79 protein-coding genes, 1 tRNA gene and 1 pseudogene (1 of these 81 cut by a window edge) are annotated in these 102,699 nt (G+C 59.6%); 50 read left to right on the forward strand and 31 right to left on the reverse strand.

The features are described from left to right. Positions 1-878: the 5' portion of a tRNA epoxyqueuosine(34) reductase QueG gene (gene queG, locus B5E60_RS07780; RefSeq protein WP_087310948.1), read on the reverse strand. 88 nt of this gene lie to the left of the window's left edge; 878 of the gene's 966 nt are visible here — the first part of the coding sequence; it begins with the start codon at positions 876-878; its stop codon lies off the left edge, out of view. 96 nt (positions 879-974) lie between these two features. On the opposite strand from queG, the gene B5E60_RS07785 reads away from it, so the two are divergent. Next, complete coding sequence (locus B5E60_RS07785; RefSeq protein ID WP_087310949.1) at positions 975-2,645, forward strand: AMP-binding protein; 1,671 nt, start codon at positions 975-977, stop codon at positions 2,643-2,645. A 436-nt stretch (positions 2,646-3,081) separates the two neighbouring features. Here B5E60_RS07785 and B5E60_RS07790 read toward each other — a convergent pair whose 3' ends face one another. Further along, positions 3,082-6,315, reverse strand: a complete 3,234-nt coding sequence (locus tag B5E60_RS07790; RefSeq protein WP_087310950.1) for a glycosyltransferase family 117 protein — start codon at positions 6,313-6,315, stop codon at positions 3,082-3,084. Positions 6,316-6,343: 28 nt separating this feature from the next. Then, positions 6,344-8,305, reverse strand: a complete 1,962-nt coding sequence (locus B5E60_RS14380) for a DEAD/DEAH box helicase (protein ID WP_087310951.1) — start codon at positions 8,303-8,305, stop codon at positions 6,344-6,346. Positions 8,306-8,395: 90 nt separating this feature from the next. Between B5E60_RS14380 and cysS the strand changes: the two genes are divergently transcribed. From cysS to B5E60_RS07825, 6 genes are all read left to right on the forward strand, one after another. Continuing rightward, positions 8,396-9,871 carry a cysteine--tRNA ligase gene (cysS, locus tag B5E60_RS07800; RefSeq protein WP_087310952.1) on the forward strand — a complete coding sequence of 492 codons (1,476 nt, stop codon included), beginning with the start codon at positions 8,396-8,398 and terminating at the stop codon, positions 9,869-9,871. A gap of 105 nt (positions 9,872-9,976) precedes the next feature. Continuing rightward, complete coding sequence (locus B5E60_RS07805) at positions 9,977-10,258, forward strand: hypothetical protein (protein ID WP_087310953.1); 282 nt, start codon at positions 9,977-9,979, stop codon at positions 10,256-10,258. Positions 10,259-10,507: 249 nt separating this feature from the next. After that, positions 10,508-11,902: an MATE family efflux transporter gene (locus B5E60_RS07810; protein WP_087310954.1), complete on the forward strand. Its 1,395-nt coding sequence runs from the start codon at positions 10,508-10,510 to the stop codon at positions 11,900-11,902. A gap of 6 nt (positions 11,903-11,908) precedes the next feature. Further along, entirely contained in the window at positions 11,909-12,544 is a 636-nt protein-coding gene (locus B5E60_RS07815; RefSeq protein WP_087310955.1) for a cytidylate kinase-like family protein, read from the forward strand. Between the two features lie 21 nt (positions 12,545-12,565). Then, positions 12,566-13,678, forward strand: a complete 1,113-nt coding sequence (prfB, locus tag B5E60_RS07820; RefSeq protein WP_087310956.1) for a peptide chain release factor 2 — start codon at positions 12,566-12,568, stop codon at positions 13,676-13,678. 109 nt (positions 13,679-13,787) lie between these two features. Next, on the forward strand, positions 13,788-14,915 hold the full coding sequence (locus tag B5E60_RS07825; RefSeq protein WP_239403277.1) for an exo-beta-N-acetylmuramidase NamZ family protein: 1,128 nt from the start codon (positions 13,788-13,790) through the stop codon (positions 14,913-14,915). A 196-nt stretch (positions 14,916-15,111) separates the two neighbouring features. On the opposite strand, the gene B5E60_RS07830 is transcribed toward B5E60_RS07825, so the two are convergent. The 4 genes from B5E60_RS07830 to serS all read right to left on the reverse strand — a co-directional run bounded on the left by B5E60_RS07830 (position 15,112) and on the right by serS (position 18,161). Continuing rightward, positions 15,112-15,699 carry a sugar O-acetyltransferase gene (locus B5E60_RS07830; protein WP_087310958.1) on the reverse strand — a complete coding sequence of 196 codons (588 nt, stop codon included), beginning with the start codon at positions 15,697-15,699 and terminating at the stop codon, positions 15,112-15,114. 1 nt (position 15,700) lies between these two features. Next, a complete protein-coding gene (gene bla / locus B5E60_RS07835; protein WP_162611609.1) occupies positions 15,701-16,588 on the reverse strand; it encodes a class A beta-lactamase in 888 nt (295 codons plus the stop codon). 69 nt (positions 16,589-16,657) lie between these two features. Then, positions 16,658-16,825, reverse strand: a complete 168-nt coding sequence (locus B5E60_RS07840) for a DUF362 domain-containing protein (protein WP_087260820.1) — start codon at positions 16,823-16,825, stop codon at positions 16,658-16,660. A 64-nt stretch (positions 16,826-16,889) separates the two neighbouring features. Beyond that, a complete protein-coding gene (gene serS / locus B5E60_RS07845) occupies positions 16,890-18,161 on the reverse strand; it encodes a serine--tRNA ligase (protein WP_087310960.1) in 1,272 nt (423 codons plus the stop codon). A 144-nt stretch (positions 18,162-18,305) separates the two neighbouring features. Between serS and B5E60_RS07850 the strand changes: the two genes are divergently transcribed. The 5 genes from B5E60_RS07850 (at position 18,306) to B5E60_RS07865 (ending at position 22,343) form a co-directional block, all read left to right on the forward strand. Next, positions 18,306-20,141 (forward strand): peptidase U32 family protein, encoded by a 1,836-nt coding sequence (locus B5E60_RS07850; RefSeq protein ID WP_087310961.1) that lies wholly within the window; start codon positions 18,306-18,308, stop codon positions 20,139-20,141. A 4-nt stretch (positions 20,142-20,145) separates the two neighbouring features. Then, positions 20,146-21,114 (forward strand): class I SAM-dependent methyltransferase, encoded by a 969-nt coding sequence (locus tag B5E60_RS07855; RefSeq protein ID WP_087310962.1) that lies wholly within the window; start codon positions 20,146-20,148, stop codon positions 21,112-21,114. Positions 21,115-21,184: 70 nt separating this feature from the next. Beyond that, the gene (locus B5E60_RS13760) at positions 21,185-21,463 is read left to right on the forward strand and encodes a hypothetical protein (protein ID WP_143260696.1); all 279 of its coding nucleotides are present in this window, start codon (positions 21,185-21,187) and stop codon (positions 21,461-21,463) included. 27 nt (positions 21,464-21,490) lie between these two features. Continuing rightward, on the forward strand, positions 21,491-21,778 hold the full coding sequence (locus B5E60_RS07860; protein ID WP_087310963.1) for a hypothetical protein: 288 nt from the start codon (positions 21,491-21,493) through the stop codon (positions 21,776-21,778). Positions 21,779-21,992: 214 nt separating this feature from the next. Further along, positions 21,993-22,343 (forward strand): hypothetical protein, encoded by a 351-nt coding sequence (locus tag B5E60_RS07865; protein ID WP_143260697.1) that lies wholly within the window; start codon positions 21,993-21,995, stop codon positions 22,341-22,343. A gap of 89 nt (positions 22,344-22,432) precedes the next feature. Here the strand turns inward: B5E60_RS07865 and B5E60_RS07870 are convergent, their stop codons facing one another. From B5E60_RS07870 to B5E60_RS07925, 11 genes are all read right to left on the reverse strand, one after another. Beyond that, positions 22,433-23,011, reverse strand: coding sequence for a chromate transporter (locus B5E60_RS07870; protein ID WP_087311021.1), 579 nt, complete (start codon positions 23,009-23,011; stop codon positions 22,433-22,435). Further along, positions 23,011-23,502, reverse strand: a complete 492-nt coding sequence (locus tag B5E60_RS07875; protein WP_204246454.1) for a hypothetical protein — start codon at positions 23,500-23,502, stop codon at positions 23,011-23,013. Before B5E60_RS07875 ends, B5E60_RS07870 begins: the two co-directional genes overlap by 1 nt. Next, entirely contained in the window at positions 23,499-24,062 is a 564-nt protein-coding gene (locus B5E60_RS07880) for a chromate transporter (RefSeq protein WP_087310966.1), read from the reverse strand. The genes B5E60_RS07875 and B5E60_RS07880 overlap by 4 nt, the downstream gene beginning before the upstream one ends. A 9-nt stretch (positions 24,063-24,071) precedes the next feature. Continuing rightward, a complete protein-coding gene (locus B5E60_RS07885) occupies positions 24,072-24,836 on the reverse strand; it encodes an NADH-quinone oxidoreductase subunit B family protein (RefSeq protein WP_087310967.1) in 765 nt (254 codons plus the stop codon). Between the two features lie 266 nt (positions 24,837-25,102). Continuing rightward, complete coding sequence (locus B5E60_RS07895; RefSeq protein WP_087310969.1) at positions 25,103-26,260, reverse strand: pectinesterase family protein; 1,158 nt, start codon at positions 26,258-26,260, stop codon at positions 25,103-25,105. Between the two features lie 255 nt (positions 26,261-26,515). After that, a complete protein-coding gene (locus B5E60_RS07900) occupies positions 26,516-28,045 on the reverse strand; it encodes a hydrogenase large subunit (protein ID WP_087310970.1) in 1,530 nt (509 codons plus the stop codon). Beyond that, a complete protein-coding gene (locus B5E60_RS07905) occupies positions 28,042-29,442 on the reverse strand; it encodes a complex I subunit 5 family protein (RefSeq protein WP_087310971.1) in 1,401 nt (466 codons plus the stop codon). Before B5E60_RS07905 ends, B5E60_RS07900 begins: the two co-directional genes overlap by 4 nt. Before the next feature lie 4 nt (positions 29,443-29,446). Then, positions 29,447-30,076 (reverse strand): hypothetical protein, encoded by a 630-nt coding sequence (locus B5E60_RS07910; protein WP_087310972.1) that lies wholly within the window; start codon positions 30,074-30,076, stop codon positions 29,447-29,449. Then, positions 30,073-30,987 carry a respiratory chain complex I subunit 1 family protein gene (locus tag B5E60_RS07915; protein ID WP_087310973.1) on the reverse strand — a complete coding sequence of 305 codons (915 nt, stop codon included), beginning with the start codon at positions 30,985-30,987 and terminating at the stop codon, positions 30,073-30,075. Before B5E60_RS07915 ends, B5E60_RS07910 begins: the two co-directional genes overlap by 4 nt. A 4-nt stretch (positions 30,988-30,991) precedes the next feature. Continuing rightward, positions 30,992-32,980 (reverse strand): proton-conducting transporter transmembrane domain-containing protein, encoded by a 1,989-nt coding sequence (locus B5E60_RS07920; protein ID WP_087310974.1) that lies wholly within the window; start codon positions 32,978-32,980, stop codon positions 30,992-30,994. 30 nt (positions 32,981-33,010) lie between these two features. After that, positions 33,011-33,733 (reverse strand): 16S rRNA (uracil(1498)-N(3))-methyltransferase, encoded by a 723-nt coding sequence (locus B5E60_RS07925; protein ID WP_087310975.1) that lies wholly within the window; start codon positions 33,731-33,733, stop codon positions 33,011-33,013. Positions 33,734-33,857: 124 nt separating this feature from the next. Here B5E60_RS07925 and B5E60_RS07930 point away from each other — a divergent pair, with 124 nt between their 5' ends. After that, complete coding sequence (locus B5E60_RS07930) at positions 33,858-36,044, forward strand: M3 family metallopeptidase (RefSeq protein WP_087310976.1); 2,187 nt, start codon at positions 33,858-33,860, stop codon at positions 36,042-36,044. Positions 36,045-36,086: 42 nt separating this feature from the next. Continuing rightward, a complete protein-coding gene (locus tag B5E60_RS07935; RefSeq protein WP_204246455.1) occupies positions 36,087-38,204 on the forward strand; it encodes a M3 family metallopeptidase in 2,118 nt (705 codons plus the stop codon). Positions 38,205-38,730: 526 nt separating this feature from the next. On the opposite strand, the gene B5E60_RS07940 is transcribed toward B5E60_RS07935, so the two are convergent. Next, positions 38,731-38,801, reverse strand: a tRNA-Gln gene (locus tag B5E60_RS07940). 159 nt (positions 38,802-38,960) lie between these two features. Here B5E60_RS07940 and B5E60_RS07945 point away from each other — a divergent pair. Continuing rightward, positions 38,961-40,241 carry an MFS transporter gene (locus tag B5E60_RS07945; RefSeq protein ID WP_087310977.1) on the forward strand — a complete coding sequence of 427 codons (1,281 nt, stop codon included), beginning with the start codon at positions 38,961-38,963 and terminating at the stop codon, positions 40,239-40,241. Further along, the gene (locus tag B5E60_RS07950; protein ID WP_087310978.1) at positions 40,216-41,103 is read left to right on the forward strand and encodes a nitroreductase family protein; all 888 of its coding nucleotides are present in this window, start codon (positions 40,216-40,218) and stop codon (positions 41,101-41,103) included. Before B5E60_RS07945 ends, B5E60_RS07950 begins: the two co-directional genes overlap by 26 nt. Positions 41,104-41,569: 466 nt before the next feature. Here the strand turns inward: B5E60_RS07950 and B5E60_RS07955 are convergent, their stop codons facing one another. Next, positions 41,570-44,569, reverse strand: a complete 3,000-nt coding sequence (locus B5E60_RS07955) for a putative LPS assembly protein LptD (protein WP_087310979.1) — start codon at positions 44,567-44,569, stop codon at positions 41,570-41,572. A 151-nt stretch (positions 44,570-44,720) separates the two neighbouring features. Here B5E60_RS07955 and B5E60_RS07960 point away from each other — a divergent pair, with 151 nt between their 5' ends. From B5E60_RS07960 to B5E60_RS08045, 18 genes are all read left to right on the forward strand, one after another. Further along, entirely contained in the window at positions 44,721-46,004 is a 1,284-nt protein-coding gene (locus B5E60_RS07960; protein ID WP_087310980.1) for an N-acetylmuramoyl-L-alanine amidase family protein, read from the forward strand. A gap of 6 nt (positions 46,005-46,010) precedes the next feature. Continuing rightward, positions 46,011-47,012 (forward strand): MlaD family protein, encoded by a 1,002-nt coding sequence (locus B5E60_RS07965; protein WP_087310981.1) that lies wholly within the window; start codon positions 46,011-46,013, stop codon positions 47,010-47,012. Positions 47,013-47,155: 143 nt separating this feature from the next. After that, positions 47,156-49,648, forward strand: coding sequence for an endonuclease MutS2 (locus B5E60_RS07970; RefSeq protein ID WP_087310982.1), 2,493 nt, complete (start codon positions 47,156-47,158; stop codon positions 49,646-49,648). Positions 49,649-49,797: 149 nt separating this feature from the next. Beyond that, the gene (locus tag B5E60_RS07975; protein WP_087310983.1) at positions 49,798-50,358 is read left to right on the forward strand and encodes an RNA polymerase sigma-70 factor; all 561 of its coding nucleotides are present in this window, start codon (positions 49,798-49,800) and stop codon (positions 50,356-50,358) included. 215 nt (positions 50,359-50,573) lie between these two features. Next, positions 50,574-51,557 (forward strand): FecR family protein, encoded by a 984-nt coding sequence (locus B5E60_RS07980; RefSeq protein ID WP_204246456.1) that lies wholly within the window; start codon positions 50,574-50,576, stop codon positions 51,555-51,557. A gap of 107 nt (positions 51,558-51,664) precedes the next feature. Next, positions 51,665-55,222: a SusC/RagA family TonB-linked outer membrane protein gene (locus tag B5E60_RS07985; RefSeq protein ID WP_204246457.1), complete on the forward strand. Its 3,558-nt coding sequence runs from the start codon at positions 51,665-51,667 to the stop codon at positions 55,220-55,222. A gap of 13 nt (positions 55,223-55,235) precedes the next feature. Beyond that, the gene (locus B5E60_RS07990) at positions 55,236-56,696 is read left to right on the forward strand and encodes a RagB/SusD family nutrient uptake outer membrane protein (RefSeq protein ID WP_087311025.1); all 1,461 of its coding nucleotides are present in this window, start codon (positions 55,236-55,238) and stop codon (positions 56,694-56,696) included. Between the two features lie 11 nt (positions 56,697-56,707). Then, a complete protein-coding gene (locus B5E60_RS07995) occupies positions 56,708-58,132 on the forward strand; it encodes a glycerophosphodiester phosphodiesterase family protein (RefSeq protein WP_239403273.1) in 1,425 nt (474 codons plus the stop codon). 25 nt (positions 58,133-58,157) lie between these two features. Beyond that, complete coding sequence (locus B5E60_RS08000) at positions 58,158-60,017, forward strand: PKD domain-containing protein (protein ID WP_087310984.1); 1,860 nt, start codon at positions 58,158-58,160, stop codon at positions 60,015-60,017. Between the two features lie 20 nt (positions 60,018-60,037). Then, positions 60,038-61,858: an endonuclease/exonuclease/phosphatase family protein gene (locus B5E60_RS08005; RefSeq protein WP_239403274.1), complete on the forward strand. Its 1,821-nt coding sequence runs from the start codon at positions 60,038-60,040 to the stop codon at positions 61,856-61,858. 310 nt (positions 61,859-62,168) lie between these two features. After that, positions 62,169-63,710, forward strand: coding sequence for a type I restriction-modification system subunit M (locus B5E60_RS08010; protein WP_087310985.1), 1,542 nt, complete (start codon positions 62,169-62,171; stop codon positions 63,708-63,710). A 42-nt stretch (positions 63,711-63,752) separates the two neighbouring features. Next, entirely contained in the window at positions 63,753-64,745 is a 993-nt protein-coding gene (xerA, locus tag B5E60_RS08015; RefSeq protein WP_087310986.1) for a site-specific tyrosine recombinase/integron integrase, read from the forward strand. A gap of 1 nt (position 64,746) precedes the next feature. Next, positions 64,747-65,460, forward strand: coding sequence for a restriction endonuclease subunit S (locus tag B5E60_RS08020; protein WP_087310987.1), 714 nt, complete (start codon positions 64,747-64,749; stop codon positions 65,458-65,460). A 10-nt stretch (positions 65,461-65,470) separates the two neighbouring features. Continuing rightward, on the forward strand, positions 65,471-66,580 hold the full coding sequence (locus tag B5E60_RS08025) for a restriction endonuclease subunit S (RefSeq protein WP_087310988.1): 1,110 nt from the start codon (positions 65,471-65,473) through the stop codon (positions 66,578-66,580). A 6-nt stretch (positions 66,581-66,586) separates the two neighbouring features. Then, positions 66,587-67,687, forward strand: a complete 1,101-nt coding sequence (locus tag B5E60_RS08030) for a PDDEXK nuclease domain-containing protein (protein ID WP_087311027.1) — start codon at positions 66,587-66,589, stop codon at positions 67,685-67,687. After that, on the forward strand, positions 67,668-68,066 hold the full coding sequence (locus B5E60_RS08035) for a hypothetical protein (RefSeq protein WP_239403275.1): 399 nt from the start codon (positions 67,668-67,670) through the stop codon (positions 68,064-68,066). Before B5E60_RS08030 ends, B5E60_RS08035 begins: the two co-directional genes overlap by 20 nt. Then, the gene (locus B5E60_RS08040) at positions 68,063-68,608 is read left to right on the forward strand and encodes a restriction endonuclease subunit S (protein ID WP_087310990.1); all 546 of its coding nucleotides are present in this window, start codon (positions 68,063-68,065) and stop codon (positions 68,606-68,608) included. The genes B5E60_RS08035 and B5E60_RS08040 overlap by 4 nt, the downstream gene beginning before the upstream one ends. Next, positions 68,601-71,729: a type I restriction endonuclease subunit R gene (locus B5E60_RS08045; RefSeq protein ID WP_087310991.1), complete on the forward strand. Its 3,129-nt coding sequence runs from the start codon at positions 68,601-68,603 to the stop codon at positions 71,727-71,729. The genes B5E60_RS08040 and B5E60_RS08045 overlap by 8 nt, the downstream gene beginning before the upstream one ends. A gap of 21 nt (positions 71,730-71,750) precedes the next feature. Here the strand turns inward: B5E60_RS08045 and B5E60_RS08050 are convergent, their stop codons facing one another. The 7 genes from B5E60_RS08050 to B5E60_RS08080 all read right to left on the reverse strand — a co-directional run bounded on the left by B5E60_RS08050 (position 71,751) and on the right by B5E60_RS08080 (position 77,834). After that, the gene (locus tag B5E60_RS08050; protein WP_087310992.1) at positions 71,751-72,524 is read right to left on the reverse strand and encodes a ferric reductase-like transmembrane domain-containing protein; all 774 of its coding nucleotides are present in this window, start codon (positions 72,522-72,524) and stop codon (positions 71,751-71,753) included. Further along, positions 72,521-73,597, reverse strand: a complete 1,077-nt coding sequence (locus B5E60_RS08055) for a relaxase/mobilization nuclease domain-containing protein (protein ID WP_087310993.1) — start codon at positions 73,595-73,597, stop codon at positions 72,521-72,523. Before B5E60_RS08055 ends, B5E60_RS08050 begins: the two co-directional genes overlap by 4 nt. Continuing rightward, positions 73,594-73,944 (reverse strand): plasmid mobilization protein, encoded by a 351-nt coding sequence (locus B5E60_RS08060; protein WP_087310994.1) that lies wholly within the window; start codon positions 73,942-73,944, stop codon positions 73,594-73,596. The genes B5E60_RS08055 and B5E60_RS08060 overlap by 4 nt, the downstream gene beginning before the upstream one ends. Before the next feature lie 176 nt (positions 73,945-74,120). Further along, on the reverse strand, positions 74,121-74,768 hold the full coding sequence (locus B5E60_RS08065; RefSeq protein WP_239403276.1) for a hypothetical protein: 648 nt from the start codon (positions 74,766-74,768) through the stop codon (positions 74,121-74,123). Positions 74,769-74,800: 32 nt separating this feature from the next. Further along, positions 74,801-75,112 carry a helix-turn-helix domain-containing protein gene (locus tag B5E60_RS08070; RefSeq protein ID WP_087310995.1) on the reverse strand — a complete coding sequence of 104 codons (312 nt, stop codon included), beginning with the start codon at positions 75,110-75,112 and terminating at the stop codon, positions 74,801-74,803. A 173-nt stretch (positions 75,113-75,285) separates the two neighbouring features. Beyond that, a complete protein-coding gene (locus B5E60_RS08075) occupies positions 75,286-76,452 on the reverse strand; it encodes a hypothetical protein (RefSeq protein ID WP_087310996.1) in 1,167 nt (388 codons plus the stop codon). 11 nt (positions 76,453-76,463) lie between these two features. Then, positions 76,464-77,834: a site-specific integrase gene (locus B5E60_RS08080; protein ID WP_087310997.1), complete on the reverse strand. Its 1,371-nt coding sequence runs from the start codon at positions 77,832-77,834 to the stop codon at positions 76,464-76,466. Positions 77,835-78,022: 188 nt separating this feature from the next. On the opposite strand from B5E60_RS08080, the gene B5E60_RS08085 reads away from it, so the two are divergent. From B5E60_RS08085 to B5E60_RS08140, 12 genes are all read left to right on the forward strand, one after another. Further along, the gene (locus tag B5E60_RS08085) at positions 78,023-78,271 is read left to right on the forward strand and encodes a hypothetical protein (RefSeq protein ID WP_087310998.1); all 249 of its coding nucleotides are present in this window, start codon (positions 78,023-78,025) and stop codon (positions 78,269-78,271) included. 66 nt (positions 78,272-78,337) lie between these two features. After that, entirely contained in the window at positions 78,338-79,252 is a 915-nt protein-coding gene (locus B5E60_RS08090) for a glycerophosphodiester phosphodiesterase family protein (protein ID WP_087310999.1), read from the forward strand. Positions 79,253-79,337: 85 nt separating this feature from the next. Further along, complete coding sequence (locus B5E60_RS08095; RefSeq protein ID WP_087311000.1) at positions 79,338-80,711, forward strand: MFS transporter; 1,374 nt, start codon at positions 79,338-79,340, stop codon at positions 80,709-80,711. A gap of 251 nt (positions 80,712-80,962) precedes the next feature. Further along, a complete protein-coding gene (gene alr / locus B5E60_RS08100; RefSeq protein WP_087311001.1) occupies positions 80,963-83,332 on the forward strand; it encodes an alanine racemase in 2,370 nt (789 codons plus the stop codon). Positions 83,333-83,352: 20 nt separating this feature from the next. Next, positions 83,353-84,066 (forward strand): SAM-dependent methyltransferase, encoded by a 714-nt coding sequence (locus B5E60_RS08105; RefSeq protein ID WP_087311002.1) that lies wholly within the window; start codon positions 83,353-83,355, stop codon positions 84,064-84,066. Positions 84,067-84,121: 55 nt separating this feature from the next. Further along, the gene (locus tag B5E60_RS08110; RefSeq protein ID WP_087311003.1) at positions 84,122-84,766 is read left to right on the forward strand and encodes a nucleotide exchange factor GrpE; all 645 of its coding nucleotides are present in this window, start codon (positions 84,122-84,124) and stop codon (positions 84,764-84,766) included. 4 nt (positions 84,767-84,770) lie between these two features. Continuing rightward, positions 84,771-85,940: a molecular chaperone DnaJ gene (gene dnaJ, locus B5E60_RS08115; protein ID WP_087311004.1), complete on the forward strand. Its 1,170-nt coding sequence runs from the start codon at positions 84,771-84,773 to the stop codon at positions 85,938-85,940. Positions 85,941-86,281: 341 nt separating this feature from the next. Continuing rightward, positions 86,282-86,734 carry a hypothetical protein gene (locus B5E60_RS08120; RefSeq protein WP_087311005.1) on the forward strand — a complete coding sequence of 151 codons (453 nt, stop codon included), beginning with the start codon at positions 86,282-86,284 and terminating at the stop codon, positions 86,732-86,734. 23 nt (positions 86,735-86,757) lie between these two features. Next, positions 86,758-88,821, forward strand: coding sequence for a DNA mismatch repair endonuclease MutL (mutL, locus tag B5E60_RS08125; protein ID WP_087311006.1), 2,064 nt, complete (start codon positions 86,758-86,760; stop codon positions 88,819-88,821). A 43-nt stretch (positions 88,822-88,864) separates the two neighbouring features. Next, positions 88,865-89,479, forward strand: a complete 615-nt coding sequence (locus tag B5E60_RS08130; protein WP_087311007.1) for a rhomboid family intramembrane serine protease — start codon at positions 88,865-88,867, stop codon at positions 89,477-89,479. A gap of 3 nt (positions 89,480-89,482) precedes the next feature. Then, positions 89,483-90,631, forward strand: a complete 1,149-nt coding sequence (locus B5E60_RS08135) for an endonuclease/exonuclease/phosphatase family protein (RefSeq protein ID WP_087311008.1) — start codon at positions 89,483-89,485, stop codon at positions 90,629-90,631. A gap of 49 nt (positions 90,632-90,680) precedes the next feature. After that, on the forward strand, positions 90,681-91,130 hold the full coding sequence (locus B5E60_RS08140; RefSeq protein ID WP_087311009.1) for a YhcH/YjgK/YiaL family protein: 450 nt from the start codon (positions 90,681-90,683) through the stop codon (positions 91,128-91,130). 244 nt (positions 91,131-91,374) lie between these two features. Here the strand turns inward: B5E60_RS08140 and B5E60_RS08145 are convergent, their stop codons facing one another. From B5E60_RS08145 to B5E60_RS08155, 3 genes are all read right to left on the reverse strand, one after another. Next, entirely contained in the window at positions 91,375-92,553 is a 1,179-nt protein-coding gene (locus B5E60_RS08145) for a multidrug effflux MFS transporter (protein WP_087311010.1), read from the reverse strand. Between the two features lie 157 nt (positions 92,554-92,710). Beyond that, positions 92,711-94,024 (reverse strand): UDP-glucose dehydrogenase family protein, encoded by a 1,314-nt coding sequence (locus B5E60_RS08150; protein WP_087311011.1) that lies wholly within the window; start codon positions 94,022-94,024, stop codon positions 92,711-92,713. A 2-nt stretch (positions 94,025-94,026) separates the two neighbouring features. Continuing rightward, complete coding sequence (locus B5E60_RS08155) at positions 94,027-95,223, reverse strand: FprA family A-type flavoprotein (RefSeq protein WP_087311012.1); 1,197 nt, start codon at positions 95,221-95,223, stop codon at positions 94,027-94,029. 211 nt (positions 95,224-95,434) lie between these two features. Between B5E60_RS08155 and B5E60_RS08165 the strand changes: the two genes are divergently transcribed. From B5E60_RS08165 to B5E60_RS08180, 4 genes are all read left to right on the forward strand, one after another. Beyond that, complete coding sequence (locus B5E60_RS08165; RefSeq protein ID WP_087311014.1) at positions 95,435-96,646, forward strand: tyrosine-type recombinase/integrase; 1,212 nt, start codon at positions 95,435-95,437, stop codon at positions 96,644-96,646. A gap of 275 nt (positions 96,647-96,921) precedes the next feature. After that, on the forward strand, positions 96,922-100,125 hold the full coding sequence (locus tag B5E60_RS08170) for a SusC/RagA family TonB-linked outer membrane protein (RefSeq protein ID WP_342394912.1): 3,204 nt from the start codon (positions 96,922-96,924) through the stop codon (positions 100,123-100,125). 34 nt (positions 100,126-100,159) lie between these two features. Next, positions 100,160-101,578, forward strand: coding sequence for a SusD/RagB family nutrient-binding outer membrane lipoprotein (locus B5E60_RS08175; protein ID WP_087311016.1), 1,419 nt, complete (start codon positions 100,160-100,162; stop codon positions 101,576-101,578). A 30-nt stretch (positions 101,579-101,608) separates the two neighbouring features. Beyond that, positions 101,609-102,250, forward strand: coding sequence for a lipid-binding protein (locus tag B5E60_RS08180; RefSeq protein WP_087311017.1), 642 nt, complete (start codon positions 101,609-101,611; stop codon positions 102,248-102,250). A gap of 225 nt (positions 102,251-102,475) precedes the next feature. On the opposite strand, the pseudogene B5E60_RS14220 reads toward B5E60_RS08180, so the two are convergent. Further along, positions 102,476-102,699: pseudogene (locus B5E60_RS14220) on the reverse strand (site-specific integrase); the annotation flags it as partial.

A 102,699-nucleotide genomic window follows, 5' to 3' on the forward strand; every position in this document is an offset into this window, starting at 1 on the left:
TCCAGACCGCTGCGTGTCAGCGGCGTCTGGCCGCAGCGGCGTTCGAATTCCGCTTCGTCCATCTTCCGCCACGCCGCGGCATCCATGCCGCGCGGATCGAACACGGGATCGAATGCCCGGTTGCGGTGGAGCGGGGCGCGGCGGTTCCAGGGACAGTTGCTCTGACAGGCGTCGCAGCCGAAGATCCAGCCGTGGAGATCGATCCGTTGTGCGGGTTCGCGTTCGATGGTGTGGCACGCGATGCAGCGTGCCGTGTCGATTCCCCGCCCGGGCATCACCGCCCCCGTGGGGCAGCTCTCCACGCAGGCGCGGCACGTTCCGCAGCGTGATTCGCCGAAGGGCGTGTCGTAGCGGTCGCACTCCTCGCAGAGAATCAACTCGCCCAGGACGAGGAAACTCCCCAACTCGGGGGTCACCAGCAGCGACTGGCGTCCGATCCATCCCAGCCCGGCCTCCACGGCCAGCAGCTTTTCGGCCAGCGGAGCCGTGTCGACGAAGACCCGTCCCCGGAGTTCGGGCGAAGTCTCGCGCAACCCCTCGAACAGCTGGCGGAGCATTCCGCGCAGCAGCGTGTGGTAATCCACGGCGCAGGCATACGAGGCGATCTTCGTGCGGTGAGCGGCGGGATAACCGTCGCTGACGACGTTCTTGTATCCCACGGCGCAGACTACGGCCGTGCGGGCCCCCTCGACCAGCAGCCGCGGATCGAAGCGCTTCTCCGTATTCCGCTCCAGATAGGCCAGCGACGACTGGTAGCCGCAGGCGATCCATTCGCGGAAACGCGACTCGCCCTCGTCCAGGTGACGGCACGGTGCCACGCCGCAGAGATCGAACCCCGTCTCCGCGGCGAGCCTTTTGATATTCGAATGGTCGAGCATATTGATATTTTACGCCAAAAATAGTATTTTTTGGTTGGAAATTCGTAACTTAGCCCCGTAATATTGCGTTCCTTTCACGGATAACAAGAATACGTCATGATTATCAATACCCTGTACGAACTGGTTCGCAACAGTGTGGAGAAGTTCGCATCGCGGATCGCCTACTCGATGTTCGACGGCGAGGATGTGACTTATGCTGAAGTGGGCCGTCGTATTGCCCGTGTGCAGGAGATCCTGACCACCTCGGGGCTTCGTCCCGGGGACAAGGTCGCCCTGCTGAGCAGCAACATGCCCAACTGGGGCATCTGTTATTTTGCCATCACCTCGGCCGGCATGGTCGCCGTGCCGATTCTGCCCGACTTCTCGGGCGAGGAGCTCGACATGATCATCGAACACGCCGAAGCCCGGGCGCTGCTGGTCTCCGACCGTCTCTTCACGAAACTTTCCCGCAAGACCATCGACCGTCTGAATGTCGTGGTCCGTACGAAAAATCTCGGTGTCATTGCCCAGCACGTCCGGGAGGAGGGGGCCACGGCCATCCCCAAACCCGACGATCTGGCCGTGATCATCTATACGTCGGGTACGACCTCCAAACCCAAGGGCGTCATGCTGACCCATGCGGCCCTGTGCCGGCAGATCGACCTTTCGTCTTCGATCTTCCCGGTTCATTGGGACGATATCTTCCTCTCGGTACTGCCACTGTCGCATACCTACGAGTGCTCGATCGGCATGATCTACCCCTTCTCCGAGGGAGCTCGGGTGGTCTACCTCGACCGTCCGCCCACGGCCTCGGCCCTGATGCCGGCGCTGCGCAGCGTGCGGCCTACGGTGATGCTCATCGTGCCGCTCGTGATCGAGAAGATCTACCGCCATCAGGTGTTGGCCAAGTTCAACTCCAACGGCTTCTGGCGCACTGCCTACCGTGTGGGCTTCCTGCGTCGCTATCTCAACCGGGTGGCGGGCAAGAAACTCATGAAGGTCTTCGGCGGCCGGATGCGTTTCCTCGGAATCGGCGGCTCGAAACTCGATCGGGGAGCCGAACGCTTTCTGCTGGAAGCCCGTGTGCCCTATGCCATCGGTTACGGACTCACCGAGACGGCTCCGCTGCTGGCCGGTGCGGCGCCTTCACAGGTGCGACTGGGCTCGACGGGCCCCCAGGCGCCGGGCGTGCAGCTGCGGCTGGATAACGTCAACCCCCAGACGCGGCAGGGCGAGATCGTCGCCCTCACGCCGAGCATCATGCTCGGCTACTACAAGAATCCCGAGGCTACGCGCGAGGCCTTTACGGCCGACGGGTGGTTCCGTACGGGCGACCTGGGCGAATTCGACAAGGACGGCTGGCTCTACATCAAGGGGCGTCTGAAAAACATGATCGTGGGCCCCGGCGGAGAGAATATCTATCCCGAGGATATCGAAAGTGTATTGAACTCGCATGTCTGCATTGCCGATTCGATTGTTACGGAGCACGAAGGGCGTCTGATTGCCCTGGTTCACTTCAATCGCGAGGAGATTGAGTCGATGATCGATAACTGGCGCGAGGAGTGGGCGACCAAGAAGGAGGCGTTGGAGGCCAAGACCGAACAGTTGAAGAAGGAGATCATGGAGTTCGTCAATGCGAAGGTGAACCGTTTTTCGCGGATTTCGGAGGTAGTTGAGGAGAAGGAGGATTTCGTGAAGACGCCGACGCAGAAGATCCGGCGGTTCCTCTACAACAAGAACGGTTCGAAGAACAAGCCTTCCGAGCATCCCACGCCCGAGAAATCCTGACCGGAGGCCCCGGAGGCCGGGAGGAAGAGCAGGAGCGGATGGAATGTCCGGTTGGAGGCCCCGGAGGCCGGAGGAAGAGCAGGAGCGGATGGAGTGTCCGGTTGGAGGCCCGGAAGGCCGGGAGGAAGAGCAGGAGCGGATGGAATGTCCGGTTGGAGGCCCCGGAGGCCGGGAGGAAGAGCAGGAGCGGATGGAGTGTCCGGTTGGAACGTTTGACCCCGGGTGACCGAACACCGGACGGACGAACCGGATGCCCTGATCAAAATCTTGCCCCGGACACTCTCTGAATGGCGACGGACCGAAGTCGGACTGACACAATCAAACAAAGACGAAATAAAAAACGCACGGTTTTATCCGTGCGTTTTTTATTTGTATGGACCAGGGGCCGGCTTCGGCTTCGGGTCAACTCGTCCCCATCCGCCCCTTCGGGAAGTTTCTATTTGGCTTCGGCCGGGAGATTCTGGGCCGAATCGACCGCTTCGGAGATGCTGTCTACCTGGATGAGATTCTCCTCCGAGACGCCCAGCGTACGGTAGTAGTTGTTCAGTTCGGACACGATGCCGCGGCGTCCGGCATAGCTGGCCAGGTAGTAGACGTCGCCCAGCTGGTCCAGCTTTTCGTCGATCAGTCCCGAAACCATGTCGCCCTGAGCCCCCTCGAAACGCAGATAGTACTCGATATACTCGATCAGCGTCTGGGCATATTCCCGCAGCAGGGCATCCCCTTTCTCGGCTGCCTCCTCGTCTCCCATGGCCGAGGCGGCATAGTAGGCCTCGAGGAAGGGGTAGGTGTTGGAGTCCGTGAAGCGGATTTGCGACGTGGGCAGCTTCTCCAGACCCAGGTCCAGCAGCTCGACGGCCTCCTGGACCTTTCCTTCGCGCAGCAGTTCCTTGGCCACACGGGCAAAGGCGTCGCGGGCATGCGAGGCCGCGAGGTTGTACTGGATGAAGTAATCGACGTAAACCCGTGGATCGTTGAGGTTTCCGTAGCGGAACGTATTCCGGAGCAGCGGTGCGGTGTAGTCCGTGTCGATGCGCCCGATCTCGTAGGGGTTCTCCACCGGCGTGCGGATCGGCACGAAACGGTAGGCGTAGCCGTCAAACTGCAGATAATCCATCAGTCCGAGGTCCTGCATGATGTAGACCTGCGTGAGGTAGACGGGGCGTTTCCAGTCGAAGTTCGCGAGCATGTCGAGGATCATCAACTGGCTCTTGTCCACCGAATTGCCCCGCAGGTTGATGTAGACCGTATCGACCATCTTGTCGCGATCCTTTTCGGCCACGATCCCCGAAGCGATGGCATTCTCCTTGTTGACGGGCAGCGCAATGCGCTTGGCGGGGATGTAGTCGGCCCACGTGCCGTCGCTGTACTGCACCTGGCTGCGCGGATCGTCGCTGCGCACGAAGTCGATCACCTCGCGCAGCTCCGGAACGCGGTCCAGCTTCTCCAGCACCGGCACCAGATCGTTCGTGTAGGTATACTTGTGTTTGGGCAGCGAGAAGGGGACGCCGGCCGCTTCGTTGGCGCGGGTCTTCATCTCGTCGATGTACCATTCGCCGCCGAGGTACGACGTGTTGACGATCCGCACGTCGGGCCGTACGCCGTAGACCTCCTGGTTGTTCCACAGCGGGAAGGTGTCGTTGTCGCCGTAGTTGAGGATGATCGAGTTGGGGAGTGTCGACTGGAGGTAGTTCCAGCCGATATCGCGGGCCATCGTACGGTGCGAGCGGTCGTGGTCGTCCCAGTTCTGGGCCGCGAGGATTCCCGGCACGCTCAGCGAAAGGACGATGGCGGCAGCCGCCGTGGCAAGGTTGCGGCGTTTGGCGATCCGTTCGATCAGCTCGCGCAGCGCCAGCACCCCGCACCCGATCCAGATCGAGAAGGCGTAGAACGAACCTGCATAGACGTAGTCGCGTTCACGCGGTTCGCCGGGCGAGGTGTTGAAGTAGACGACCAGCGCTACACCCATCATGATGAAGAGCCACATGACGATCGAGAAGTTGCGCGGATCGCGGTTCAACTGGTAGATCAGTCCGATCAGACCCAGCAGGAAGGGGAGGAAATAGTAGGTGTTGCGCCCCTTGTTCTCGGCCACTTCGCGCGGCAGGTTGTCCTGCGGCCCGACGTACATGCGGTCGATCCACTGGATGCCCGAGAGCCAGTTTCCGTCGGTGATCGTCGTGCGCAAGGGCTGGATGTCGCTCTGGCGGCCGACGAAATTCCACAGGAAGTAGCGCCAGTACATGTACGAGAGCTGGTAGTTGAAGAAGAAGTAGAGGTTCTCGCCGAAGGTCGGCTCGACGATGCTGCGCGTATCGCCGTAGGAGTCCGTGTAGACGTGCTTGCGGCCGTAGTCGAGCACCTCGCCGCGCACGGGGCGCCCCGAGGCGTCGCGCCGGATCTCGCCGTTTTCATCGCGCAGCGTCTCGGTCTTGGTGCGGTAGGCGGCCCACTGCTTGTACTCCTTTTCGCCCTTCGAGGCGTTCCACATGCGCGGGAAGAGGGTCATGAACTCCGGCGCGTGGGTATAGCCCGTCAGGATGGAGGCCTTCTTGTATTTGCCGTCCTCGTCCAGATAGCGGACCTCCTTGGTGGTAACGTTCTCGGGAGGCGCCGAGTATTGGGCGCCGTACAACAGCGGACGGTTGCCGTACTGTTCGCGGTTGAGCACCGAGAGCAGCGCATGGGGGTTGTTCGGGTTGTTGGAGTTCATCGGCGGGTTGACCGAGGCCCGGATGACCACCGAGGCGTAGGACGAGAAGCCGATGAGGATCATCGTCGTCGAGAGCAGGAAGAGGTTGAGCAGCGGCCGCTGGCGGCGGTAGCTCTGCCACGTGGCCCAGCCCATCAGGGCCAGCAGTCCCAGCATGCTCAGGGCGAAGCCCGTGTTGACGGGCAGTCCCAGCGTGTTGACGAAGAGCGTGTCGAACTGGGCGCCGATCCAGATCGTGCAGGGGATGATGATGTAGTTGACGAAGATGATCAGGGCTCCGGCCAGCAGTGTGGTGCCGACGACGCCCTTCCAGGTGATGTGCTCCGTTTTGCGGAAGTAGTAGATGAAGACCAGCGCGGGGATGCACAGCAGGTTGAGGATGTGCACGCCGATCGAGAGTCCCATCAGGTAGGCGATCAGCACGATCCAGCGCGAGGCGTGGGGTTCGTCGGCCTGCTCCTCCCACTTGAGCATGAGCCAGACGACCAGCGCCGTGAACATCGACGAGAGGGCGTAGACCTCACCCTCGATGGCCGAGAACCAGAAGGTGTCGGTGAAGGTGTAGGCCAGGGCTCCGACGGCGCCGGCACCGAGGATGGCCACGATGGTCGGGCGGGTCAGTTCGGCACCGTTGCGCGTAGCCATGCGGCGGGCCAGGTGGGTGATCGTCCAGAAGAGGAAGAGGATGCAGAAGGCGCTGGCCAGCGAGTTCATCGCATTGACGGCCATGCCCACGTAATCGGGATTGCCGAAGGCGAAGAGGGTGGCCAGCCGGGCCAGCATCATGAAGAGCGGGGCGCCGGGCGGGTGTCCCACTTCGAGTTTGTAGGAGGTGGCGATGAACTCCGAGCAGTCCCAGAGACTCGACACGGGTTCCATGGTCATCAGGTAGACGATCGCCGCAATGGCGAAGACGCCCCATCCGACGAGGTTGTTCCAGCGTTTGAAGAGATGCATATCGTTCACAAATTCCTAAAGGCGGTGGTTATTTGCCGAATGTTCGCAAAAGTAGTGATTTAACGCGGTTTTTCCAATCGTTCGTATGCGAAATGCGATTTTCTTCCCGAACCTCGGGGCGCGGGGTGCGGTCCGTGCGCGGCGAGCCCTTCGGTGAGGTCTTGGCTCTGCCATGGCTCCGGTCGTTGTTCCGGTCGTTGCGCGGGCGGGTGTTGCGTGACGGTGACGGTTCCGGACGGGGCTCCGTCGACGCGCTGCGGGAGGTCGGAGCCGCCGGGCGTTTGCCGGCATGGCCGCTGTTCGGCTTCGGTTGCGCCGCGTTGCGGGAGCTGCTCTTCGTCGGGGCCGATTTCGGCTGCGCCATGTCGCGGGCTGCCTCCTTCACCGGGGCCGGTTGGCCGGCGGAGACCTCGGGGGCTTGTTCCGGCTTCCGGGAGAAGTGGCCGGAAGGTGCGGAGGTGGCGGCGTCCGGGGTTGCGGCAGCCCCGCGGCGACGGTGGCGGCGTCGGCGTTTCGGGACGGTGCCGGCACGTTCTCCGGCGTTCGGGGTCGTTTCCCGGACGGTAGAAGCCGTTGCTTCGGCAGATCGGACCGTCGCTTTGCTGTCCGGGATTGTCTCCTGGGCGGGTGCTGCCACCTTCCCGGCGGCTGTCGGCGCGGTGGCCCGGGGCGACTTTCGGGTCGGAGCGGGTTGTCCGGAGGGTTGGGTCTTTTCCCCTTCCGAAGTCGCCGGAGCGGCGGATGAAGCAGCGGAAGTCTGTGCGGCAGGAGTGTTTCGCTTCGGAGCCGTCGGCTTGGCGCTGCGGCTCTTCCTGTCGGCCCGGGCCTGACGCCGCGCGGCCTCCTCCAGTGCCTCGGCGGCATAGGCCGGGGTCTCCCCCTCGATGGGGAGAATCAGCCCCGTGAGCTTCTGGATCCCGAGCAGGTACTCCAGTTCGGCTTCGGAGCAGAACGACCACGCCGAGCCTTCCCGTCCGGCACGCCCCGTACGGCCGATGCGGTGGACGTAGGTCTCGGCCACCTCCGGCAGGTCATAGTTGACGACGAGCGGCAGCTGGTCGATGTCGATGCCGCGGGCGGCGATATCCGTGGCGATCAGCACGCGGCATGCCCCCGACTTGAAGTCGTTCATCGCCCGTACGCGGGCGTTCTGCGACTTGTTGCCGTGGATGGCCGCCGCGTCGATCCCCGCCCGGTTGAGGATCCTGGCCAGCCGGTCGGCGCCGTGTTTGGTGCGGGTGAAGACCAGCACCTGCCGTGCATCCGATTCGCGCAGCAGGCGGATCAGCAGCTCGCTCTTCTCGCTCTTCTCGGCGAAGTAGACCCGCTGTGCGATGGTCTCGACCACCGAAGCCGGCGGCGTGACGGTCACCAGCACCGGGTCGTGCAGGATCCGGGCGGCCAGTGCGGCGATCTCCTCCGGCATGGTGGCCGAGAAGAAGAGCGTTTGCCGCTTGGCGGGCAGCAGCGGCAGGATGCGTCGGATGTCGTGGATGAAGCCCATGTCGAGCATGCGGTCGGCCTCGTCGAGGATGAAGAAGCGGATGGCGTCGAGCGTGATGTAGCCCTGGCCGATCAGGTCGAGCAGGCGCCCCGGCGTGGCCACGAGCAGGTCGACGCCCCGTTCGAGCGCCTCGACCTGCGGCCGCTGGTTGACGCCGCCGAAGATGACGCAGTGGCGGATCGGCGTGTAGCGGGCGTAGTCGCGGCAGCACTCGTCGATCTGGATGGCCAGTTCGCGCGTGGGGGTGAGCACCAGCGCCCGGATCGGACGCCGTCCCCGTACGGGCGGCTCCTGGGCCAGCAGTTGCAGAATGGGCAGCGTGAAGGCTGCGGTCTTGCCCGTGCCGGTCTGGGCGCAACCCTGCAGGTCGCGGCCCTCGAGGGCGGGCGGTATGGCTTGTTCCTGAATGGGGGTGGGGGTTTCGTAACCCTTTTCCGAGACGGCGCGCAGCAGCGGCGCCGAGAGTCCTAAATCCTGAAATTTCATAATAATCGGGGTAAAGGTACGATAAATTTTCGGGATAACGCATAAAATTCGTATCTTTACCCGTTCAAAACGTCGTTAAACCGAATTATTATGGAATCCAAACTCGTACTTTACAATACGCTCTCCCGTCGCAAGGAGGAGTTCGAACCCCTGGTCGAGGGCCGTGTCGGCATGTATGTCTGCGGCCCGACGGTCTACGGCGATCCCCATCTGGGCCATGCCCGTCCGGCGGTGACCTTCGACCTGCTCTTCCGCTACCTCAAGGCGCTGGGCTACAAGGTCCGCTACGTGCGCAACATCACCGACGTCGGCCACCTCGAGCACGATGCCGACGAGGGTGAGGACAAGATCGCCAAGAAGGCACGCCTCGAGCAGTTGGAGCCCATGGAGGTGGCCCATTACTACACGGAGCGTTACCACCGGGCGATGGATGCCCTCAATGTCGAGTCGCCCTCGATCGAACCCTGCGCCTCGGGCCACATCATCGAGCAGATCGAGTTCGTCAAGCGTATCCTCGAGGCCGGCTTCGCCTACGAATCGAACGGTTCGATCTATTTCGACGTCGAGAAATACAACCGCAAATACCACTACGGATGCCTCTCGGGCCGCAACCTCGAGGACATCGTCACCAATACGCGCGAGCTGGACGGCCAGTCGGACAAGCACCACTCCTACGACTTCGCCCTCTGGAAGAAGGCCTCGCCCGAACACATCATGCGCTGGCCCTCGCCCTGGAGCGACGGTTTCCCCGGCTGGCACATGGAGTGCTCGGCCATGTCGACGCGCTATCTGGGCGAGCGTTTCGACATCCACGGCGGCGGCATGGACCTGATGTTCCCCCACCACGAGTGTGAGATCGCGCAGTCGACCGCCGCCCTGGGCCACGATTCGGCCCGCTACTGGGTGCACAACAACATGATTACGATCAACGGCCAGAAGATGGGCAAGTCGCTCGGCAACTTCATTACGCTCGAGGAGCTCTTCACGGGCTCGCACCGCCTGCTGGCCCAGGCCTACTCGCCGATGACGATCCGCTTCTTCGTGCTGCAGGCCCACTACCGCTCGACGCTCGACTTCTCGAACGAGGCGCTGCAGGCCGCCGAAAAGGGGCTCGACCGTCTGATGAAGGGAATCGAGACGCTGGGCAAGATCCGGCCCTCGGCCGTGTCGACCGTCTCGCCCGACGAACTCGAGGAGCGCTGCCGCACGGCCATGGACGACGATCTGAACTCGCCGATGGTTATCTCGGCCCTCTTCGACTGGGTGCGCACGATCAACCAGCTGGCCGACGGTACGCAGACCATTACGGCCGAGGATCTCGAGAAGCTGCGCCGGACGTTCCGCCTCTATGCCTTCGACATCCTGGGACTGCGTGACGAAAAGGCTGCCGGTACGGCTTCGGGCCGCGACTACGTGACGCCGCTCGTGGAGATGCTGCTCGATATCCGTCAGGGAGCCAAGTCCTCGAAGGACTGGGCGACGTCGGACCGCATCCGCGACGGACTCACCGCAGCCGGCATCCGCGTCAAGGACCGCAAGGACGGTTCGGACTGGGAGTTGGAGTAACTACGGATCCGGTCGTATGAAGCGTATCCTGCAGGAAAACGGCCGGCGGTCGGCGCTGCAGAGTGTTACGACCTGCTTTTCGACCTGCTGCAGCGTGAGGGGTGTTTGATCGTGAGTGCCGACCGGGCGTCGAGACTCGTTGTGGCGCGGCAGGTGCTGCCCGCCGAACCGGAGATCCTTGTGCCGATGGCCGGCGAGATCCGCCACCTGAGTTTTGTCGTGCAGTCGACGGGGCTCACCTCCGAAGTGCGGCTGACGGTCTACGTCACGCGGCAGTGGTATTCGGGCGATGCGTCGGCCTTCATGACGGAGGAGTTGGGGCTTTCGACCTCGCCGGAGATCTACGCCGGGTGGTTTGACCGCCTCGACCGTGCCGTGCCGCGATAATCGGGGGGGGAAGAGAGGCCGAGGCAAGCCCCGCACGGTCCGGGAGGCGGAGAGGACCCTGGCGCACCCGGCAGGACCGGAGAACCGGAGAGACGAAACCTGCGGCAATCCGAACAGACTCTCCATTGTGGCATCCGTTCCCGAACGGGCTGCCCGGGAGCTGTCCTTGAACCTCCTTGAATGGTTTGGAACGCGCCCTGCAGGAACCGAACGAATAACAAAAACAAGAAGCAAGCAATAACAGAAACTATGGCGGAACTTAAAGTGGCGGCTCTGGAACTCGGTACCGAGCGGATCCGGAAGCTGCTTGTACAGTATGCCGTACCGGCGATCATCGCCATGACGGCCTCCTCGCTCTATAACATGATCGACAGTATCTTCATCGGCCATGGTGTCGGTCCCCTGGCCATCTCGGGACTGGCGCTGACCTTCCCGTTGATGAACCTCGCCGCGGCCTTCGGATCGCTCGTCGGCGTGGGTGCCGCGACACTGGTCTCCATGCGCCTCGGGCAGCGCGACTACGAGACGGCCCAGCGCGTGTTGGGCAACGTCGTGATGCTCAACATCATCATCGGCATCGCCTTCAGTATTGTCGCCCTGCTCTTCCTTGATCCGATCCTCTACTTCTTCGGAGCCAGCGAGGCGACGATCGGCTACGCCCGCGAGTACATGGTCATCATCCTGCTCGGCAACGTTGTCACGCACATCTATCTGGGTCTGAACTCCATCCTGCGCGCCGCGGGGCACCCCCGCAAGTCGATGTACGCCACGATCAGCACGGTGGTCATCAATGCCATCCTCGACCCGATCTTCATCTTCTGGTTCGACTGGGGCATCCGCGGGGCAGCCATCGCCACGATTCTGGCCCAGATTATCTCGCTCGTCTGGCAGTTCCGGCTCCTGTCGGACCGGCAGGAGCTGCTCCACTTCCGACGCGGCATCTACCGCCTGCGCCGCAAGATCGTCCGCGACATCCTCTCGATCGGCATGTCGCCCTTCCTGATGAATCTGGCCGCCTGCTTCATCGTCATTCTCATCAACAAGGGGTTGAAGGAGTTCGGCGGCGACCTGATGATCGGCGCCTACGGCATCGTCAACCGTCTGGGATTCTTCTTCGTGATGATCGTCATGGGACTGAACCAGGGCATGCAGCCCATCGCCGGCTACAACTACGGCGCACGGCAGTTCGACCGCGTCATGCGGGTGCTGAAACTGACGATGATCGGCGCCACGTGCATCACGGTATGCGGATTCCTGATCGGCGAACTCTTTCCGCGGCTGGCCGTCAGCCTCTTTACGACGGACGAGGAGTTGATTCGCCTCTCGATCGAGGGCATGCGCATCACCTTCATCTGCTATCCGATCATCGGCTTCCAGATGGTGGCCACGAACTTCTTCATGAGCATCGGCATGGCCGGCAAGGCCATCTTCCTGTCGCTGTCGCGGCAGCTGCTGTTCCTCATGCCGTTCCTGATCTTCCTGCCGCACATCTTCGACCGATATACGCCGTGGGACGGCAGCTGGGGCGTCTGGGCCTCGATGCCGCTCTCGGATCTGCTGGCCTCGATCGTCGCCTTCTTCATGCTGACCTGGCAGCTGCGCCATTTCCGCAGACAGCCGGCTCCCGAACCCGAAAAACAGTGATCGTCTATGGATAAATTCGTCATCAATATCGGCCGCCAGCTGGGCAGCGGCGGCAAGGTCGTCGGCGAGATCATCGCCCGGCGTCTGGGTATCAAGCTCTACGACAAGGAGCTTATCAATCTCGCCGCCCGCGAGAGCGGGCTCTGTCCCGAGTGTTTCGAACGGGCCGACGAACGCGAAGCCAAGGGTACGTTCGCTGCGCTGATCGGCTACTTACGTGCTCCGTTCACGGGCTACGAGGGGGGCAACACGAACAATATCCTGGCCAACGAGTCGCTGTTCCGCATCCAGAGCGATGTGATTCGCGAGATTGCCTCACGCGAGTCGGCGATCTTCGTCGGACGGTGCGCCGACTACATTCTGCGCGACAATCCGCGCTGCGTCAACGTCTTCATTACGGCCGACGAGGCCGATCGCATAGCGCGCCTCCGCAAGCGGCACGACTGCTCGGAGGAGGAGGCCCGCGCCATGATGGAGCGCATCGACGCGCAGCGGGCTTCGTACTACAACTACTACAGCCTGCGAACCTGGGGACAGGCCGCCACCTATCATCTGTGTGTCAACTCCTCGAAGCTGGGCGAAGAGGAGACGGCCGATTTCATCCTGGACTTCGCGGGACGCAGGCTTCACGAGAAATTTTAGCAAACAAGCAGACTGCAACATATGGTATTATCCGATCAGATCAAGGAGCTCGAACAGCGGCGCGAGGCTTTGGAACGCTGCCTGGACATCGAGCAGAAGCGCATCGACCTGCGCAACGAGGAGGAGAAGACACAGGAGCCCGACTTCTGGGGTGACCCCGACCGGGCGCGCGAACAGTTGCGCAAGGTGGCCGGCATCAAGGCGTGGGTCGAGGATTACGACGCCATCCGCAAGGATGTCGAGGATCTCGAACTGATGCCCGACTTCGTCAAGGAGGGGGTCATGACCGAGGCCGAACTCGACGCCCATTACGCCTCGACGCTCGAGAAGATCGAAAAGCTCGAGATGCGTAACATGCTGCGCCGCGACGAGGACAAGTTGGGAGCCATCATGGATATCAACGCCGGAGCGGGCGGTACGGAGGCGCTGGACTGGGCCTCGATGCTCATGCGCATGTACACGCGTTGGGGCGAGGCTCACGGCTACAAGGTCAAGGTGCTCGATTATCAGGCCGGTGACGAGGTGGGCGTAAAGTCCTGCACGCTGGAGTTCGAGGGCGAATACGCCTACGGTTACCTCAAGAGCGAGAACGGCGTTCACCGCATGGTGCGTCTGTCGCCCTTCAATGCCAACAACAAGCGACAGACGACCTTCGCGTCGGTCTTCGTCTCGCCGGCCGTTGACGACACGATCGAGATCACGATCAACCCGGCCGACATCGAGTGGGATACGTTCCGTTCGTCGGGGGCCGGCGGCCAGAACGTCAACAAGGTCGAGACGGCCGTGCGGCTGCGCTACCACGGCAAGGACCCCGATACGGGCGAACCGGTCGAGTATCTGATCGAAAACATGGAGACACGTTCGCAGCTGATGAACCGCGAGAATGCGATGCGCATCCTGCGGTCGAAACTCTACCAGCGCGAACTGGACAAGCGCATGGCCACGCAGCAGGCGCTCGAAGCCTCGAAGAAGAAGATCGAGTGGGGTTCGCAGATCCGGTCGTATGTCTTCGACGACCGCCGCGTCAAGGACCACCGTACGGGTGTCCAGACTTCGAACGTCGAGGCGGTGATGGACGGCGATCTGGATGCCTTCATCAAGGCCTATCTCATGGAGTTCGGCGCCAATGCGTAGCGGATTCCTTCGCCGGACCGCGGGGTGCGTTGCCTTGCTGACCGGGCTCCTTGCGGCGGGGACCGCGGAGGCGGCGCGTCCGGTCGAAAACGCGGGCGTGCAGGTCGGCATGACCGATACGGCCGCCTACTTCCCCCGGCTGCGCGGCCGGCGGGTCGCCGTGCTGGCCAACCAGACCTCGGTGGCGCGGATGCCCGGAGCCGTCGGCGCCGAGGGACACCCGCTGACGGTGGATGCCGCCGGAAGGGTTCATCTGGTCGATCTGCTCCACGAGAGCGGTTTCGACGTCGAGGCCATCTTCTCACCCGAACACGGTTTCCGCGGGACGGCCGACGCCGGCGAAAAGGTCTCCGGTTCGGTGGATGCCCGTACGGGAATTCCGATCCGTTCGTTGTACGACGGGAGGACGCTGCGACCGTCGGATGAGGCGATGCGCTCGTTCGATGTGTTGGTGGTCGACATGCAGGATGTCGGACTGCGCTTCTACACCTATTATATTTCGATGCTGAGGATGATGGATGCCTGCGCCGCGTTCAACCGGGCGGTCATCGTCCTCGACCGTCCGAATCCCAACGGCGACAAGGTCGAGGGGCCGTTGCTCGACATGCGTTACAGGTCGGGGATCGGGACGCTGCCGATCCCCGTGCTGCACGGTCTGACGATGGGCGAGATCGCCCGCATGGCCGTGGGCGAGGGGTGGGCCTGCGCGTGCGATCTGACGGTAGTCCCCTGCCGCAACTACACCCACGCCACGGAGTATCGGCTGCCCGTGGCGCCGTCGCCCAACCTCCCGACGCAGCGTGCCGTCTACCTCTATGCGGCGTTGTGTCCCTTCGAGGGAACGGTCGTGAGCCTCGGACGCGGAACTTCGAAGCCGTTTGAAATCTATGGCCATCCCTCGATGAAGGGGCGTTCGTTCTCCTTCACGCCGCGTCCGACGCCTGGTGCCAAGCATCCTCCGCTTGAGGGGCAGTTGTGTCGGGGCGAGGATCTGAGCCGCATGCCGCTCGAAGAGGCCCGCAGTGTGGGCTTCTCACTGAAATATGTGATTGATGCCTGTGGGGATCTGGCGATGGGCGAGGATTTCTTTACGCCGATGTTCGAGAAGCTGATCGGCGTGGGGTGGGTGCGGGAGATGATCCTCGACGGTGCCTCGGACGAGGAGATTCGCGCCCGCTGGCTGCCCGAAGCTGAGGCCTTCCGCAAGTTGCGGGCAAAATATCTGCTTTACGAGTGATCGCGCCGGAGCCGACCTGCATGTTCGGTTTCGTCGTTCTTTGCCGGCCTCGTTCAGCCCGCTATCCTCAAAAAAGCCGCTCCGTTTTGGGGCGGCTTTTTCATGAAAAAGATCTTTGGAAGTTTGACGGGCTGCGCTCTCGTGAAAGATCCTTTGACCGTTGCGGCGTGAAGGGGCGAAACTACGCCGCAGCGGGTCAATCGGTCTCCGATTCCGGAATGCGGTCGGCCTCGGTGACGGGGCGCAGCACCCGGCAGGGGTTGCCTGCGGCCACGACCTGCGGCGGAATGTCGTGTGTCACGACGCTCCCGGCACCGATCACCGCCCCCTGGCCGATCGTCACACCGGGGAGCAGCGTCGCGTGGCCCCCGATCCAGACGTCGTCGTGAATGGTCACGGGGAGCGACTGCATGATCCCCTCGTTGCGCTGCTCCGCGAGCAGGGCGTGGCGCACGGTGTAGATCCCCACGTCGGGGCCGATGTAAACGTGGTTGCCGATCGTCACGGGTGCCTCGTCGAGGATCGTCAGGTTGAAGTTGCCCACGAAGTGGTCGCCCACGGAGATCTGCTCCCCGAAGTCGCAGTGAAACGGGCTGTGGAGCGTGATGTTGCGGCCGACGCGGCCGAAGAGCCGGCGGATGATCGCCTCGCGCTCCTCACGCCGCGAAGGCGGCAGTTGGTTGAGCCGGAAGCAGAGCTCTTCGGCCCGGAGCAGTGCCTCGCCGATGCGGGGTGTCACGGCGTGGAGCCACCGCCCCGCGCGCATCATTTCGAGATCGTTCATGCTATTGTTTTTCGGTGAAATGTTCGTAAATACGTTTTGAAATGGCCGCAATCACGGCAGCGTTCTTCGCATCGTCGGCCGGGGAGTCGGTGACCAACACCGTCACGCAGTAGTGGCGGCCGTCGGGCAGTACGACATAGCCGGCGTCGTTATCGGCGATGCGGAGACCCTCCGGCGTGCGGTCCGACAAGCCGGTCTTATGCCCGAGGACGGCCCCTTCGGGAAGCCCTGCACGGAGTTTGTCCGTGCCGGTAACTGCACCCTCCAGTAGCCGTTGCAGCAGGGCTTCGTGCTCCGGTGTTAGCAGACCGCCCTCGAGCAGGCGGGCAAAGAGTGCGCAGACGGCCGAAGGACGTGCGACGTTGATCCGCTGATTGGCAGGATCGAGGTGCATCGTGCGCTCCGTGGCGGCGATCCGGAATCCCTCGATCCCGGCCTTCTCGCACACGTAGTGCTCCACGGCATTGGGGCCTCCAACGTATTCCAACAGACGGTCGCAGGCGATATTGTCGCTCAGGGACGTGCTGTATCGCAACAATTCGCCGAGCGTAACCCGTCCGCCCGTCGCCGGCAGGGAGTCACGCAGCGGGCTGTAGGTGTCGGGATCGAGCCATTCGGGGCCTACCTCGACGGGCGTCGTGAGCGGAGTCCCCTCTGCGTCGGCCTTGTCCAGCACGGCCAGGGCCACCGGAAACTTGAAGACACTCAACAGCGGCAGCGGCACATCCTGCCGGGAGATGGTCTCCCCGTCGGGAGTACGGATGGCGATACCGATTCGGGCCTCGGGGAGCGATGCCGCGAGTTGTTCCAGATCCTGTTCGAGGGTGCGGGTTCGGGAGCCGCAGGCCGTCAGCAGCAGCCCTGCGCAAAAAAGAAGGAGTCGCATCATGGGGAGGGAGGCATAAAAAATACACCTCAGAAAGATTCCGAGGTGTATTTTTACGGTCATATCCGTTCGTTACTCCGAAACGATAGCCTCGCTCGGGCAAACGCCTGCGCACGTGCCGCAGTCGATGCACTTGTCGGGATCAATGACATAGATGTCGCCGGCCGAGATGGCCTCTACCGGGCATTCGCCGATGCAGGTCCCGCATGCTACGCAGGAATCAGTGATTTTGTAAGCCATTTTTTTGCGTGTTTGTGGTTAATGTGTATAGTGCAAATATAGAAACTTATTTGATAAAATCAAACTATTTGATCATATCGAAGCCCGTGTAGGGAACCAGTACCTCCGGGATGCGGATGCCTTCGGGAGTCTGGAAATCCTCGAGCATTGCGGCGACGATACGCGGCAGGGCCAGCGACGAGCCGTTGAGCGTGTGGGCCAGGTGGATCTTCTTCTCGGCATCGCGGTAGCGCAGTTTCAGACGGTTGGCCTGGAACGACTCGAAGTTCGAAACGGACGAAACCTCCAGCCACCGCTTCTGGGCCTCGGAGTAGACCTCGAAATCGTAGGTCAGCGCCGAGGTGAAGGACATGTCGCCGCCGCACAACCGTACGATGCGGTACGGAAGGCCCAGCGACTTGACCAGCGACTCGACATGGGCCACCATGCCGTCCAGCGCCTCATACGATACGTCGGGCAGCGACAGCTGGACGATCTCCACCTTGTCGAACTGGTGCAGACGGTTCAGACCGCGCACATCCTTGCCGTAGGAACCGGCCTCGCGGCGGAAGCAGGGGGTATAGGCCGTCATCTTGACGGGGAAGTCCTTCTCGTCGAGGATCACGTCGCGGTAGATGTTCGTCACGGGAACCTCGGCCGTCGGCACGAGGTAGTAGTTGTCGACCGTGGCGTGGTACATCTGACCCTCCTTGTCGGGTAGCTGGCCCGTGCCGAAGCCCGAGGCCTCGTTGACCATCACCGGAGGCTCGACCTCCAGATAGCCGGCGCGGGTGTTGCAGTCGAGGAAGTAGTTGATCAGCGCACGCTGCAGGCGGGCTCCCTTGCCCTTGTAGACGGGGAAACCGGCACCGGTGAGCTTGACGCCCAGATCGAAGTCGATGATGTCGTATTTCTTGGCCAGCTCCCAGTGGGGCAGCGGGTTTTCGGGCAGTTTGGTGTAGCTCTCGACGAGTTTCACGACCAGATTGTCAGCCGCCGTCTTGCCTTCGGGGACGATGTCGGCCGGGAAGTTGGGCAGCGTGACGAGCGTGGCCTGCAGCTCCTGCTGCACGTCGTTCGACTCGGCCTGCAGCCGGGCCGACTTCTCCTTGAGGTCCGTAACGAAGTGTTTGCGCTCCTCGGCCTCGTCGCGGCGGCCCTGGCCCATCAGGGCGCCGATCTCCTTGGCGGCCTTGTTCTGTATGGCCAGCGTATTGTCGAGTTCCAGCTGGATGGCCTTGCGGCGGTCGTCGAGCGAGAGGATCTTGTCGATGACGGGGGCGGCGTCGACGCCTTTCTTGGCGAGTTTGCGGACGGCGGCATCCCGGTCATCCCGGATTTGCTTGATCGTAAGCATGATATCGGATGTTTTTGTGTGTTTTCGCGTTACGCAGGGCAAAATTACAAAAAATGCGGAAAAGTGTATCTTTTTCCGCGGGAAAAACACCCCGGGGTTGTCCGTGCGGCGAAATTTCGTATTTTTGTGCAAAATTCCATCGCTTTGAGAACTGTCGAACTGCTGGCTCCGGCCCGCGATTACGCGTCGGCCGTCGTGGCCGTCGATGCCGGGGCCGATGCCGTCTATATCGGAGGCGCCCGCTTCGGGGCCCGGCAGGCCGCCGGTAACTCCGCCCGCGAGATCGCCCGCGTGGTCGAATATGCCCACCGGTACGGCGTGCGGGTCCATGCCACGCTCAATACGCTGCTGTGGGACGACGAACTCCCGGAGGCCGAACGTACGGCCCGCGAACTCGTCGATGCCGGGGTCGATGCCCTCATCGTGCAGGACATGGCCCTGCGGCGCATGGATCTGCCCGTCGAGCTGCATGCCTCGACCCAGGTTTCGAACCGTACGCCCGAAGGGGCCCGCTTTCTGGCCGAGGCGGGCTTCGCACGCGTGATTCTCGAGAGGGCCCTCTCGCTGGAGGAGATCCGCGCCATCTGTGCCGCCACGCCGGCCGAGGTGGAGGTCTTCGTCCACGGCGCCATCTGTGTCGGTTACAGCGGCCGCTGTTTCCTCTCGCGGGCCATGTCGGACCGCAGCGGCAACCGCGGCGCCTGCAGCCAGCCCTGCCGCCTCCCGTGGGACCTCGTCGACGGTCGCGGCCGACGGATCATCACCGGCAAGCATCTGCTCTCGGTGCGCGACCTGAACCTCTCGCACCGTTTGGGCGAACTGGTCGACGCCGGCGTCACGTCGTTCAAGATCGAGGGGCGGCTGAAGGATGCCGGGTATATCCGCAACGTGGTGGCCTGGTACCGCCGGGCGTTGGATGAGGTGCTGGCCGCACGGCCTGCGCTGCGGCGCGCCTCGGTGGGGGAGAGTGTGCCCGATTTCGAACCCGACCCGGCAAAGAGCTTCACGCGCGGCGAATCCGAATATTTCTTCGACGGCAAGCGGGCCGGTGTGGCCTCGTTCGATACGCCGAAGGCCGTCGGCGAGCGTATCGGGCGTGTAGCGCAGGTCTCGGGCGGAAGCTTCCGGATCGATGGCGATGCCGATCTGGCTCCGGGTGACGGCATCTGCCTCATTTCGCCGCGTGGCGTCGTCGGGACGAACATCAACGCCGTCGAGGGGCGCCGCATCACCCCCAACCGCATCGAAGGGATTACGCCCGGGGCGGAGCTCTACCGCAACTACGACCGGCGTTTCTCGCTGGCTCTGGAGCGCAGCCGCATGCGGCGGGTCATTCCGACGCGGGCCCTGGTCGAAGCCTCGGCCCAAGGGGTGATCGTCACCTGTACCGATTGCGAGGGGCTGGAGGCGTCAGCCCGGCGTGATGTGCCGCTTGAGCGGGCCAAGAACCCCGAGGCCAATGCCGCGACGCTGCGCGCACAGGCGATGAAGTCGGGCGACACGATCTTCGCCGTGCGCGAGGTGGAGGTGCGGGGCGGCGAGTGGTTCGTCCCCGCGTCGCTGGCTGCCGAGCTGCGGCGCGAAGCGTTGGCCGGGTTGTTGCGGCAGCGCGAGGAGCGGCCGCTCGAACACCGCATCCTCCCCGAAAACCGGGCGGCGCGTTACCCGTCGGAGCGACTCGACGCCGACGAAAACGTAACGAATCATCTGGCTGAGGCCTTCTACCGCGACCACGGGGTGTGCGAGATCGAACGGCCGCTGGAACTGGCTCCGTCGCTCGAGGGGTGCACCGTCATGCGCTCGGCCTACTGCATCCGCCGCGAGATCGGCGAGTGCCTGCGCGAAGGGTCGCGCCTGCGCGGGGATCTCTATCTGGAGCACGGTGCGGACCGTTTCCGGCTCGGGTTCGATTGCAAGGCGTGCGAAATGACGCTGGTGGAGTGCCCGCGGCGCCGGATGGACAAGGAGAAAAAACATTAGCGATATGCAGCAGCAACTGACCCCCGATTTTGCGGATTACGAACTCATTGATACGGGCGATTTCGAAAAGCTCGAACGTTTCGGCCGTTTCGTCACGCGGCGTCCCGAACCGCAGGCCATCTGGCGGCGTTCGCTCCCCGAGGCGGAGTGGCGGCGCTTGGCCGATGCCTCGTTCCGGCGCGACCTGCGCAACGATGAACGCGGCGAGTGGCAGCTCGACCCGAAGATGCCCGACCGCTGGACGATCGCTTATGCCTACCGCGGAATGAAACTCCGCATGCGGCTGGCCCTTACGTCGTTCAAGCATGTCGGGATCTTCCCCGAGCAGGCCGCCAATTGGATTTTCATCTACGAGAACGTGCTGCGTCTGTGCGGTGCGGAGGAGGCCGCCGGACACGCCGCCGCCGGACATGTCGCTGCGGAATCGGCCGTCCGGAATGCGTCGGTCGCCGAGACCCTTCCGGCTGCCGCGCCCCGTGTGCTGAACCTCTTTGCCTACACGGGCGGTGCGACGCTTGCCGCCCGGGCCGCCGGAGCCGAGGTGACGCACGTCGATTCGGTGCGGTCCGTCGTGACGTGGGCCCGCGAGAACATGGAGCTGAGCGGTCTGGACGGTGTGCGTTGGATCGTCGAGGATGCGCTGAAGTTCGTGCGCCGCGAGGTGCGCCGCGGAAACCGTTACGCCGGCATCATTCTCGATCCGCCGGCCTATGGACGCGGTGCCAACGGCGAAAAGTGGGTCCTCGAGGAGAACATCGGCGAGATGCTCGACTGCTGTGCGCAGCTGCTCGAGCCGCGCGGGGCCTTCCTGGTGCTGAACCTCTACTCGATGGGACTGTCGTCGACGCTGGCCCGCACGGCCGTCAGACAGGCATTCGGCGCTCCCGAGGAGGAGCAATGGGGCGAATTGTGCTTCACGGACCGTGCCGGCAAGGAGCTCCCGTTGGGGACCTATTACCGCTTCAGACGCTGATCCGATTCTGAATCGCACGGCCCGTTGCCTGTTCCATCGCCTGCACGGCTGCTCCGGGTCGGAAAGCGAGGTGGCAAAGAGCGTGTGGCCGGTAAGAGAGGGGCAAAGAGGGAGGCCGGAAAGAGGGGTGGCCAACAGTGAGAGAACAGAGCGGGGCCGGCAGAGAGAGGTCCGACAGCGTAAGCATACAACAGGAGGAGAGAAAGAAAAAATAAGGGAGGGGGAGAAGAGATACAAGAGGGGGGGGATGGACAACCGTAGAAAGGAAGAGAAGAGGAGAGGAGAAGAGAAGAAGAGAGAAGAGAGAAGAGAGAATGCAGCAGGTGGGTTTCCGCCTGTTGATCAATGATTTGATGAAAACAAAAATTCGGAAGATATGAGTATTCTTGCTGTCATTTTCGGTCTTTTGAGCGGTTCGCTGCTCTCGGTGCTGGTGGGCATCATCGGCAGCCGGCGCCGCATCGGTTTCGGCTGGGCCTTTCTGTTGAGTCTGATCTTCACGCCGCTCGTGGGGCTGATCATCGCGTTGCTGACCGACCCGCTGCCCGATTGCGAACGGCGCTGGGGCTGCATCGGAACCGCCGTTGCACTGCTCGGAATCCTCTGTTTGATTGTCTTTCTGATGTTGCTGCTTACGGGCGGAGCCATGGCCCTCGCCTTGTGAGAAAACATGCGGAGCATGTTTTGACGGTGTTGCGGGCTGTGCGGATGACCGATGCCGCCTGTTTCACGCGATGGTTCATGTGCGAGGTCGGCCTCTGCCTCTCGGTGTCCCCGCAGCCGGGGCCCGAATAGCCCACGTCGGTTCCCGGATCGGATCCGGCTGGACTGCGTTACGCGCCTGCAGGATTGGAAAACCTTATGTTCATAAGATAAAAGTGGATAAACGTAAATTGAATCTCTGGACCGATCGGGTCTTGTTCCCCGCGCTGGTCGGATTGTGCGGGTCCGGTATCGGACTCCACGTCTACGGCCATTGGGCCTGGTGCCGTTCGCTGGCTACGGCGGGTTGCAAGGGGCTGCGCCGGTGGATGGTGGTGCTGCTTGCAGTGGTCTTTCTGGCGGTGGCCGTAACGGGAATTGTCAAGTGGCTGTTCGGCGCCCACATCGGATTTTACCACTATGTGGGTGGTCTCGCGCTCGGGGTGCTGGCGTTGCTGCGCATCATCAGACGATGGCGGCCGCTGTTCGGCCGCGGTCGGAACTCCGCAACCGGAAAGGGACGCTGACATCCGGCGTGTCGGCAACCGTGTCTGTGCGGGTGCAGGGGTTTTCGCCTCCGCACCCGCTCTGTTTTTTCACCCTCCCCTGGCCGGGGCTAAAGGCCGAAGACGTAGTAGATCAGGATACCGGCCGCGGCCGAGAGGATGATCAGCAGGATGGGGTTCACCTTGCGCCACGATCCGACGAAGACGCCTCCGAAGAGCACCCAGCTCCAGGCGTCGATGAAGTTCTGCTCGTCGGGCTCCGAACTGTGGGGGAAGATCAGCAGCAGGGCTGCGGCCGCGATCATGCCGATCACCACGGGGCGCATCCCCCGCATGGCCCCTTCAACCAGCCGGTTGTTCTTGAGCTTCAGGAAGAACCGTGCCACGAGGATCATCAGCGTCAGCGACGGCAGACAGACGGCCAGCGTGGCGATGGCCGAGCCCAGGATGCCGCACCAGACATGGCCCGTCTCCAGTCCCACGGTGTAACCCACGTAGGTGGCCGAGTTGATGGCGATCGGGCCGGGGGTGATCTGCGAGATGGCCACGATGTCGGCGAACTGCGCGTTGGTGAGCCACTGGTGCTGCACGACCACCTCGTTCTGGATGAGCGAGAGCATGGCGTAGCCGCCGCCGAATCCGAAGAATCCGATCTTGAGGTACGAGACGAAGAGTTGCCAGAGAAGGATCATTCCGCAGTGAGTGAGGGAAGTGTGACATCCGTGATTACCAGCTGTCCATTGCGCAGCAGGGCGCGGACCGGAATGACGACGCAACGGTTTTCGTATGTCGCCAGATAGGCGATGGCATACCATTCACCCTCGACGTGTTCGACCCGGATCGTCGGCAGCGACCGCTTGTTGAAGTCCTGGGCCCGCAGCAGCGGATCTCCGTCCGTTTCGGCGACAGCCTTTTCCACCTTCCGGCGGGTGGCCTTGTCCAGGGGCAGGGCGGGCTTCTCCGGATGCTCGTTGCAGCTGGCCGCGATCCAGCCGGCGTATACCCGGTAAAAGCGTTCCAGCGCCTGCCGGACCTCCTCCGTGGAGGAGCCGGTGCCGGTCATGAGCTTTTTTGTAGAGGCGGCAGCGGTGGTCCGGGCCGTCGAGGACCCTGCCGTCAGCAGCGCAAGGAGCAGAAGCCCCAGAGACAGACTGTATTTCATGTTTTTTGTCGGATTCATGCTTCGGGATTCTTTTTGTGTCGGGCGATCTTCGGGGCGACGGCCAGCTCCCAGGCGATGCCGCCGGCCGCACCGGCCACCAGTACCCAGATTGGGGACCACCCGAGACCCCAGACGGCCAGCGCCGCAGCCGCGATGATGAAGAACATCGACCAGTGCATGCCGCGGGCCAGCGAAATCACCGGGCCGATGATCAGCGCCACGACCGCCGGACGCATCCCCTTGAAGGCGGCGTCGACAACGGGGTTGTGGCGGATGTTGGCGAAGAAGAGGGCGATGAGGAGGAGGATGACGAACGACGGGAGAATGGTGCCCAACAGGGCTGCCGCCGCACCGCGCAGTCCGCGCATCTTGTATCCGACGAAGACCGACGTGTTGAGCGAGATGGGCCCCGGAACCGACTGGGCCAGCGTCAGCAGGTCGAGAAACTCCCCGCGTTCGACCCAGTGCCGCTTGTCGATCACCTCGCGTTCGATCAGCGGGATCATGGCGTAGCCCCCGCCGAAGGTGAAGAGCCCGATCTTGAAGAACGAGACGAATATCGTGTGCAGACGTTCCATAGGCATTTCTCAGAGGCGATTTTTGCGGCCCAGCAGCGTCAGCAGACCGTCGATGTAGGTCATCGGATGGGTCGGCGCCCCCGGGAGCCAGAGGTCCGGCGTGTGCGAATCCAGAAAACTGCGGTCCAGGGCGCGGCTCTCGGCGAAGAGTCCGCCGGAGCAGGCCTCCGTGCCGCACATCACGAGGATTTTCGGCTCGGCCACGGCGTCGTAGCAGATCTCCAGCGCCTCGGCCATCTGGGCCGTCAGCGGGCCCGAGACCACCACGCCGTCTGCATGGCGCGGCGAGGCCGTGAAGCCGATGCCGTAGCGCCCTAGATCGAAGTTGACGTTGCCCGTGGCGTTGAGCTCCATCTCGACCGAGCCGTCGCCGCCGGCCGAGACTTCGCGCAGCTGCAGCGCCTGGCGGAAGCAGCGCCTGATCTCGGGCCGCACGTGTTTCGGGTCGAACTCCACGCGCGAGTCGCCGGCGTGCAGCACCAGACCCTCGCGCGTGGGCGAACCGATGCGGTAGTCGTTCGTGAAGCGTACGTTGCGCGGCGCCACGCGCGCACACTCCCCGCAGAAGAGGCAGCGTCCCAGGTCGAGCTCCAGCGGGTCGGCCCGGAAGGCCCCCGTCGGGCAGAGGGCTTCGGCGCGTTCGGCCTCGGTGGTATCCTCGGTGAAGGTCAGTTCGGGGCTTCCGCGGAACTCTTCGGTCAGTTCGACAGCATCGAGGTCCTCGATGGCCTGCTGCCCGTGGCTGCGCAGCACCCGTATTTTCGGTAGAATCATGGTCGCAAATGTTAGGCCCTTAATCGTCCGCAAAAATACGCAATTCCCGCGAACCTGCAAGCACTTTGCCCCGGAATCGACACACCGCGGGCCGGAGTTCCGTCGGTGGATCTCCGGCCCGCGGGTCGAAAAGGGAAATGAAGTGATGGGGCCTCTTGAGTTGGGCCGGATGGAGCGTTTCGGTGGTGCGGAGGGTTCCGTAGAGGGTAGTAGTATGGAGGAAAAGAGCGCTCCGCCGGCGGTTCGGAGCGGCCGTCTCTTGTGGGTCACTCGCCCGGATCGGTGAATGCTGGGGCCGGAAGCCAGTCGGAGGTGTATTCCGGAGCGGACGATCTGGCGAAGATGTTCGCCACGACATACTCCGCACCTTCCGCATCGGAGAGCTGGCGTCCGCCGCAGGCGCGCCGGGCGAGGCGGTCGGCCGCGGCTCCCGGACCCGTACAGCCGTATTCGGCGAAAAGAGGTTGGGCAAGCGTCGGATCCGGTTGGTCCGACATCGTGGTCCACCCTTCGGCCTTCAGTGCCGCAGGCTCCTCGCAGCGGATGAAGACTGCGCGCGGCCTCGCCGTTTTCGTCGAATACCAACCCCGGCCCAGATGGAAGCAGGAGAATTTCGAGCCGTCGAAGTCCACCTCGTCCGACGGCGGGAAGCTGATCGTGCAGTCTATGCAAACGATGCCGTACCGGTGGTCGGCCGGGGTCGAGGGGGCCGTCACGACGCTGTTGTTGCGGTTCATGTGCAGCGTGCAGTGGTCGACTACGATCGTCGACGAGCCGAAGATGAAGTCGACGTTGCCCTCGACGTAGCAGTCGCGCAGGTAGACACGTCCCGTACCGCGGCCGAAGAGCGTATCCTGATACCCCGTGACGCGGCACTCGTAGAGCGTCACGCGGTCGCCCTCGACGCGCAGCGCCACGGCCTGCGTATCCTTGTTGACGGCGGCGTTGGCCTGGCTGTTGACGTAGGTGTTGGCGATGGTCACCCCGCAGGCCGTGAAGTCGTCGGCCTCGATCAGCAGCGTCTGGCTTCGCCACGTGCCGAGCGTGCCGTTGCCCGTCTCGGTGGGGTGACCCGCATAGTCGTCGTAGGTGATGATGCACTTTTCGGCATCGTCGCCGATGAGTGTCACGCGGGGATGGTCGGCCGTCAGCGTCACCTTTTCGCAGTAGGTGCCCGGGCGCAGGCGTACGATGTGCGGCTCGCCGTCGACGGGCAGGGCATCGAAGGCCTCCTGCAGCGTCGTGTAGTCGCCCGAGCCGTCGGCTGCGACGACGAGGGTATGGATCGGTTTTTCGGTGGGGCCGTCCGACGAACCGTTGCCCGGTGCGGCGTTGTTGTTGTCCGAGCTGCAGGTGGGTGCGAAGGCCGTCACAAGCAGCGTCGTGCCGAGTGTGAACAGCGAATGGAGAGCGTTCCGTTTCATGAATCGTGGTTTTTGTTTCAGGTTTCCGACGGCAAAGTTCGTCTTTTCTTCGCCCGCAGGCGGGGATTTTTCTGCGGAAAACCGGGATTTTTTGTCGATTCTTTCCGGAACAGGGCTCGCCCGACGCTTCTCTGCCGGCTGCGGGAAGCCCCTGCCCGAGGCAGGGCAGGGGCTTCCCGCAGCCGGCGTTTTCCCGGGTACGTCACACGGCGTAGGGCGCGTGTTGCGCGGACTGGCCGGGAGGCGGATGCGGCGTCAGAGGTCGTGGCCGCAGTAGGAGAGGTTGAAGCTCTTGTTGCAGATCGGGAAGTCGGAGATCCCCTCGCCGCGCACGGCCAGCGCCAGCGCCAGCCAGTTGTGCAGACTCGGATCCTTGATGCGGCACGCCTCGATATGACCCTCGGCGTCGGTCACCACCACGTGGCACGTCTCGCCGCGCCATCCCTCGACCAAGCCGAACGAGAGCGACTGCGGGGTCAGCTGCGTCGTATAGTCGGGTGCCTCGCAGGGGTTCTCCAGCGCGCCGTATTTCTGTTCGTAGATCTCCAGCAGCTGGTCGATGTAGCGGGCCGACTGCGCAACCTCGCGGCAGCGCACCTCGAGCCGGGCCATCACGTCGCCCGATGTCTCGATGACGGGTTCGTGGTGGAGGCATTTGCCGTAGGAGCCCCACGGATGCGTGGTGCGGATGTCGCGGGCCAGTCCGCTGGCCCGGGCCGCCTGTCCGACGCCGCCGATGCGGCGCATCTCCTCGCGCGGAACCATACCGCACTGCTCGAAACGCGCCAGCAGCGTGGGCGACGACTCCAGGTCGCGGCGTACCTCCTCGTAGCGGCGGGCAATCTCGGCGACGTTCCGGCGGATCATGGCCGATTTGGCCGGCGTGAGCGGATGGTCGGTGCCGTGGGGCCGGATCAACCCCTTGCCGAAGCGGTTGCCGCACCACGCCTGCGTGGTGTTGATCGTCATCGTGCGCAGCGCCTCGCAGGCCACCTGTCCCAGCTGGTAGCCCGCATCCATCGACAGCGCTCCCGTATCGGCGATCTGCATGGCCATGCGCTCCAGTTCGAGCGCTACGGCCCGTTCGCGGTCGAGCTGCGTGGGGCGTTCGCGGTCGGTGAGCTTCTCGACGGCCTCGGCAAAGGCCGTGGCGTGGGCCACGGCGCTGTCGCCCGCAACGGCCTCGGCCAGACACATCTGCCGCAGCCGGTTGTCGGTCGACGAGAAGGCCGCCTCGACTCCCCGGTGCTGGTAACCCAGCGCAATCTCGAGGTGGAGCACCTCTTCGCCGTTGCAGATGAAGCGGAAGGCCCCCGGCTCGATGATCCCGGCGTGGATCGGACCCACGTTGACCTCGTGCAGCGAGTGGCCGGCCATCGTATAGAAGGGGTAGTTGTCGATCGAACTCTGGCGGTTGTAGCGGTCGAAGGGGTAGCGCAGCGGCTTGGGCCACGGCTGGCCGTCGAAGCGGATGCCGTAACGCTCGGTGATGTCCCGCTCGAAAGGGTGCATCTGCGGGTGCAGGGCCGTGAGTGACGGAAGGGCCGTATCGTCGTAGTAGCCCGTGGCGTGGGAGGTGATCAGCACGCGGCTCTCGGCGTCGTCGAGCACCAGGCAGTAGAAGCGCATCCGGTCGTCGGAGGGCAGGGCGAAGTAGTGCGCCACGTGGTAGCGTTCGTCCGAGAGCCACGTGCGCAGCAGTTCGTAGAACGAGGCATAGGAGATCTCGGGAATCTCCTCCAGGCGCACGGCGCCCGCGGTATTGTTGGTTACGAGATAGTTCATAAGGCAGTGATTTGGCCGATCAGTTCACGCAGAAAATCCGGTTGCCAGAGCCCCAGCACCATGGCCGCCGCCAGCAGCGTGAGGGCCGACCACGACAGCGCCCGGTCGACCTTCGAGGGGTGGAGTTCGTCCTGGTTGGGCTGGTAGCAGAGGCGGAGCATCCGCGAGCAGAACGAGTAGATGACGATGCACAACAGCAGCAGAAGCCCTGCCACGAGCCACCAGCGGCCTCCGACGATCGCCTCGCGCAGGATCATCAGCTCCGAGAGGAAGAGCGGCGAGGGCGGGAAGGCCACCAGGATGACCATCCCCGCAAGCAGCCCCATGGCCCCCACGCGGTTGATGTGGATATAGTCGCCGATGCGGTTGATGCGGTATCCGTTGTAGACCTGCCGCACGACGGCCATCTGCAGGAAGAGGCTGCTCTTGATGAAGGTGTGGCAGACGACGTGGAAGACTGCCGCCCAGACACCCGCACCGCCGACGCCCAGTCCGATGGCGGCCAGACCCATGTTCTCTACGGTCGAGTAGGAGAGGAAGCGCTTGTAGTTGTTCGTGCGGCGCAGGAACAGCGCGCCGATGAGGAGCGACAGCACGCCGACGATCAGCAGCACCGAACGGGCCCACGTGAAAACCTCGGTCGCGGCTACCACGCGGTAGACGCGGAAGATGGCCAGGAAGCCGGCGTTGACCAGTCCCGTGGAGATCAGCGCCGAGGCCGGCGACGGCGCCGCGAAGTTGGCGTCGATGCCCACCGTGTACAGCGGGAAGAGCTCCATCTTGCAGCTGTAGCCGCAGACGATCAAGAGGAAGGCGATCTTCAGGTAGAGGGCGTTGCCGTGGGGCGCCGCGGCGGCTACCTCGGCATAGTCGAGCGACTCGCAGTCGGTGGCGGCCGCCAGCAGCAGGATGCCCAGGTAGGCCATGGCGATGCCCGTCGAGCAGACGAAGACGTATTTCCATGCCGCCTCGAGCGTCTGGGCCGTGCGGCGGTGGTAGATGATTCCGGCCGAGCAGAGCGTCGTGGCTTCGAGGAAGATCCACGTTACGGCCAGGTTCGAGGCGAAGTACGAACCGGCGATGGCCGTCGTCAGCAGCATCACCAGCCCCGAGTAGGCACGGGTCTGGACGAGGTCGTTGTCGCGCAGGTAGGCCTCCGAATGGAAGTAGGCGAAGGCCGAGACGATGCACAGCAGTACGTAGAAGAGCGTCCCCGGGGCGTCGAAGCGGAACCACGAGGCCGACGTCGTGTCGTAGAGCCCTCCGAAGAGAATGGCGCAGGCAAAGGCCGCCTGCACGGCGTAGAAGAGCACGCCCGTGAGGAAGAGCTGCCGCTCGCGGCGCACCAGAAAGGCCGCCGCCGCGATCAGAATACTTGCGATCAGATAGACTATCATGGCCTTAGTCCTTTACGTTGGTCAGCGAATCGGCGTCGTCGGCGTGGAGCTTGTCGTCGATCTTGGTGAAGAAGATGCCCAGCATCAGCACCGAGATGAGGATGTCGAGCAGGATGGCGAAGTTGATCAGCAGGGGCATCTCCACGCCGATGGCCGTCGAGAAGAGGAACACGCCGTTCTCGATCACCAGAAAACCGACCATGTGGGAGAAGATCCGCTGCCGCATCACGATGAGGATCAGACCGCTCAGCAGCGAGTAGAGCGCCACGCCGAAGAAGAGCAGGTCGACCGTCGAGTCGGCGATGTAGTAGGTCAGCGAGGCGCTCACGCCCAGCGCCACGATCGACAGCACGAGCGAGCCGGCCTGCGACGAACCCGAACGGCGCACGCGGTTGATGCGCGTGCGGCGGATCACGGCGAAGAGCAGCCACGGAACCAGAATGCCCTTGAAGAGCAGCGTCTCGAGGGCCACGAAGGCCAGCTCGGCGGGGTTGGCGGCGTGCAGACGCACCAGCGCAATGCCGAACAGCAGCCACCCCTGCAGCCCGATCAGCGAGGCGAAGTTGCGGAAACGCTCCGTGATCGAGAGGTAGACGAGCGTCACGACGTAGAGTAGAATCAGCGGCAGAATCATTGGATACCGATATTAAGTTGCAACAGGTAGCCCGTGAAGAAGACCAGGGCGGCCAGTGCCGTGATGGTGAGCAGGAAGGTGGTGTTGCGGATGAGCTTGTTGCGGGCCTGCGTCGACTCGACGATCCCCACCGAGAGCCCCGTGAGCAGCACGGCCAGCGGCGCGGCGAACCACCACCGCGGGCAAAGGGCCGCCGCCACGGCATCGGCCGCCAGCATCGACAGCGCCGCACTCTTCAGCCAGTTCGCGATCTTGATGTAGGCCAGATCGACGCCGCAGTAGTCGAGGCACATCACCTCGTGGATCATCGTCAGTTCGAGGTGCGTGCGGGGGTCGTCGACCGGCACGCGGCCGCTTTCGGTGAAGACGATCTTCGTCAGCACGTAGGCCGCCAGCAGCAGGACGATGATCAGCTGCGTGTCGTCGGAGGCTCCGGCGTCGAAGAGTTCGGCGAAGGAGGTGTGGCCCGAGAGCAGGGCCAGCGTCCCGATGGTGAGCATCAGCGCCGGTTCGACCAGCGCCCCGTAGAGCGCCTCGCGGCTGGCGCCCATCCCCTCGAACGAGCTGCCCGTATCCATGGCCGCCAGAATCAGCGCCCCGCGGCCCAGAGCCAGCAGGTAGGCGAAGGCCACCACGTCGCCGTCGAACGAGACCACCGGCGGCAGATTGCCCACCGGAATGAAGAGCTGCGCCAGAAGCGACGCGCCCAGGATGACCGACGGCGTCGTGCGGAACAGTACGGTGGTCGTCGTCGAGTAGACGGCCCCCTTGCGCAGCAGCAGGCGTACGTCGTAGAGGTGTTGGGCGAAACGGATGCCCTTGCGGCCCGCCAGCCGGGCCCGCGTGCGGTTGATCAGCCCCGGAATGCAGAGGGCCGCCGCCAGAAGCAGAAGCAGATTGAGCAGTGCCATGGCATCAGATGATATGGAGGATCGACAACAGGAAGACCAGCGCCAGGAAGGCCAGGGCAAAGAGCACGTAGTGGTTAATCTTGCCCGTACGCAGGCGCATGACGCGCTGGTTGATCAGGCGCAGCAGTTCGACCCACCACGCCGAGAAGAGGCGTCCGATGCGGTCGCGGTGGCCGACGTCGAAGCGGTGGGCGTCGGGGAAGATCTCGCCCTTGCCCACGGGCGACCCCTCGCCGCTGTTCTGTGTCAGTGACGTGGCGATCGACTGCAGCCCTTCGGAGAAGGACTCGCCCGTATACTGCATGCGGGTGTTCACCGCCGTGAAGCCGCAGCCCCACGTCGGGCCCTCGGCCACCTGACGTCCGCGCAGCGTGCGGCGTCGCAGCCATGCCAGGATGGCGACGACCAGAATCAGCCCCCAGGCGATGCGCCCGACTGCGGTGAGCGTCGGCGAGAGCAGCCAGTCGGCGGCATCCGACGGCGTGCGCAGGAAAAACTCCGCGGCGCGCGTCACGCACCCCACGGCCGCCCGCGGGAAGAGTCCCACGAGGAGGATGCCCGCCAGCGGCAGCGCCATGGCGGCCAGCCGCAGGTTGTCGACCTCCGAGGCTTCGGCCACCTCATGCGAGCGGGGCGAGCCGAGGAAGACCGTGCCGTAGAGCTTCGTGAAGGCCAGCACGGCCACGCCGCCGATCAGCGCCAGAGCCGCCAGACCGGCCGCCGAGGCGAGGATGTTGCTTCCCGAGGCGATGCCGTCGAGCAGCCCGAGGTAGACGAGCAGCTCCGAGACGAAGCCGTTGAGCGGCGGCAGGGCGCAGATGGCGGCCGTGGCCGCCAGGAAGAGCAGCGACGTGAGGGGCATGTGTTTCGTAAGGCCGCCCAGCGCGTCGAGCGACGTGGTGTGGGTCTGCGAGAGAATGTTGCCGGCCCCGAAGAAGAGCAGCGACTTGAAGAACGAGTGGTTGAGCGAGTGGAGCAGCGCCCCGGCGATGCCGCACAGCGCCACCATCTGGTTGCCCGAGGCCTTGCCCAGCGCCGCGATGCCCACGGCCAGCAGGATGATGCCGATGTTTTCGATCGAGGAGTAGGCCAGCAGGCGCTTCACGTCGTTCTGCATGGCGGCCAGAATGACGCCCCACAGGCCGGTGATGATCCCCACGACGAGGAGAATCACCCCGGCGGTGTGCAGTACGGGCAGATCGCCCAGGGCGGCCGTCGTGCGCAGGATGCCGTAGATGCCCGTCTTGATCATCACGCCCGACATCAGCGCCGAGACGTGCGACGGGGCGGCCGGATGGGCCTCCGGCAGCCAGACGTGCAGCGGGAAGAGGCCGGCCTTCATGCCGAAGCCCGCCAGAAAGACGAGGAAGAGCGGCAGTGCCGGCTTCGTGTGGAAGTATTGGCCCAGGGCGTCGAACGTCGCGCGTCCGCAGACGGAGTCCAGCCGCACGAACCCCACGACCAGCAGCACGAAGCCCACGTGCATCATGATCAGGTAGGCCAGCGCCGCGCGGCTCACCTCACGGCGTTGGGCGTCGTAGAGGATCAGCAGGAACGACGCCACGGTCATCAGCTCCCAGAAGAAGAGGAACGAGTAGCCGCCGTCGGAGCAGACGACGCCCAGCATGGCGTAGGCCATCACCGTGAGCGAGGTGTAGTGCAGCGAGACGTGGGCCGGGGACTTCTCCCGGAGCGTGTGGGCCAGATAGCCCCGCGAATAGAGCACCGAAGCTACCGAGCCGATCGAGATCAGCAGGACGAAGAGCGCCGAGAGCGGGTCCATCGATCCCGAATCGCCGCCGAAAAGCGTGCCGGGGATCATCCACAGCGATTCGGTGCCTCCGTCGGCCAGTACGCCGATGGCCCGGACCGAGGCCCACAGGGCTCCGGCGGCCGTCAGGGCGAGGGCCGTCCACGCCTTGGCCCGCAGCGGCGTCGAGAAGATCGCCGCCACGACCACCACGAGGAACAACAGGGTGTAGATAAATAGCATATTCTGCGGGTAAATGTGTTTTCGAAAGCGCTATTCGGCGGGACCGTTTACGGTGGCGGTCATCACAGTGGCCGCGACGGCTGCCGTCTCGGTGCGCAGCCGCTGCGGCCCGAGCGTGATCTCCTCGAAGCCGTGGGCCAGCGCCAGGTCGATCTCCTCGGACGAGAAGTCCCCCTCGGGGCCGATGAAGATGCGTACCGATTCGCCGGGGCGGATTGTGCGCGGCAGGAACCGTTTCCCGCGTGCGGAGTGCGCCGTCTCGCAGTGGGCGATCAGGCTCCGCCCCTCGAAGGGCTCGGCCACCGCCTCGCGGAACGCCGTCAGCGGACCCAGCTCCGGGCGGTAGGCCTTGAGCGACTGTTTCATGGCCGCCGTGATCACCTTTTCGCCCCGTTGCGGCTTGAAGCTCCGCCGCTCGCTGTGGGCCGTCTCGAGCGGGATGATCCGCGTGACGCCCACCTCGGTGGCCTTTTCCAGAAACCATTCGAAGCGGTCGGGGTTCTTCGTCGGCGCCACGGCCATCACCAGCCGGTAGGGCATCCGCTCGAATTCGGACTGCGTCTCGACGACGCGTACCGTGCAGCGGCGCGGGTCGGCCTCGATGATCTCGGCCCGATAGAGATTCCCGCGGCCGTCGGTGAGGTGGATCCAATCGCCGCGCCCCAGCCGCAGCACCCGGATGCAGTGGCGCGACTCCTCCTCGTCGAGCGTGTGGACGGGCGGTTCGAGATCCGGAGCATAGAAGAGTTGCATGGCCTTCGCGTATTTGTTTTACGGATTTTTTTATTGTACTTTTGTCTTGCGCGGGCCCGGACGGCGGCCTTTGTCTGCCGTGCCGGACTTGCGGCCCGCAAATGTACACAAAATAACACGATCCATGAAACGTATCATCGGTTTATTGACGCTTTTTCTGACCATGACACTCGTTTGTTGCAAATCCGAGAAGCAGGTGGGCGAGAATCCCTTCTTCTCCGAGTGGGAGACCCCCTACGGCGTGCCCCCCTTCGACCGGATCGCCCCCGAACACTTCCTGCCCGCCCTGGAGCGCGGCATGTCGCTCCATGACGCCGAAATCGACGCCATCACCTCGAACAACGACGAACCCTCGTTCGAAAACACGATTCTCGCCTACGACAACTCCGGGAAGATGCTCTCCCAGGTGGAGCTGATCTTCGAGATGCTCTGCGCCGCGGAGAACTCCCCCGAACTGGAGAAGCTCCAGGTGGAGGCGGCGCCTCTGCTGGCGGCTCATGCCGACCGTATCCGGCTCAACGGGAAGCTCTTCGAACGTGTCAAGGCGGTCTACGACCGCCGCGCGGCGATGGATCTCGATGCCGAGCAACTGCGGCTGGTGGAGAAGACCTACCGCAGCTTCGTGCGTGCCGGGGCGCTGCTCGATGCCGAACGGAAGGCCCGTCTGAAGGAGATCAACGAGGCGCTGTCGCTGGCCGCCGTGCACTTCGGCAACAACATCCGTGCGGAGAACAACAACTTCGTGATGATGCTTTCGTCGGATGAGCTGGACGGCCTGCCCGCAAACGTGCGTGATCTGGCCCGCGAGACGGCCGCCAAACTGGGCAAGAAGGATCGGTATGCCTTCACGCTGCAGAAGTCGAGCCTGATTCCCTTCCTGACCTACTCCTCCCGCCGCGACCGCCGCGAGGAGCTTTACAAGGCCTATCTGAACCGCTGCAGCAACGGCGACGAATACGACAACAAACAGCTGATCAACGACTTCATCCGTCTGCGCACGGAGAAGGCACACCTGCTGGGCTACCCGTCGTATGCCGCGTATGTGGTCGACGACGAGATGGCCCGCACCACCGACGCCGTCTATGCACTGCTCGACGAGGTGTGGGAACCGGCCCTCGAACGCGCCAAGGGCGAACTCGCCGAGATGGAGGAGCTCTTCCGCAAGGATGTCCCCGAGGGTGAATTCGCCTCGTGGGACTGGTGGTATTACGCCGAGAAGCTCCGCAAGCAGAAATACGCCCTCGACGAGGAGATGCTGCGTCCCTACTTCTCGCTCGAAAATGTCCAGATGGGGATCTTCTTCCTCGCCAACCGCCTCTACGGCATTACGTTCCGTCCGGTAGTCGTGCCGCTGTACCATCCCGAGGCCGTGGCCTACGAGGTGCTCGATGCCGACGAGTCGCACCTCGGCATCCTCTACTTCGACTTCTTCCCCCGCGACGGAAAGAGCCAGGGCGCCTGGTGCGGCAACTACGTCGAACAGACCTTCGACGAGGAGGGGCACCGTGTGGCTCCCGTCGTCTCGATCGTCTGCAACTTCACCCGCCCGACCTCGAACACCCCCGCGCTGCTGACCCTCGACGAGACCGAGACGCTCTTCCACGAATTCGGCCATGCCCTGCACTTCCTCTTCCACAATGTCCGCTACCGCGGCCTCTCGGAGGTCGAGGGCGACTTCGTCGAGATGCCCTCGCAGCTGATGGAGAACTGGGCCTTCGAACCCGACGTGCTCAAACAGTATGCCGTGCACTACCGCTCGAACGAGGTTATTCCCGACTATCTGATCGAAAAACTGCGCCGCAGCCGCCTCTTCAACCAGGGATTCATGACCACGGAGCTCATCGCCGCATCGCTCTCCGACATGGATATCCACTCGATTGGCGAATACGAGGAGTTCGACCCGATGGCCTTCGAGCGCCGGGCGCTGACCGAACGCCGCGGACTGATCCCGCAGATCGAACCCCGCTACCACTATCCCTACTTCTCGCACATCTTCGACGGCGGCTATGCGGCCGGATACTATTTCTATACGTGGGCCGCGGTGCTGGACAAGGATGTCTTCGAGGCTTTCCGCGAGAGCGGCGACCTCTACAACCGGCAGATCGCCGATTCGCTGCGCCGCAAGGTGCTCGCCCGTGGCGGCTCGGCCGACGGCATGACCCTCTACCGCGACTTCCGCGGCAAGGACCCCGACAAGCGCCCGATGCTGCGCAGCCGCGGTCTGTGGAGCGACCCCGTGCCGGCCGATTCGCTCTCCGTGAACCCGGTTGCGGGGAAGAACCCCGCCGCAACGCCGGCTTCACAGCGCTAACCCCCCCCCTCCCCTTCGAAAACGAAAACCCAAGACCCGAATATGAAAAAAGCAATTTTGATCATGGCTATTTCCGCACTGGCGGCAGGCTGCGCCGACAACTCGGTTCCCAAGGCACAGCTGCCCGAACTCGATCTTTCGAATCCGCTGCTGGCCCCGTGGGAGACCCCCTACGCCACGCCGCCCTTCTCGAAGATCGAACTCAAACACTATGAACCGGCCTTCGATGCCGCCATCGCCTGCTCGCGGGCCGAGGTGGCGGCCATCGTCGACAATCCCAAAAAACCGTCGTTCGTCAATACGATCGTCGCCCTCGAACAGAGCGGCTCGCTGCTCTCGCGCATCGAGGGGATCTTCTTCAACATGCTCGGCGCCGAGACCTCGGACCAGCTGCAGGAGATCTCGCTGCGCGTGCAGCCCAAACTGACCGAACTGGAGAACGACATCTCGCTCAACGAGAAGCTCTTCGAACGTGTGAAGGCCGTCTACGAACACCCCGGACGCCTCTCGCAGGAGGAGCGCATGCTGCTCGAAAAGACCTACAAGCACTTCGCCCGCAACGGCGCCGCCCTCTCGCCCGAGAAGAAGGAGCTCTACCGTCAGTATACGACCGAGCTCTCGGCCCTGACGCTCAAGTTCGGCCAGAATTCGCTGGCCGCCACCAACGCCTTCACGCTCCATATCACCGATCCGAAAGTGGTGGCCGAACTGCCCGGATTCGTGCGGGAGGGGATGGCCGCCGAGGCCGCCTCGCGCGGCGAGAAGGGGTGGACCGTCACGCTGCAGTATCCGAGCTACCTCCCCTTCATGACCTACTCCACGAACCGTGAACTGAAGGAGAAACTCTGGCGCGCGCGGTCCTCGGAGTGTCTGGGCGGCAAGTTCGACAACACGGAGTTGATCCGCCGGATCGTCAATACGCGGCTGAAGATCGCCAATCTGCTGGGCTACAAGTGCTATGCCGACTACGTGCTGGAGGAGCGCATGGCCGGTGACACGAAGACGGTCGAGTCGTTCCTGAACGACCTGCTCGTGCAGACCAAGTCGTGGGCCGATGCCGACTACCGCACGGTGAGCGAATACGCCGCCTCGAAGGGGCTCAAAGGAGAGCTCATGCCGTGGGACTGGCCCTATTACAGCACCATGTACAAGGATGAAAAGTATGCGCTCAACGACGAGCTGGTGAAGCCCTATTTCGAACTCGAACATGTCAAGAAGGGGGTCTTCCTGCTGGCCAACAAGCTCTACGGACTGAACTTCACGCCCAATACGAAGATCGACGTCTACCATCCCGACGTGACGGCCTACGACGTCACGGACCGCGACGGCCGTTTCCTGGCGGTGCTCTACCTCGACTTCTTCCCCCGCGCCTCGAAGACCGCCGGGGCGTGGATGACCGAATTCCGCGGTGCGAAGATCGTCAACGGCAAGGAGACCCGTCCGCTGGTCTCGCTGGTGATGAACTTCACCAAACCGACCGCAACGACCCCTTCGCTGCTCACCTTCGACGAATTCAACACCTTCCTGCATGAATTCGGCCACTCGCTGCACGGCATGCTCGGCAAGGGACACTACGAGTCGCTGACTGGCACGAACGTCTATCGCGACTTCGTCGAACTCCCGTCGCAGATCATGGAGAACTGGGCCACCGAGAAGGAGTATCTCGATCTGTGGGCCGTCCACTACCAGACCGGCGAGAAGATCCCTGCGCAGATCGTCGACCGCATTGTTGCCGCGCAGAACTATCTGGCCGCCTACCTCCATGTGCGCCAGCTGTCGTTCGGCTTCACCGATATGGCCTGGCATACGCTGACCGAACCCTTCGGGGGAGATGTCGAGCAGTTCGAAGTCCGGGCGATGGCCCCCACGCAGGTGCTGCCCGTGGTGGAGGGTACGGCCACGTCGCCGTCGTTCGGCCACATCTTCTCGGGCGGTTATGCCGCCGGCTATTACGGCTACAAGTGGGCCGAGGTGCTCGATGCCGACGCCTTCTCGCTCTTCAAGGAGAAGGGAATCTTCAATGAGGAGGTGGCTGAGTCGTTCCGCAAGAACATCCTCGAGAAGGGCGGTACGGAGCATCCCATGAATCTCTACGTGCGCTTCCGGGGCCACAAGCCCGACAGCCGGGCGCTGATCGAGCGCATGGGACTCGGAAAATAACGGCGCTGCGGTTTCGGTGCTGCGGTCTCGGAGTGAGAGGCCGCGCTCCCCGGAACCGGACCTGCGAAAAGCGGCCTCCTTCATTGGGCGGAGGCCGCTTTTTTTTGAACAGGTGCGGAGTTTTTTTGAGAGGGTGAGGGCTGTGGCTGGTATGAGGGCCCGGAATCCGGAACGGCTGTGTGTGCTCGGGGGTTGGTGTCCCTCTGTGGAAACCTTTCAGAAATCCCATCAACAAAAAAAACGTCTCGGAATCCGGATCGGCTGTGTGTGCTCGGGGGTTGGTGTCCCTCTGTGGAAACCTTTCAGAAATCCCACCAACAAAAAAAACGTCTCGGAATCCGGATCGGCTGTGTGTGCTCGGGGATTGGTGTTCCTCTGTGGAAACCTTTCAGAACCCCCCCCCACCAACAAAAAAACCGTCTCGGAATCCGGAACGGCAGAGTGCGCGGGAGTGGTGTTCCTCTGTGAAACCCTCTCAGAAACCCCACCAACAAAAAAACCGCCCCGGAGATCGGAGCGGTCTTTGTTGAGCTACCTGGATTCGAACCAAGAATAACAGGACCAGAATCTGTTGTGTTACCATTACACCATAGCTCAATGTCCTCGTCAAGCCTCTGTTCGATTGGTTTGACGATGCAAAAGTAGAACTTTATTTTTCAATTGCAAAGAAAAATCCAAAAAAAATTACTATTTTTGTTTCAATCTCCTCGGAGATAAACCTAATGAATCTTGAAATATTCTGTAAATCGTTACGTTATGGGAATCAAACTGCGCCTCGTCATCATGAACTTCCTCCAGTACGCCATCTGGGGTGCCTATCTGACCTCCATGGGATCGTATCTGGTCGGAGTCGGTCTGGCGACGCATATCGGCATCTTCTATGCCATGCAGGGTATCGTCTCGCTCTTCATGCCCGCCGTCATCGGCATCGTCGCCGACCGCTGGATCCCGGCTCAGCGCCTGCTCGGCTTCTGCCATCTGTTGGCCGCCCTGTTCATGGCCGCCGCCGGCGGTTATGCCATGACCTCGGGGAACGGCGTACAGTTCGGTCTGCTCTTTACGCTCTATGCGCTCAGCGTGGCCTTCTACATGCCGACGATCGCCCTCTCGAACTCCGTGGCATACTGCGTCCTCGAAGGCGCCGGTCTCGATACGGTCAAGGCCTTCCCGCCGATCCGCGTCTGGGGGACCGTCGGCTTCATCTGCTCGATGCTCCTCTGTGATGCCGCCGGATTCCAGACCACCTGCATGCAGTTCCTGCAGTGTGCCGTGCTGGGGCTCGTCCTCGGATTCTACGCCATGACGCTGCCCGCCTGCCCCGTCAGCCGCGACGGTGACCGCAAATCACTGGTCGAAGCCCTCGGTCTGAGAGCCTTCACCCTCTTCAAGCAGAAACGGATGGCCCTGTTCTTCATCTTTTCGATGCTGCTCGGCATCTCGCTTCAGATCACCAACGGATTTGCAAACCCCTTCATCACCTCGTTCCGCGATATCCCCGAGTATGCCTCGACCTTCGGCGCCAACCACGCCAATGCGCTGATCTCGCTCTCGCAGGTCTCCGAAACCCTCTGCATCCTGCTCATCCCCTTCTTCCTCAAGCGGTTCGGCATCAAGAACGTCATGCTGATGGCCATGCTGGCCTGGGTGCTGCGTTTCGGTCTGTTCGGACTGGGAAATCCCGGCGGCGGAGTCTGGATGTTCATCCTCTCGATGATTGTCTACGGCGTGGCCTTCGACTTCTTCAACATCTCGGGCTCGCTCTTCGTCAACAAGGAGACCGATGTGACGATCCGCTCCAGCGCCCAGGGGCTCTTCATGATCATGACCAACGGCATCGGCGCCACGATCGGTACGCTCGGTGCACAGGCCGTCGTCAACCGGCTGGTCTACTCGCAGCAGAGCGCCGCGGCCCAGGTGGCCGGCTGGTCGCAGTCGTGGTTGGTCTTTGCCGGATATGCCCTGGTGGTGGCCGTAGTCTTTGCGCTGGTCTTCCGTTATAAGCACGATCCCCATGCCGTCGAAGAGGTCAACCGCTGATCCGTGGCGGATCGGGGTCGGTGACCGCTGCATCCGCTGCGGCCGTTGCGTGCGGGTCTGTCCGTCGCAAATTTTCGGACGGGTGGAGCCCGAAGGGCGGATTGTGGTGCGCGAACCCGAAGGGTGCATCGTCTGCGGCCACTGTGTGGCGGCCTGTCCCGCGGGGGCGATCGACCACGAAGCCTTCCCGCTCGAACGGGTGCACAGGGCCGACCGGACGCAGCTCCCTTCGCCCGAGCAGGTGGAGTCGCTCATGGCCGTGCGGCGTTCGAACCGCGCCCTGTCGAGGCGTCCGGTGCCGCAGGAGTATCTCGACCGTATCCTCGCCGCCGCCGACCGCGCTCCGACGGCCAGCAATGCCCGTGAGCTGGGTTACACGATTGTGACCGATCCGGAGCGGCTGCGGCAGGTGGCCGAGTATACGCTCGGGATCTTCCAGGGGTTGGAACGGCTGTTGTCGAGCCCCTTCGTGAAGCCCTGGCTCAAGCCGCTGATGCCCGGCGTCTATCGCTATGTCCCGGTCTTTACCCGCCTGCGCCGCGACTATGCCGAGGGGCGAGACCGTATTCTGCGCGGCGCCACGGCGCTGATCTTCATCCACGCGCCGGAGAAAAACCGTTTCGCGGCCGAGGATGCCAATCTGGCCTGTCAGAACGCTTCGCTCATGGCCGAGGCGTTGGGGGTGAGTCAGATCTACATGGGGTTTGTGTTGACGGCCATCCGGCAGGACCGTCACAAGCGTCTGAACCGGATGCTGGGACTTGAAGGGCGTAGCATTGCGGCCATTCTGGCACTCGGAATGCCCGAATTCCTCTATCCCAACTACATCGACCGCGAACCCTCTGAGGTGCATCGCATCTGACTGCCTGCAGGGGCGCAAGGAGGGCGCAAGGGGGCATAAAGGGACGTAAGGGGCATAAAAGGACGCAGGGGGCATAAAGGGGCGCAAAAGGGCGCAGGGGCGGTGTGGCCGGCCGGACGGCACGGGCAGGCGGCGTGAATGGATGCCCCGGACGGATGGCACGGGCAGGCGGCACGGATGGATGCCCCGGCCGGATGGAGTGGACAGGCGGCTTGAATGGATGCCCCGGCCGGACGGCACGGGCAGGCGGCGTGAATGGACATTGTGCGGTGCGGCATGGACGTCGGTATGGACGGGCGTCACGGTGCAATACGGATTGCCGCCTTGCCGCCTTGCTCTTACGTCCGATTTCTTTTTTCCCCCCCCCTCGCCGTTGGCTCCATCGTAACCGGCCCCATGTCGTTCGTCCCTTGCGGTTCGCCTCGTTGCTGTGGCCGCTTGTCGTTATGCCCGCACGCCCCCTCCGCTAATAGAGGTTGTCGTACATCGACTGCGACTTGTCGTACTTCAGGTCGGAGAGTGATGCCGCCTTTACGCCGATGTTGAAACTCCAGCTCTTGTGGTAGCCGAACGGAATCCACGAGAAGGACATCTGCCAGCAGTGCAGGTCGCGCGTGATGGAGATCGACGAAGTAGTCAGCTTGTTGGTCTTCAGGTCGTAACCGCCCTGGAAGGTGATACCCGTCTTCGGCGTAAGGTTCACCGAACCGTTGAATCCCAGCGTTTGGGTGATGTTCTTGCGGTAGCCCGTCGTACCGTTGTTGACGTACGAGACGGAGTAGTTCACCGCATAGTTGAAGCCGAAGTTCCACGGCAGCGAGAAGTCATAGTAGCTCTGTGCCATGTATTGTCGCCGCAGCACGGGATCCATCTGCCCGTAGGGGTCGTAGAAGGGGTTCTGGTACTCCGGAGGGATCGACGTGATGTCGTTGACGGCCGGGGTGCTCTTGTCCTCGCGCGACTTGAACGTATAGCCGAACGACCAGCCCGTCGAGGTGATGCGCCCCGGGAAGAAGAGTTTGTCGTAGCGCACGCCCTGCGGCGAAACGCGATAGGGGTCGAGTGTGGCCGAGAGGTTGATGCCGAAGTTCTTGAAGAGCGTCGTGCGGAACGACAGCGAGATGGTCGACAGTCGCATCGAGTCGGCCAGGAAGTTGTACGAACCGCTGGCGCGCAGTTCGTCGATGAGCTTGATCTTCTTCACACCCGAGGTATCGCGCTTCGACAATACCTTCATCTCGAGGTTCTGCGACAGCGAAAAGGTCATCGACATCGACCGCCCGGACGACGGTACGCCATAGGCATTGACGGCGTAGGGCGAATAGGTCGTGAAGCGGCCCGTCGAGTCGGTCTGCCGCGTGAGGTAGTAGCCGTATTTCGGGTCGCTGAAGTCCGGGGCGTAGGAGAAGCCGAAGGTCGGCGTGATGGTATGGCGGATGGCCTGGATCTTGCGGTCGCGGCGCTTCTTGGTGAAGTCGTACATGCCGTAGATGGTCGTCGACGACGAGATGCTTAAGTTATAGTTGTACAGGCGGTAGAAGCCGTAGTTCGTCGGCAGCGTGTCGGTCTGGTTCGTCACCGGGTTCCACTCGTATTCGACCTTCTTGAAGTACCACTTTTCGGTGTAGTTGGCCGACGGCGTGACGTTGATGTAGTTGAACAGGTTGAACGATGCCGAAACCGGGATCGAGTGTTCGATGCCGTTCTTCATGTTCTCCAGCGTCTTTTTGGAGAAGATTTCCGATTCGGTGGTGGTCACCGAGTTGGTCATCTTGCCCGTATACTGCATCGAGATCTTCTCGTACCAGCGGTCCTTGCCCATCTTCTCCTTGCGCTTGAATGGGTAGAAGCGCGAGACGTTGAAGACCACTGTCGGAAGGGTGATCGAGAGCGACTGGTTCTGCGAGTTCTGCGAAATGGCCATGTTGGCCGACAGCGAGAAGGGGGTGCCCGTCCAGCTCTTCGAGTAGGAGATCGACGAGTTGGTCTGTGTGGCCAGAATGTCGTTGAGGTTCGTGGCCGAGTACTTGCTGTAGCCGCTCGTGGCGAAGTTCACCGAGGCCGAGAAGGTCGATCCGGGGTTGGCCTTCGCATCCTGCGAGTGGGTCCACTGGATGCGGAAGTTGTTCTGCTTGATGTAGTCGGGTTCGCCCTTTTCGCCGGTCTTGATGTTCGAGAACTCCATGTTGAAGCTGCCGCTGTACTTGTAGCGCTTGATGTAGCGCGAGGCGGCCGAGGCCTCCCACGACCCGAGGGTGTAGATGCCGCCCCGCACGGCCAGGTCGGCATAGTCGCCCAGCGTGAAGTAGTAGCCCAGGTCGCGCAGGAAGAAACCCTTCGAATACTCCTCGCCGTAGGTGGGCATCAGCAGTCCCGACTTCGGCCCCGAACTGATCGGGAAGAAGCCTTCGGGGATGCCCAGGAAGTAGATCGGAACATCCTCCATCACCAGGTAGGCCGGGCCCGTGACGACTTTCTTGCCGGGGATTACCTTCGCCTTGGTCATCGCCAGGTAGAAGTGCGGGTGGTCGGTTTCGTTGCAGGTGGTGTACTTGCCGTTCTCGATGTTGATCGTATTGTCGGGCATCTTCTTCACGCTGCCGCCCACGAGCCAGCCGTCGCCCTGTTGCGTGGCCACCCCCTTGATCTTGGCCTTCTTCGAGTCGAGGTTGTAGGTGATCGTGTCCATCTGGTAGGAGGCCGAACCGTCCGAAAATTCGGGCTTGGTGATGATCGGCCGGCCTTCGAGCGAGTCGGGTTTTCCGTAGGCGTGGACCAGTTTCGAGTTCATGTCGATGCGCATGAAGTCGGCCTTGAGGTTGCTGTTCTGGTAGGTGACGTCGCCCTGGTTGTAGATGTAGACCAGCTTGTTGCGTACGTCGTAGACCAGCGAGTCGGTATTCTTGCCCGAGATCGGGTCGTCGAGGAACGCCCCGGCCGGCCGGGGCTTCCTGACCGTGTCGCGGCGCATGGTGTCGACGGCCAGCGAGTCGGCGTGCATCTGGAGTGAATCGGCCTTGCGGGCGATGAGCGAGTCGACTTGTGCCGAGAAGAGCGAATCGCGCTCCTGCTGGCTCAGGGCATTGAAGGCGGCGTTGCGGCGGGCCCGTTCGCGCGCGGTACGGGCTTCACGGCGCAGTTCACGGCGCGAGAGGGTGGCGGGGGTGGCCCCCACGGTGTCGGAATCCCCCGCGGCCGTTGTGGCGGCCGGTGGTGTCTCGGGTCGGGAGGACGCCTGCCCGGATGTGGCGGCCGGTGGTGTTTCGGGTCGGGAGGACGCCTGCCCGGATGTGGCGCTGTCGGGGGCGGGAGCCGCCTCGGCCAGGGCCGGAATCCCGGAGCCGCCGGACGCCTCTTCGAGGGGTGAAAAGGGTATCGTACGGGGCGTCATGCCACCCAGCACAACCTGGGCGAACAGCACGAGTACGGCCGCCGATGCGATATATTTTACCCTCAGTTTATCCAAAATTCCAAAAATTTTCGTACCTTTGCCGACAAGTCGGCAAAAACGCTCGGATCGGGCTCCGGAGCCTCTCCGGCCGCATTTTCGGCCGCGTTTCCGGCCCGACAAAGATAGGTAAAAATTTACAGAAAGCTCACACTTGGCACCATTAAATATGCGCATGCGCCTTTTGTTGCTCCTCGCCTTTGCGGCGGCCGTCGTCTCTATCAACGCGGTTGCCGGCGGGAATATTGTGCACGGAGTCAGCGTGGTGGTCATCGACGCCGGGCACGGCGGCAAATTCCCCGGGGCACACTACGGCGGTGTCTACGAAAAGGACCTCACGCTGAAGGTGGCCCTCAAGCTCGGCAAGCTGATTGAGGAGGGGATGCCCGGGGTGAAGGTCGTCTATACGAGGACGACCGACAAGGCCCTCGGCGCCGATCTGGCCTCGGATCTCCAGGCCCGGGCCGATATCGCCAACCATGCCGGCGGCGACCTCTTTATCTCGATCCATGCCAATGCTGCGCCGAAAGCTGCCTCGGTCCGGGGTGTCGAGACGCTCATCATGGGCGAAACCCCCAAGGAGCAGCGCTACAACGAAAATGCCCTCTACGAAAGCAACCGCGAGGATCTGATCGACATGTCGGACGAACGTACGGCAGCCATCGTGCGGGCCTATATTCAGAATCTGCAGTTCACCTACGGCGAATACAGCATGGCCATCGCCCGCTGCATCCAGACGAGCTATGCCAAGGCCGGCCGCAATTCGCGCGGCGTGAAGCGTCAGCTGCTGCGCGTGCTCTACGCCACGGACATGCCCGGTGCGCTGACCGAGATCGGATTCATGACCAATGCCCAGGAGCTGGCCTACATGAAGTCCGACAAGGGACAGAATGAAATTGCCTCGTCGATCTACCGTGCCGTGAAGGAGTATTCGGCCTATGTGCTGAAGACGCGTCGGGCCGAGGAGGGCGCCTCGGAGAAGGAGACGACCCCGCCGGCCGGCACCTCCCAATCCGCCGGCACCTCCCAATCCGCCGGCACGCAGCAGCCGACTCCGAAGCCGGCAGCCGATTCGGCCAAGGCCTCCGGCAAGGGGGCCGCGAACTCCACGCAGCCGTCCGTCGCAGGAAAGGTTTCGGGCGAAAACGCCTCCGCCGCAAAAGAGTCCGCCGCAAAGGGGGCCGTTGCGAAAGAGTCTGCCGCGCAGCAGCCGTTGCGCTATGCGGTGCAGGTGCTGGCTTCGGCCAGGAGCATCCCGCTCAATTCGGCGCAGTTCCGCTCGTATCGCGGCAAGGTGCGGCAGTATACCTCACAGGGGCGTTTCCCCTATAAATATTGTGTCGGCGAGTTCGAAAGCCGTACCGCCGCACAGCGCAAGGCCGCCGAAGTGCGCAAAATTTTCCCCGAAGCCTTCGTGGTCTGCTGTCGGGGTACGCAAATTGTAAACAAATAGTTCGCGATGAAAAGAGAAGTCAAGATCGGAATATTTGCCGTGTTGATGTTCGTGGCCGCCTGGGCCGGAATCCGTTTTCTGAAGGGGTTCGACATCTTCGGCCGCAACACCGTCTATTACGCCTCGTACGATCAGATCAGCGGTCTGCAGGCTGCTTCGCCCATCATGATGAAGGGGGTCAAGATCGGTACCGTGACCGGCATTGCGTTCAATCCCGAGCGCAGCCAGAATGTCGTGCTGCAGTTCACCATCAAACGCCAGTACCGGATCCCGATCGATTCGGAGGCCAAAATCTACAGCGACGGCCTGATGGGTGGCAAGGCCATCGAAATCGTCTACGGTTCGTCGGACGAGTATCTCGAAAAGGGCGATACGCTGCGTTCGGTGCGCGGCCGCGACCTGATGGATATGGCCGGTTCGGAGCTGGAGTTCTTCAAGCAGAAGGTCTCGCGCCTTACCGACGACCTTTCGCGTACGCTCAACAACATCAACCGGCTGCTCGAAACCAATGCCGGGCACGTCAACGGTACGATGGCCCATCTCGATGCCCTGTCGGGTGATCTGGCCGAGGTGCTCGATGCGCAGAAACGGAATCTGTCCTCGGCCGTCGAAAACCTCTCGGCCTTCTCCGAGATGCTCGGCGAAAATGCCCCGCGGGTCGACAGCATGATGAACAACCTGAACCGCATCACCACGGAGCTGGCCGAGGCGGAGTTCGCAAGCCGTCTCACCGAAACGGTGGAGGAGGTCGATGCGCTGGTTGCGCAGATCCGCCAGGGAGAGGGAACCGTCGGCCGGTTGCTGAACGATCCGGCGCTCTACGAATCGCTCACCGAGGCCAGCGACAATCTGGCGTCGCTGCTGGCCGATCTGGAGCAGTATCCCGGACGCTACGTCCACTTCTCGCTCTTCGGCCGCAATCCCGAGAAGATGAAGGCCCGGGCCGAACGGCAGGCCACCCGCCAGGCCGAACGTGCCGAGCGCGATTCGTTGAAGGCCCTGCGCTGAGAGCAGATGCTGCAACACCCGGCTCTTGAATCGCGCGGAAAGGTCGTCCCGCGCGGCGCGGTGTGTCGCCGATCACCTGGACAAAGCCCTGTTTCCGGCCCCGGACAAGTCGTGGGGCCGTTTTTATTCGATTCATCCATCGCATGATCTATCCAGCCACTTTCGAACAGAAAATAGGTTTCGACCGCCTTCGGGAGCAGGTCGCCGAACGTTGTACGATGCAGGCCGCCCGTGAGCGGATCGCCGCCGAGGGCTTCTCGACCTCGCCGCGCGAGATCGAACACCGTCTGGCTCTGGCCGACGAGATGCGCCTGATCGTCGAAATGGAACACGAATTCCCCGGCGGAGAGTATCCCGACGTCGAGCAGATCCTGGCCAAACTGCGTGTCGAGGGGGCGTTCCTTGACGTGGGGGAGGTGGTCACGCTCGGTCACGCCCTGCGCGCCATCGGCGGCATCGTCTCCTTTATCCTCAATCGTGCGGAGCGTTATCCGACGCTCCATGCCCGCACGCGGGGTGTCGAGGCCTTCCCCGAGATCGTGCGGCAGATCGAGGCGATCGTCGATCCGTTCGGCAACGTGCGCGACAACGCCTCGCCCGCGCTGCAGGAGATTCGCAGCGCCATCCGTCAGCACGAGGGGCTCGCCGCCAAGCGGCTGCAGGCGGTGCTTTCGGCCGCCAAGGGGGCCGGAATCGTCGAGAGCGACGCCCAGATCTCGATCCGCGACGGACGGGCCGTGATCCCCGTCTCGGCCTCGAACAAGCGCAAGCTGCAGGGCTTCATCCACGACGAGTCGGCCACGGGACGCACCTTCTACATCGAGCCCGTCGAGGTGGTGGAGATCAACAACGAACTGCGCGAACTCGAATACGCCGAGCGGCGCGAGATCGTGCGCATCCTCACGGAGTTCACCGAGGGAATCCGTCCCGATGCCGCGTTGATAGCCGCGTCGGGTGACTATCTGGCCGAGATCGACATGCTGCGTGCCAAGGGTCGCTGGGCCTCGGAGAACCGCTGCGTGCGGCCGATCCTCTCGATGGACGACCGGCTTGTGCTGAAGAATGCCCGCCACCCGCTGCTGCAGCAGACGCTGCGCGCCGCCGGCCGCGAGATCGTGCCGCTCGACCTGCAGCTGGACCGCCGCAAGCATATTCTGGTCATCTCGGGGCCGAATGCCGGCGGAAAGTCCGTCTGTCTGAAGACCACCGGCATCGTGCAGTACATGTTCCAGTGCGGATTCCCGGTCCCGGCGTCGGAGATCTCCGAACTGCCTGTCTTCGAGAGCATCTACATCGACATCGGCGACGAGCAGTCGATGGACAACGACCTGTCGACCTATTCGTCCCACCTGCTGAACATGAAGCACATGCTGGCCGGGGCGTCGGACCGTATGCTGGTGCTGATCGATGAGTTCGGGTCGGGAACCGAGCCGATCATCGGCGGGGCCATTGCCGAGGCGATCCTCGAACGGCTGCTGGCCCGGGGGTGCTACGGCGTCATCACGACCCACTATGCCAACATCAAATACTATGCGTCGAATACCGAGGGGATTGCCAACGGTGCGATGATGTTCGACGTGCAGCACATTCGCCCGTTGTTCAGGCTGGAGATGGGCAAGCCGGGCAGTTCGTTTGCCGTGGAGATCGCCCGCAAGATCGGACTCCCGGAGGAGATCATCCGTGCGGCGAGCGAAAAGGCCGGTTCGGACCACATCAACATCGAGAAGCAGCTGCGCGAGATCGCCCGCGACAAGCACTACTGGGAGCAGAAACGCGACCGCATCCGTCTGACGGACCGCAAGGTCGAGGAGCTGGAGCAGACCTACACGGAGCAGCTCTCGAAGATCCGCGCCGAGCGGCAGGAGATCCTGCGCCGGGCCAGGGAGGAGGCGCAGCGCCTCATTGCGGATGCCAACCGGCAGATCGAGAATACGATCCGCACGATCCGCGAGGCACAGGCCGAGAAGGAGCTGACGCGTCTGGCGCGCCGCGAGCTGGACGACTTCCGCGAGACGGTCGAGAAGGAGGATCCGTCGGAGCGCGACGAGCAGGTGGTCCGCGAGATGGAGCGCATCGAGCGGCGCCGTCAGCGGCGTGCCGAACGGCGCGAGCGTCAGGGCGAAAAGGGCCCCGAGAAGCCGGCACAGGCGGTCGAGAAGCCACGTGAGGTGGAGGTCGGGTCGAAGGTCCGCATGGCGGGGCAGGAGATGGTCGGCGTGGTGCAGTCGCTGAAGGGCAAACGGGCCCAAGTGGCCTTCGGGCAGATCCTCACGACGGTCGACAAGTCGGCGCTCCGCGTCGTCTCGAACAACGAGTACCGCGAAGCGACGCGCCCGACAACGGCCCGCACGGTCTATTCGGCCGATATCTCGGCCCGCAAGCTCAACTTCAAGGATCATATCGATGTACGCGGCATGCGGGCCGCCGAGGCGCTGGAGGCGGTGCAGAATCTGGTCGACGATGCGCTGATGCTGGGCGTCGGCTCGGTGACGATCCTTCACGGCAAGGGGACCGGCGCCCTGAAGGAGGAGATCCGCCGCTATCTGAGGACGGTTCCCGAGGTGGTATCGGCCGTCGACGAACATGCCGACCGCGGTGGAGCCGGCATCACGATCGTGACGTTCGACCTCTCCTAAGGCGGGTTGCGGCCTGCCGCCGAGGGGGCCGGTGCGGTGCTTTGTGATCGGGCGGGAGCATGCGGGCGTTTTCTTTTCTGGATTTTTTTGCGTAAATTCGTCTTTGCAACCGGGCGGATCTCCCCGGTGGTGCGATCCCTAATCTCGAAATGAACTGGAAAGAACAGACCGATGAACGCCTCCTGCAGGGACTCGACGAGAACGACTGCGGAGCCTTCGACGAACTCTATCTGCGGTATGCTCCGCATGTGGAGGCCTTTGCTTTCTGTTTGCTGAAAAATCGCTCGGAAGCCGAGGATGTCGCCCATGACATCTTTCTGAAAATCTGGGAGAACCGCACCGGTATGAGCCATGTGAAATCCCTGCGCAGCTACCTCTTCCGCATGACCCGCAATGCCGTCTTCGACCGCTTCGAGCACAGGCATGTCCGAATCCGTTACGAGCGCAGTTATCCCTCGGTCGGGGAGCTGGTCTCGGAAGATCTCGCCGCCCGGATCGCTTCGGAGGATCTGTTGCTGATCATCGAAATGGCCGTCGAGCAGATGCCCGAACAGCGGCAGCGCGTCTTCCGTATGAGCCGCTACGAGAAACGTTCCCACCAGGAGATCGCCCGGGAACTCGGCATATCGACCAAAACCGTTGAATACCATATTCATACGGCTCTCTCCGAATTGAAAAAAATCATCGGAATCATCGCCTTTTTCTGTTGATTGCCTCTCGCGGAGCCTTTGCCCGCCGAGATGACATTTCTGTGACATTTTGTCCGCAGAATCCCTGTTGTTGGCTTTTACGCTATTTTCGCCCCGGATTTCAGAATTCCGGGGTGAATGATTTTGGGGAGTGGGCATCGTGTTGAAAAAAATTGATTTTCCGACTGGGGTTGCCCCCTTGTTGCCCGTCTTATGGATGTAAATGCCGTGGAAACATGAATCTGGTTCGAAAAATTATCCACACCTATCTCTTCCATCCGATGCCCGACCGGGTGCAGGAGCACTTCCGCTCCTGGATCCTGGACAAGGAGCATGCCCGGGAGAAGGAGTCGGTTCTGCGCGAGGAGTGGGACCGGCTCGACCCCGCCGAAGTCTTTACAGTCGACGAGCGGAGCTATCGGCGCAAACTCGGGCGGCTGCATCGCGAAATGCACGTGGCTCCGAAGGCGCGGCTGATCACCCTTTCGCGACGGGCTGCCGCCGTGGCCGCCGCTGTGGTCGTGCTGCTGATGGGCGTTGAGTTCTTCGTCGTGAAGCACCTGGCCGCCGACTCTACCACGTGGCTCGTGACGGCCGAAAACAGCAAGGGACGCTTTACGCTGCCCGACGGTTCGACCGTCTGGCTCAATGCCGATTCACGCCTGGCCTACCGGGCCGATTTCGCCGAAAACGGCCACCGCAGAGTCCGCCTCGACGGCGAGGCCTTCTTCGACGTGAAGCGCGATACGCTCGCACCCTTCGAGGTGACGATGGACGAACTGCAGGTCCGCGTGCTCGGTACGCGCTTCATGGCCAGCCATATCGACGACTTCGGGATCGAAGAGGTCACCCTGCAGTCGGGTAGCGTCGAGGTCGAACACCTCCATTCGCAGGAGCGCATCCGGCTGGTCCCCGACCAGAACTGTACGTTCGATGCCTCGACCGGACTGACGACCGTCCGCAACGTCGTGGCCGACAACTATTGCAGCTGGACCGGCGATTCGATCGTCTTCGACAACATGACCCTCGGGGAGATTGCCGTCAACCTCGAACACTGGTACAATATCCGTATCCGCATCGAATCGGATGTCGACCCGTCGGTGCGGATCTCGTTCACGCTGCGCCCCGAAACCCTCGATGAGACGCTCCGCATCATCGAAAATCTGACTCACTATCACTGTCTGCAAATTGACAAGCACCATATTTCCATCCGTAAATGAACGCCTTTTGACCCATGAAACCAGACAACTGAACCCTTCCTTTTTGACGGGGCCGCGGTCCCGATGCTGAAACTTATCCACCAAACCAAACTTAAACCTGTTTACCTATGAAACATGAAGGACCCAATCCGTTCGGGCGTATGCCCCGTGTCCCGAAATTTCTCGTGTCGCTGATGCTGGCGCTGGGTATGGTCTTTACGGCCGCGGCCCAGACCCGCGTCATCTCGATCAATCTGCGGAATGTGACGGTCAAGGAGTTTCTCTCCGCAATCGAAACCCGCAGCAACTACACCTTCGCCTACAACAATGCGGACATCGATCTGACGGCCCTCGTCAGCGTCAGGGCCGAATCCGAAGAGATCGTCTCGATTGTCAACCGCGTGCTCGGCCCTCAGCATCTCGAGGCCCGCATCGAGGGTAACCGCGTGCTCCTTTCGCGGGTGGCGCGCCCGGCAGCCGCTGCGGAAAACCGGGAATCGCAGCGCGGCGTTATCACCGGACGCGTAACCACCGTCGCGGGCGATCCGGTCGTCGGAGCCAGTGTCATCGTCAAGGAGACCTCCGTGGGTACCGTCACCGGCCTCTCGGGCGAGTATTCGATCTCGGCCCGCCCCGGTCAGACCCTTTCGTTCGCCTTCCTCGGCTTCGATACGAAGGAGGAGACGGTCGGCTCGCGTACGGTCATCGACGTCACGCTCCAGGAGGACAACAAACAGATCTCCGAAGTGGTCGTCGTGGGCTACACCCCCATGCGCAAGAGTGACTTCACGGGTTCGATCGCCAGCGTCAAGGCCAGTGAACTCTCCGTGACGGCGCCCACCGTCGGACAGTCGCTCGTCGGCAAGGTCGCCGGCGTCGAGGTCCACCAGACCAGCGGCGCCCCGGGCGACGGCGTGTCCATCCGCGTGCGCGGTGTCAACTCCCTGTCGGCCAGCAGCGACCCGCTCTACGTCATCGACGGATATCCCGCCTCGGAGGATGTCTTCATCAACCCCAACGACATCGAATCGATCGATATCCTGAAGGATGCCGCTTCGGCCGCCATCTACGGTTCGCGCGGTGCCTCGGGCGTGGTGCTCATCACCACCAAGCGCGGCAAGGAGGGGCAGGCTGCCCGCGTCAGCTACGACTTCTCGTACGGTATCCAGCAGCTCGATCACAAGGTCGATCTGTTGAACGCCACGCAGTTCCGCGATCTGCTGATCGACGCCCGCAACAACTCCTACCGGCTGCGCGCTACGGCCGCCGGCGTTTCGTGGAGCCCCTATGACGACAATACGGTCCGTGCCGGTAAGGGCTTCTCGCTGGCCGAGGTCGGCATCCCCGAGATGTTCTACGACTTCACGACCCGTACGCCCGTCACGCCGCAGTACGACACCGACTGGCAGGATGCCCTCTTCTCCAATGCCGGCATCATGCGCCACAACATCTCCGTCACGGGCGGCACGAAGGCCATCCGCTACATGGCCAGCGTCGGTTACATGGATCAGGACGGTATCATCGCCCCCTCGAACCATAACCGCATCAACGCCCGGTTGAATCTCGATGCGCAGATCTCGAAACGCTTCTCGGTGAGCCTGAGCTACTCGATGTACGACGCCAGGAACCGCGTGGTGCAGGCCGAGGGCCGCATGATCAACGACGGCGTGATCCAGAGTGCGCTGATGTACCTGCCCAACCTTCCCGTCTACGACGAGTCGGGTGACTACGCACGCAGCGCCATGATCGCCATGAAGAACGACTGGGGCATCAACTTCCCCGAAAACCCGCTGGCCATCGCCCACGAACTCGACATTCAGGAGAAGATGTCGCGTCACAACCTGAACGTCAATCTGGTCTACGAGTTCATCCCCGATCTGAAACTCTCGGCACGCCTCGGGCAGCAGTGGTACACCTACCGCTACTTCTACTATCGTCCGATGAGCCTCGGACGCGACTCGGCCGTGGCCTACAGCGACGCCCTGAAGCCCTACAACATCGCCCGCACCACCTCGACCTATGACGTCGACCGCCTGGGCGAGTTCATGCTCAGCTACAAAAAGGAGCTCGGCCGTCACCACTTCGATGCCCTGGCCGGCTACACGCTCCAGAAGAAGACCTACGACCGCCTGGGTGTCGAGGCCACGGGATTTGCCGACGACCGCATCCACGAGGTGACGGCCCACGGCGCCGAGGCCACCGACATCAAACTCTACGATACGCGCAAGGCCGGTTGGTCGATGATGTCGTTCCTGGCACGTTTGAACTACGCCTTCGACGACCGCTACACCTTCACCGCCTCGTTCCGTGCCGACGGTTCGTCGCGCTTCGGCGTCGACAGCCGCTGGGGCTATTTCCCCTCGGTATCGGCCGGATGGACCCTCTCGAACGAGCCCTTCCTGAAGGATGCCCTCGACCACATCGCCACGATCCGCGTGCGCGCCAGCTGGGGTAAGAGCGGTAACAACGACATCGGCAACTACGCCAGCATCGCCTCGATCTCGACGGGCAGCTATGCCTTCGGTTCGACACCCGTGTCGACCACCTACGAAGGTTCGTTCGCCGATGCCGCCCTGGGCTGGGAGACCACCACGCAGACCAACATCGGTCTCGACCTCGGATTCTTCGACGGCCGCCTGAACATCATCGGTAACTACTACAACTCCTTCTCGTCGGATATCCTCTACGACTATCCCATCTCCTCGATCTCGGGTGCCACCTCGACGAAGACCAACCTCACCTCGGCCAAGATCCGCAACCGCGGTTTCGACCTGCAGCTCGACGCCCGTCTGCTGACCGGCAAGGTCAAGTGGAACGTCAGCACCAACATCTCGGTCAACCGCAACAAGGTGGTCAGCATGGGCGGTCTGGACGACATCATCTCTACCACGGAGCGCTCCGTCGGTTCGCACATCACCAAGGAGGGTTATCCGATCGGTTCGTTCTACGGCTACAACGCCATCGGCATCATGTCGAAGGCCGATTACGCCAATGCGTTGCTCGACCGCGAGGTCTATCTCCAGAACGGCAACAAGTTCCCCGAGGGCTACCAGCTCAAGGGCCCGGCCGTCTCCTCCTATTCGCTCGACGCCCTGTCGTACGGCAACGCCATCTGGGAGGATGTCAACGGCGACGGCATGATCACCACCGACGACAAGACCATCATCGGCGACGCCTATCCCGACTTCACGGGCGGCTTCTCGACCAACCTCTCGTGGAAGGGACTCGACTTCAGCGCCAGCTTCGTCTACTCGTACGGCGGCGAGGTGATCAACTTCCAGGACTACTACCTCTACAACATGGAGGGTTCGGGCAACCAGTACGCCATCGTGGCCGACCGCTACATCTCGGACGAGCAGCCCGGACGCAACAACGTCCCCATCGCTTCGCGTATCTCGACGCCCAACACGTCGCTCAAGCTCTCGTCCTACTACGTCGAGGATGCCTCGTTCCTGCGCTGCGCCAACATCACGCTCGGCTATACGCTGCCTTCGCGCTGGATGAACAAGCTGCGCATCTCGTCGGCCCGCATCTACTTCAGCGGCGACAACCTCTTCACCATTACGCCCTATCGCGGCTACAACCCCGAGGTCTCCTACAAGACCAGCAACCTGATGCCTGGCTTCGACTGGGGCTGCTACCCGCTTTCGCGCATCTACTCGATCGGACTGAATCTTACCTTCTAATCCCAGGATGACCATGAAAATCAAACAGATATTTGCCCTGTTGGCCGCTTCGGCCGCATTGGCCTCGTGCAGCTTCCTCGACGAATACGACCCCAATGCCACCACGGCCGGCAACTTCTATACCTCGGAAGCCGATATTCAGACCTCGCTCAACGGTGTCTACCAGTCGCTTACGCAGAGCTATTACTATCCGTACAACTACTACTTCACCGACGTGCGCGCACACGTCACCGTGGTGACCGACAGCGGTGCGAGCAGCGGTATTCCCTACCAGTTCTACAACTACACCCTCACCGAGGAGAACCAGTATGTCTACAACCGCTACACGCAGCTCTTCAAGAGCATCTCGCGCGCCAATACACTGCTGGCCCACCTCGACGACGTGAGCTACTCGACGCCCGAGGCCCGCAATACGTACGAGGCCGAGGCCCGCTTCATCCGGGCGCTGACCTACTTCCATCTGGTCACCGAGTGGGGTGATGTGCCCCTGGTGCTCAAGCGTCTGGAGACCAAGGACGAGGTCGAGGCCAACAACTACCGCCGTCCCAAACGCGAGGTCTACCAGGCCATCTTCGACGATCTGGACTATGTGCTGCAGAGTCCGCTGACCGATTTCCAGCCGGCTGCCGAATGCGGTCGTGCCAGCAAGGCCGCCGCAATGGCCCTCTACGGCAAGGTGGCGCTGCAGTGCGCCTGCGACGAGGATCTGGCTTCCGAGAAGTCGCAGTTCCTCACCACGGCCATCGACAAGCTGGGGCAGGTCTGGGGCATGCGCCCCTTCAGCGAGCTGGCCGACATCCCCTACAACCAGCTCTGGGACCTCTCGACGCAGAAATCCTGCCCCGAAAGCCTCTTCCAGGTCAACTTCGTGCAGGGCAACGCCGATCTGGGCTCGATCTGGAACTATCAGTTCGGACCCAGTACCACGGGCATCACCTCCTACAAGATCGGTCAGATGCACAACATGACCACGCCGGAGGTCTACGCTTCGTTCGACGAGAAGGACGTGCGTCGCAACTACCTGCGGTCGACGACCGTAGCCGGCGTGACCTATTACCACACGATGAAGTATGCCGATCTGGAGTGCGGCGCCAACGGTTACGGCGGCAACAACTGGATCGTGCTGCGTTATGCCGACGTGGCGCTGATGCTGGCCGAGGCCTATTACTGGCAGGATCAGGCCGAGCAGGCCAAGACCTATCTGAACATGGTGCGCAAGCGCGCCGGTCTGGGCGACTGGTCGGGCAGCGACCTGCGGCAGGGAATCTACGACGAACGCCTCTTCGAGTTCATGCAGGAGGGCCTGCGCTGGCAGGATGTGCGCCGCATGTACACGAACCAGGAGCTCATCGAGCACTACAACGCCATCAATTCCAACTTCTCAGTCAAGGATCTGCTGCTGCCCATTCCCTACAACGAGCGGGTGCTTAATCCCGACGGGCTCTATCAGAATCCGGGTTACAACGTCGACTAAAACACGGAAAAATGAAATTGCTGAAACTGGGACTGTGGCTGGTGACCGGGATGGCGGGTTTGATCCTCCCGGCGTGTGGAAGCGGGGATGAGGATGCCGCTGCGCCCGAAAAGACCTCGGAGCTGGAGATCTGCTGGACGCCCGAAGCGCCGGCTGTCGAACAGACGGTGAGTTTCTCGCTCGGGGGCGACGTGGCGAATGTCCGCAGCGTGCTGTGGATATTCGGCGACGGGAAAACCGCCTCGGGCGGAGTCTCCACACCGGTCGAACACGCCTATGCCAAGGCCGGAGAGTATGTCGTGAAGGCGGCCGTGACCCATCTCTCGGGTCCGATGACCGAACTCTCGAAGTCGCTGACGGTGAATAACACCGAAGCTGGAATGGTCGTCAGCAACGACTTCCCGGCCCGCATGGAGGAGGTGAGCTTCTCGCTCAACCATCTGGCCGGTGTCGAGCTTGTCGACTGGGACTTCGGCGACGACAGCGATCCGCAGTCGACCGCATCGGCCTCGGAGATCCTCACGCACGCCTTCCAACGCGACGGGAACTTCACCGTCCGGGCCTCGATCACCTACGGCGACGGCCGCAGCGAGTCGCTGCAGCACGAGGTCGAGGTCGAGGGGCTGTCGCTGAGCTGGGCGTGCCGCAACTTCGACCGCTCGAAGATGTGGATCATGGCCCACCGCGGCAACACGCAGAACGGCTACAACCTGCCGCCCAACTCGATGGCCGCCTTCCGGGCCTGTGTCGAGTCGGGGTGTGTGGACTTCATCGAAACCGACGTTCAGATCACCCGCGACGGCGAGGTCATCTGTCTGCACGACAATTACCTGAGCCGCTTCACCGACTACAACAGCTACTATTCGGGCAAGGGCATGGTGGCCGACTATACGCTCGAGGAGCTCGGGCAGTTCCGTCTGAAAACCTCCGACGGAAAGGTCTCCGGGGAGAAGATCCCCACGCTGGAGGAGGTCCTGCTGGAGTTCCGCGGCAAGGTGTGGTTCAACCTCGACAAGTGCATGGAGAGCGACGTGAACATCGAGAAGGTCTACGACGTGGTGCGCCGCTGCGGATGCCTCGACCGCGTGCAGTTCTACATCTCGGACAATACCGACCGCGCCGACTGGCTCTCGCAGCAGGAGGTGCCCGGAATCCTCGCCCCGCACGCCAACAAGGAGTCGGCGCTGACGCTGATGACCGCCTACGAAAACACCTGGATGGTGCAGACCTCGACCGGGTATGTCACCCCGTCGTGGATTGCGGCGATCAACGCCCGGGCGCTGTCGGTGACGAACCTGCTCGACGCCGACGGCGAAAACTTCCACAACGGCAATACGACGCTCATGGAGAGCTTCGTGACGGCCGGTGTGCGGATGATCCAGTGCGACTATCCTGCCCAAATGGACGAATACCTGCGCGGCAGGGGCAAACGCTAAACCTTAAAACGACAAAACCAAGATCATGAAACGAATCATTTTCCTGTTGAGCGTCGTGTCGCTCCTGGCGCCGGGTGCCTGCTCGGAGAGCAACGACGACATGAATACCGTATATGACTCGGTCATCAACACCGATTTCACCCTCCCCGAGGGTGAAATCGTGGCCGGAATCACCCCGGTGACCTTTACCAATACCACCACGGTCGAGGGTACCACCGTGACCGACTATTTCTGGCACTTCGGATTCGCCGGTGAGGGCAACTGGAGCGAAGAGGCCCAGCCCGATCCGGTGGTCTACAAGACGGCCGGCGAGTATACCGTCACCCTGACGGCCTGGGGCGCCGACGGCAACCGCGCCACGGTGAAGAAGATCATCAAGGTACTGGCCGACAACGTGCTGCCGACGGCCGACTTTGCCTATGCCCCGATGATGGTCAACGTGGGCGACGAGGTGACCTTCACCGACCGTTCGACCGACTCGGACGGCCAGATCGTCTCCCGCAAGTGGACGCTTCCCGACGGTTCGACCTCCACGGCCGAAAGCCCCTCGTACACCTTCACCTCGGCGGGCATGTTCCGCGTGACGCTGACGGTGACCGACGACCGCGGCGGCGAAAGCAGCGTCACCAAGTCGGTCAACGTCCGTTCGGGCGACGTTGCGGACTTCACCCTGCTGTGGAGTACGGAGGTGGCTTCGGCCGAGGCGCTCTGCACGGCCAATGTCGTGACGGTGAGCGATCTGGGCTACATCTACGCCGTGACGGGCGACGGCAAGCTCGTGGCTCTCGATGCCAACGGCGGCGTGGCCTGGGAGTATGACGCCGCGGCGCAGGATCAGGTATCGCTGACCCAGGAGATCGCCTATGCCTCGGTGGACAGCGACGGTACGCTCTACTGGGCGGCTCACGCCTACGGCACGGATCCCGTTCCGACGGTCTACGCCTTCGACGGCGCGACGGGTACGGTGCGCTGGAAGAACCAGACGGCCTATGCTTCGGGAGCCCGCATCGCCTACTCGACCCCCTGCATCACTCCGAGTCTGATGGTGGTCGGCAGCCGTGGTACGAACGGCGCCATCCGCGGTTTCGACAAGGCTTCGGGACAGAATACCGCCCACGCAACGCCTGCAAACGGCGGCGCCACATCGGGAACCGTCATTCTGAAGAACGGTGTTGTGGTCTTTACCAATACGTCCGAATACGGTTACGGAATCATGGTTCCCGATGATCAGTTCGTCTGGTCGCCGGTTCCGACCTCCAACACCTTTGCTCCGAGCAAGACGCTTTCGGCCGGTCGCTGCCAGCCCTGTGTCGGCGCCGACAACTGCGTCTATCTGCCCGGCAAGATCAAGGAGGGTAGCGGCGGCACGTGGAATCTGGCCGCTTTCGACTGTACGAATCTGACGGCCTCCTCGGCCAAGACGCCCAAGTGGAGCGCGGCTCTCGACGGCGGTTTCGAACAGACGGGAGCCTCGCTGAGCGCCGACGGTCAGACCCTTTACATCGTGGCCGATGCCGTGACGCCTTCGGTGGTCTATGCCCTCAATACGACGAATGGCGCTACGCGCTGGTCCTATACGCTCGATGCGCAGAGCCGCAGTATCCCGGCCGTCGACAACCTCGGTCAGGTACATGTCGTCACGCTCAGCGGTCATTACGTGGTTCTCTCGGCCGAGGGTGAGGTGGTCTGCGATGAGCAGATTGCCGACAGCTTCGAGGGTTCGGTTTCGATCGCCGAGTGGGGCTACGCCTATGTGCTGGGCAAGGATACCGCCGCCGGCAAGCTCAAGGTCTACGCCGTGGCACTGCCGGGCGTGAACTCCGCAGCCGATTCGGCCTGGTCGCAGTACGGCCGCAACGCCCGCCACATCAACTACCAGAAGTAACAACCGAAAAACAAACCGATATGAAAAAATACCTGATTCTTCCTCTGTGCGCGACGTTCTGCCTGACGGCGGGTTGCGCCGAGGATTTCCCCACGGTGCTCAACCACGACTATTACGAGGAGAATACGACGCCCGCCCAGCCCGACGTGACGGAGCAGACCGTGCGGCTGGGAACCTACAACCTCTGGATCTCGAACAAGGGTACGGGTGACTACCTTTGGACGAACCGCCGCGATGTGCTGGCGCAGTCGATCGTCAACAACGACTGGGACATCTTCGGATTCCAGGAGGCCAACGCCACGATTCAGTCCGAGCTGCCGAAGCTGGTGGCCGCCAAGGGCGGCAACTACGAGTGGTGGTTCGTCGGACGCGATTCGCAGGACGGCAAGAGCGGTGAGGCTCTCGGCATCGCCTACGACCCGGACCGCTTCACGCTCAGTGACCAGCACTACTACTGGCTCTCGGAGACGCCCGACGAGATGAGCTACGGCTGGGACGAGCGGGGCTACCACCGCATCGCCTGCTGCGCCGTGGTGACCGACAAACGCTACGGGAAGCAGTTCCTGCTGACGGTGACCCACCTGCCGCTGGCCGACATGGCCCGCTCGGAGGCCGCCAAGCTGATCGTCGAGCGTGAACAGATGTACAACAAACCGGGCATGCCCTCGGTGCTGGTGGGCGACATGAACGCCACGCCGGACGATGCCGCCTCGGCAACCTTCCGCACCTACTGGAACGACGCCTATCAGGCGGTCGACGTCCGCTTCATAAGCGGTCCGGTGGGGACCTTCAACGGTCACAAGACCTCGACCGACCTCTCGGTCTCGACGGCCCGCATCGACTACATCTACACGCGCGGTTCGCTTGCGCTGAAGAGCTACCGGGTCGACAACTCGATCTACGGCGGCATCTATCCCTCGGACCACTGCCCGGTGAGCATCCAGGTCGACTTCAACTACGATGCACCGGAGCCTCCTCAGATCGAGGGTGCCGGTACGGAGTCCGACCCCTGGCAGATCAACTCCACGGCCGACTGGAACGCCGTGGCCGAGTCGATCAACGGCGCGGAGGCCGACGCCACCTATCTGACGACCCACTTCTATGCCCTGACGGCCGATATCGACTTCAAGGGCCGGAGTGTCATCCCGATCTCCTATGCGGCCTCGACGATCTATTTCCAGGGTGAGTTCGACGGCCGCGGGCACACGATCCGCAACGTGACGATGACCGCTTCGGGCTCCTCCTTCGGTCTGTTCGGCGCCAATGACGGCCGGATCCACGATCTCAACGTGGAGGATCTCTCGCTCTCGACGGCCTTCAAGACGGCCGGCGGCGTGGTCGGCACGAACCGCGGCGTGATCGACGGCGTCACCTTCCGGGGCCAGATCGTCGGCACGGGGGAGGCCTCCGTTCTGGGCGGTATCGCAGGCCAGAATCAGGGCGTGATCGTCAACTGCGGCAATCGCGGCGGTTCGATCGAGGCCGTCAATCTGGACTCCGGAGCCAAGGGCGAGAATCTGGGCGGCATCGCCGGCCAGATCTCCAAGGGCTCGGACGGCGTGGGCAACTACGTGATCAACTGCTACAGCTGGATCGAACGCATCGCCTCGAACAACAACAACCTGGGCGGTATCGTCGGCATCGTCAGCGACGACAGCTTCGTCATCAACTGCTATGCGACACTGGCCGACGTTACGCAGAACGACTCCTACGCCTCGTCGGTGGGCTACAACAAGAAGGGCAACGTCTGGAATGTCTACGGCAACAAGGCCTGCCCGTCGGGACAGAAGAATGCCGACTGGATCGTGGGCAACAATATATATAATTTCATATCATACTAATATACAGAATATTATATGTAAATATAATAGCGAAATATATAATTTAGTACCATATTAGTATCGCTATTTGGTGCTTGCGTGCCTGCTGAACAAAATCACATAAAAAAAATTCCTCTCCGCTCACTTATACACTTTTTATTGGATTATGCAAGAAAACTCAGGGAAAAGAGCTATCTTTGCAAAATAAAGCTATGCGATAATGACCTGAATAGAAATCAACATAACGCAATATATGAAACTCCTCCGCTAATCTTATGGGCTTTGGTCAGCCTCGCATGGATAGCAAGGGAGTTTTCATTTTTATATAGCAATGGCAAAGAAAACAAAAGCAAAGGAAGCAACAAAGAAAACCATCGAGCAAACTCTGTGGGATTCTGCAAACGAATTACGCGGCAACCTTGATGCTGCCGAATACAAAAGTGTAGTGCTCGGACTTGTATTCTTAAAATACATCAACGACTGCTTCAAAGTTAAGCACGATGAACTTGTAGCAGAGGGTGCAGGCTTTGAAGAAGACCCTGATGAGTATATCGGTGACAACATCTTTTTTGTTCCTACAGATGCCCGTTGGGACAAAATCGTCAAGGCTTCGCTTACTGCTGAAATAGGGGTTGTCATTGATACTGCAATGGAAGCGTTGGAGCAGGAGAACAGGCAGCTTAAAGGCATTCTTCCGAAGAACTATGCCCGTCCTGAACTCGACAAACGCCGTTTGGGCAATGTAATTGATATTTTTGAGAACAACCTGCACTTTACAGGAACGGAAGCCCGTGATGTACTCGGACGCGTATATGAATATTTCCTTGGGGAGTTTGCTCGTGAAGAGGGAAAGAAAGGAGGTGAGTTCTACACTCCATCATGTGTTGTCCGCACCATTGTTGAGGTTATCCAACCCTACAAAGGAAAAATCTTTGACCCGGCTTGTGGTTCGGGAGGTATGTTTGTACAGAGTAGTAAGTTTATCGAACGTCACCGAGGTAATATCAACCAAATTTCTGTTTACGGGCAGGAACTCAACAGCAATACATGGAAATTGGCTCAAATGAATCTTGCCATTTGTGGCATTGAGGCCAACTTTGGCGACAGCTTCGGCGATTCGTTCCACGATGACAAGCATCCGTTTCTCAAAGCGGATTTCGTCATGGCTAATCCACCGTTCAACATTTCCAAATGGGGCGGCGACCAACTGCGTGACGACCCTCGCTGGCAATATGGCATACCGCCGGAGGGTAACGCCAACTTTGCTTGGATGCAGCATATGCTTTATCACTTGGCGGACAACGGACGCATCGGATTGGTGCTTGCCAACGGCTCGCTTTCCTCACAGCAAGGCACAGAGGGCGAAATCCGCAAAAACATTGTCAATGCAGATTTGGTAGAGGGCATCGTAGCCATGCCGTCTCAGTTGTTCTATAATGTGCAGATACCTTGCTGCCTATGGTTCTTGACGAAGAAAAAGGCTCAGCCGGGCAAGACGCTTTTCATTGACGCTCGCAATATGGGCTATATGAAAGACCGTACACACCGTGAACTGTCGTGTGGTGAAGAAACCGAAGACCACGGTAATGACATTGGACGGATTGCAGAAACCTTTGAACAGTTCCGTGCCGGAACGCTGGAAGTTGAAAAAGGCTTCTCCGCAATCGCAACCATTGAGGATATAGAAAAGCAAGACTTTATCCTTACTCCCGGTCGTTACGTTGGCATTGCGGAAGTGGAGGATGACGGTGAACCGTTCCAAGAGAAAATGGAGAGGCTAACTTCCGAACTGTCGGATTTGTTTGCCCAATCGCATACACTTGAAGATGAAATCCGCAAGCAGTTGGCAAGAATTGGCTTTACCGTTAAGTAAAACTTCTACTCTTCGTTATGTTTACCCCAAAATAACGAAGATATGAAAGAGAAATTAATCCAAGAAATCAGCACCGCAATGGCAGAAGTGTTAAGTTTTGAACAAGTAGCTCACCTTAATAGCGTATTGCTTCAGGTTGTAAGCCAGTACACTATTACCGAGGACGGCGAGACATTGCATGAAAATGCAGTGTCGAATGACCGTCTGCTTGACATCTTCTTGTCTGCAAAACAAGTGGAGGGCTGCACTACTCCAACTATCAAATACTATGGCTCTACCATTCGGCAGTTGTTCAAAAAGATGCCTAAAAAGGTAACAGATTACACCACCGAAGACATCAGAGCCTATCTTGCCGTGTTCCAGCGGAAGAACAAGTCAAGCCGTGTAACTATCGACAACATCCGCCGGATATTTTCTTCATTCTTCGCTTGGCTTGAAGAAGAAGATTACATCATCAAAAGCCCCGTCCGCAGAATACACAAAGTAAAGACCGGAACGCAAGTAAAAGAGGTATTGAGCGATGAGAACATCGAACAGCTCCGTGACAGTTGCACCGAAATCCGCGACCTTGCCATCATTGACATATTGGCTTCCACTGGTATGCGTGTGGGCGAGTTGGTGAAACTAAACCGTGAGGACATAAACTTCAACGAGCGTGAATGTATAGTTTTCGGCAAGGGAAACAAGGAACGCATCGTTTACTTCAATGCCCGGGCAAAGATACATCTGCAACAATACTTGGCCTCTCGCAAAGACCGAAACAAGGCACTCTTTGTTTCATTGGCTAAACCACACAAACGTTTGGGAATTTCGGGCGTGGAAACACGGCTGCGCAAACTTGGCCGCACGGCTAAGATTGTGCGTGTTCATCCTCATAAGTTCCGGCGTACATTGGCGACAATGGCTATCGACAAAGGTATGCCAGTTGAGCAAGTGCAACGGTTGCTTGGTCATGTCAAGATTGACACTACCATGCACTATGCTATGGTTAATCAAAGCAACGTGAAACTCTCCCACCGTAAATTCATAAATTAGCATGTGGCATTGTTCAACATACGGCAGAGGAACATCATTTTCCAAAAACAAGCACGGAAATGATAATTTAGAGCAGCAGGCACAGGCGTTGTTCAAGGCGTGGTTCGTGGATTTCGAGCCGTGGCAAGGCGTTATGCCGGACGATTGGAGAGAGGGTTCGATTTACGAAATCGTAGATGTAATATACGGTGCCCCCTATAAATCCAACCTTTTTAATGAAAAGAAAGAAGGATTGCCACTGATTAGAATCCGTGACCTTAAAGATTATTCACCGCAATACTACACTCCAGAAATACTCCCAAATACGGAGTTTGTTTGTATGGGCGATGTCATAGCTGGCATGGACGCAGAATTTATTCCCACTTTGTGGATGGGGAATAAAGGTGTTTTGAATCAGCGATGCTGTAAATTCAAAAGCAAGAATCCTAAATTCAGCAACTATTATATTATGTATCTACTTAAACCTGAGCTGGAATTTGTGCAGTCATATAAGACAGGAACAACGGTAAGCCATTTAGGAAAGTCAGATATTGATAGATTTATAGTTGTTATACCATCATCCGATGTTATTGAAGACTTTTCTCGCAAAGTAGAACCTTTGCTTAGCGAAAAGATAAAGATATGCAAAGAAATGCGCATACTTTCCTCGCTTCGCGACACACTTCTCCCAAAGTTGATGTCAGGCGAGCTAAAAATTAACGATTTGAACCGCTAAATTCTCATTTATGGAAGAATGGAAAATATATAAGATAGGAGATTTATTCTCTCATTTCAAAAGTGGTAAGGGAATAAAGGCTGATGAGATAACTCCAAATGGAGACTATCCAGTTTTTGGGGGAAATGGGTTAAGAGGCTATACTTCTCGTTATAATTTTGAAGGAGATTGTGCTATTATTGGTCGTCAAGGCGCGTTTTGTGGTAATGTACGGTATTTCAAGGGAAAAGCATATATGACCGAACACGCCATTATTGCCGTTGCAAATGATAATAATAATACTCGTTTCTTAGCTTATTTGCTCGGTACAATGAGGTTAGGCAGATTTTCTGGGCAATCAGCTCAACCAGGGTTAGCTGTGTCAGAATTGGCAAAACAACTTATATCAGTACCAGCACTATCGTTACAAAATAAAATTGCCTCTATTCTTTCGTCTCTCGATGATAAGATTGAACTGAACCGCCGGATAAATGATAATTTAGAGCAGCAGGCACAGGCGTTGTTCGATCACTACTTTGACAGTGGAAGCATGTATCTTGAAGATTCTACTACGGAATGTTTAACTGATATAGCCGTCTATCTAAACGGGTTGGCAATGCAAAAATTTCCGGCAACTGATATTGAACGAAGTTTACCAGTACTTAAAATTAAAGAATTGGGACAACATAAATGCGATAATAGTAGTGACCGCTGTTCGGATTCCATTGATGCGGATTACATTATAGACAATGGAGATATTATATTCTCTTGGTCTGGAACTCTCATGGTAGATGTTTGGTGCGGAGGTAAATGTGGATTAAACCAGCATTTATTCAAAGTTACTCCATTGAAAAACTATCCACGGTGGTTCGTTTATTATTGGACGAACCGCCATTTAAAGAAATTCAAACTCATTGCAAAAGATAAAGCTGTAACAATGGGGCATATAAGGCGTAGTGACCTTGAAAATGCAGAAGTTGCTGTTCCTAAAAATTTGAATATGTTGGAAATTGACGCTCGAATAAATCCGTTGTTTCAATCTATCATTGATAGACGATTAGAAATTACTAAATTAGAAAATATTCGCGATACACTTCTCCCAAAACTGATGTCGGGCGAACTGACGATTAACGAAATATAAATGGTTATGAATAAATCAATCGGCATATTAGATAAAGATTACACGCTATGGGTCAAGGAACTCGTAAAGCGTTATCGCAGTAGCCAAATCAAGGCTGCTGTAAAGGTGAACAATGAAATGCTCCGCTTTTATTGGGAACTTGGTAAAGACATTGAGGAAAAGCAAGCGGACAACAAGTATGGCAGTAAGTTCTACACAACATTAAGCCGTGATTTGCGCCATGAGATGCCTGATGTAGAGGGGTTGTCGGAAACTTCTATACGTTATGCAAAACGCTTTTATGCTCTTTACAGCCAGCACATTGCAATTCTTCCACAAGTTGTGGAAGATTCTGAAAAGGCAAATCTTCCACAGCTTGTGGAAAGATTACATTCCGACTTGTTTTCTATTCCATGGGGGCATCACCGCTATATCATAGACAAATGCTCGAACGACCCGGAAAAGGCTTTGTTCTATGTCCATCAAACATTGGAAAATGGTTGGAGCCGGGATGTGCTGCTCAATGTGTTGGGAACAAACCTGTATGAACGTAGCGGCAAAGCGCAGAGCAATTTCAAAAGTACACTTCTTGATGCCGACAGCGATTTGGCACAGGAAATGACACGTGACCCATACAACTTTTCTTTCACTAATTTGCGAGGAAAATACAACGAGCGTGTCCTTAAAGACACATTGCTCACCAATATCACAAACTTTTTGCTGGAGCTTGGCACAGGGTTCGCTTATGTAGGCAAAGAGTACCGCTTACAAATAGCTGAGAAAGAAAAGTTTATTGACTTGCTCTTTTACAATCTCAAACTGTCCTGTTATGTGGTGGTAGAGGTTAAAATTGGTGAGTTTGACTTTGCTGATGTCGGGCAGTTGGGTGGCTATGTTGTGGCTTGCAATCATATTTTGCGCAAAGAGGGGCGTGACAATCCAACTATAGGATTACTTATTTGCAAGCAAAAGAACAATACGTTGGCTCAATATGCACTTGAATCAAGCAGTCAGCCCCTCGGAATATCAGAATATGAGCTTGAAAAACTATATCCTGAAAAGGTGGAAGGCACAATGCCGTCCGTCAAGGAGATAGAAGCTAAATTAGATGGCCAAACCAATAGCTAAATTCTCATTTATGGAACACTTTGAGAAATTATATAATACAGGATGGAGCGATTGGAAATCTTTTCCAGACCCAAGAAAGGGAGAATACTTATACGCTCCATTAGGAAGTGGTGTATATCAGCTCAGGAATAAGAAAATAAATAAATACGTTTTATTTGGAACAGGTGAGCATATAGCATATAGAATGACATCACTATTGCCCGAACCATTTGGAAGAGGAACAAGAAACAACCATGAAAAGCGGATTTATGTTCTGAATAATATACAAGATATAGAATATCGAACAATGTCATTTATAGACAATGACGATGCAAAACGATTTGAATCCTACATTAAATTTGCAGAAGAATATCTTTTTAATGAAAAGCATCATTTATGAAAGAATGGAAAGAATATAACATAGGCGAAATTTGTGATACAATTTCAGACACATACAAGGGTAATGCATCTAATGTTGTCCTCATAAACACATCTGATGTTTTAGAGGGCAAATGTCTTAATCACACATTCGTTCCCAATAAAGACCTAAGAGGTCAGTTTAAGAAGCAATTCAAAAAGAATGACATTCTTTATAGCGAAATTAGACCTGCTAATAAACGTTATGCATTTATAGATTTTGAGCCAACGGATTATATAGCTTCGACTAAGTTAATGGTTATTCGCTCAAATGATAAAGTACTGCCCAAATTCTTATATTATATTTTGCAAAGCAAGGAGATGATAGAGAACTTGCAATTTCTTGCAGAATCAAGGTCTGGAACATTTCCACAAATTACTTTTTCTGAATTGGCAATACAAACGATTTTACTTCCCGAAGTCAAAGAGCAAAATATAATAGTTAATTTCTTAGAAGCACTCGATTCCAAAATCGAGTTGAACCGCCGGATAAATGATAATTTAATGCCAATCTATTATGCCTAAGACGTTTCATTTCACAGAAGATTCATACGAACAAACGATTATCTCATTGTTCAAGGATATGGGTTATGAATATCATTATGGCCCGGAACTTGACGCAGATATAAGCAGGGAACTCACAGATGCCACCATACCAGGAGCACTGCGCAAGGCTATGTTGGCTATAAATGGAGCGGACAAAGTCGCTGCCGTTGATGAAGCCATCCGCAAAATCAGAGAACTATTCAGCCAACCATTAGTAAGTGCAAACATAACCCTTACCGATTGGCTGCAAAATGGGTTGGATGTGACCTTCAAAACCGCCCAAGGCACACTGCGTAGCGACCATGTCAAGATAATCGACACCGACAATATAGAAAACAACTCTTTCGTGGTTGCCAACCAATGGACTGTCGTAAACGGTAAATCCACTAAACGCGCTGACATAGTGGTGTTCATCAACGGTCTGCCAATCTCTGTTGTTGAGTTGAAATCTCCTTCTCGTGAAGTGACGAACTCGGAAGAAGCCCACCAACAGCTGCAGAACTATATGCGCATTGTTCCGCAACTTTTCACTGCTTGCCAAATGCTCGTGATAAGCGATATGGCAGACACACGAGTAGGTACGATTACTGCACCGCTCGACCGATATATGGAGTGGAAAACCACAGATGGAAGCTATGAAAGCACGGCGTTTGCCGACTTTGAAACATTCTTCAACGGCATATTTGAGAAACATCGGGTCATTGATATAATTGCAAACTTTACCCTTACAATGGGTGGCGACAAGAAGATACGCATACTCGCTGGCTACCACCAGTATTTCGCCGTGAAGAAAGCCCTTGAATGTACCAAACAAGCCCTGCAACGCAATGATGGGAAAATCGGCGTATTCTGGCACACGCAAGGTTCGGGCAAGAGCCTTTCGATGGTGTTCTATGCCCACCAACTCTTGAAAAATTTGCTTAGTGCAACCTTGCTTGTGCTAACCGACCGTCTTGACTTGAACGACCAACTGCACAGCACTTTTGCATCGTGCAGCGACTATCTGCGCCAAAAACCAATCAAAGCTACTGATGGCGAAAACCTCTATGAATTGCTCGAAAAGCGCAAGAGCCACGGGATTATCTTTGCCAATATCCAAAAGTTCAAAGACCGTGACAAGCTTATTACCAGTCGCTCAGATGTGATAGTGATTAGCGATGAAGCTCACCGTACACAATCCAACACCAAGACAAAGGTTGATACACAGACAGGAGAACTAAAACTTGGCTTTGCGGCTATTGTGCGCAAGCTCCTGCCCAATGCGGCCTTTATTGGCTTCACCGGCACGCCTATCGAACAAGACGACAACGACACGAGAGAGGTATTCGGCAACTATATTGACATCTACGACATGACCCAAGCCGTGGAAGATGGTGCTACCGTGCCTGTCTATTATGAAAGTCGTTTAGTGAAATTGGATTTGGACGAGGATACACTCAAATTGCTGGATGCCGAGTATGACAAACTGGCGGAAGAAGGTGCTGACGAACAGGACATCAAGCGTTCAAAGAGTGAAAATGCACGGCTTCGCGCCTTGCTTTCGGCACCGCAAACAATCGACACGCTTTGCAAGGACATCATAGAGCACTATGAAAACAACCGTGCTGACTTGCTCACAGGCAAAGCCATGATAGTGGCGATAGACCGTGCCACTGGCATTGATATATACAAGAAGTTGATGGAGCTTCGTCCGCAGTGGAAAGATATTGTCGGCGTTGTAATGACGCAAGGAAACCAAGACCCTGTGGAATGGAACGACATTATTGGCTCTGCCGCACATAAAGAAGAACTGGCTCGCCAGTTCAAAGACAACAATTCACCGCTAAAAATCGCTATCGTAGTTGATATGTGGCTCACAGGTTTTGATGTCCCATCGCTTGCCACAATGTATGTTTACAAGCCGATGAAAGGACACAATCTTATGCAGGCTATCGCCCGTGTAAACCGTGTGTTTCCCGAAAAGAGCGGCGGTTTAGTAGTGGACTACATCGGCATTGCCAAGGCTCTCAAAAAGGCCATGCACGACTATACAGGACGTGACAAGAAAAACTACGGCGACCCGAACATCAAGACAACCGCCTATCAACAGTTCGTCGCCGCACTCAAGCGTTGCCGGGAATGTATGAACGATTACGATTATTCCGCTTTTTCCGATTGTTCCAATCTGCAACGTGCCAACCTCATTAGAGGTGGTATAAACGTATTGCTTGATAAGGATAACCTTGTTTCGTCTGAACCTACTACTCAAACTGACAAAAATGGAAACATTATTTTGGTGGATGCCGTTCCTGCCGAGGCGAAAAAAGTCTTTATGGAAGAAAGCAAACGTTTGTCACAGGCAGCTTCGCTTTGCCGCAGTTTGCTCACTCCTGCAGAACGTTTTGAGGAAGCGTATTTTGAAGCTGTGCGGACATTGCTTTTGCGCCTTTCGGGAAATAATAAAATTACCCGGAAAATTATAGACGAGCGAATCACACAACTGCTGAAAGTGGCAATAAAGGCAGAGGGCATTGTGGAAATTCTCAATACAAAAGGCTCGGAATTTTCACTCTTTGATGAGAATTTCTTGAAAGAGATAGCCGAGATGAAAGAGAAGAATTTCGCTCTCGAATTGCTCAAACGGCTGCTTGAAGAACACATCAAGAAATATGCTAAAAAAAGAATGGTTGAAGCCGAGAAATTCAGTGAAATGCTTGATGCACGGCTTGCTGAATACCTCCGTGGGCTTATCTCCAACGAGGAAGTGATTAAGGAACTTCTTAAAATGGCGCAAGAATTGAAAGCCAATGCGGAACAAGCATCTGAATTGGGACTGACCGAAGAAGAACAGGCTTTCTATGATGCTTTGACAAAGCCGCAAGCTGTAAGAGATTTTTACGAAAACAGCCAACTTGTTGCTATGGCAAAAGAGCTGACGGAAGCCCTACGCAGTAGCAAGACTATTGATTGGCGACAGAAAGAATCAGCTCGTGCCAAGATGCGCTCTATGGTGAAGCGATTGCTGAAAAAGTACAAATACCCGCCAGAGGAACAAGAGGCTGCTCTCGAAACCGTTATCCGACAATGTGAGCTTTATGCTGATTCGGATGAGGAAATTTAGTATGAAATGCTGGATTAAAAGTCATTTATTTCCATCATTTTTCACTTTTTCAAGCTGCCTGTTGAACACGGTCAGGGTGGAATCCACGCCGACCGTTTCTACCAGCTTCTCGTATGCCCCGACGGTCACGGCCAGTTCCGGATATAGTTCATTGAGCATGACGGAAGTTACTTGGTATTTGTCTGCAACCGTTCTCAGCCGCCTGTTTTCATCCCGGTATTCACGCCATTGCGCCCAACTGATGATAAACAGGGCAAAGAACACGAGCGTACTGATGATGCCAGTCCATGCATAAGGGTTCTTGTACCAGCCATCGGGGAGCCTGTCCCATAGCCGCCTGATACCCCTTGTCACTCTGTCCGGTCGGATTGCCTGCCAAAGTTTCGCCCCAAAGCCTTGACTTTGCTGTGCCTTTTCCGAAATCCGCCTGTCTTTCTCCACATGGTCAGTAAGCATTTCCAGTATCTTATAGAGCAAATCCTTGGTGGTAGGGATTCCGCGCTTGCGCATGTCCTTGTCGTTGGCATCGGTATATACCTGCAGGCTCACAATCATTTCCTCACCCAATGATTTTTTATAGTCCTCGATGGCTTCCTTGCTCCCGAAAATGCCGTTGATGTTCTCCGGCGTGCTGCCGCCGAAGAAGCGTATGACAGGCTCCAGTTTCACCGCAAGCCTTTTCACCGCCTCGTCCTTGTCCGTAGCGTCCTTTGTGACCAGTATCTTCTTGATTTCCTCGATGTCCTCCGCCAATGCCCCGATAAGGTCGGCTATGTTCTGTAAGTTGTCCTTCATCTTCTCATTTTTCTTGGTTTATACTTGTTCTTTTCCTTGTCGTTCTCGCCCCAGCCGCTTTCGTTTCCTCCATCTCCTCCGCCGGATGAAACCTTGGCTTGGTGTGGCTGGACGCACAACTCGATGAGCGCGTTGATGCCCACTTGGACTATGCCCGTATTCGCATCGGCATCAGCGAAAGTTCCGCTTCCGGATGCTTCCGCATGGCTATCGGTAGAATAGGCTTTATCCGTCTGTTCAAATGGATGCTCCGGTTTATATATGGTTCTCGTTTGGCTTATCCCGCTTTCAGCCGTTGGTCGGGGATGATACAGATTGTTTCTCCATTCCATGCCCTCGGCGATACGGCCTCCGAACTGCTTGTCCAGCTTATAAAAGCCCATGCTGCGGTCTATCCGTGAACCGCTGAACGATATTTCATTTTTCGTGAACGACACACCGATGATATTGCCGTTACGCTTGTCGAGCTTGAAGTTCACCCCGATGCCCTGCTTGGCCAGCCTGTCGCACAATTCCGACCAACTGTTACAATGGGGCAAGGCCGCTTTGACGGCATCATGGATTTGGTATTTCACATTGTCCTTGCCTCGCAGACGGTCACGCTTCACTTTCTCCTTGCCTTTGGAGAAATGCAGCCCGTATTCCCTCGTGAGAGCCTTGCACACCGCCACGTTGCGTATGGCATCGTTCCTGTCGCTGATGGTGTTCCCGTCATTGTCCACCCTGTTGGCCACGATGTGCAGGTGCTGGTGTTCCTTGTCGGTGTGGCGGCATACAATATATTGGGTGTTCACAATGCCCATGCGCTTCATATACTCACGGGCAATTTCAGCCATCAGAGCGTCCGTCAGCTTGGGCGTGTCCTCGTGGGCGAAGTCCAGCGAGATGTGGTACACCGGATTTTTCAGCTTGCGCCCCGGCTTGTCGTCTGCCTGTCCCTGCATACTCCTTGCGATGGCTGCATTGTCATCAAGACGCACGTCCTTGCTGTCGATGAGCCTTGCCTTTTTCGGGTTGTTCACGTAGTTCACCAGCTTGGCGAAGCTCGCCCGTTTCTTCAAGTCGCCCATCATATCCTCGCGATGATTTTATTGAACTCGTCCAGCAGGGCGGTGATTCTTCCTTTGGTTCTGGGGAAACCTTGTTGATGTGCCAACTTTGCCAACTGGTTCAGGTTATTGCAACCACCCTCCAGCATCCTTATCTGCTGCCTATCCTCTTGTGTCCGTGCTGCCACGGCCTTGCCGTGTAGTAGAAGTTCACGCAGGAAGTGCGACGGCTTCTTGCCTGCATCGGCAATCCGTTTCATGACCGTTTTCCACTCGGCCAGCGTAAGCCGTGTGGATATGGTCTTAGTCCGCGCCTTGCCTTTTATGGCCTTGGGACGGCCTCCTTTATGATTGGTATCTTGCTCTGTCATTCGCTTGTTGTTATTCCGTTATAAATGGAGCTTGTTTTTAGGGCTGAATCATGGCTTTGCCGTTATCCGCATGGTCGGGTCGCCGTTGGTGGCGTAGTTTTCGTGGACGAAAACATTAACTTGCCAGCCCTAAAAAACGCCCCTATAAATACTTCATTCTTTTCCATAGTTACCGCCTATTTATAAGAGGTATTGTCATCGGATAAAGTATCTCCTTTCTGCATGATTAGCGGATTGTTCTCTGATTGCTTGGAATGCTCCTCATCCTCCGATGTGGACTGCCCCAGTTGCGATGCTTGTGCGGACTTCTCCTTGTCTTTGCCCATGTCCTTGTCTTTAGACTTCTTCATCCTTGCCGAACTTTTCCGTAAGGTCTCCATCCTTTGGCCGTTAAAAAGGTAGATACGTACTCCCTCGTATGCTTTGACCGTCTGTTGGTATGTTGGATTTTCCGTGAGCCGTCCGTCCATCATCCATGACTTTACGCACACCATATCTATGATGGTGGTTATGGGATTGGAAACGACTCGGATTAGCCCTCGCTGTGAAAAATCCTCCAACAGACGGCTGACGGACTTGCGCCCGATATTCCACTCCTTTGCCAATGACAGCATGGAACCGTCCACCTGTCCGGGATGGAGCACATAATCCAATCCACGTTTGGTTTTACTTACTTTCGTGACCGCCATTCCCGACAAAAGGGAAAGAAAATAGGTCAGGTTGCACACTCCGTTGGTAGTGCCGTGCAGAAAATACCATGCTTCCACATTCATAGCCACCTCCATTTTATAGCACGGCAGAACAAGCTGCTTCAAATTCTTCATAAGCTATGATATTTTATTGTTCGTTATGCGGATTATCCCTTGGTGTTTTTGTCTGCATCCCTGTTGGTGGCTTTCAGGTTCTTGATGCGGTCAATCTGCTCTTTCGGGAAAAGAACACGCCGCCCAATCCGCTGCCCCTTGATATGCCCCAGCTTCTCGTGCCGCCAGATGGTCGCGATGCTCACGCCCCATTTCTCGGCCAGTTGCCGGATAGTGTAATACTCCGATGTCTCCTGTGCTGCCTGCGCCTGTCCGTATTCCTCAAGCGCACATCTCACGCTTGCGCCGATGAGTTGCTGAAGCTCATCGCGCGATACCAGTACCATTTCCATATTTTCTGCCATAAGTCATTGATTTTGAAATTATGGCGGCAAAGTTATATGGTGAATGAAACGGGTGAACTTGTGGGGATTTGTGAAATAAACGGGCATAAGAAAAGCCGCCAAACATCTGATGTCTAACGGCTTGTGCAAAGCAGTGGGCTGTGGTGAGTTGTAACCACGTATGGGCTGCCGCATTATTTTATCATCGGGAGCAGTTCTTTGAGCCTGCTTATGAAAGGCTTTTCCACGTTGTACTTGGCAAGGCTTTCCGCTGTAAGTCCTATGGAACGGGCTGCGGCTGTGCGGTACTCCTTCCATTCCTTGAAATAGGCTTTTGACAACTGGGTGATGACGCACCGCATCTTGCCTTTCACGCAATTTTGATAGGCCGTGGAGTAGTCGGCACGCATGACGGCACGTATGAAGTCCTTGTCGGGAACGGCGTTGCCGTCCAGTACGGGCTTGCCCTTGTCGGGGCCGCTCTGTACGGTAAAGGTGGTGAGGAATTGGTACAGCCTTAAAACAGGCACCTGCGCCGTCGTGCTGAACGCTCCGCCCTGCACGGTATCTGTGGCTGTAAAGCCTGCCATTGGGGTAGGTATTGTTTTTACTTCAGATTCGGTTGCATCCTCATGGAGTATGTTCCTCTTGACATAACCCATTGACAAGGCGATATGGAACATCTTAATCCCGGCTAACTGTGTCTTTGTATTGCCGTCTTGGAACACCATAGAAAGGTGGACGGCTTTTGCGAAATCCTCCGTGAGCAGCCGTGCCAAATCCTTGTCGTTGGCGTTTGTAATATACTCCTTGACAGCCTCGATTTTGTCCTTGTCCATGTCGGCAAGCAGGGCATACGCTTCTTCGCCTATGTATTCTTTCCCTTTGTTCACATCGGTTTTAGCCGTGCATTTTCGGATGGCGGTTCGGATGGCGTCGATGCAGTCCGTGGCTTCGATGCGTGTCATGGGACGGACTTTTTCCTGTTCGTTTCCGTCAGGAAAGAAGTATTGGCTGATTACTTCGATGGAAGTATAGACGATGCCCGCATAAAGGGCTTCCTTGCCCAAATCCTGCAGATATGCCGAACAAAGTCCATGCAGCCGTTTCGCATCCCCGTGCAGCCGGACAAACTGGTGTGCCAGTTCCTTGTCGTCGTGTTCGGCGATGTATTCCCGCACCTCGTTCAACAGGGCAGGAACGGTTTTCATTTCACGCCGGATGCTCTTGCAGATGTCCTTGTTCCCGGCTTCATCTTCAACTTTGCCGCTGGCAAGGCTTTCCGCCAGTTTCCGGCTCCTGCCGATAATCTTTGACAGCCTGAACAGGGCACTGATGATTGCAAATCTCTTCTTTTCCATAGGCAACCGTTTTACATTTCAATGATACCCTCAAAGTCCTTCAACGCAATCACGGCCTTTTCCTCCGCATCCAGCTTAAGGTAGCGGCGCAGTTGCGCCTCGCTGCTGTGTCCCGTTATGGCTTGGATGGATGACAACGGCACCCCGGCCTTGTATGCGTTGGTGGCAAAACTTCTTCGTGCCGTGTGCGAAAGGAGCATATCACAGAACCTCCGCCCTCGTTTCGGGTTGAGCCGTTTCCCGTCAAATCCGCAGTCATGCGTCCAGCCCAACAACAAGCCAATGGTCTTTATCAGCTTGTTCATTTCGTTGGGGCATACATGGGGCAGCTTGCCATCGTATTTGTCAAGTATCTGCCTTACTCGCCTGTCCACAGGGATATAGACTTTCTTGTCCGTTTTCTGCTGTGTAAGCAGAATGAACTCCATCCCGTTTATCTCGGTTATCATATCCTCGCATATCCTCGAATAGTCGGACACGCGCTGTCCCGTCAGGCAGCCGACAATGAAAATGTCCCTCACGTGTTCCAAGGTGCGTATGTGGGTGATGCGGCACTTGGAAAGCTGCATGAGTTTCTCGTCCTCGCTGATGTCGAGTGCCTCCAGCCGTTCCCTGACGGCCTCCTTGGTGGAAAGGTCGAGTTCGAGCATTTCCTGTATCTGTTCCGGCGTAAGATAGATGTTGTCCACTTCCTCTTTTTTCGGAACGAAGTCTGAATGGCGGAAATCATCGCACTTGGTCAGCTTGTCCTCGTATGCCGCCTTTGCCACGGTACGGACATCCGTCATATAAGAGTTGATGGCGTTGGGCATCAGCCCACGCCCTTTCCAGTAACCGACAAGGCTGTTGCGTGTTTCCATCGTCATGTCGTCCAACCCGATTTTGCGGTGCATCTCCTTTTGAAAGCTGCGGATTTGGTTCAGGATAATGCGCAGCCCCTTGATATAGGCAGGGGTTACTTTTACGGTGCGGCCTTTCTTGGTGCGCCGCCCTGTTTCCAAATCCTCTATATAAGAGGTAAGGAAGTCCTCGAACAGCATCTTGCCTTTGGGCTTGACCTCCACAACCTGCATCATGCCGTTCAGCACATCGTGCTTTACGCTCTCAATGACGGACTTCGCCTTTTTCGGGTCAAAGTCATCCGCCTCGAACGCCGCCTTTATCCTTGCGAGGACTTGGGCGAACTGCCCGTACTTTATCCCGATGCTCGACATGAGGGCGGACGAGGTGTATTGCAGGGAGCGGTATTTCTCCCATTCAAGCTGCCTGATGGTGAAGCCTGTCACGGTTTTCACGTTGGCCTTGCCTGTGCGCACACGGGCATAGACCGAACCGAAGTCCTCTTTCCCTGCCTTTGATGATTTTATGAAGATGAAATCCATACGCAATGTCCTTTGATTACTGGTACAAAGGTACGAAATCTATTCTGAAATATAGTACCAAATAGTACCAATATTTTCTAAAACCGTGAAATTCCGTGTGTATTTCAATTAAATGAAAACATCTGCAAATAACTGATATACAAGAATAACTAATAAAACAAAGTTCTACTGAATATAATTATTGAATAGTGGGCAACGACTCGAAGAAGGACGGCTCGGTCTGGGCCCAGAGTGTCGGTGCGCTGCTGAGCCTCGACGAGATGAAGTCCGGGGCCGTGACGGTGCCTTCGTCCGGCGTGGAGTGCGCGTCGCTGGTCGAGGCGCTCAACACCGGAGCCGAACTCTATGACCAGTTGCCCGACGGCACGCTCCCGACCAAACCCGTGGTGAGCCTGCGCGAGTGGGTGGCTTCGGATACCTATCCCGTTCTGAAATAGTATGTATCGGCGGAAAAGCGTTCCGAAAGGAGGGCCTTTCCGCCTGTTTTTCGTATCTTTGTCAATATGAAACGTTTGTTATTTGGATTGGGCTCGCTGCTGTTGCTCGGTGCGTGTGCCCCGCAGTCGGAGCCGGCAGGCAGCCACGTCGACCGGATTTTGGCCGAACTCCACGACCCGACCTCGAAATACGTACTGGTGGCCTCGCATCGCGGCGACTGGCGCAACTGGCCCGAGAATTCGATCCCGGCCATCGAGTCGGTGATCAGAATGGGGGTCGACATCATGGAGCTGGACCTCAAACTCACGCGGGACAGCGTGCTGGTGCTGTGCCACGACCACACGATCGACCGCACGACCAGCGGCAAGGGCCGGGTCTGCGACATCACCTACGACTCCATTCAGCGCTGTGTGCTGCGGACCGGTCACAACGTGAAGACCTCGTGGCGGATGCCGACCCTGCGCGAAGCGCTCGCCGTCTGCAAGGACCGCATCGTGGTCAACATCGACCAGGGGTATGAATACTACGATCTGGCGCTGGCCATAGCCGAGGAGCTCGGGGTGACGGACCAGCTGCTGATCAAGGGCAAACGCCCGGCCGAAGTCGTGGCCGCGAAGTTCGCCGAGTATCCGCACAACATGATGTACATGCCGATCATCGATATCCTCAAACCCGGGGGCCGAGAACTCTTCGAGTCGTATCGTCGGCAGACGGTCCAGCCGCTGGCCTACGAGGTTTGCTGGGACGAGTTTACCCCTGCGGTGGACTCCTGCATGCACCGGATCGTGGCCGGGGGGTCGCGTCTGTGGGTCAATTCGCTGTGGCCGTCGCTCTGCGGCGGGCTGGACGATGACCGGGCTTTCAGCGGCGAAGAGGATGCCGTCTACGGCGCGCTGCTCGACATGGGGGCCTCGATCATCCAGACCGATCGCCCGCAGCTGCTGATCGATTATCTGAGCGCCAGGGGGCGCCGCCCGTAAATCAGGCGCTCTGACGGAGGGGGGCCGACCGGCGCCTCTCTGCCGGACCTTGCGAACACGACTGACCGAAACTACCTGAAACAACATGTCCATTTTATCCTATTTTCGCAAAAGCGAGCCGTCGGCGCCCTTTGCCGGCGACGACGAGGCCCGCATGCGGCTCTACCGCAAGCTGCGGCTGCAGAGTTTCATCGCCGGAACGGTGGGCTACAGTCTCTACTACGTCTGCCGCACGAGTCTGAACGTGGTCAAGCAGCCGATCCTCGAGAGCGGGGCGCTCGATGCCTCGCAATTGGGTCTGATCGGTTCGGCGCTGCTCTTCGCCTACGCCATCGGCAAGTTCGTCAACGGCTTCCTGGCCGACCACAGCAACATCAAACGCTTCATGGCCGCCGGACTCTGCGTCTCGGCCGTGGCCAATCTGCTGGTCGGGCTGCTGGGGCTGGCCAACGGCGGCGGCATGGTGGGCAACATGACCCTCTTCGTGGTCTTCGCCGTGATGTGGGGCCTGAACGGCTGGGCCCAGTCGATGGGGGCCCCTCCGGCCATCATTGCCCTCTCGCGCTGGTATCCGCTCTCGATCCGCGGCACCTTCTACGGCTTCTTCTCGGCCAGCCACAACCTCGGCGAATTCCTCTCGTTCCTCTTCGTGGGGGCCGTCGTGGGGATCTGCGGCTGGCAGTGGGGATTCGTCGGATCGTCCCTGGCCGGCGTCATCGGCGTGGTGATCATCGTCTGCCTGCTCCACGACACGCCCGAATCGAAGGGGCTGCCCCCGATCGGCGTGCTGACCGGCGAGGAGACGGCCGAAGAGAGCCATCACCACGCCTCGACCAGCGAACTGCAGCGTTCGGCAATCCGCAATCCGCTGGTCTGGGTGCTGGCCCTCTCGAGCGCCTTCATGTACGTGAGCCGCTACGCCATCAACGGCTGGGGCGTGCTCTTCCTGCAGGAAGCCAAGGGCTATTCGCTGGCTGCGGCCACGCAGGTCATCTCGGTCAACGCCCTGCTGGGCATCCTCGGAACGGTCTTCTCGGGGTGGCTCTCCGACCGTCTCTTCCACGGGCGGCGGAATGTGCTGGCCTCCGGCTTCGGCGTGCTGAACACGCTGGCCCTGGCGCTGTTCCTCTACTCGGGCAACGGAATGTTCGTCAATCTGCTCTCGATGGTGTTTTTCGGCATGGCCATCGGCGTGCTGATCTGCTTCCTCGGAGGGCTGATGGCCATCGACATCGTGCCGCGCGAGGCCACGGGTGCCGCCCTCGGAATCGTCGGTATGGCCAGTTACGTCGGCGCCGGTCTGCAGGACATCATCAGCGGCTGGCTCATCGACTCGGGCAAGGAGGTTGTCGACGGCGTGACGCGCTACGACTTCTCCACGGCCGCGGTCTTCTGGATCGCCGCCTCGGCCCTGTCGTTCATCCTGGCCCTCTTTGTGGCCCGCAGGTCGCGACGCTGAAAGGAGGTCCGGACCGGATTTCGGGCGGGCTGCGGAGCGAATTCCGCAGCCCGCTTCGTTGTGTCGAAAGGAGAGGCGCAACCTTGCATTTCCGACAAAATTGGCTACCTTTGCAACGCCGGGACGCCGAGCCCCGACCCGCTTGCGCAGGCGCCGGACCGACCCGGGGCTGTGAGCCCTCCGTCACGGAGCGTCCGGCGAAGCGAACTGTCAGCACCGGAAAGGCCGATGCCGCTAACAATCGGTATTTTATGAATTACAAACTTTCGCAGATCGCTGCCGTCGTCGGCGGCCGCTTCTCGGGCGAAGACCACGAGGTGCAGTCGGTCGTCACGGACAGCCGTTCGCTTTCGTGCGAACTGGGTTGCAACCCGATTTTCGTCGCCATGTGCGGTGCCAATCACGACTCGCACGATTACGTTGCTCAGATGTATGGCCGCGGCGTGCGCTCGTTTCTGGTCGAACACGCCGTCGAGGAGCTGCCCGGGGCCGGGTACGTGGTGGTCAAGAATGCCATCGCGGCGCTGCAGAGCCTGGCCGCCTACCACCGCGCCCATTTCAAGGGAACGGTCGTCGGGATCACCGGCTCGAACGGCAAGACGGTGATCAAGGAGTGGATCGCCGAGGAGCTGCCCGCGGGCATGAAGTGCTACCGCTCGCCGAAGAGCTACAATTCGCAGCTGGGCGTGCCGCTGTCGGTGCTGATGATCGAGGGCGACGAGCAGCTGGCGCTGATCGAGGCGGGCATTTCGCAGCCCGGCGAGATGGAGCGCCTGGAGCGCATCATCCGTCCCGACGTGGTGGTCTTCACCTCGATCGGCGACGCCCACCAGGAGAATTTCCTCAATCTCGAACAGAAGTGTCTCGAAAAGATGGTGCTGGCCCACCGCGCCCGGGTCATCGTCTACCACAGCTACTACGAACCGCTGGGGCATCTCATTGCCACGCATTTCGCCGACCGCCGGCTCTACGATGCGGCCTCGGCGCCGCAGGTTCCCGAGGCGGTGATCGGCAACGAGGCTTCGCGCCGCAACGCCCAGATCGTCGAGGCCTTCTGCACGGCGATGGGCTTTCCGGCACCGTCGTTCTCCAGCGCCCCGGAGGTGGCCATGCGCCTCGAGGTGAAGGACGGCATCAACGACTCGGTGCTGATCAACGACGCCTACAACCTCGATCTCAATTCGCTGGCCCTGGCGCTGGACTACCTCCACAGCGTGGCCCTCACGCGGCCGACGACCCTCGTGCTGTCGGACATCGCGCAGAGCGGTCTTTCGGACGACGAGCTCTACAGCCGCGTGGCCGGCATGGTCTCGCGGGCGGGCATCGACACGCTGGTCGGCATCGGTCCCAGGCTGAAGCGCTATGCCTCGCTCTTCGACTGCGCGAAGCTCTTCTACGCCTCGACCGACGAGTGCATCGCACGCCTCGGCCGCGAAGCGGTGGCCGGCCGCGCCGTGCTGCTCAAGGGGGCCCGCGACTTCCGCTTCGAGAAGCTGGCCCACGCGCTCTCGCTCAAGAGCCATACGACGGTATTGGAGGTCGACCTCGACGCCATGATCCATAATCTCAACTATTTCCGCTCGAAACTCGATTTCCGGACGAAACTCGTGGCCATGGTCAAGGCCGGATCGTACGGCACGGGCGACTTCGAGGTGGCGCAGATGTTGCAGCACCAGGGGGTTGACTACCTGGCCGTGGCCTTTGCCGACGAAGGGGTGCTGCTGCGCGAGCGGGGCATCTCGATGCCGATCGTGGTGCTGAATGCCGACGCCGACAGCTTCGACCTGATGATCGCCAACCGCCTCGAACCCGAAATCTACAGCTTTCACTCGCTGCGTGACTTTGCCGATGCCGTGACGCACGCCGGCGAGCTCCGCTATCCGATCCACCTGAAGCTCGACACGGGGATGCACCGGCTGGGCTTCATGGAGGAGGAGATCCCGGCGCTGTGCGAACGGCTGCAGGGGATGTCGGAGGTCAAGGTGGCCACGATCTTCTCGCACCTCAATTGCGCCGACATGCCCGAGGAGGATACCTACACCCGGGCGCAGATCGAGCGCTTCGACCGCATGAGCACGGCGTTGATCGAGGCGCTGCCCTATCCTGTCATCCGCCATACGGCCAACTCGGCGGCCATCGAGCGTTTCCCCGAGGCGCAGTTCGACATGTGCCGCCTGGGACTGGGGCTCTACGGCTTCGGGTGGCAGCACAACGCCGCGCTGCGTCCCGTCTCGACGCTGAAGACCCGCATCGTGCAGATCAAACACCTTGAGGCGGGCGATACGGTCGGTTACGGGCGGGCCGGACGGCTGACGCGTCCGACGGTTACGGCCACCGTCCCGATCGGTTATGCCGACGGCCTGGATCGTCACCTGGGGTGCGGACGCTGGTCGATGCTCGTGGCCGGGCAGCCGGCTCCGATCGTCGGGCGGGTCTGCATGGACAGCTGCATGATCGACATCACGGAGATCCCCGGGGTGGAGGAGGGCGACGAGGCCGTCGTCTTCTCGGCCGCCGCAGGCAACGATCTCGAGACGATGGCCCGCGTGCTGGATACGATCCCCTACGAAATCATGACCTCGGTCTCGGGCCGGGTCAAACGCATCTACCTCAAGGAGTAACCCCCATTTCAACGCAACGTATGACTGCCGGAACCCTCTACCTGATTCCGTGTCCGATTTCGGACCAGACCGATCCGTGGGACGTCCTGCCCGCGGCCAACCGCGCGGTGATGGACGCGCTGGACTACTTCATCGTCGAGAATACGCGCACGGCGTGGCGCTTCCTCTCGCGGGCCGGCATCGCACGGCCGATCGACGGGCTGGAGTTCCGCGAACTGAACGAACATACGGTGGCCGGCCGTGAGGTCGAGGAGCTGGTGGCGCCGATCGCCGCCGGACGCTCGGCCGGGGTGATCTCCGAAGCCGGGGTGCCGGGCGTGGCCGATCCCGGGGCGCTGGTGGTCGAGGCGTGCCACCGGCGCGGCATCCGCGTGGTGCCGCTCGTGGGCCCCTCGTCGATCCTCCTCGCGGTGATGGCCTCGGGGTTGAACGGGCAGTCGTTCGCCTTCAACGGCTATCTGCCCGTCAAGCCGGCCGAACGAAGCCGTGCCATCCGCTTCTTCGAGCGCCGGGCCCATGCGGAGGGGCAGTCGCAGCTCTTCATCGAAGCGCCGTACCGCAACGCGAAGCTGTTCGGCGAGCTGTTGCAGACGCTCGCTCAGGAGACGCGGCTGACGGTAGCCGTTGATCTGACGGCCCCTTCGGAGTCGGTCATAACCCGCACGGTCGGGGAGTGGCGCCGCGGCCCGCTGCCCGAATTGAACAAACGCCCGGCTATCTTCATCATCGGTTAGCGTTGGTATGCAATTTGTGCGAAAGATTATCCGGAAACTGAAAAAAATACGAGATATGAAAGAGCAAAAGGTTTATAATGAATACGTTAAGAGCGACAAGAAAGTCGCTCCGGACGCTGGAAATCCTTCGCACGACGAGGCTTCGGATGCCAAAATGGCAGACGCGGCCGCTGCGGAGAGTGTCAAAATGGCAGACGATGCCAAGGCCAAGGACTCCGATCCGGAACTGGACGCTGCCGAGGAGGCATCCGACGAGGCGGCCCGGGCCATTGAGGTTGCCGTGGCCGAGTGGAAGGACAAGTTCCTGCGGCTGCAGGCCGAATTCGACAACTACCGCAAACGGACCCTCAAGGAGAAGATGGAGCTCGTCCAGACGGGCGGCCGCGACGTGCTGCTGGCCATGCTGCCGGTGCGCGATGACGTGCAGCGCGCCATGGCGGCCATGGAGAAGAGCGACGATCTGGAGGCGCTGCGTCAGGGCGTGCGGCTCATCTCGCAGAAGTTCACCGAGGCGCTGCGCCAACGGGGCGTTACGGAGATGGAGTTGAAGGATAAGGAGTTCGATGCCGACATCGCGGAGGCGGTGGCCAAATTCGCGGCCGGTGAGGAGATGAAGGGCAAGGTCATCGACGTCGTGCAGACGGGTTACCTGCTGGGCGACAAGGTGCTTCGCTTTGCCAAAGTTGTCGTAGGAGAATAATGCCATGGCAGAGAAAAGAGATTACTATGAAGTGCTCGGTGTGGCGCGGAACGCCAACGCCGACGAGATAAAGAAGGCCTATCGTAAGGCCGCCATCAAGTATCACCCGGACAAGAACCCCGGGGACAAGGAGGCCGAAGAGAAGTTCAAGGAGGCCGCCGAGGCCTATGACGTGCTGTCGAACCCCGAAAAGAGGGCCCGCTACGATCAGTTCGGCCATGCCGGAATGAACGGTGCGGCTGGCGGCGGTGCCGGCGGTTTCGGCGGATTCAGCGGCGGAGGTTTCTCGATGGAGGATATCTTCTCGCAGTTCGGCGACATCTTCGGCGGCCACTTCGGCGGCGGATTCCGTTCGTCGTCGGCGGGTGGCAGCCGGCGCGTCAACCGCGGTTCGGATATCCGCGTGCGGGTCAAGCTGACGCTGGCCGAGATCGCCTCGGGCGTCACCAAGAAGCTCAAGATCAACAAGACCATAGCCTGCGACAAGTGCGGCGGTACGGGTGCCAGGGATGCCAACTCCTACTCGACCTGCTCGGCCTGCAACGGTACGGGTTACGTCACGCGCGTGGAGAACACCTTCTTCGGAAGGATGCAGACGCAGGGTGTCTGCCCGACGTGCGGCGGCACGGGCAAGGTGATCACCTCGCCCTGCGACAAGTGCAAGGGCGAAGGCACGCTGCGCGGTCAGGAGATTGTCGAGATCAAGATCCCGGCCGGAGTGGGCGAGGGAATGGTCCTCACGGTGACGGGCAAGGGCAATGCCGCGCGCCAGGGCGGCGTGAACGGCGACCTGCAGGTCGTGATCGAGGAGGAGCCCAATCCGGAACTGGTCCGCGACGGCAACGATCTGATCCACAACCTGAACATCACGGTGACCACGGCGCTGCTGGGCGGCACGGTCGAGGTCCCGACCGTCGACGGACGGGCCAAGATCAAGATCGCTCCGGGTACGCACGCCGGCAAGGTGCTGCGGTTGGCCGGCAAGGGCCTGCCCGAGGTGAACGGCTACGGCCGCGGCGACGAACTGATCGTCGTGGACATCACCATCCCCTCGAAACTATCGGCCGAAGAGAAACGGCTGGTCGAGCAGCTGGCAGCCCAGCCCTCGTTCCAGCGCGCCGAATCGACCAGGAATCAGAACATATTCGAACGCATGAAGAGCTTCTTCCGTTGACGGGCGGAAGGGCGCTTTGGATGCTCGTCGGGACGAAAACCCCTCCCTCGGGAGGGGCTTTCTCATGACGGAGGAACTATGGATGCGGGGCCGGCGACCCCTCCCCGGCTGTTTTTGAGGCTCGTCTGTGTGAGAGCCGGGCTGCTTGGTGCCGAAGGTTCGGGGCCGTATGGGCGAAGCTCCGGGCTGCTCGCGGGGAGACCGGCCCGGATGTGCGGGTATTCGGGCCGTTTGCGGTGCCTGTGGATCCGCCTGCACGGCGAGCCCGGGATCCGAATCTGTGAAAAAACATGCAATAATTTGCAAAGATATTCGTATCTTTACCGAAAAAGAGGACGACCATGTTAGGCTTTACCCCCTTCAAGAAACACGCGAACAAGTTCAACTATATTCCGCGCTATTACGACCCCGAAAAGGAGGCCCGTGAACAGCGTCGCGCCGAGTTGCGCGGCGAACGCGCCGAGGATGCCGGCCGCGAATACCGCCCGGGACAGTATATCCGTACGCAGCGTGAGGCGCGTGCGGCTCGCCATGCCGGAACCGAGGATCGGGGCCGGATGCGCATCTTCAAGATCGCCGGGGCGGTGGTCCTGATGCTGCTGTTCATCTATCTGCTCTATCCGCGGCTGGTCAACTGGATGCTGCAGATGCAGCGGCCCGTGGCGCGGCCCGTACCGGCGGCTCAGGCCGAGGGGGAGTTCAACCCCTATGCGCCGATTGTCGTCGTCCCGAACGACTATCAGAAGCCGGAGGCTCCGGCCGCCGAGACGGCGGAGAAGCAGGCGGAGGAATAATCGTGTAATCCGTGAGAGAGTAAATGGCAGACAAAATCAGACTGTTGCCCGAAGTGGTCGCCAACCAGATTGCGGCGGGCGAGGTGGTCAACCGGCCTTCGTCGGTGGTCAAGGAGATGATGGAGAACTCGCTCGATGCGGGGGCCCGGACCGTGAAGGTCAATTTCCGCGACGGCGGCAAGGAGCTTATTCAGATCGTCGACGACGGCTGCGGTATGTCGCCCATTGATGCGCGCATGGCCTTCGACCGTCATGCCACGAGCAAAATCAAGGAGGTCGAGGATATCTATGCACTGCATACGTTCGGATTTCGCGGCGAGGCGCTGGCCTCGATTGCCGCCGTGTCGCAGGTCGAACTCCGCACGCGGCAGGAGGGCGACGAGATGGGTACGCAGACCGAAATCAACGGCGGACAGTTCGTCTCGCAGACGGCGGTGATGTGCCCCGTGGGGTCGCAGTTCTACGTGCGCAACCTCTTCTACAACGTACCGGCCCGGCGGCGTTTCCTGGACAAGAGTACCACGTCCGCGTCGCAGATCCGCGCCGAATTCCAGCGCATTGCGCTCTGTTATCCGCAGGTGAGCTTCGAACTCTACTCCAACGACGCTCCGGTCTACAACCTGCAGCCGGCGTCGCTGGCCGGGCGGATCGTCGATGTGGTGGGACGCCACATCAAGCAGAATCTGCTGGAGGTCGAGGCCGATACCTCGATTGCCCGCCTCGAAGGCTTCATCGGACGCCCTGCGGCGGCCAAGAAGCGCAATACGGAGCAGTATCTCTTCGTCAACGGCCGCTTCTTCAAGAGCACCTGTCTGGGAAGCGCCATCCTGAAGGGGTATGAAAAGCTGATTCCGGAGAGTTGCCAACCCTCATATTTCCTCTTCCTGACGATCGATCCCGCGCGTATCGACGTGAATGTCCATCCGCAGAAGACCGAGATCCGCTTTGCCGACGAGGATGCCGTCTGGCAGATCGTCAACGCCGCCGTGCGCGAGACGCTGGCCAAGACGGGCGCCGTGCCGATGATGGATTTCGACCGCGAGAGGTCGATGGAGATCCCCGTGCTGCAGAAGGGAGCCGTCTACAGCGAACCGGCCGCCATGTCGAATCTGGATTACAACCCCTTCCGCGAGGAGTATATCGATCCGTCGGCTCCCGAACCGACGGTCGACTTTACGGGCTTCGACGTCCCCTACGACGGGGCGGATGCCCCGTCCAAACCGGTATCGGGGGGTGTGGGCGCACCGCGTGTGGGACGTGTTCCGTCGTTCCTGGGCGGCGGGGCGCTGACTGCGGCCCAGTCCGACGAGTTTGACGATTTCGAATCGTCGAGCGATTTTCAGCCGGAACCCTCGGACGAGTTCCTCTCGCCGGACGGACTGGCGGCCGCGGATTTCGAGATCGTGGCTTCGGGAGCCCCGGTCGGCGATGGGGCGGATGCAGCCTCCCTCGGAGAGAGTTCGCTGGAGTTCATCCCCTCGTCAGCGGAACCCCGCCAGCAGCAGCTGGAGTTGGCGGAAGGCGTGCAGTTCTCGGATGCGATGCCGCTGCCGGGCGGGTTCATTGCCGCGTTGATCGGCGGCCGTTTCGTCGTGGTTGACGTACACCGGGCCCGCGAACGGATCCTCTATGAGGAGTATCTGCGCATGCTGGGCCACGGTTCGGCCGTCAGCGAGCAGCTGCTCTTCCCCGAACGGCTCGTCCTTTCGCAGGAGGAGTACCGCCTTATGGAGGAGAATGCCGTCGATCTGGCCGCCCTGGGTTTCGACATCGACTTTCGCGGCGGCGGTACCGTCGAGGTGAAGGGTACGCCGGCCGACATGCCTGCCGATTCGGTCGATCAGCTGCTGTTCGACCTGCTGCAGGCCTTCGCCACACCCGTGTCGCTGGCCGACGTGCGCCGCGAGAAGATCGCCGCAGCCATGGCCCTCTCGGGATCGAAGAGCATCGTGCGCAACCTCTCGCGCGAGGAGGCGCAGGCGTTGCTCGACCGTCTGGCCGGGACGGGCAACATCAGCTTCTCGCCCTCGGGCAAGGCCCTCATCACCGAGATCACCCCCGAAGATTTGCGGGCCCGACTGGGATAATCCGGCGGAAAAAAGTTACATTTGCAAAAATTTGAATTCGTTCATGAACCGTTATTTCCAGACCCCACCGGTAGTCAAGAACCTGATTATCATCAACGCTCTGATCTACCTGGCGATGGCGCTCATCCCCGAGGCCTACCGCTTCCTGAACCATTACGGAGCGCTTCAGATCGGCCCGCGGATGCTGGGCTATGAATTCCATACCTACCAGTTCATCACCTACATGTTCCTCCACGCCAATTTCGAACATGTCTTTTTCAACATGTTCGCACTGTGGATGTTCGGACGTACGCTGGAGTATGATCTGGGTTCGCGGCGCTTCCTGATCTACTACATGGTCTGCGGCGTGGGCGCGGCGCTGATTCAGGCCGCCATCACCGTGGCCATGGGTCAGCCGATGGCTCTGGTCGGTGCGTCGGGGGCCGTGATGGGACTGCTGCTGGCCTTCGGCGTGATGTATCCCAATGCCGTGATCATGCTGCTCATCCCGCCCATCCCGATGAAGGCCAAATGGTTCGTCATCATCTACGCCGTCCTGGAGCTCTTCCTCGGGTGGAGAGGCGTAGGCAACGTGGCCCACTTCGCCCATGTCGGCGGCATGTTGTGGGGGTATCTGATGCTCCAGTGGTGGAAACGCCGCGGTATGATCCGTTTCTGAAAGATGGCCTCCGAGTACTACAGCGGTTACGGCGAGCGGCCGGCCGCAAAACGACGCCGCAGCTGGATCGTCTGGCTGTTGGATGGCGCGATGACGCTGCTCTCGGCCGTGGTGGCCGTGGCGTTGGTGCTGACCTATCTGGTCCCCTATGTCGATCCGGCCCGCGTGTGGTTCTTTCCGGTGCTGGGACTCGCGGCACCGATCACCTATGTGGCTGGTGTCATTCTGATGCTCTACTGGATCATCCGCTGGCGCTGGCTGAGGGCCGGCGTGATGATTCTGATCGTTGTGATCGGTCTGTTCAAGGTCTCGCTCTTCTGGCGCCCCGAGATCCGGCGCACTTACGAACAGACGGAGGATTTCGACCGCGGAACCTTCAAGGTGATGACCTACAACGTCCGCAGTTTCTACGGCGAAAACGGCCACAGCAGCGTTGGCGACATCCTGCGGCTGATCGACGAACAGGATCCCGACGTGATCTGCCTGCAGGAGTTCAATGCCCGGCTGGCGGCGCGTTCGGAGAAGTTTGCGCTGCTGGATGAACGTTACGAAAGTGCCGGCTTCGGGCGTACGTCGGCCCCCGATTCGGCCTACGAGGCTCCGCTGGCGGTGCTGAGCAAGTTCCGGATCCTGCGCTCGGGAACGGTGCTGACTCCCGCCTCGTCGGTGTGGGTCGACCTGCTGGTGGGCGAGGACACGGTGCGCGTCTTCAACAACCACCTCCGCTCGACGGCCATCAATGCCTCGGACAACCGCTACATCACCGAGCACCGCTTCCTCTCGGATACGGCCCGCGAGACTAAGATCCGCAGCATCGTCGACCGCCTGCGTGACAACAGCGTGCTGCGCGCCGCACAGGTCGACAGCATCGCCCGCGTGATCGACGACACCCGCACGCGGATCCTGGTCTGCGGCGATTTCAACGATACGCCCGTTTCGTATGTCTACCGCAAGATGGCCCGCGGACTGCGCGACGCCTTCCGCAGTTGCGGATCGGGCTATTCGCATACGTTCCGCGGCTTCTACAACACACTGCGCATCGACTATGTGCTGTGCGGCGGTCTGGAACCGATCACCTACGAAACCATTCCCGTAGATTATTCGGACCACCATCCGGTGCTGGTGCGGATGAAGAAATCGGAGGAGGACTGAGCGAGCCCGATAACCCTGAATTGCAAGATAACCCTAAAAATAGAAAACTATGATTCTGGATTCTTTGAAAAACAGCGCACTCTACTACGGCGTACATCCGCGCATGAAGAAGGCCTTCGAACTGATCGCCTCGACCGACTGGACGAAGGTGGAGCCCGGTATTCACGAGCTCGACGGCCGGGATATCTACGTCAACGTCCAGGAGCGCTTGCTCAAACTGAAGAAGGATGCCAAACTCGAGGTGCACAACGAGTATATCGACATCCAGGTGCTCGTCAGCGGCACGTGCGAATCGTTCGGCTGGAGCGAGCGCAAGGATCTCTGCAAACCGCAGTCGGAGTTCAACAAGGAGAAGGATATTCAGCTCTTCGACGATGAGCCCCAGACCTACTATACGCTTCGTCCGGGCCAGTTTACGGTGCTCTTCCCCGAGGACGGACACGCTCCGATGGTGGGCGAGGGGACGGTGCGCAAGATCATCGTCAAGGTGCGCCTGTAGTTCCGCGCGGGCGGGAAGGGGCTGGTTCCTTCCCTTCTGATGGAAAAACGCTCATGAAAAACCCTGCTGTCTTTGGGCAGCAGGGTTTTTTGTATGGGGGGGAGGCGGCTGCGGAAGAGCGGGAGTCGGTCCGTATCAGAGACGGGTGCCGGGCGGCATCGGACGGGTGTAGGGCCGTATCGGATGGGTGTAGGGCCATATCGGACGGGCACCGGGTCCGCTTTCCGCTCCCTTCTTCGGAGAGTCAGGCCACGGCGGGGCGGGACGAGTGGCGCACTCCGAAGCGGATGCAGAGCCACGAGCAGAGGGCGCAGACCACGAAGACCGTACCCGTCGAGAGGAGCGTGTCGCCCATGCCGACGAGCGGCGAGACCACACCTCCGAAGGCGAAGCAGACGGCTCCCAGCAGGGCCGAACCTGTTCCGGCCTGTTCGCGGGCGGCCTCCATGGCCAGTGCCGTCGAGGAGGTGAAGGTGAGGCCCATGGTGAAGAGCAGTGCAAAGAGCAGCATCTCGTAGGTCCAGAATCCGCAACCCGATGCCAGCGCAACGGCTTCGGCTGCGGCGAAGAGGATCATGCCCCGGCAGCCCGTGCGCGTACAGCGTTCGGGCGAGCGGAACTTCACCGAGAGGGCAGCAGCCGTACCGATCGAGATGGCGTTGATGGCGAAGCAGATACTGAATTCGAAGGCCGAGAAGCCGTAGTGCTGCTGGACGATGAAGGGTGACGAGGCGATGTAGGCGAAGAGGACACCCTGTGCGAATCCGAGCTGGAGCGTGTAGGCGCGGTAGCGGCGGTTGCGGAGGACGGTGGCGAAGCCGTGCAGCAGATCGCCCCAGCCGACCCGGCTGCGGCGCTCCAGCGGCAGCGATTCGCGCAGGCGATAGCTGCCGGCAAGAAGGACGACACCCAGCGCGAGCAGGATGCAGAAGATGCCCCGCCAGCCGATCGAGTCGCTGAGCGTACCGCCGACGATCGGGGCCACGACCGGGGCCACGCCGTTCACGGCACCGATCAGGGCCAGCATGCGGGCCAGATCCTGGCCGGCGAAGCGGTCCGTGGCTACCGAGCGTGAGATGACGATGCCGCCGGCTCCGGCCACGCCCTGCAGCAGACGCAGGGCGATGAACTGACTGATGTCGGTGGCGAACAGGCAGAGCAGCGTGGCGGCAATGAAGAGCCACATGGCTGCCAGCAGCGGGCGGCGGCGTCCGTACTTGTCGCTCAGCGGGCCGAAGAGCAGCTGTCCGACGGCCAGGCCGATCATGCTGGTCGTCAGTCCCATCTGCACGAGCGACGACGAGGTGTGGAAATAGCCCGTCATGGCGGGGAGCGTCGGCAGGTACATGTCCGTCACAAAGGGGCCGAACGCCGTAAGCATACCCAGCAGAACGAGCAGAAAGAGTTTGCTGTTGTTGTTCATTCCGTACAAATTTTCGTTGCAAAAGTACACTGGATTTTCCCGGTGCGAGTAGTCGTTTGTTGCCCGGTTTTGTCGCATTTCGGAACAAGAAGGAGGATTCCGGAACACGTCGTCTCCGAAATCCTCCTTCCAGGGGGGGAAAGCTCTCTCTGCCGGGCTATTTGCCGATACCGAAGTAGCGGAATCCGGCGGCCCGGACCTCCTCCCTGTCGTAGATGTTGCGTCCGTCGACCACCACATCGCCGCGCATCATCTCGCGCAGGCGGCCCCAGTCGGGCATGCGGAACTCCTTCCACTCGGTGAGCAGCGCCACGGCATCGGCCCCCATGGCTGCTTCGTACATCGTCCGGGCCGGGAGCACCTCCAGATCGCTCCGCCGGCGGAGAAACTCCGTCACGGCCACCGGATCGCAGATCCGCACCTCGGCACCGGCGCCGACCAGACGTGTGATGACCTCCGTGGCCGGGGCTTCGCGGATATCGTCCGTCTCGGGCTTGAAGGCGACCCCCCAGATGGCCACGCGACGTCCGTGCAGATCGCCCAGCGCGGCGTGCAGCTTCTCGAAGACGACGCTCTTCTGCGCCTCGTTGACCCGTTCGACCGCTTCGATGACCTGCATCGTGTAGCCGTGTTGGCGGGCCGTGGCGGCCAGCGCCTTGACATCCTTCGGGAAGCACGAACCGCCGTAGCCGCATCCCGGATAGAGGAATTTGTTGCCGATCCGGGTGTCGGAGCCGATCCCCTTGCGGACCATCCCGACATCGGCCCCCACGCGGTCACAGAGGTTGGCGATCTCGTTCATGAACGAGATGCGGGTGGCCAGCATGGCGTTGGCGGCGTATTTGGTCATCTCGGCCGAGGCGATGTCCATGAACAGCACGCGGAAGTTGTTGATCAGGAAGGGTCGGTAGAGACGGGCCATCAGGTCGCGGGCCCGCTGGCTGTCGACCCCCACCACCACGCGGTCGGGTGACATGAAATCCTTGATGGCGGCCCCCTCCTTCAGAAATTCGGGGTTCGAGGCGACGTCGAAGGGCACCTGGCAGCCGCGTCGGTCCAGCTCTTCGCGGATGATCGTGCGGATGCGGTCGGCCGTGCCTACGGGAACGGTGCTCTTCGTGACGAGCAGCGTGTAGCGGTTGATGTGCTGTCCGAAGGTGCGTGCGACGCTCATCACCTGGTTCAGATCGGCGCTGCCGTCGGCTCCCGGCGGGGTTCCGACCGCCGAGAAGACCACCTCGACGCGGTCGAGACACTCCGCCAGATCGGTCGTGAAGTGGAGCCGTCCGGCTGCGGTGTTGCGGCGCACCAGCTCCTCCAGCCCTGGTTCGTAGATCGGGATCTGTCCGCTGCGAAGCGCTTCGATCTTTCCGCGGTCGGTGTCCACGCAGGTGATGTCGAGGCCCATCTCCGCAAAGCAGGCTCCCGACACCAGTCCGACGTATCCCGTTCCGACGATGGCGATTCTCATCCTCAGGCCTTGTTGCGAAGTTTTTCGGCGACGTTGCAGGCCAGTGCGTGGCAGGCGTCGAACATCTTCTCGCCGAAGCCCTGCCGCATCTCGATGGGGTCGCACAGCGTCTCCCACTTCATCTTCTGGGCGAATTCACCCAGCAGACGTACCGAGGCTCCGGCCCAGTTGAACGACCCGAACCAGCCGAAGCGGCGCTGCGGGATGCAGCGTGCGGCCAGTTTGTCGAGCAGTTCGCCCACGGGCGGGAAGAGTCCGCCGTTGTAGGTCGGGCCGCCGACGAGCAGCGTGTCGAAGCGGAAGACGTCACGCAGCACGACCGACGGATCGGCATACGAGAGGTTGTAGAGGCGGATGTTGCGGACGCCTGCGGACACCAGTTCCCGGGCGATGCGCTCGGCCAGTTGTTCGGTGTTGCCGTACATCGAGGCGTAGGCGATCACCACGCCCGGCTCACCCTCGTAGCGGCTCATGCGGTCGTAGAGATCCAGCACGCGGCCGATGTGCTGCTGCCAGACGGGACCGTGGGTCGGGCAGATCGTCCGCACGGGCAGCGTCGCGAGTTTCTGCAGGGCCTTCTGCACCGGAGCTCCGTATTTGCCGACGATGCAGGCGTAATAGCGGCGCATCTCGTCCCAATAGCGCTCGGCGTCGACCTGCGAGTCGGTGATTCCGCCGTCGAGGGCTCCGAACGTACCCATGGCATCCCCCGAGAAGAGGGTCTGCTCTTCGGCACACCACGTGACCATCGTCTCGGGCCAGTGGACCATCGGGATCATGTGGAACGAAAGGCTCTTGCCATCGCCCAGATCGAGCGTCGAGCCCTCCTTGACCTCGATGGCGTTTCCCTTCACGCCGTAGTATCCCTCGACCATCTGCAGGGCCTTGGCATTGGCGACGAGCTGCAGGTCGGGGTAGATGCGGCGCAGGGTGGCGATCGACGACGAGTGGTCGGGTTCCATGTGGTTGATGACCAGGTAGTCGATCCGGCGGTCGCCGATCACTTCGCGGATGTTGGCTTCGAGACGGCTGCCGAATGCCTCCTCGACGGTGTCGATCAGGGCGATCTTCTCGCCCACGACCAGATATGCGTTGTAGGAAACCCCTTGCGGGAGCGACCAGAGACCCTCGAAACGGGTTGTCGTGCGGTCGTTGACGCCGACATAGTGAATGCCGGGAACAATTTCAGTAATTGCCATAAAAGGGTATGTTAAATTTTTGCCGCAAAGGTACGAAAAAAAACGCAAAACAACTCGTTGTTTTTGCGGGCATTCTCAAAATCCGTGCGGTTTCGGCCCTGGCCCAGGGTATTGTTGCATGCCGGGACTGCAGGGCCGCATCCTCGGAAGGGGCCGGGAGTGGGATGAAAGTCTTATCTTCGGGGTTTTTCAAACCTATTATTATGATGTTATGGCAACAGTAAAAGTGAAATTCCGGGCCTCGACCGTAGCAGGCCGGATGGGGCATCTATTCTATCAGGTTGTTCACGACGGACGTATCGAGCGGATGCGAACCGGATTCCGGCTTTTCCCGTCCGAGTGGGATGCCGGGAGGGGATGCTGCCGCATCGAATCCGCCGCCGATTCCGAACGACGGGAGTACCTGGCCGACGTGCAGCGGCAGATCCGGTCCGATCTGGAACGATTCCAGCGCATGTTGTCCACGTTCGGACAAGACGTGACCGGCTGTGGAAGGGAGCCGTTGTCGGCCGCACTCGGTTCGCCTCAGTCCGACATGCTGTTCGACTTCATGCAGCGGCTGATCCTTCAACTCCGGGAACTGAACCGTATGCGCACGAGTGAAACCTATACGGCGGCGCTGCGGAGTTTCGCCCGTTTTCGCCATCAGCAGGATATTCCGCTTGCAGCCATCGACGGCGATCTGATCGAGGCCTACGAGGCCGATCTGCGGCGTTCGGGAGTGAGCCGGAACACCTCGTCTTTCTACATGCGGATTCTGCGGGCGGTCTACAACCGGGCCGTGGAGAAGAACCTCACTCCGCAGCGCTATCCCTTCCGGCATGTCTATACGGGGGTCGACAAGACCGTCAAACGGGCCATTACGCTGGAATCCCTGCGGCGTCTGCGGATGTTGGATCTGCGGTCGGATCCCCACCTGGATTATGCCCGGGATCTGTTTCTGCTGAGCTTCTACCTGCGGGGCATGTCCTTCGTGGACATGGCCTATCTGAAGCGTTCGAACCTGCAGGACGGCGTGCTGGTCTACCGCAGGCAGAAGACCGGCCAGCTGCTGCGGATCCGTTGGGAACCCTGCATGCAGGCGATCGTCGACAAATATCCCTTGCGGCATCCGGATTATCTGCTGCCGGTCTTCCGGAGCGGTTTCCCGGACGGACGGAATCAATACAAGAACCGGGGACATTTGATCAACCGGAATCTGAAACGGCTGGGCAATCTTCTCAATTTGCCGATTCCGCTGACACTCTATTGCGCCCGGCATACCTGGGCCAGTGTTGCGCGGAGCCGGGAGATTCCGCTGTCGGTTATCAGCGAGGGCATGGGGCATGACTCGGAAACGACCACACGCATCTATTTGGCCTCACTGGATACGGGGGTGGTGGACCGCGCCAATCGTTTGGTTATAGATTTGCTCGAAATCTGAGTTCTTGACTAATGATTCAATCTCTTTTTAAGAGATATTATTACTGATTGTAATCGATTTATCATCAGTATAATTGCCTGAAAATATTCATATTACATATTAATTTCGTCGGACGATGATGAATTTTACGCCTGAATTGTTTAAAATTGTAATATGATTTGTTGTTTCTAACCTTTTTTTACCTATATTTGCCAATACAAATTCTTCTCTTAAAAAGAGACAATACTAATTATTAACTCAAATTTAGGTCTATGAGAAAACTTGTACTACTCTTTATGGCCGTTTTGAGTTGTAGCCTGTTGGCAACGGCTCAAAATCGGAAAGTCTCCGGTACGGTTACCTCATCCGATGGGAAACCGATAGCAGGTGTGACGGTTGTTGTGGAAGGTATGCACATCGGAACCAGTACGAATGCCGAGGGTCAGTATACCCTGGACGTGCGTAAGGGAACGACACTGCAGTTCTCGTTTATCGGTATGCAGTCGCAGACGATTCCGATCAACGATCGTACGACGATCGATGTAGTCCTGCAGGACGATGCCATCGGTCTGGATAATGTCGTGATTACGGCTTTGGGCCTTACGCGCCAGGAGCGAACGCTGGGTTATGCCTCCTCGACGATCAAGTCCGACGAAATCGCCAAGGGACATGCTTCGGATGCCATGTCGGGACTGATCGGCAAGGTCGCCGGTATGCAGATCTCCTCGTCGGGAGGTGCGGGTACCTCGCAGAAGGTCATCGTACGCGGTTATTCGTCGCTCTCGGGCAGCAACCAGCCTCTCTATGTGGTCGACGGCGTGCCCATCTCCAATGAGACGATGGGAACGCAGGATCTGAACAACTCGATCGACTTCGGCAACCAGGCCGGCGATATCAACCCCGAGGAGATCGAATCGATCACCGTCCTCAAGGGTGCCTCGGCTACGGCTCTCTACGGTTCGCGGGCCGGTAACGGCGTGATCATCATCACCACCAAGCGCGGTCGTCAGAACGAGGATGTGACGGTTACCTACGACGGATCGTTCATGGCCAGCACCGTGCTGCGCATCCCGCAGCTGCAGTCGAAGTTCGGCCAGGGCTGGTACTACGACTACGACGGCGGCTATTTCGGCAACTTCTCGCCGACGGAGAACGGTTCGTGGGGCAACCTGCTCGACGGCCGTATGCACTACTGGCGTCCGGGAGCCTCGTGGTACGAAGGCGCCGAGATGTCGATGAAGCCCTTCTCCCATGCGAAAAACTCGCTCAAGAACTTCTATGATACGGGCTTCGAGATGAACAATACGATTACCGTACAGGGCGGAACGCAGAACAGCGGCTTCATGGTCTCCTACGGCAACACCCATTCGAACGGCGTTCTGCCCGGCAACAACGACTACTACAAGCGCAACACCATTTCGTTCCGCGGCAACACGCAGATCAAGGGCGGTCTGGCGTGGCTGAACTATGGTATTTCCTACGTGCGCAAGGACGTACGCAATGCCATGACCGGCCAGGGTATGAACGGTTCGACCATCTATCAGGATATTCTGCAGTATCCGGTCGATGTCGACTATGCCGACCTGAAGGACTACAACAGCGTCTACAACGACGCCAACAACTTCTATACGCCCTATGCGCAGAATCCGTGGTGGACGTTGGACCACAACTATTCGACCTACCAGGATGACCGCGTCTACGGCAACATCGAGCTGGGTCTGCAGCTGACCAAGGGTCTGCAGCTGATCGGACGTCTGGGCGGCGACTTTGTCAACTCGAACGAGAAGTATTACAACGACCTGTGGCAGTATCTGCCGGGCTCCTATACGGAGACCGAGGGTGGTTCGGTCGAGCCGGGTTCCTATCAGGAGATCGCCCGCAAGAGCAATCAGATCGACGCCAACGTGCTGTTGAATGCCGATTACCGTTTCGGGCGCGACTGGTCGCTGCACGCTGCGGCAGGCTGGAATCTCAACCAGCGTACGGCCTCCTACGTGGAGGGGACCCTGTCGGGCCTGGCTGTTGAATCGTGGCCGAGTTTCGACAACACGAGCGGTGCAACGCCCGTTGCAAGCTCCCACTTCGAGCGGCGGCGTCTGATCGGACTCTATGCGCAGGCCGATCTGGGGTGGCGCGACGGCATCTACCTGACCCTCTCGGCACGTAACGACTGGTCGTCGACGCTGCCTATCGACGACAACTCGTTCTTCTACTGGGGCGCGAACGTTTCGGTGGTGCTGACCGACCTCTTCCCGTCGATTCGCAACGACGTGCTGAGCTTCCTCAAGTTGCGCGGCGGCTATGGCCAGACCGGTAACGACGCCTCGCCCTACCACACGTCGAGCTACTATCTGCTGGGCAGCGCCACGGGCGGCTTCGGCGATCTGAAGTTCCCGCTCAACGGCTATTCAGGCCTGCTGCGGTCGACGATCATGCCGGCATCGGCACTCAAGCCGGAGATCTCCACCGAATGGGAGGTCGGCGCTGACATCCGTCTGTTTGAGAACCGACTCAACTTCGACGTGGCTTACTACGACAAGAAGACCAAGAACCAGATCATCTCGGCTACGCTGGCTCCCGAATCGGGCTATACGTCGCAGGTGCGCAACGTGGGTCTGATCCAGAACCGCGGTGTCGAGCTGACGGTGGGTATCGTTCCCGTACGGACGAAGGACTGGGAGTGGAACTTCACCTACACTTTCTCGAAGAACAAGAACGAGGTGAAGGAGCTCTGGGACGACGTCAGGGAGACGACGATCTACGGCCTGACAACCGGTGCCCAGCTGAAGGCTATCGTGGGCGAACCGCTCGGCACGTGGACCTACTACAAGACCCAGACCGTACAGGATGCCTCGAGCCCCTACTACGGCAAGACGATCGTCAATGCCACGACGGGTTATCCCGAGCTTTCGGCGACCGAGACCGAGATCATCGGTTACGCCGATCCGAAGTTCACGATGGGCTTCAACAATACGGTTCGCTGGCGGGATCTCTCGCTGGGCTTCTCGTTCGACTGGCGTTACGGCGGCAAGATGTACTCGGCTACGCAGAGCATCATCTACTTCAACGGCAACGCCGAGCAGACGCTCTACAACATGCGCGATTCGTTCGTGGTTCCCGATGCGGTCTACAAGGGCTCCGACGGGGAGTATCATGAGAACAACATTCCCGTTACCGGATACTACAACATAAGCAACTACTGGTACTCGAACACCAACGCAGAGCGTTATCGCGACGCTCTGGTCGACAAGACCTATCTGAAGCTGCGCGAGGTGAACCTCACGTACCGTCTTCCGCGCAAGTGGTTTGCCGGGGTGAAGTGGCTGTCGGGCATCGACGTCTCGCTGGTGGGCCGCAACCTGCTGATGTGGACCCCCAATCAGGGAATCATCGACCCGGACATGACCAACTACGGCAACGACCTCACCTCGCAGTTCGGCGAGTACTATTCGGCCCCGACGACGCGAACCTTCGGAGGCAGCATCAAAATCATCTTCTAAACGTCCCATTTAACCCATTTAAGAAGTCATCGTTATGAAAAGAATCACAGTCATATTACTCCTGCTCGTATCGACGACGCTGAGCGGATGTCGGGACTGGCTGGATATCAACGAGAATCCGAACTATGTCAGCAATGCGGACAAGACCTCGCTGCTGCCGACCGTCGCACTCGAAACGGCCGACAAGGTGGGCTATGAACTTACGCTGGTGGGGTTGTTCTGGTCGCAGTACGTGGTGCAGAACAAGAATACCAACCAGTATACGACGATCATGGACTACAACCTCAATACGCAGTCGTCGTACTTCACCTTCCCGTGGTCTTACCTCTACGTGCGGGTGCTGCCGACGATCAAGGAGATCCTGACGCAGTGCGCCGGCGAATCGAACGCCTCGAACTTCGAACTCGAAGCCAAGACGATGCTGGTCTACAACCTCTACCTGCTGACGAGCCTCTACGACGAGGTTGCCTATACGGAAGGATATCTTGCAGCCGAGACCAACACGACGCCCCATTTCGACTCGGGAGAGAAGATGCAGCAGGTCATCATCGGCCTGCTTGAGGAGATCCGGGCCATGGATACCGCGAAGATTGCCGCCGACGAATCGGCCAACACCTCCTCGACCTCCGACATGATCTTCGGCGGCGATGTGGAGCAGTGGATGAAGTTTGCCAATACGCTCTACCTGCGGGTGCTGCTCCGCGATTTCGACACCAACCGCTCCAAGATCGAGGCGCTGCTGACGGAGAACAAGCTGCTCGATACGAAGGATGCGGCGTTCGACAACTTCGCCAACGAGGCCGACCGTTCGAATCCTCTCTATGAGAGCGACCGCCGCCAGTTGAATACGGATCAGAACATCCGTTGCTGCAAGGATATTCTGGGAGTTCTTTCGGAGAGCGATCCGCGACTGGCATACTATTACGAGACAACCGACGACGGCAAGTTCCTCGGAGTATCTTACGGTACGCTGCCCACGCCGGCCGAGGCAACGCGGCTGCAGCTCGGAGCTCAGGATCCGGTCTATTTTGCCACGATCGACGAGGCCTACTTCCTCAAGGCCGAGGCCTATGCCCGGCTGGGAAATGCCTCGGAGGCAAAGAACAACTACGATGCGGCAATCAAGGCAGCCTTTACACGGTGTGGCTGCACGGGAGCCGATGATTTCATCGCCGGCGATTATACCTTCAATATGGTTGCCGGAACGGAGGCGATGGTCGAGCAGATCATCAACCAGAAGTGGGCGGCCAATGTCCGCTGCATGCCTATCGAGTCGTGGTTCGACCTGAACCGTACGGGCTATCCGACGCGCGGCACGACAATCACGGATTCGAAGGGTGTGCTGGGCGACTATCCCTACCGCTTCCTCTATCCCTACACATCAACGGATTACAACCCCAACTCACCGGAGGTCGAGCCGTTGAATGCCAAGATGTGGTGGCACAAGAAATAGATTCCGAAACCCAATCAAGAACGACGAATTATGAAAAAGATATTGAAAATGCTGGCTATCGGAGCTCTTGCCGCAGGTTTTGTCTCCTGCGAAACCTACGAGGTGGAGGAGCCCGAGATGACTGCCGTGGCGGATTTCGACGGGCAGTGGATCTGCTTCGCCTACGAGGCGAGCGATCTGCAGACGCCCGTGACGGTATTCGACATTCTGGTAACAAATACGACCTACAACGAGTCGAATGCCATGTGGATGACCATCTCCGATTGCGACTATCGGATCACTGGCGATCCCAGGTATCTGGATGCGCTGCAGTTCAAGCTGACGTGCAATCCGGCGGACCTGAGTTTCTCCGGCTCGGCCGTGGAGGCCTCGCAACCGCGCACCTGCCATAATATTTATGTTGCCCAGGGCTATTATACGGCGGGATATATGGGCTTTGTAGACGTGGATGGATATACGGTGACGGTGACCGGCGGCAAGGTGGTCAAGGATGGCGTAGATACGAAGACGGGATACAAGTCCGACGCCATCGAATTCAACTACAGCCGCACGAATCCCGACGGCTTGACGGAACAGTATGTGGTCAAGGGGATGAAGAATACCGGTTGGAATGAGGACATGCAGGATTATTCCGACTTCATCGACAACAATTTTTCTTCTGATTCGGAATGAAACACACTCACTTTCTGTCAAGAGTGAATTTCTAGATTCATTTTTTCGGAAGAGGGCTCTCATGGTTGAGGGCCCTCTCCTTTTTTGCGGAACGGGGCTGCCTCGGCATGGCGTCAGAATGCGGTATTTCGAAGGATTTCGCTGGGGGCATGCGTTTCGGCTGAGGCTGATGCCGGAAGGGGTGTTGTTCGTCTGTTTGTCCGGTCTGGTTCTCTTTTCGTCCGACAGATCCTCCTTCCCGTAACGCTGGCGGATCAACTCGGCCAGATAACGCCGGCAACTCTCGTAGCGGCGGACCGTAACCAGCGCATAATCAGTCCCAACCAACGTCCGGCACTGGTCGTTGTGCTCCTGCATGGTCTCCAACAGCGTGCGGACCTCTTCCGGCTTCTCCTGCCCGAAGAAGAGCTCCTGCAGCAGGTGAGCCGTGACGGGGCGGTTCTGCTGCT

The sequence above is a fragment of the Alistipes sp. An116 genome, from assembly GCF_002161005.1.
Taxonomy (GTDB): Bacteria; Bacteroidota; Bacteroidia; order Bacteroidales; family Rikenellaceae; genus Alistipes; species Alistipes megaguti.

Excerpts from the sequence above, each read along its gene's own strand:
- B5E60_RS07785 (WP_087310949.1), top strand. The coding sequence starts at position 975 with ATGATTATCAATACCCTGTACGAACTGGTTCGCAACAGTGTGGAGAAG.
- B5E60_RS07790 (WP_087310950.1), bottom strand. The coding sequence starts at position 6,315 with ATGCATCTCTTCAAACGCTGGAACAACCTCGTCGGATGGGGCGTCTTC.
- B5E60_RS14380 (WP_087310951.1), bottom strand. The coding sequence starts at position 8,305 with ATGAAATTTCAGGATTTAGGACTCTCGGCGCCGCTGCTGCGCGCCGTC.
- cysS (WP_087310952.1), top strand. The coding sequence starts at position 8,396 with ATGGAATCCAAACTCGTACTTTACAATACGCTCTCCCGTCGCAAGGAG.
- B5E60_RS07810 (WP_087310954.1), top strand. The coding sequence starts at position 10,508 with ATGGCGGAACTTAAAGTGGCGGCTCTGGAACTCGGTACCGAGCGGATC.
- B5E60_RS07815 (WP_087310955.1), top strand. The coding sequence starts at position 11,909 with ATGGATAAATTCGTCATCAATATCGGCCGCCAGCTGGGCAGCGGCGGC.
- prfB (WP_087310956.1), top strand. The coding sequence starts at position 12,566 with ATGGTATTATCCGATCAGATCAAGGAGCTCGAACAGCGGCGCGAGGCT.
- B5E60_RS07825 (WP_239403277.1), top strand. The coding sequence starts at position 13,788 with ATGACCGATACGGCCGCCTACTTCCCCCGGCTGCGCGGCCGGCGGGTC.
- B5E60_RS07830 (WP_087310958.1), bottom strand. The coding sequence starts at position 15,699 with ATGAACGATCTCGAAATGATGCGCGCGGGGCGGTGGCTCCACGCCGTG.
- bla (WP_162611609.1), bottom strand. The coding sequence starts at position 16,588 with ATGATGCGACTCCTTCTTTTTTGCGCAGGGCTGCTGCTGACGGCCTGC.
- B5E60_RS07840 (WP_087260820.1), bottom strand. The coding sequence starts at position 16,825 with ATGGCTTACAAAATCACTGATTCCTGCGTAGCATGCGGGACCTGCATC.
- serS (WP_087310960.1), bottom strand. The coding sequence starts at position 18,161 with ATGCTTACGATCAAGCAAATCCGGGATGACCGGGATGCCGCCGTCCGC.
- B5E60_RS07855 (WP_087310962.1), top strand. The coding sequence starts at position 20,146 with ATGCAGCAGCAACTGACCCCCGATTTTGCGGATTACGAACTCATTGAT.
- B5E60_RS07860 (WP_087310963.1), top strand. The coding sequence starts at position 21,491 with ATGAGTATTCTTGCTGTCATTTTCGGTCTTTTGAGCGGTTCGCTGCTC.
- B5E60_RS07875 (WP_204246454.1), bottom strand. The coding sequence starts at position 23,502 with ATGAATCCGACAAAAAACATGAAATACAGTCTGTCTCTGGGGCTTCTG.
- B5E60_RS07880 (WP_087310966.1), bottom strand. The coding sequence starts at position 24,062 with ATGGAACGTCTGCACACGATATTCGTCTCGTTCTTCAAGATCGGGCTC.
- B5E60_RS07885 (WP_087310967.1), bottom strand. The coding sequence starts at position 24,836 with ATGATTCTACCGAAAATACGGGTGCTGCGCAGCCACGGGCAGCAGGCC.
- B5E60_RS07895 (WP_087310969.1), bottom strand. The coding sequence starts at position 26,260 with ATGAAACGGAACGCTCTCCATTCGCTGTTCACACTCGGCACGACGCTG.
- B5E60_RS07900 (WP_087310970.1), bottom strand. The coding sequence starts at position 28,045 with ATGAACTATCTCGTAACCAACAATACCGCGGGCGCCGTGCGCCTGGAG.
- B5E60_RS07905 (WP_087310971.1), bottom strand. The coding sequence starts at position 29,442 with ATGATAGTCTATCTGATCGCAAGTATTCTGATCGCGGCGGCGGCCTTT.
- B5E60_RS07910 (WP_087310972.1), bottom strand. The coding sequence starts at position 30,076 with ATGATTCTGCCGCTGATTCTACTCTACGTCGTGACGCTCGTCTACCTC.
- B5E60_RS07915 (WP_087310973.1), bottom strand. The coding sequence starts at position 30,987 with ATGGCACTGCTCAATCTGCTTCTGCTTCTGGCGGCGGCCCTCTGCATT.
- B5E60_RS07920 (WP_087310974.1), bottom strand. The coding sequence starts at position 32,980 with ATGCTATTTATCTACACCCTGTTGTTCCTCGTGGTGGTCGTGGCGGCG.
- B5E60_RS07925 (WP_087310975.1), bottom strand. The coding sequence starts at position 33,733 with ATGCAACTCTTCTATGCTCCGGATCTCGAACCGCCCGTCCACACGCTC.
- B5E60_RS07930 (WP_087310976.1), top strand. The coding sequence starts at position 33,858 with ATGAAACGTATCATCGGTTTATTGACGCTTTTTCTGACCATGACACTC.
- B5E60_RS07935 (WP_204246455.1), top strand. The coding sequence starts at position 36,087 with ATGAAAAAAGCAATTTTGATCATGGCTATTTCCGCACTGGCGGCAGGC.
- B5E60_RS07945 (WP_087310977.1), top strand. The coding sequence starts at position 38,961 with ATGGGAATCAAACTGCGCCTCGTCATCATGAACTTCCTCCAGTACGCC.
- B5E60_RS07950 (WP_087310978.1), top strand. The coding sequence starts at position 40,216 with ATGCCGTCGAAGAGGTCAACCGCTGATCCGTGGCGGATCGGGGTCGGT.
- B5E60_RS07960 (WP_087310980.1), top strand. The coding sequence starts at position 44,721 with ATGCGCATGCGCCTTTTGTTGCTCCTCGCCTTTGCGGCGGCCGTCGTC.
- B5E60_RS07965 (WP_087310981.1), top strand. The coding sequence starts at position 46,011 with ATGAAAAGAGAAGTCAAGATCGGAATATTTGCCGTGTTGATGTTCGTG.
- B5E60_RS07970 (WP_087310982.1), top strand. The coding sequence starts at position 47,156 with ATGATCTATCCAGCCACTTTCGAACAGAAAATAGGTTTCGACCGCCTT.
- B5E60_RS07975 (WP_087310983.1), top strand. The coding sequence starts at position 49,798 with ATGAACTGGAAAGAACAGACCGATGAACGCCTCCTGCAGGGACTCGAC.
- B5E60_RS07980 (WP_204246456.1), top strand. The coding sequence starts at position 50,574 with ATGAATCTGGTTCGAAAAATTATCCACACCTATCTCTTCCATCCGATG.
- B5E60_RS07985 (WP_204246457.1), top strand. The coding sequence starts at position 51,665 with ATGAAACATGAAGGACCCAATCCGTTCGGGCGTATGCCCCGTGTCCCG.
- B5E60_RS07990 (WP_087311025.1), top strand. The coding sequence starts at position 55,236 with ATGAAAATCAAACAGATATTTGCCCTGTTGGCCGCTTCGGCCGCATTG.
- B5E60_RS07995 (WP_239403273.1), top strand. The coding sequence starts at position 56,708 with ATGAAATTGCTGAAACTGGGACTGTGGCTGGTGACCGGGATGGCGGGT.
- B5E60_RS08000 (WP_087310984.1), top strand. The coding sequence starts at position 58,158 with ATGAAACGAATCATTTTCCTGTTGAGCGTCGTGTCGCTCCTGGCGCCG.
- B5E60_RS08005 (WP_239403274.1), top strand. The coding sequence starts at position 60,038 with ATGAAAAAATACCTGATTCTTCCTCTGTGCGCGACGTTCTGCCTGACG.
- B5E60_RS08010 (WP_087310985.1), top strand. The coding sequence starts at position 62,169 with ATGGCAAAGAAAACAAAAGCAAAGGAAGCAACAAAGAAAACCATCGAG.
- xerA (WP_087310986.1), top strand. The coding sequence starts at position 63,753 with ATGAAAGAGAAATTAATCCAAGAAATCAGCACCGCAATGGCAGAAGTG.
- B5E60_RS08020 (WP_087310987.1), top strand. The coding sequence starts at position 64,747 with ATGTGGCATTGTTCAACATACGGCAGAGGAACATCATTTTCCAAAAAC.
- B5E60_RS08025 (WP_087310988.1), top strand. The coding sequence starts at position 65,471 with ATGGAAGAATGGAAAATATATAAGATAGGAGATTTATTCTCTCATTTC.
- B5E60_RS08030 (WP_087311027.1), top strand. The coding sequence starts at position 66,587 with ATGAATAAATCAATCGGCATATTAGATAAAGATTACACGCTATGGGTC.
- B5E60_RS08035 (WP_239403275.1), top strand. The coding sequence starts at position 67,668 with ATGGCCAAACCAATAGCTAAATTCTCATTTATGGAACACTTTGAGAAA.
- B5E60_RS08040 (WP_087310990.1), top strand. The coding sequence starts at position 68,063 with ATGAAAGAATGGAAAGAATATAACATAGGCGAAATTTGTGATACAATT.
- B5E60_RS08045 (WP_087310991.1), top strand. The coding sequence starts at position 68,601 with ATGCCTAAGACGTTTCATTTCACAGAAGATTCATACGAACAAACGATT.
- B5E60_RS08050 (WP_087310992.1), bottom strand. The coding sequence starts at position 72,524 with ATGAAGGACAACTTACAGAACATAGCCGACCTTATCGGGGCATTGGCG.
- B5E60_RS08055 (WP_087310993.1), bottom strand. The coding sequence starts at position 73,597 with ATGATGGGCGACTTGAAGAAACGGGCGAGCTTCGCCAAGCTGGTGAAC.
- B5E60_RS08060 (WP_087310994.1), bottom strand. The coding sequence starts at position 73,944 with ATGACAGAGCAAGATACCAATCATAAAGGAGGCCGTCCCAAGGCCATA.
- B5E60_RS08065 (WP_239403276.1), bottom strand. The coding sequence starts at position 74,768 with ATGAAGAATTTGAAGCAGCTTGTTCTGCCGTGCTATAAAATGGAGGTG.
- B5E60_RS08070 (WP_087310995.1), bottom strand. The coding sequence starts at position 75,112 with ATGGCAGAAAATATGGAAATGGTACTGGTATCGCGCGATGAGCTTCAG.
- B5E60_RS08075 (WP_087310996.1), bottom strand. The coding sequence starts at position 76,452 with ATGGAAAAGAAGAGATTTGCAATCATCAGTGCCCTGTTCAGGCTGTCA.
- B5E60_RS08080 (WP_087310997.1), bottom strand. The coding sequence starts at position 77,834 with ATGGATTTCATCTTCATAAAATCATCAAAGGCAGGGAAAGAGGACTTC.
- B5E60_RS08090 (WP_087310999.1), top strand. The coding sequence starts at position 78,338 with ATGAAACGTTTGTTATTTGGATTGGGCTCGCTGCTGTTGCTCGGTGCG.
- B5E60_RS08095 (WP_087311000.1), top strand. The coding sequence starts at position 79,338 with ATGTCCATTTTATCCTATTTTCGCAAAAGCGAGCCGTCGGCGCCCTTT.
- alr (WP_087311001.1), top strand. The coding sequence starts at position 80,963 with ATGAATTACAAACTTTCGCAGATCGCTGCCGTCGTCGGCGGCCGCTTC.
- B5E60_RS08105 (WP_087311002.1), top strand. The coding sequence starts at position 83,353 with ATGACTGCCGGAACCCTCTACCTGATTCCGTGTCCGATTTCGGACCAG.
- B5E60_RS08110 (WP_087311003.1), top strand. The coding sequence starts at position 84,122 with ATGAAAGAGCAAAAGGTTTATAATGAATACGTTAAGAGCGACAAGAAA.
- dnaJ (WP_087311004.1), top strand. The coding sequence starts at position 84,771 with ATGGCAGAGAAAAGAGATTACTATGAAGTGCTCGGTGTGGCGCGGAAC.
- B5E60_RS08120 (WP_087311005.1), top strand. The coding sequence starts at position 86,282 with ATGTTAGGCTTTACCCCCTTCAAGAAACACGCGAACAAGTTCAACTAT.
- mutL (WP_087311006.1), top strand. The coding sequence starts at position 86,758 with ATGGCAGACAAAATCAGACTGTTGCCCGAAGTGGTCGCCAACCAGATT.
- B5E60_RS08130 (WP_087311007.1), top strand. The coding sequence starts at position 88,865 with ATGAACCGTTATTTCCAGACCCCACCGGTAGTCAAGAACCTGATTATC.
- B5E60_RS08135 (WP_087311008.1), top strand. The coding sequence starts at position 89,483 with ATGGCCTCCGAGTACTACAGCGGTTACGGCGAGCGGCCGGCCGCAAAA.
- B5E60_RS08140 (WP_087311009.1), top strand. The coding sequence starts at position 90,681 with ATGATTCTGGATTCTTTGAAAAACAGCGCACTCTACTACGGCGTACAT.
- B5E60_RS08145 (WP_087311010.1), bottom strand. The coding sequence starts at position 92,553 with ATGAACAACAACAGCAAACTCTTTCTGCTCGTTCTGCTGGGTATGCTT.
- B5E60_RS08150 (WP_087311011.1), bottom strand. The coding sequence starts at position 94,024 with ATGAGAATCGCCATCGTCGGAACGGGATACGTCGGACTGGTGTCGGGA.
- B5E60_RS08155 (WP_087311012.1), bottom strand. The coding sequence starts at position 95,223 with ATGGCAATTACTGAAATTGTTCCCGGCATTCACTATGTCGGCGTCAAC.
- B5E60_RS08165 (WP_087311014.1), top strand. The coding sequence starts at position 95,435 with ATGGCAACAGTAAAAGTGAAATTCCGGGCCTCGACCGTAGCAGGCCGG.
- B5E60_RS08170 (WP_342394912.1), top strand. The coding sequence starts at position 96,922 with ATGGCCGTTTTGAGTTGTAGCCTGTTGGCAACGGCTCAAAATCGGAAA.
- B5E60_RS08175 (WP_087311016.1), top strand. The coding sequence starts at position 100,160 with ATGAAAAGAATCACAGTCATATTACTCCTGCTCGTATCGACGACGCTG.
- B5E60_RS08180 (WP_087311017.1), top strand. The coding sequence starts at position 101,609 with ATGAAAAAGATATTGAAAATGCTGGCTATCGGAGCTCTTGCCGCAGGT.